Source organism: Brevundimonas sp. UBA7664 (assembly GCF_002483305.1).
GTDB lineage: Bacteria > Pseudomonadota > Alphaproteobacteria > Caulobacterales > Caulobacteraceae > Brevundimonas.
This window is the reverse complement of the sequence record NZ_DLHQ01000026.1, coordinates 109,190-199,929: the sequence shown is the minus strand read 5'-3', so window position 1 is coordinate 199,929 and position 90,740 is coordinate 109,190. Positions and strand designations below refer to the sequence as shown.

Annotated in this window: 101 protein-coding genes, 3 tRNA genes and 1 other RNA gene (1 of these 105 cut by a window edge); 48 read left to right on the top strand and 57 right to left on the bottom strand. The window is 69.1% G+C overall.

Going from position 1 to position 90,740, the window contains the following annotated elements; all coding sequences use genetic code 11:
* Positions 1–1,465: sodium/proton-translocating pyrophosphatase (locus B2742_RS07030; RefSeq protein WP_292064434.1), on the top strand; the 1,465-nt coding region annotated here is incomplete at its 5' end.
* Between the two features lie 111 nt (positions 1,466–1,576).
* Here B2742_RS07030 and B2742_RS07025 read toward each other — a convergent pair.
* On the bottom strand, positions 1,577–2,053 hold the full coding sequence (locus B2742_RS07025; RefSeq protein ID WP_292064433.1) for an outer membrane protein assembly factor BamE: 477 nt from the start codon (positions 2,051–2,053) through the stop codon (positions 1,577–1,579).
* A gap of 83 nt (positions 2,054–2,136) precedes the next feature.
* On the opposite strand from B2742_RS07025, the gene B2742_RS07020 reads away from it, so the two are divergent.
* From B2742_RS07020 to B2742_RS06990, 7 genes are all read left to right on the top strand, one after another.
* On the top strand, positions 2,137–2,670 hold the full coding sequence (locus B2742_RS07020) for a ubiquinol-cytochrome C chaperone family protein (RefSeq protein WP_292064431.1): 534 nt from the start codon (positions 2,137–2,139) through the stop codon (positions 2,668–2,670).
* Positions 2,667–3,179, top strand: coding sequence for a YceD family protein (locus B2742_RS07015; protein ID WP_292064429.1), 513 nt, complete (start codon positions 2,667–2,669; stop codon positions 3,177–3,179). The genes B2742_RS07020 and B2742_RS07015 overlap by 4 nt, the downstream gene beginning before the upstream one ends.
* Positions 3,180–3,272: 93 nt before the next feature.
* The gene (gene plsX, locus B2742_RS07010; RefSeq protein WP_292064427.1) at positions 3,273–4,358 is read left to right on the top strand and encodes a phosphate acyltransferase PlsX; all 1,086 of its coding nucleotides are present in this window, start codon (positions 3,273–3,275) and stop codon (positions 4,356–4,358) included.
* Positions 4,355–5,332 carry a beta-ketoacyl-ACP synthase III gene (locus B2742_RS07005; RefSeq protein WP_292064426.1) on the top strand — a complete coding sequence of 326 codons (978 nt, stop codon included), beginning with the start codon at positions 4,355–4,357 and terminating at the stop codon, positions 5,330–5,332. Before plsX ends, B2742_RS07005 begins: the two co-directional genes overlap by 4 nt.
* Positions 5,333–5,408: 76 nt before the next feature.
* Complete coding sequence (locus B2742_RS07000; RefSeq protein ID WP_292064424.1) at positions 5,409–5,717, top strand: integration host factor subunit alpha; 309 nt, start codon at positions 5,409–5,411, stop codon at positions 5,715–5,717.
* A 5-nt stretch (positions 5,718–5,722) separates the two neighbouring features.
* Positions 5,723–6,148, top strand: coding sequence for a MerR family transcriptional regulator (locus tag B2742_RS06995; RefSeq protein WP_292064422.1), 426 nt, complete (start codon positions 5,723–5,725; stop codon positions 6,146–6,148).
* 54 nt (positions 6,149–6,202) lie between these two features.
* Positions 6,203–6,279, top strand: a tRNA-Pro gene (locus B2742_RS06990).
* Positions 6,280–6,342: 63 nt separating this feature from the next.
* Here B2742_RS06990 and B2742_RS06985 read toward each other — a convergent pair.
* Together B2742_RS06985 and B2742_RS06980 are read right to left on the bottom strand one after the other, a co-directional pair.
* Positions 6,343–6,543 (bottom strand): DUF2842 domain-containing protein, encoded by a 201-nt coding sequence (locus tag B2742_RS06985; protein WP_292064421.1) that lies wholly within the window; start codon positions 6,541–6,543, stop codon positions 6,343–6,345.
* 1 nt (position 6,544) lies between these two features.
* Positions 6,545–6,796: a transglycosylase gene (locus B2742_RS06980; protein ID WP_292064420.1), complete on the bottom strand. Its 252-nt coding sequence runs from the start codon at positions 6,794–6,796 to the stop codon at positions 6,545–6,547.
* Positions 6,797–6,930: 134 nt separating this feature from the next.
* On the opposite strand from B2742_RS06980, the gene B2742_RS06975 reads away from it, so the two are divergent.
* A complete protein-coding gene (locus B2742_RS06975) occupies positions 6,931–7,998 on the top strand; it encodes a COX15/CtaA family protein (protein WP_292064418.1) in 1,068 nt (355 codons plus the stop codon).
* Here B2742_RS06975 and B2742_RS06970 read toward each other — a convergent pair.
* Together B2742_RS06970 and B2742_RS06965 are read right to left on the bottom strand one after the other, a co-directional pair.
* Positions 7,967–9,379: an alkaline phosphatase PhoX gene (locus B2742_RS06970; protein ID WP_292064416.1), complete on the bottom strand. Its 1,413-nt coding sequence runs from the start codon at positions 9,377–9,379 to the stop codon at positions 7,967–7,969. The genes B2742_RS06975 and B2742_RS06970 overlap by 32 nt on opposite strands.
* A gap of 353 nt (positions 9,380–9,732) precedes the next feature.
* Entirely contained in the window at positions 9,733–10,977 is a 1,245-nt protein-coding gene (locus B2742_RS06965) for a DNA polymerase IV (protein ID WP_292064415.1), read from the bottom strand.
* Positions 10,978–11,352: 375 nt separating this feature from the next.
* On the opposite strand from B2742_RS06965, the gene B2742_RS06960 reads away from it, so the two are divergent.
* The gene (locus B2742_RS06960; RefSeq protein ID WP_292064413.1) at positions 11,353–11,718 is read left to right on the top strand and encodes a response regulator; all 366 of its coding nucleotides are present in this window, start codon (positions 11,353–11,355) and stop codon (positions 11,716–11,718) included.
* Between the two features lie 6 nt (positions 11,719–11,724).
* Entirely contained in the window at positions 11,725–13,089 is a 1,365-nt protein-coding gene (locus B2742_RS06955) for a PleD family two-component system response regulator (protein ID WP_292064411.1), read from the top strand.
* A gap of 6 nt (positions 13,090–13,095) precedes the next feature.
* On the opposite strand, the gene B2742_RS06950 is transcribed toward B2742_RS06955, so the two are convergent.
* The 4 genes from B2742_RS06950 to B2742_RS06935 all read right to left on the bottom strand — a co-directional run bounded on the left by B2742_RS06950 (position 13,096) and on the right by B2742_RS06935 (position 14,604).
* Entirely contained in the window at positions 13,096–13,275 is a 180-nt protein-coding gene (locus B2742_RS06950; RefSeq protein ID WP_292064409.1) for a hypothetical protein, read from the bottom strand.
* Between the two features lie 81 nt (positions 13,276–13,356).
* Positions 13,357–13,524 (bottom strand): 50S ribosomal protein L33, encoded by a 168-nt coding sequence (gene rpmG, locus B2742_RS06945; RefSeq protein ID WP_055830646.1) that lies wholly within the window; start codon positions 13,522–13,524, stop codon positions 13,357–13,359.
* 81 nt (positions 13,525–13,605) lie between these two features.
* A complete protein-coding gene (locus B2742_RS06940; protein WP_292064406.1) occupies positions 13,606–14,004 on the bottom strand; it encodes a DUF5990 family protein in 399 nt (132 codons plus the stop codon).
* A gap of 39 nt (positions 14,005–14,043) precedes the next feature.
* Positions 14,044–14,604 carry a superoxide dismutase family protein gene (locus tag B2742_RS06935; RefSeq protein ID WP_414633052.1) on the bottom strand — a complete coding sequence of 187 codons (561 nt, stop codon included), beginning with the start codon at positions 14,602–14,604 and terminating at the stop codon, positions 14,044–14,046.
* Positions 14,605–14,770: 166 nt separating this feature from the next.
* Between B2742_RS06935 and gyrA the strand changes: the two genes are divergently transcribed.
* Genes gyrA through B2742_RS06910 form a run of 5 tightly spaced genes read left to right on the top strand, consistent with a single transcriptional unit; the run spans position 14,771 to position 20,667 of the window.
* A complete protein-coding gene (gene gyrA, locus B2742_RS06930) occupies positions 14,771–17,548 on the top strand; it encodes a DNA gyrase subunit A (protein ID WP_292064400.1) in 2,778 nt (925 codons plus the stop codon).
* Positions 17,549–17,551: 3 nt separating this feature from the next.
* On the top strand, positions 17,552–18,355 hold the full coding sequence (locus B2742_RS06925) for an aminotransferase class IV (protein WP_292064398.1): 804 nt from the start codon (positions 17,552–17,554) through the stop codon (positions 18,353–18,355).
* A 50-nt stretch (positions 18,356–18,405) separates the two neighbouring features.
* Complete coding sequence (gene coaD, locus B2742_RS06920; RefSeq protein ID WP_292064396.1) at positions 18,406–18,888, top strand: pantetheine-phosphate adenylyltransferase; 483 nt, start codon at positions 18,406–18,408, stop codon at positions 18,886–18,888.
* A 1-nt stretch (position 18,889) separates the two neighbouring features.
* Positions 18,890–19,750 carry a peptidylprolyl isomerase gene (locus B2742_RS06915; RefSeq protein ID WP_292064395.1) on the top strand — a complete coding sequence of 287 codons (861 nt, stop codon included), beginning with the start codon at positions 18,890–18,892 and terminating at the stop codon, positions 19,748–19,750.
* A 20-nt stretch (positions 19,751–19,770) separates the two neighbouring features.
* Positions 19,771–20,667, top strand: a complete 897-nt coding sequence (locus B2742_RS06910; protein ID WP_292064393.1) for a peptidylprolyl isomerase — start codon at positions 19,771–19,773, stop codon at positions 20,665–20,667.
* Positions 20,668–21,021: 354 nt separating this feature from the next.
* On the opposite strand, the gene B2742_RS06905 is transcribed toward B2742_RS06910, so the two are convergent.
* Positions 21,022–22,125 carry a Ppx/GppA phosphatase family protein gene (locus tag B2742_RS06905; RefSeq protein WP_292064718.1) on the bottom strand — a complete coding sequence of 368 codons (1,104 nt, stop codon included), beginning with the start codon at positions 22,123–22,125 and terminating at the stop codon, positions 21,022–21,024.
* A gap of 147 nt (positions 22,126–22,272) precedes the next feature.
* On the opposite strand from B2742_RS06905, the gene hspQ reads away from it, so the two are divergent.
* Complete coding sequence (gene hspQ / locus B2742_RS06900) at positions 22,273–22,587, top strand: heat shock protein HspQ (protein WP_292064391.1); 315 nt, start codon at positions 22,273–22,275, stop codon at positions 22,585–22,587.
* A gap of 82 nt (positions 22,588–22,669) precedes the next feature.
* Positions 22,670–23,545, top strand: a complete 876-nt coding sequence (gene phhA / locus B2742_RS06895) for a phenylalanine 4-monooxygenase (RefSeq protein WP_292064389.1) — start codon at positions 22,670–22,672, stop codon at positions 23,543–23,545.
* Here the strand turns inward: phhA and B2742_RS06890 are convergent.
* Entirely contained in the window at positions 23,542–24,831 is a 1,290-nt protein-coding gene (locus tag B2742_RS06890; protein ID WP_292064717.1) for an MFS transporter, read from the bottom strand. The genes phhA and B2742_RS06890 overlap by 4 nt on opposite strands.
* Before the next feature lie 50 nt (positions 24,832–24,881).
* Here B2742_RS06890 and B2742_RS06885 point away from each other — a divergent pair, with 50 nt between their 5' ends.
* Together B2742_RS06885 and B2742_RS06880 are read left to right on the top strand one after the other, a co-directional pair.
* Positions 24,882–25,766, top strand: coding sequence for an AraC family transcriptional regulator (locus B2742_RS06885; protein WP_292064715.1), 885 nt, complete (start codon positions 24,882–24,884; stop codon positions 25,764–25,766).
* Between the two features lie 22 nt (positions 25,767–25,788).
* Complete coding sequence (locus B2742_RS06880; RefSeq protein ID WP_292064388.1) at positions 25,789–26,670, top strand: CPBP family intramembrane glutamic endopeptidase; 882 nt, start codon at positions 25,789–25,791, stop codon at positions 26,668–26,670.
* A 67-nt stretch (positions 26,671–26,737) separates the two neighbouring features.
* Here B2742_RS06880 and B2742_RS06875 read toward each other — a convergent pair whose 3' ends face one another.
* The 6 genes from B2742_RS06875 to B2742_RS06850 are packed head-to-tail and all read right to left on the bottom strand — an operon-like array spanning position 26,738 to position 32,725.
* Positions 26,738–27,286: a GNAT family N-acetyltransferase gene (locus tag B2742_RS06875; protein WP_292064386.1), complete on the bottom strand. Its 549-nt coding sequence runs from the start codon at positions 27,284–27,286 to the stop codon at positions 26,738–26,740.
* Complete coding sequence (locus tag B2742_RS06870; protein WP_292064384.1) at positions 27,274–27,696, bottom strand: hypothetical protein; 423 nt, start codon at positions 27,694–27,696, stop codon at positions 27,274–27,276. The genes B2742_RS06875 and B2742_RS06870 overlap by 13 nt, the downstream gene beginning before the upstream one ends.
* 2 nt (positions 27,697–27,698) lie before the next feature.
* Positions 27,699–29,039, bottom strand: a complete 1,341-nt coding sequence (gene astB, locus B2742_RS06865; protein WP_292064382.1) for an N-succinylarginine dihydrolase — start codon at positions 29,037–29,039, stop codon at positions 27,699–27,701.
* Positions 29,036–30,454, bottom strand: coding sequence for a succinylglutamate-semialdehyde dehydrogenase (gene astD, locus B2742_RS06860; protein ID WP_292064378.1), 1,419 nt, complete (start codon positions 30,452–30,454; stop codon positions 29,036–29,038). Before astD ends, astB begins: the two co-directional genes overlap by 4 nt.
* Before the next feature lie 8 nt (positions 30,455–30,462).
* A complete protein-coding gene (locus B2742_RS06855; RefSeq protein ID WP_292064376.1) occupies positions 30,463–31,470 on the bottom strand; it encodes an arginine N-succinyltransferase in 1,008 nt (335 codons plus the stop codon).
* Between the two features lie 4 nt (positions 31,471–31,474).
* Entirely contained in the window at positions 31,475–32,725 is a 1,251-nt protein-coding gene (locus B2742_RS06850; protein ID WP_292064373.1) for a hydrolase, read from the bottom strand.
* A gap of 103 nt (positions 32,726–32,828) precedes the next feature.
* On the opposite strand from B2742_RS06850, the gene B2742_RS06845 reads away from it, so the two are divergent.
* Positions 32,829–33,341, top strand: a complete 513-nt coding sequence (locus B2742_RS06845; RefSeq protein ID WP_292064372.1) for a hypothetical protein — start codon at positions 32,829–32,831, stop codon at positions 33,339–33,341.
* A gap of 3 nt (positions 33,342–33,344) precedes the next feature.
* Here the strand turns inward: B2742_RS06845 and B2742_RS06840 are convergent, their stop codons facing one another.
* The 3 genes from B2742_RS06840 to B2742_RS06830 all read right to left on the bottom strand — a co-directional run bounded on the left by B2742_RS06840 (position 33,345) and on the right by B2742_RS06830 (position 39,688).
* On the bottom strand, positions 33,345–37,568 hold the full coding sequence (locus B2742_RS06840) for a translocation/assembly module TamB domain-containing protein (protein ID WP_292064370.1): 4,224 nt from the start codon (positions 37,566–37,568) through the stop codon (positions 33,345–33,347).
* Complete coding sequence (locus B2742_RS06835; RefSeq protein ID WP_292064368.1) at positions 37,565–39,355, bottom strand: autotransporter assembly complex protein TamA; 1,791 nt, start codon at positions 39,353–39,355, stop codon at positions 37,565–37,567. Before B2742_RS06835 ends, B2742_RS06840 begins: the two co-directional genes overlap by 4 nt.
* A gap of 75 nt (positions 39,356–39,430) precedes the next feature.
* Positions 39,431–39,688: a hypothetical protein gene (locus B2742_RS06830; RefSeq protein WP_292064365.1), complete on the bottom strand. Its 258-nt coding sequence runs from the start codon at positions 39,686–39,688 to the stop codon at positions 39,431–39,433.
* Between the two features lie 140 nt (positions 39,689–39,828).
* Here B2742_RS06830 and B2742_RS06825 point away from each other — a divergent pair, with 140 nt between their 5' ends.
* Positions 39,829–41,541, top strand: coding sequence for an ATP-binding protein (locus B2742_RS06825; RefSeq protein WP_292064363.1), 1,713 nt, complete (start codon positions 39,829–39,831; stop codon positions 41,539–41,541).
* 3 nt (positions 41,542–41,544) lie between these two features.
* Here the strand turns inward: B2742_RS06825 and B2742_RS06820 are convergent, their stop codons facing one another.
* Positions 41,545–42,633 carry a CaiB/BaiF CoA transferase family protein gene (locus B2742_RS06820; protein WP_414633049.1) on the bottom strand — a complete coding sequence of 363 codons (1,089 nt, stop codon included), beginning with the start codon at positions 42,631–42,633 and terminating at the stop codon, positions 41,545–41,547.
* A 103-nt stretch (positions 42,634–42,736) separates the two neighbouring features.
* On the opposite strand from B2742_RS06820, the gene B2742_RS06815 reads away from it, so the two are divergent.
* Together B2742_RS06815 and B2742_RS06810 are read left to right on the top strand one after the other, a co-directional pair.
* Positions 42,737–42,813 (top strand) — tRNA-Lys (locus B2742_RS06815).
* A gap of 283 nt (positions 42,814–43,096) precedes the next feature.
* Positions 43,097–43,645, top strand: coding sequence for a hypothetical protein (locus B2742_RS06810; RefSeq protein WP_292064362.1), 549 nt, complete (start codon positions 43,097–43,099; stop codon positions 43,643–43,645).
* Here the strand turns inward: B2742_RS06810 and tgt are convergent.
* From tgt to queA, 3 genes are read right to left on the bottom strand one after another with little or no spacing between them, the layout of a single operon-like run.
* Positions 43,642–44,766 (bottom strand): tRNA guanosine(34) transglycosylase Tgt, encoded by a 1,125-nt coding sequence (gene tgt / locus B2742_RS06805; RefSeq protein ID WP_292064711.1) that lies wholly within the window; start codon positions 44,764–44,766, stop codon positions 43,642–43,644. The two genes, B2742_RS06810 and tgt, sit on opposite strands and share 4 nt — an antisense overlap.
* Positions 44,763–45,233 (bottom strand): hypothetical protein, encoded by a 471-nt coding sequence (locus B2742_RS06800; RefSeq protein ID WP_292064360.1) that lies wholly within the window; start codon positions 45,231–45,233, stop codon positions 44,763–44,765. The genes tgt and B2742_RS06800 overlap by 4 nt, the downstream gene beginning before the upstream one ends.
* Positions 45,230–46,321 carry a tRNA preQ1(34) S-adenosylmethionine ribosyltransferase-isomerase QueA gene (gene queA / locus B2742_RS06795; protein WP_292064356.1) on the bottom strand — a complete coding sequence of 364 codons (1,092 nt, stop codon included), beginning with the start codon at positions 46,319–46,321 and terminating at the stop codon, positions 45,230–45,232. Before queA ends, B2742_RS06800 begins: the two co-directional genes overlap by 4 nt.
* 153 nt (positions 46,322–46,474) lie before the next feature.
* Between queA and B2742_RS06790 the strand changes: the two genes are divergently transcribed.
* The 3 genes from B2742_RS06790 (at position 46,475) to B2742_RS06780 (ending at position 50,259) form a co-directional block, all read left to right on the top strand.
* Complete coding sequence (locus B2742_RS06790) at positions 46,475–47,863, top strand: response regulator (protein WP_292064353.1); 1,389 nt, start codon at positions 46,475–46,477, stop codon at positions 47,861–47,863.
* A gap of 31 nt (positions 47,864–47,894) precedes the next feature.
* On the top strand, positions 47,895–49,562 hold the full coding sequence (locus tag B2742_RS06785) for a lysine--tRNA ligase (protein WP_292064352.1): 1,668 nt from the start codon (positions 47,895–47,897) through the stop codon (positions 49,560–49,562).
* Between the two features lie 220 nt (positions 49,563–49,782).
* The gene (locus tag B2742_RS06780; protein ID WP_292064350.1) at positions 49,783–50,259 is read left to right on the top strand and encodes an SH3 domain-containing protein; all 477 of its coding nucleotides are present in this window, start codon (positions 49,783–49,785) and stop codon (positions 50,257–50,259) included.
* Positions 50,260–50,367: 108 nt separating this feature from the next.
* Here the strand turns inward: B2742_RS06780 and B2742_RS06775 are convergent, their stop codons facing one another.
* The 8 genes from B2742_RS06775 to B2742_RS06740 form a co-directional block, all read right to left on the bottom strand.
* Positions 50,368–51,003: a S24 family peptidase gene (locus B2742_RS06775; protein ID WP_292064348.1), complete on the bottom strand. Its 636-nt coding sequence runs from the start codon at positions 51,001–51,003 to the stop codon at positions 50,368–50,370.
* An 83-nt stretch (positions 51,004–51,086) separates the two neighbouring features.
* A complete protein-coding gene (locus B2742_RS06770; protein WP_292064346.1) occupies positions 51,087–51,515 on the bottom strand; it encodes a hypothetical protein in 429 nt (142 codons plus the stop codon).
* 42 nt (positions 51,516–51,557) lie between these two features.
* Positions 51,558–51,986, bottom strand: a complete 429-nt coding sequence (locus B2742_RS06765; protein WP_292064344.1) for a hypothetical protein — start codon at positions 51,984–51,986, stop codon at positions 51,558–51,560.
* Between the two features lie 88 nt (positions 51,987–52,074).
* Positions 52,075–52,407, bottom strand: a complete 333-nt coding sequence (locus tag B2742_RS06760; RefSeq protein WP_292064342.1) for a hypothetical protein — start codon at positions 52,405–52,407, stop codon at positions 52,075–52,077.
* 34 nt (positions 52,408–52,441) lie between these two features.
* Positions 52,442–52,831: a hypothetical protein gene (locus B2742_RS06755; protein WP_292064339.1), complete on the bottom strand. Its 390-nt coding sequence runs from the start codon at positions 52,829–52,831 to the stop codon at positions 52,442–52,444.
* A gap of 64 nt (positions 52,832–52,895) precedes the next feature.
* Positions 52,896–53,294, bottom strand: a complete 399-nt coding sequence (locus tag B2742_RS06750; protein WP_292064336.1) for a PaaI family thioesterase — start codon at positions 53,292–53,294, stop codon at positions 52,896–52,898.
* On the bottom strand, positions 53,291–53,764 hold the full coding sequence (locus tag B2742_RS06745) for a PaaI family thioesterase (protein ID WP_292064334.1): 474 nt from the start codon (positions 53,762–53,764) through the stop codon (positions 53,291–53,293). The genes B2742_RS06750 and B2742_RS06745 overlap by 4 nt, the downstream gene beginning before the upstream one ends.
* A 70-nt stretch (positions 53,765–53,834) precedes the next feature.
* Complete coding sequence (locus B2742_RS06740; RefSeq protein WP_292064332.1) at positions 53,835–55,472, bottom strand: response regulator; 1,638 nt, start codon at positions 55,470–55,472, stop codon at positions 53,835–53,837.
* A gap of 208 nt (positions 55,473–55,680) precedes the next feature.
* Between B2742_RS06740 and queC the strand changes: the two genes are divergently transcribed.
* Genes queC through B2742_RS06720 form a run of 4 tightly spaced genes read left to right on the top strand, consistent with a single transcriptional unit; the run spans position 55,681 to position 57,849 of the window.
* Positions 55,681–56,382 (top strand): 7-cyano-7-deazaguanine synthase QueC, encoded by a 702-nt coding sequence (queC, locus tag B2742_RS06735; protein WP_292064330.1) that lies wholly within the window; start codon positions 55,681–55,683, stop codon positions 56,380–56,382.
* A complete protein-coding gene (gene queE, locus B2742_RS06730; protein ID WP_292064328.1) occupies positions 56,379–57,014 on the top strand; it encodes a 7-carboxy-7-deazaguanine synthase in 636 nt (211 codons plus the stop codon). Before queC ends, queE begins: the two co-directional genes overlap by 4 nt.
* Positions 57,011–57,379, top strand: a complete 369-nt coding sequence (locus tag B2742_RS06725; protein WP_292064326.1) for a 6-pyruvoyl trahydropterin synthase family protein — start codon at positions 57,011–57,013, stop codon at positions 57,377–57,379. Before queE ends, B2742_RS06725 begins: the two co-directional genes overlap by 4 nt.
* Positions 57,361–57,849, top strand: a complete 489-nt coding sequence (locus tag B2742_RS06720; protein ID WP_292064322.1) for a GNAT family N-acetyltransferase — start codon at positions 57,361–57,363, stop codon at positions 57,847–57,849. The genes B2742_RS06725 and B2742_RS06720 overlap by 19 nt, the downstream gene beginning before the upstream one ends.
* On the opposite strand, the gene B2742_RS06715 is transcribed toward B2742_RS06720, so the two are convergent.
* The 3 genes from B2742_RS06715 to B2742_RS06705 form a co-directional block, all read right to left on the bottom strand.
* Positions 57,846–58,118, bottom strand: a complete 273-nt coding sequence (locus B2742_RS06715; protein WP_292064320.1) for a hypothetical protein — start codon at positions 58,116–58,118, stop codon at positions 57,846–57,848. The two genes, B2742_RS06720 and B2742_RS06715, sit on opposite strands and share 4 nt — an antisense overlap.
* Before the next feature lie 88 nt (positions 58,119–58,206).
* Positions 58,207–58,283, bottom strand: a tRNA-Val gene (locus tag B2742_RS06710).
* An 18-nt stretch (positions 58,284–58,301) separates the two neighbouring features.
* On the bottom strand, positions 58,302–61,571 hold the full coding sequence (locus B2742_RS06705) for an autotransporter outer membrane beta-barrel domain-containing protein (RefSeq protein WP_292064318.1): 3,270 nt from the start codon (positions 61,569–61,571) through the stop codon (positions 58,302–58,304).
* 242 nt (positions 61,572–61,813) lie between these two features.
* On the opposite strand from B2742_RS06705, the gene B2742_RS06700 reads away from it, so the two are divergent.
* From B2742_RS06700 to B2742_RS06685, 4 genes are all read left to right on the top strand, one after another.
* Complete coding sequence (locus tag B2742_RS06700; protein WP_292064316.1) at positions 61,814–62,704, top strand: SPFH domain-containing protein; 891 nt, start codon at positions 61,814–61,816, stop codon at positions 62,702–62,704.
* 1 nt (position 62,705) lies between these two features.
* A complete protein-coding gene (locus tag B2742_RS06695) occupies positions 62,706–62,888 on the top strand; it encodes a hypothetical protein (RefSeq protein WP_292064314.1) in 183 nt (60 codons plus the stop codon).
* A gap of 133 nt (positions 62,889–63,021) precedes the next feature.
* Positions 63,022–64,269: a glycosyltransferase gene (locus B2742_RS06690; protein WP_292064709.1), complete on the top strand. Its 1,248-nt coding sequence runs from the start codon at positions 63,022–63,024 to the stop codon at positions 64,267–64,269.
* 56 nt (positions 64,270–64,325) lie between these two features.
* On the top strand, positions 64,326–64,844 hold the full coding sequence (locus B2742_RS06685) for a SixA phosphatase family protein (protein ID WP_292064312.1): 519 nt from the start codon (positions 64,326–64,328) through the stop codon (positions 64,842–64,844).
* Between the two features lies 1 nt (position 64,845).
* Here the strand turns inward: B2742_RS06685 and parE are convergent, their stop codons facing one another.
* Together parE and B2742_RS06675 are read right to left on the bottom strand one after the other, a co-directional pair.
* Positions 64,846–66,948 (bottom strand): DNA topoisomerase IV subunit B, encoded by a 2,103-nt coding sequence (parE, locus tag B2742_RS06680; RefSeq protein ID WP_292064311.1) that lies wholly within the window; start codon positions 66,946–66,948, stop codon positions 64,846–64,848.
* Positions 66,914–68,266, bottom strand: coding sequence for an O-antigen ligase family protein (locus tag B2742_RS06675; RefSeq protein WP_292064308.1), 1,353 nt, complete (start codon positions 68,264–68,266; stop codon positions 66,914–66,916). The genes parE and B2742_RS06675 overlap by 35 nt, the downstream gene beginning before the upstream one ends.
* A gap of 178 nt (positions 68,267–68,444) precedes the next feature.
* Here B2742_RS06675 and B2742_RS06670 point away from each other — a divergent pair, with 178 nt between their 5' ends.
* Complete coding sequence (locus tag B2742_RS06670) at positions 68,445–68,969, top strand: DUF2059 domain-containing protein (protein ID WP_292064305.1); 525 nt, start codon at positions 68,445–68,447, stop codon at positions 68,967–68,969.
* Here B2742_RS06670 and B2742_RS06665 read toward each other — a convergent pair.
* Positions 68,966–71,302, bottom strand: a complete 2,337-nt coding sequence (locus B2742_RS06665) for an ATP-dependent helicase (protein ID WP_292064304.1) — start codon at positions 71,300–71,302, stop codon at positions 68,966–68,968. The genes B2742_RS06670 and B2742_RS06665 overlap by 4 nt on opposite strands.
* Positions 71,303–71,421: 119 nt before the next feature.
* Between B2742_RS06665 and B2742_RS06660 the strand changes: the two genes are divergently transcribed.
* Together B2742_RS06660 and B2742_RS06655 are read left to right on the top strand one after the other, a co-directional pair.
* A complete protein-coding gene (locus B2742_RS06660) occupies positions 71,422–71,625 on the top strand; it encodes a hypothetical protein (protein ID WP_292064303.1) in 204 nt (67 codons plus the stop codon).
* A 3-nt stretch (positions 71,626–71,628) separates the two neighbouring features.
* Complete coding sequence (locus B2742_RS06655) at positions 71,629–71,958, top strand: hypothetical protein (protein WP_292064301.1); 330 nt, start codon at positions 71,629–71,631, stop codon at positions 71,956–71,958.
* A gap of 15 nt (positions 71,959–71,973) precedes the next feature.
* Here the strand turns inward: B2742_RS06655 and B2742_RS06650 are convergent, their stop codons facing one another.
* The 4 genes from B2742_RS06650 to B2742_RS06635 are packed head-to-tail and all read right to left on the bottom strand — an operon-like array spanning position 71,974 to position 74,539.
* Positions 71,974–72,696: an SIMPL domain-containing protein gene (locus B2742_RS06650; RefSeq protein ID WP_292064298.1), complete on the bottom strand. Its 723-nt coding sequence runs from the start codon at positions 72,694–72,696 to the stop codon at positions 71,974–71,976.
* A 48-nt stretch (positions 72,697–72,744) separates the two neighbouring features.
* Positions 72,745–72,981, bottom strand: a complete 237-nt coding sequence (locus B2742_RS06645) for a ribbon-helix-helix domain-containing protein (RefSeq protein WP_292064295.1) — start codon at positions 72,979–72,981, stop codon at positions 72,745–72,747.
* Positions 72,975–73,472 carry an isoprenylcysteine carboxyl methyltransferase family protein gene (locus B2742_RS06640; RefSeq protein WP_292064293.1) on the bottom strand — a complete coding sequence of 166 codons (498 nt, stop codon included), beginning with the start codon at positions 73,470–73,472 and terminating at the stop codon, positions 72,975–72,977. The genes B2742_RS06645 and B2742_RS06640 overlap by 7 nt, the downstream gene beginning before the upstream one ends.
* A complete protein-coding gene (locus B2742_RS06635; RefSeq protein WP_292064291.1) occupies positions 73,472–74,539 on the bottom strand; it encodes a type III polyketide synthase in 1,068 nt (355 codons plus the stop codon). The genes B2742_RS06640 and B2742_RS06635 overlap by 1 nt, the downstream gene beginning before the upstream one ends.
* Positions 74,540–74,647: 108 nt before the next feature.
* Between B2742_RS06635 and B2742_RS06630 the strand changes: the two genes are divergently transcribed.
* Both B2742_RS06630 and B2742_RS06625 read left to right on the top strand, forming a co-directional pair.
* Positions 74,648–75,406 (top strand): Coq4 family protein, encoded by a 759-nt coding sequence (locus tag B2742_RS06630; RefSeq protein WP_292064289.1) that lies wholly within the window; start codon positions 74,648–74,650, stop codon positions 75,404–75,406.
* Positions 75,407–75,496: 90 nt separating this feature from the next.
* Positions 75,497–76,438 carry a DMT family transporter gene (locus B2742_RS06625; protein ID WP_292064288.1) on the top strand — a complete coding sequence of 314 codons (942 nt, stop codon included), beginning with the start codon at positions 75,497–75,499 and terminating at the stop codon, positions 76,436–76,438.
* Here B2742_RS06625 and B2742_RS06620 read toward each other — a convergent pair.
* Positions 76,435–76,599, bottom strand: a complete 165-nt coding sequence (locus B2742_RS06620) for a hypothetical protein (protein WP_292064285.1) — start codon at positions 76,597–76,599, stop codon at positions 76,435–76,437. The two genes, B2742_RS06625 and B2742_RS06620, sit on opposite strands and share 4 nt — an antisense overlap.
* Positions 76,600–76,602: 3 nt before the next feature.
* A complete protein-coding gene (locus tag B2742_RS06615) occupies positions 76,603–76,779 on the bottom strand; it encodes a DUF4169 family protein (RefSeq protein ID WP_292064283.1) in 177 nt (58 codons plus the stop codon).
* 75 nt (positions 76,780–76,854) lie between these two features.
* Between B2742_RS06615 and B2742_RS06610 the strand changes: the two genes are divergently transcribed.
* Positions 76,855–77,091 carry a DUF2171 domain-containing protein gene (locus B2742_RS06610; RefSeq protein ID WP_292064281.1) on the top strand — a complete coding sequence of 79 codons (237 nt, stop codon included), beginning with the start codon at positions 76,855–76,857 and terminating at the stop codon, positions 77,089–77,091.
* A 105-nt stretch (positions 77,092–77,196) separates the two neighbouring features.
* Complete coding sequence (locus B2742_RS06605; RefSeq protein ID WP_292064279.1) at positions 77,197–77,595, top strand: YccF domain-containing protein; 399 nt, start codon at positions 77,197–77,199, stop codon at positions 77,593–77,595.
* Here B2742_RS06605 and B2742_RS06600 read toward each other — a convergent pair whose 3' ends face one another.
* Both B2742_RS06600 and fumC read right to left on the bottom strand, forming a co-directional pair.
* Positions 77,596–78,279 (bottom strand): phytanoyl-CoA dioxygenase family protein, encoded by a 684-nt coding sequence (locus tag B2742_RS06600; protein ID WP_349681115.1) that lies wholly within the window; start codon positions 78,277–78,279, stop codon positions 77,596–77,598. It lies immediately after the preceding gene.
* Positions 78,279–79,667: a class II fumarate hydratase gene (gene fumC / locus B2742_RS06595; RefSeq protein ID WP_292064276.1), complete on the bottom strand. Its 1,389-nt coding sequence runs from the start codon at positions 79,665–79,667 to the stop codon at positions 78,279–78,281. The genes B2742_RS06600 and fumC overlap by 1 nt, the downstream gene beginning before the upstream one ends.
* Positions 79,668–79,751: 84 nt before the next feature.
* On the opposite strand from fumC, the gene B2742_RS06590 reads away from it, so the two are divergent.
* Positions 79,752–80,372, top strand: coding sequence for a peptidylprolyl isomerase (locus tag B2742_RS06590; RefSeq protein ID WP_292064273.1), 621 nt, complete (start codon positions 79,752–79,754; stop codon positions 80,370–80,372).
* Positions 80,369–80,722: a RusA family crossover junction endodeoxyribonuclease gene (locus B2742_RS06585; RefSeq protein WP_292064706.1), complete on the top strand. Its 354-nt coding sequence runs from the start codon at positions 80,369–80,371 to the stop codon at positions 80,720–80,722. Before B2742_RS06590 ends, B2742_RS06585 begins: the two co-directional genes overlap by 4 nt.
* On the opposite strand, the gene B2742_RS06580 is transcribed toward B2742_RS06585, so the two are convergent.
* From B2742_RS06580 to ssrA, 4 genes are all read right to left on the bottom strand, one after another.
* Positions 80,723–81,151, bottom strand: coding sequence for a GFA family protein (locus B2742_RS06580; protein WP_292064271.1), 429 nt, complete (start codon positions 81,149–81,151; stop codon positions 80,723–80,725).
* A complete protein-coding gene (locus B2742_RS06575) occupies positions 81,148–81,906 on the bottom strand; it encodes a C13 family peptidase (protein WP_292064269.1) in 759 nt (252 codons plus the stop codon). The genes B2742_RS06580 and B2742_RS06575 overlap by 4 nt, the downstream gene beginning before the upstream one ends.
* A gap of 61 nt (positions 81,907–81,967) precedes the next feature.
* Positions 81,968–82,459: an SspB family protein gene (locus B2742_RS06570; RefSeq protein WP_292064268.1), complete on the bottom strand. Its 492-nt coding sequence runs from the start codon at positions 82,457–82,459 to the stop codon at positions 81,968–81,970.
* 70 nt (positions 82,460–82,529) lie between these two features.
* Positions 82,530–82,897, bottom strand: a transfer-messenger RNA (tmRNA) gene (gene ssrA, locus B2742_RS06565).
* Between the two features lie 106 nt (positions 82,898–83,003).
* On the opposite strand from ssrA, the gene B2742_RS06560 reads away from it, so the two are divergent.
* Positions 83,004–83,438 (top strand): COG3650 family protein, encoded by a 435-nt coding sequence (locus tag B2742_RS06560; RefSeq protein WP_292064266.1) that lies wholly within the window; start codon positions 83,004–83,006, stop codon positions 83,436–83,438.
* 15 nt (positions 83,439–83,453) lie between these two features.
* On the opposite strand, the gene miaA is transcribed toward B2742_RS06560, so the two are convergent.
* Positions 83,454–84,323: a tRNA (adenosine(37)-N6)-dimethylallyltransferase MiaA gene (gene miaA / locus B2742_RS06555; RefSeq protein ID WP_292064263.1), complete on the bottom strand. Its 870-nt coding sequence runs from the start codon at positions 84,321–84,323 to the stop codon at positions 83,454–83,456.
* A gap of 75 nt (positions 84,324–84,398) precedes the next feature.
* Between miaA and B2742_RS06550 the strand changes: the two genes are divergently transcribed.
* Positions 84,399–85,469: an Mrp/NBP35 family ATP-binding protein gene (locus tag B2742_RS06550; protein WP_292064260.1), complete on the top strand. Its 1,071-nt coding sequence runs from the start codon at positions 84,399–84,401 to the stop codon at positions 85,467–85,469.
* Between the two features lie 59 nt (positions 85,470–85,528).
* Positions 85,529–86,626 carry an NADH:flavin oxidoreductase gene (locus tag B2742_RS06545; RefSeq protein WP_292064258.1) on the top strand — a complete coding sequence of 366 codons (1,098 nt, stop codon included), beginning with the start codon at positions 85,529–85,531 and terminating at the stop codon, positions 86,624–86,626.
* Positions 86,627–86,698: 72 nt separating this feature from the next.
* Here B2742_RS06545 and B2742_RS06540 read toward each other — a convergent pair whose 3' ends face one another.
* The 6 genes from B2742_RS06540 to B2742_RS06515 form a co-directional block, all read right to left on the bottom strand.
* Positions 86,699–87,019, bottom strand: a complete 321-nt coding sequence (locus B2742_RS06540) for a YbjQ family protein (protein ID WP_292064256.1) — start codon at positions 87,017–87,019, stop codon at positions 86,699–86,701.
* Positions 87,020–87,021: 2 nt separating this feature from the next.
* A complete protein-coding gene (locus B2742_RS06535; protein ID WP_292064254.1) occupies positions 87,022–87,537 on the bottom strand; it encodes a dihydrofolate reductase in 516 nt (171 codons plus the stop codon).
* A gap of 56 nt (positions 87,538–87,593) precedes the next feature.
* Positions 87,594–88,265, bottom strand: a complete 672-nt coding sequence (locus B2742_RS06530; protein WP_292064253.1) for an aquaporin — start codon at positions 88,263–88,265, stop codon at positions 87,594–87,596.
* Between the two features lie 73 nt (positions 88,266–88,338).
* On the bottom strand, positions 88,339–88,659 hold the full coding sequence (locus B2742_RS06525; protein ID WP_292064250.1) for a phosphoribosyl-ATP pyrophosphohydrolase: 321 nt from the start codon (positions 88,657–88,659) through the stop codon (positions 88,339–88,341).
* Positions 88,659–89,516, bottom strand: coding sequence for a thymidylate synthase (locus B2742_RS06520; protein ID WP_292064248.1), 858 nt, complete (start codon positions 89,514–89,516; stop codon positions 88,659–88,661). Before B2742_RS06520 ends, B2742_RS06525 begins: the two co-directional genes overlap by 1 nt.
* Before the next feature lie 256 nt (positions 89,517–89,772).
* On the bottom strand, positions 89,773–90,324 hold the full coding sequence (locus B2742_RS06515) for a DUF924 family protein (RefSeq protein WP_292064247.1): 552 nt from the start codon (positions 90,322–90,324) through the stop codon (positions 89,773–89,775).
* Here B2742_RS06515 and ilvC point away from each other — a divergent pair.
* Positions 90,323–90,740 carry the beginning of a ketol-acid reductoisomerase gene (gene ilvC, locus B2742_RS06510; RefSeq protein ID WP_292064245.1) on the top strand. It continues 599 nt past the right edge of the window, so 418 of the gene's 1,017 nt are visible here — the first part of the coding sequence; it begins with the start codon at positions 90,323–90,325; the stop codon falls past the right edge of the window. The two genes, B2742_RS06515 and ilvC, sit on opposite strands and share 2 nt — an antisense overlap.

The window sequence follows — 90,740 nt, the reverse complement described above, 5'->3', positions numbered from 1 at the left end:
GGCCGCCGACCTGTTCGAGACCTATGCGGTGACCACGGTCGCCACCATGGTGCTGGCGGCGATCTTCTTCCGCGACCAGCCCTACGTCGACACCATGATGCTGCTGCCGCTGGCCATCTGCGGCATCTGCGTCGTCACCTCGATCATCGGCTCGTTCTTCGTGCGTCTGGGCAAGAGCCAGAACATTATGGGCGCCCTGTATCAGGGCCTGATCGTCACCGGCGTGCTGTCGGCCATCGCCGTCTATTTCGTCATCGACGGCCTGGTCGCCGGCCCGATCGTCACCAACACCGGTCTGACCATCGAACCGATGAGCCTGTTCTGGTCCGGCATGGTCGGCCTTCTGGTCACCGCGGCCATCGTGGTCATCACGGAATACTACACGGGCTCGAACTTCCGCCCGGTGCGCTCGGTCGCCAACGCCTCGGTTTCGGGCCACGGCACCAACGTGATCCAGGGGCTGGCCGTCTCGCTCGAGTCGACCGCCCTGCCGGCGCTGACCATCATCGTCGGCATCGTCGCCTCGTATCAGCTGGCCGGCCTGTTCGGCATCGCCATCGCCACCACGACCATGCTGGGCGTGGCGGGCATGATCGTCGCGCTCGACGCCTTCGGTCCGGTCACCGACAACGCCGGCGGCATCGCCGAAATGGCGGGTCTTCCCTCGGAAGTCCGTCACTCGACCGACGCCCTCGACGCGGTCGGCAACACCACCAAGGCCGTCACCAAGGGCTACGCCATCGGTTCGGCCGGTCTCGGCGCCCTGGTGCTGTTCGCGGCCTATACGTCCGACCTGGACTATTTCGCCGCCAATCCGGAGCTCTATCCCTTCTTCGCCGGCATGGCCGAGATCGATTTCGGCCTGACCAACCCCTATGTCGTCGTCGGCCTGCTGTTCGGGGGGCTGCTGCCCTTCCTGTTCGGCGGCATGTCGATGATGGCGGTCGGTCGCGCGGCCGAGTCGGTCGTGGCCGAGGTGCGTCGCCAGTTCCGCGAGAACCCGGGCATCATGACCTATGAGGTCAAGCCCGAGTACGGCCGGGCCGTCGACATCCTGACCAAGGCGGCGATCAAGGAGATGATCGTGCCGTCGCTGCTGCCGGTGCTGTCGCCGATCGTCCTGTTCGTCGCCGTGCTGTCGATCTCGGACAAGGCCACGGCCTTCGCCGCCCTGGGCGCCATGCTGATGGGCGTCATCGTCACCGGTCTGTTCGTCGCCATCTCGATGACCTCGGGCGGCGGCGCGTGGGACAACGCCAAGAAGGTGATCGAAGAGGGCTTCACCGACAAGAACGGCGTCGTCCACGGCAAGGGGTCGGAGGCTCACAAGGCCGCCGTCACCGGCGACACGGTCGGCGATCCCTACAAGGACACCTCCGGTCCGGCGGTGAACCCGATGATCAAGATCACCAACATCGTGGCCCTGCTGCTGCTGGCGGTTCTGGCCAGCGGCAAGGTGTTCTGATCCGCCAACACTAGCCGCCGCGTCCCCCTCGGGGGCGCGGCGGTCGCCCATCAAAGAGGCCCCGGAGAGCGATCTCCGGGGCCTTCTTCGTGATGGCGGTGAAGCGGTAGACTATTCCCGGCGCTGCTGGCCCGGCTCGTCCTCGTCGGTGCGGGGCAGCTGGCCGCGCCCGATGTTGCCGAGCAACTGCTCGAGGATGGTCAACTGACGCCCGCGGGTCGGGGTTTCGCGGTCGTTCATGGCCACACGTTCGCCGTCGTCGAGCCCGAGGGTGCGGACCTCGGCGACCTGGCCGGCGTCATCGAAGGTGATCTCGGTCACGGTCCGCTGGGTCACCTGGGGCCGGTTGTAGGTGTATTTCTCGGTCACCTGGCTGATGTAGTACCAGACATTGTCGCGCTCGAAGGTCGAGGTCGTCGACGGCGAGCCCAGACGGGCCAGCACGGTCTGTTTGGTGTCCGTGCCGGCGACGATGTCGGCCGGCCGGGCGTCGATGGCCTGAAAGCCGTTCTGACCCACGGTGGGGGCGCAGGCCGAGGTCAGGGCCGCGGCCGAAAGAGCGGCGATCAGGAGGTTCGTACGAAGCATTTGCGGCGCCTGCGACTTCAACAAGGTCTTTGACCTAACCGGACCCGAGCCTTAGTTCAACGGCGCGGCGGAAAAGGGGCCGTATGATCATGCTTCAGAACCTGTTTCGAACCCGTCCCCGCGAGCGTCTGGGCCAGACGCTGTATGAGGCTGCCGTGCGTCAGGCGCGCGAGCCGGCCTTCTATACCCGGCTGGGCGTGGCCGACCGTATCGACGCGCGGTTCGAGATCTATACCCTGCATGTCCTGCTTCTGGTCATGCGGCTGCGCGACGAGGGCGAGCGCGGCGCCGAGGCCGGGCAGGATCTGTTCAACATCTATGTCTCGGCCCTGGACCATGCCCTGCGCGAACTGGGCGTGGGCGACGTTTCGGTCGGCAAGAAGATGCGCAAGCTGGGCGAGGCCCTCTACGGCCGGATGACCGCCTATGAGCCGCGCCTGCGGGACGGCGACGCCAGCGGACTGGCGGCCGGACTGGCCCGCAATGTGTACGAGAGCGAAGACGCCGGGGCGGGCGAGGCCCTCGCGGCCTATGCCCTCGCCAGCCGCGCCCGGCTGGCCGCGCAGTCGTTCGACGCCGTGGCCGACGCCCCGGCCTGGGCCGAGGTGAGCGAATGACCCTTCCTGACCTTCCTTACAGCGAGCCGGTTCGGCTGCATCAGGTGGCCGGGGGCGCAAAGCGGACGCTCGAACCCGACGCGGCGGCCCGGGCCCGGATCGTCAAGGCGCTGGACCTCGCGTCGCTGGACGCGTTCACCGCCGAGATGGATCTGAAGCCGACGGACGCCGGCTGGCGGCTGTCGGGCCGGGTTCGGGCCAGTCTGGCCCAGACCTGCGGCATCACCCTTGAGCCGCTGCCGCTCGAGATCGACGCACCCTTCGTTCTCAACCTCGCCGAGGCTGTGGACGAGGAGTCCGACGAGATCGTCATCACCATGGACGACGAATCGCCCGACCTGATCGAGAACGGCCAGATCGACCTCGGTCAGTATGCCGTCGAACAACTGGCCCTGCGGCTGGATCCGTTCCCGCGCAAGCCCGGCGCCGAATTCGTCCAGCCGCCGGAACCCGAGGAAATCTCGCCCTTCGCCGTGCTGAAGCAGCTTCGGCCGTCCGACGACAGTTGACGCAGGGGCGGCGTGGTTGCATCCCCCCGGTGCGGCGCTATCGTCGTCAAACTGACAAGCGCCGGACTGCCGGCGCGACGGAGTCGAAACGGCTTGTCATCCCCGATCCTGATTTCGCTCGACGCCATGGGCGGAGACCACGGTCCGCCCGTCGTGGTGGCCGGCGTGAGCGACTACCGCAAACGCCATGGCGGCGAGGGCGTGCGCTTCATGCTGCATGGCGACGAGACCGCGATCCGGGCCGAGATGACCCGGCACAGTCTGAGCGACGATCTCTGCGTCGTGCGCCATACCGACAAGGTCGTGGCCATGGACGAGAAGCCCGCCCAGGCCATGCGCCGCGGCAAGGGCTCCAGCCTGTGGAATGCGATCGAGGCGGTGAAGTCCGGTGAGGCCGGCGCCGTCGTCTCCGCCGGCAACACCGGCGCCCTGATGGCGATCTCCAAACTGCTGCTGCGGATGTCGGCGCACGGGCTGGAGCGGCCGGCGATCGTCGCCAGCTGGCCGACCCACCGCGGCATCACCGCCGTCCTCGACGTCGGCGCCAATATCGAGAGCGACGCGGAACAGCTGATCGAATTCGCCATCATGGGCGAGGCCTTCCACGCGGCGGTGCACGGCGGCGTCAAGCCGACCATCGGCATCCTCAACGTCGGCTCCGAGGAGATGAAGGGCCATGAGGAGGTCCGCGAGGCGAACCGTATCCTGCGCGAAGGCGGCGCCGGGCTGAACCTCGACTACCGGGGCTTCGTCGAGGGCACCGACATCGCCAAGGGCACGGTCGATGTCGTGGTCACCGACGGCTTCACCGGCAATATCGCGCTGAAGACCGCCGAAGGCGTGGCGCGCTACATTTCGGAACTGATGAAGGCGGCGCTGACGTCGAGCCCGATGGCCAAGGCCGGGGCCCTGCTGGCCTTGCCGGCCCTGAAGCGGATGCGCCAGAAGATCGACCCCAGCGCGATCAACGGCGGACCCCTGCTGGGTCTGAACGGGATTGTGGTGAAGAGTCACGGCGGCGCCGACGCCAAGGGATTCGGCAACGCCATCCGCGTCGCGGTCGAGCTGGGCCGCAGCGACTATCTGATCAAGGTCAGCGAGAGTTTCAGCCGCCTGACCGCCGTGCTCGAACAGCCGGCCGCCGTCACGGTGGAACCGGCCATGGAGACTCCCCAGTGAGCGTTATCCGCAGCGCCGTGACCGGCGTCGGCTCCTTCCTGCCGGAACAGGTCGTCACCAACGCCGACCTGGCGAAGATCGTCGACACCTCGGACGAGTGGATCCAGGAGCGCACGGGCATCAAACAGCGCCACCGCGCCCGCGATGACCAGCCGACCAGCGATCTGGCCGTGGAAGCCGCGAAACGGGCCCTGGCCGACGCCGGCCGGACCGCCGCCGAGGTCGATCTGATCATCGTCGCCACGACCACGCCCGACATGACCTTCCCGTCCGTCGCCTCGATCGTCCAGCGCAAGATCGGCGCCCCGACCTGCATCGCCTTTGACGTCCAGGCCGTTTGTTCGGGCTTCGTCTATGCGCTCAGCATCGCGGATGGCTTTGTCGCCCGCGGCATGGCGAAATGCGCCCTGATCATCGGCGCCGAGGAAATGACCCGGCTGATGGACTGGACCGACCGGTCGACCTGCGTGCTGTTCGGCGACGGGGCCGGCTGCGTCGTGGTCGAGCCGCGCGAGGGGCAGGGGACCAAGGAAGATCAAGGGCTGCTGGGATTCGCCCTGCGCTGCGACGGGACCAAGACCGACCTGCTGTATGTCGACGGAGGACCCGCGACCACGGGCACGGTCGGCCATCTGCGCATGGCCGGGAACCAGGTCTTCCGCCACGCCGTGGTCAATATCGCCGAGGCCATCACCGCCGCCTGCGCCGCCTCCGGGATCGAGGTGGCCGACGTCGACTGGTTCGTGCCCCACCAGGCCAACCAGCGCATCATCAAGGGCGTCGGCGACCGGCTGGGGCTGGATGAGAACAAGGTGATCTCGACGGTGGCCATCCACGCCAACACCTCGGCGGCCTCCATCCCCCTGGCGCTGGACGCCGCGATTCAGGACGGCCGCATCAAGCGCGGCGATCTGGTTCTGCTGGAAGCCATGGGCGGCGGTCTGACCTGGGGCGCTTGCGCGTTTCGTCTGTAGGGCGATTTCCAGCTTTCCATTTGACGACGCTTGGCCTTTTATGTCCGCCGACCGACCTTTGGAGGGGAGCGGACCTTTGGCTGAACATCAGACCCTGACGCGTGCGGACCTGTGCGAGGCGGTGCACGAAGAAGTGGGGCTGTCGCGACAGGAGTGCTCGGCCCTGGTCGAGCGCACGCTCGAGCTGATCATCGAATCGCTGGAACGCGGCGAGACCGTGAAACTGTCCGGCTTCGGCGTCTTCCAGGTCCGCGAGAAGCGCGCCCGGATGGGCCGCAATCCCAAGACCGGCCAACCGGCGGCGATCCACCCGCGCCGGGTCATCAGCTTCCGCGCCTCGCAGATCATGAAGGGCCGGGTTCACGACGCCGTCGTGAGCGCCTGACGCCCGTGGCCAAGAGCCCGAACGCCTTCAGAACCATCTCCGAAGCGGCGGCCGAGGTCGGCGCCCCCCAGCATGTGCTTCGCTTCTGGGAGACGAAGTTTGCGTTTCTGACCCCGCTCAAACGGGCCGGTGGCCGGCGCTTCTACCGGCCGCAGGATGTGGTCCTGCTGAAGTCGGTCAAGCGCCTGCTGCATGAGGAAGGCCTGACCATCAAGGGCGTCCAGCGGCTGCACAAGGAACAGGGGCTGAAGCGTCTGGCCCACTATGGCGACCCCGAGGGGGCGGTGACGTTCGAGCCCGACGGGGCCGCGCCGGCGACGGTCCCGGCGGCCGGGGGCGGCGGTCCGTCGTCGATCCGGCTGCGTCAGGTGCTGGCCGAACTGGAGGGCGCGCGGGCCCGACTGGAAGTGGTGCTGACCAGAAGCGCCTGACGGCGGCTTTTTCGGTTTGCGCCGCCGCGAACCCCGTCTATAGGGAGCGCCTCTCGGAGCGTGGCGCAGCCTGGTAGCGCACTTGACTGGGGGTCAAGGGGTCGCAGGTTCGAATCCTGTCGCTCCGACCATCTTCCGCAATGAAGACGGTTGGTTGAAGGGGTCGCTTTCGGGCGGCCCCTTTCCAATTGCGGTCAGGACTTGCCGCCTTCGGCCCATTTGAACAGCGGATAGAGGGGCACGCCCCAGCCGACGCCGGCGACGGCGTAGACCAGCAGGTCGATCAACTGGCCCGGCGGCAGCAGGCCGCGGAGTGCGATCGCGCCCCAGATCCATGCCGCGACGAAGACCAGCACGGCGATCATGGCGACGAAGCGACGGGTCCTCGGGCCCATGTCAGCGCTTGCTCCGGAACAGGAAGAAGCCGCCCAGGGCGAGGGCCGAGGCGGCCAGCGACCAGAGCACCCAGGTCCAGCCGTCCATGGTCCCGACGGCGAAGACGCGGACGGCCAGGAACCAGCCGCAGACGGCGGCGACGGCCGAAACCAGCGAGGTGGCGAACAGGCCGCGGCGGCCGGTGACCAGATCGGCCAGCCAGGCGAGGGCGAAGGCGCCGAGGACGGCGATGGCGATGTCGAGGTATTGCAACCGGCCTCTCCAGACTTGCGGCGATGCGACGCCGAAAAGCGACTCGATCTCGCCGCACAGCGGGGGCATACCGCTGGGGCCGGCGCGATCCAAGGACGCGCGGGCACTGTAACGGTCGGGACGGCAGGCGTCGAATGAAGCGTTTCATCGGTGGCGATCAGAACCGCGCGGTCGCCATCTGGCTGTTCGCCTGCGCCGCCCTGGTGTTCGCCATGGTCGTGGTCGGGGGAGTCACCCGCCTGACCGGATCGGGCCTGTCGATCACGGAATGGAAGCCGATCATGGGCGCCCTGCCGCCGATGAACGCGGCCGACTGGAACGAGGCGTTCGAAAAATACCGCGCCATTCCGCAATACCAGCAGGTCAACGCCGGCATGAGCATGGCCGAGTTCCAGGGCATCTTCTGGTGGGAGTGGGCGCATCGGCTGCTGGGGCGGCTGATCGGCGCGGCCTTCGCCCTGCCGTTCGCGGTCTTCCTGATCCTGCGCCAGATGCCGCGGCGGCTGATCGTGCGCTGCGCGGTTCTGCTCGTCCTCGGCGGACTACAGGGGCTGATCGGCTGGTGGATGGTGTCGAGCGGTCTGTCGGAGCGGGTCGATGTCGCGCCCGAGCGGCTGACGGTGCACCTGGGCCTGGCGCTGCTGATCTTCATGGGGCTGGTCTGGACCGGGCTGGAGGCCTGGAACGGCGAGCCGCACAGTCGCCCGCCGGTGGTCTGGAGCCGGGGCGCGGCCATCCTGCTCGGCGCGGTCTTCGTCCAGTGCCTGCTGGGCGGGCTGGTGGCGGGGGCCAAGGCGGGCTTCGTCTATACCGACTGGCCGCTGATGAACGGGGCGTTCCTCGCGCCAGTGGCGTGGGGCAATGGAGCGCTGGCCTTCCTGCATGACCAGGCGCTGGTGCAGTTCAATCACCGGATCTGGGCCTATGGGCTGCTGATCGGCGGGACGGTCTATGCGGTGCAGGCGTGGCGGTGGCGGCTGGCCGAGGGGCTGGGCGCGGCGGCGTTCGCGGTCGCGGCGGCGCTGTGGCTGCAGGCCCTGCTGGGCATCGCCACCCTGATGAACGCCACGCCGCTCTGGCTCGGCGCCCTGCACCAGGCCGGCGCGGCGCTGGTGCTGGCGGCGGCGACCGTCAACCTGTGGCTGGTGCGGCGCTCGCAGGCGCGGCTGTTTACGTCCGGACCGAGGTCCAGGGGCCTCTGATCGCGAAGGTGATCCCCGGGTACATGATGTTGACGAACATCACCGATCCGTCGGGCGAGAAACAGGCCCCCGCGAACTCGGCGTTGCCGGTGAAGACGTTGCGGCCGATCGTATAGACCTTGCCGTCGGGGGTGACGCCCTTGAGGTGGTTGCGCAGGTCGCTGGAGTAGTTGTCCTCGCACAGGATCAGGTGACCCCAGGGCGCGACGATGAGGTTGTCGGCCATGTTGGCGACCCGGATGTCGGCGCTCTCGAGGAACAGCTGCATCCGGCCCGGCATGAGGCTCTCGCCACGCCGGCCTTCGATCCGCGAGGGGACATAGCGCAGGATCTGACCGCGCTTCAGCGGGCCGCCGGAGGTGGCGGTCATGTAGAGCTCGCCGTCGCCCCAGAAAACGCCCTCGCCGCGCGCCACCAGGGCGGCGCCGGCGGCGTGACCGCGCTGGCGCAGGTCGCCGTTGGGCGACTCGACGTCGTCCATGTCGATCCAGACGACCTCGCGCCAGTCGTTGACGGCCCATTCGCGGGCGTCATGGTTGGTCGTGTTCGCGCCGGGCTTGCCCTTGAACGCCATGGCCTGGAGCCGGCCGCCCTCGGCCAGCTTGCCGGGCGTGGTCGGGATGAAGCGGTAGAACAGGCCGTCGGTCTTGTCCTCGGTGAGGTAGACGATGCCGGTACGCGGATCGACGCAGACCGCCTCATGCTCGAACCGCCCCATGGCCTTCAACGGGACGGGGACGACCAGGCCGGTGGCGTCGGCGGGCACCTCGAAGACATAGCCGTGGTCTTTGGTCACGTCCGCAGCGGCGGGCGTCTGCTCGGTTTCCTCGCAGGTCAGCCAGCTGCCCCAGGGGGTGTGGCCGCCGGCGCAGTTGGTGCTGGTGCCGGCCAGCGAGAGGAACTGGCGCACGGTGCGGCGGGTCTCGAGATCGTAGATCAGCGTCGTCGTGCCGCCCGGCAGCACCCGCCCGTCCTTGTAGGTGTCATAGGCGCGGGCCGGATCCAGAAGGCCGATCCGCTCCTGATGGAAGCCGCCTGGGCCGAGGTTCCGGTGCAGGGCGCTGGAGCCCTTCAGTTCGTGGTTGCGCACCAGGGCGACGCGCGGGCCGTCGAGGGCGAAACAGCCCATGCCGTCGGGCTGGCCCGGGACGAACAGGCCGTCATCCATGGTGTCGCCGCTCTGGGAGATGACCTGGTAGGAAAAGCCCTCGGGCAGGTCGAGCAGGCGGTTGGGATCGCTCACCAGCGGACCATAGCCGTGGACCTGATTGACGTAGGTCTCTTCGGTCGCCGCGGTCTGGGCCGCCACGCTGCGGGCGAGGCCGGCGAAGGCGAAGGCGGCGGCCGAGCCGGCGATGAGGTCACGACGATGGGGGCGCATGGGGACTCCGGACGGGGCTGCCCTGCTTATGACGGCGGCGGGCGATCGGGTCATCATGGTTCCGTGACAGGCGTGAGTCCGCGCCGTCCGCGTGCACGGTCGGTCGCTGCATATTTGGGAAGACGTGCGGAGTCAGGGGGTTCGCGGCGCGGGATATGCTGGCAATCGGCGGATTGGCAGCGCTTAGTTTCCTTCTCCCATTGGGAGAAGGTGGGCGGCGAAGCCGCTCGGATGTGGGTCGGCTGGTTGAGGCGGCGAAGCCGCCCCCCGGCGGGCGACCCACACCCTTTCGCGCAAGAACGACGGCTCCGCCGCCGTGCGCTCAAGCCCTCTCCCAATGGGAGAGGGGCGTCTCAATCCTTCAACGCGCGCCCGGCGACCACCGCCTTCGCCCCGAATTTCGCTCGCAGCCGGTCGATGGCGGTCTCGGTCCTGAGCGTCCGCGCCTCGGTGGTCTCGAACAGGGCCGGGGCGTCCACGGCGTCGACGACCTCGGCCATGCCGATGCCGATCAGGCGGTAGGGGCGGCCGAGTTCGGGGGCCATGAGCTCGCGTCCGGCGGCGAACAGGGCGCGGGCGGTCTGGACCGGTTCGGGCAGGCTGACCCGCCGGGTGACGATCTTGAAGTCGGTGCGCCGCAGCTTGAGTACCAGCACCCGGCTGGCGACGCCGTCGCGCCGCGCTTTTGAGGCCAGTTTTTCGCACAGGGGCCAGAGCTCGGCCTCGAGGTCTTCGACCGAGGTCAGGTCCGCGTTGAAGGTGGTCTCGGCGCTCATCCCCTTGCGGTCGTGCTCGGGATTGACCCGTCGGGCGTCGCGGCCGTGGGCGAGATCGTGCAGGCGCAGGCCGGTCTCGCCATAGCGTTTGACCAGATCGCGGACATCGGCGGCGGCGAGATCGCCGACCGTGGCGTAGCCGTCGCTCTGCAGCGTCTTGCGGAAAACCGGACCGACGCCGGGCAGGATGCCGACCGGGCGGGGCGCGAGCACGGCGGAGGCCTCAGACCCGAGGACGGAGAAGCCGCGCGGCTTGTCCAGTTCGGACGCCACCTTGGCGAGGAAGCGGTTGGTCGCGAGGCCGATGGAGACGGTCAGGCCGGTGTCGGTCTCGATCTGTTGCTGCAGGCGGATCAGCTGAAAGGCCGGCGGGCCGCCGTTCAGCCGCTCGGTGCCGGCGAGGTCGATCCAGGCCTCGTCCAGCGACAGGGTCTGGACCAGGGGCGTCAGCTTGCCGACGGCGCCGAAGATGGCCTCGCTGGCGGCGACGTATTTGCGGAAGTCGGGCTTGATGACCACGGCCTCGGGACAGGCCTTCAACGCCTTGAACATCGGCATGGCCGAGTGAACGCCGTACTGGCGGGCGACGTAGCAACAGGTGGAGACCACGCCGCGCTTGCCGCCGCCGACGATGACGGGCCGGTCGCGCAGTTCGGGGCGGTCGCGCTTCTCCACCGAGGCGTAGAAGGCGTCGCAGTCGAGGTGGGCGATGGTCAGGCGGTCGAGCTCGTCGTGGCCGACCATCCGGCGCGAATCGCAGGCCGGGCAGCGGTCGACCTTGTGGTCGCCGGTGTGGAGGCAGTCGCGGCAGATGGATTTCATGCGGAGGAGATTGTGCCCGAGGCGATCGCGGCCCGCCATCGCCATCCCTGGGCGCGATGGGTGAGACCCGAGGTTCATCACAAAGGACACGAAGGAAGAAGCCACGAAGGTCACGAAGGGACCGGCGTTTCATGGCCGCGCGCAGCGCCTTGGCCCCGCGAAAGTTGGAATGCCTGCGGCGCCTCAAGCTCGATCTCTTCGTGTTCTTTGTGGGTTCTTCGTGTCCTTCGTGACGAACCAGCCGTTCCGTCCAAACCGGATCCGGCGCCCGCGCGGGCGCTTCACGCCAACTTAAGACCCCTCGGGTCACAGTCCACGAAGAAGGCGAAAAGCCTCCGTGCAGCCGCACTCCATGAGGCGACAGGCCAGGTGATGATGTCCAAGAAAGTCCTCATCGTCGAGGATAACGAGCTGAACATGAAGCTGTTTCATGATCTGCTCGATTCCCAGGGCTACGAGACCCTGCAAACCCGCGAGGGCCTGCAGGCGCTGGCGCTGGCGCGGCTGCACAAGCCCGACCTGATCCTGATGGACATCCAGCTGCCGGAAATCAGCGGACTGGAAGTGACCAAATGGCTGAAGGACGACGAGGAACTCAGCCACATCCCCGTCGTCGCCGTCACCGCCTTCGCCATGAAGGGCGACGAGGAGCGCATCCGCAACGGAGGATGCGAGGCCTATATCTCCAAGCCCATCTCGGTGATGCATTTCCTCGACGTGGTTCGGAAACATCTGGGGTAGCGAGCGATGACGGCGCGTATTCTTGTCGTTGACGACGTCGAGCCGAATGTTCGCCTGCTCGAGGCCAAGCTGACGCTCGAATATTATGAGGTGCTGACCGCGGGCGACGGCCTGACGGCGTTGCAGATCGCCTCCGATGAGCGGCCCGACATCATCCTGCTGGACGTGATGATGCCCGGCATGGACGGGTTCGAGACCTGCCGGCGGCTGAAGGCCGATCCGGTGACGCGACACATCCCCGTGGTGCTGGTGACCGCGCTGGACGGGCGCGAGGACAAGCTCAAGGGGCTGGACGCCGGGGCCGACGACTTCGTCACCAAGCCGATCGACGACGTCATCCTGTTCGCCCGCGTTCGCTCCCTGCTGCGGCTCAAGTCCGTGATGGACGAACTGCGCGAGCGCGAGGAGAGCGGCCGCCGGCTGGGGGTCGACACCGACGGCGCCGGACGGCTGCGCGGCTCGGGCGGGCGGGTGCTGATCGTCGACGACAATGCGCGTCAGGCCCAGAAGATGGTCGAGCATCTGGCCGGCGAACACCGCCCGACGGTCGAGAGCGACCCGGCCGCGGCCCTGATCGCGGCGCGCGGTCCGGTCGACCTGATGATCGTCAATGTCTCCAGCGCCGAGTTCGATGGCCTGCGCTTCGTCGCCCAGGTGCGGTCGACCGAGGCGTCGCGGCGCATGCCGATCCTGGCGGTGGTTGATCCGGCCGACCGGCCGCGCCTGCTGAAGGCGCTGGAGCTGGGGGTCAATGACATCCTGCCGCGCCCGGTCGATCCGGAGGAGCTGGAGGCGCGGGCCCGCACCCAGATCAAGCGCAAACGCTATGCCGACTTCCTCAAGCAGAAGCTGGACTACAGCCTCGAGATGGCGGTCACCGACGCCCTGACCGGGCTGCACAACCGCCGCTACATGGCCGGACAGCTGCAGGCGCTGATGAGCCGGGCGGGGCAGGGGGGCGATGGCGTGGCCGTGCTGGTCATGGACATCGACCATTTCAAACTGGTCAATGACGGCTTCGGCCACGACGCCGGCGACGAGGTGCTGCGCGAGTTCGCGGTGCGGCTGGCCACCAATGTCCGCGCCATCGACCTGCCGTGTCGTCTGGGCGGCGAGGAGTTCGTGGTGGTCATGCCGGGCGCCAGCCTGGAGGACGCGACCCATGTCGCCGACCGCATTCGCCGCGACGTCGGCGGCCAGCCATTCCCAATCATGGGCGGGGCCGAGGGGCTGACCATCACCGTCTCGGTCGGAGTCGCGGCCAGCACCGGGCTCGACGATACGCCGGAGGCCCTGCTCAAGCGGGCTGACGAAGGGGTCTATGAGGCCAAGTCGCGCGGTCGCAACCAGGTGATCGCAAGGGCGGCGTAGCGGCCGCTACCGGCTCATCCACGGCTTGGACTTGCCGGTCGCTATGCTGGCCGCCTGTTCGCGCTGGAAGCGGCCGCCGCGGGGCGGTTTGGGCCGCGCGTCGATGATCGCCTGCTTGAGGCGGAGGGCGCGTTGGATGGAGGTCTCCGGAGGCGTTTCCGGCTGGTCTTCGTCGGGGTCGGTCATCCCGGCAGTCTAGCACGCGGACAAAGAAAAACGCCCGGCCATCACGGACCGGGCGTTCGAAAATCCAGCAGGGCGCGAGCCTTACTTGATCTTGCCTTCCTTGAACTCGACGTGCTTGCGCACGACGGGGTCGTATTTCTTCACGACCATCTTCTCGGTCATGGTGCGGGCGTTCTTCTTGGTCACGTAGAAGAAGCCGGTGTCGGCGGACGAGTTCAGGCGGATCTTGATTGAAGCCGGCTTGGCCATCGGAATTACCTTTGCGACGGCGAAAGCCGCTGAAATGAGAGGCGCGGAACATACTCAGGCGCGCTCCAAAGTCAACGCCGCTCAGACAGGCCGCCACGCGGTGACGGGTCGCACGGTGGCGCAGGCCGGGGAACCGTCCTTGCCGCGGCCCGGCAGATGCACCTCCAGCCGCGCGCCGGGGAGGCGCAGGGCGTGCGGGATGTCGTGGATGTCGATCTTGGCCCGTCGGCTCCAGGCGGCGGCGTGATCGCCGGCCGAGGTACCGATGCGGATGTAGACGAAACGGCGCTCCGCTCCTTCCCGGCGCACGAAGGGGCCGGTCAGGCGGCCGTCCGGGTGCACGGTGACCGGAAGCTCGAACGCGAGCGGGCCCTCGCCGGCCGTGCGCGGCTCGAACGGCAGGTCGTCCTTCTGCAGGCTGTAGCGCACGCCGGGTACCGGGTCGTCGATGATGAGGCGCAGCGTCATGACGTCGGGCATGGGCCCAGACTAGGCCGGTGCGCCCGACGCCGGAAGACCTCAGCCCGAGGTGATGATCCCGCAGGCCACACGGTCGCCCGAACCGCCGATCGGCTGGGCGGTGTGGTCGTCGGGCCCGGCGTGGATCAGGATGGCGGCGCCGTCGGCGTCCAGCAGGTTCGGACCGCCCGCGCCCTCGACCAGGGCGGCGTCGGCGGTGAACACCTCGGCGAACCCGCGGCCGTCGGCGCCGGCGTACAGGTTCGGCAGGTCGCCCGATTCGGGGCCGTCGGCGTTCAGCAGGCCATGCATGGCGGTCGAATCGCCATGCTTCACATGCGAGCCGGCGCTGGTGAATTTCGGCCCCTCGCACTGGCCGACGCCGTGCAGGTGCAGGCCGTGCCAGCCGGGGGTCAGGCCGGTGGCTTCGACCCGGATCAGAACGCCCGTCGGGCCCTGGCGGAAGGTGACCCGGCCGGCGCTCTCGCCGGTCCCGTTGACCAGGCTGGCGCGGGCCGTGGCTCCGACCGGAGCTCGTCCGGCGGGCGCGTGCGGGGCCGGGGCCTCGGCGGCCGTGTCCGGCGTCGCGGTCTCCGGCGCGGGGGCAGGATTGCAGGCCATCAGCGGCAGGGTCAGCAGTCCGGCGGCGATGAGAGGAAGGCGCATGGCGTGTGTCCTTTCGAGGATCGGCTTTTCGACCGTGATTCTTTGCCTCGGCGAGGCCTGAATGCTAGAAAACCTGTTCGCGGATCACGTTCCGATTCCGGCCATTTAAAGCCTGATTTCCTTGACTGACGACAGCTACGATAACGCCCTTCCTCCGACGTCGGGGGCCGGCGGCGGCGACATTTCCACCATCACGATCGAGGACGAGCTGAGGCGCTCGTATCTCGACTACGCCATGAGCGTGATCGTGTCCCGCGCCCTGCCGGACGCGCGCGACGGGCTGAAGCCCGTGCACCGCCGCATCCTGTACTCGATGTACGAAGCCAAGATGACGCCGGACCGCAGCTATTCGAAATGCGCGCGGGTGGTCGGCGACGTGCTGGGCCGGTTCCACCCGCACGGGGACTTGTCCGTCTATCACGCGCTGGTGCGGATGGCGCAGCCGTTCTCGATGGGGCTGATGCTGGTCGACGGCCAGGGCAATTTCGGCTCGGTCGACGGCGATACCCCGGCCTCGATGCGTTACACCGAGTGCCGCATGGCCCCGGCGGCGGCGGCCTTGCTGACCGACATCGACAAGGACACGGTCGATTTTCAGCCGAACTACGACGAGAAGGAGATGGAGCCCGTCGTCCTGCCGGCGCGGATTCCGAACCTGCTGGTCAATGGCGCGGGCGGCATCGCCGTCGGCATGGCGACCAACATCCCGCCGCATAACCTCGGCGAGATCGTCGACGCCTGTGTGGCGCTGCTGGACGATCCGGAGATCACCGACGACGCCCTGCTGGATATCGTGCCCGGCCCCGACTTCCCGACCGGCGGCGAGATCCTCGGCCGCACGGCGCCGCGCAACGCCCTGCGCGACGGGCGGGGCTCGGTCATCGTGCGCGGCGTCGCCACGATCGAGACGATCCGCAAGGACCGCGAGGCCATCGTGGTCACCCAGCTGCCGTTCCAGGTCAACAAACAGACCCTGATCGAGCGCATCGTCGAAATGGTCCGCGAGAAGCGGATCGAGGGCATCTCCGACGTCCGCGACGAATCCGACCGCGACGGCATGCGGATGGTGATCGAGCTGAAGCGCGACGCGTCCGGCGACGTGGTGCTGAACCAGCTGTGGCGCTTCACGGCGATGCAGAGCTCGTTCGGCGTCAACATGCTGGCGCTGAACCACGGCCGCCCGATCCAGATGGGCCTGCGCCAGCTGCTGGAGGCCTTCCTCGAGTTCCGCGAGGAAGTGGTCGTCCGTCGCATCAAGTTCGAACTGGCCAAGGCCCGCGACCGCGGACACGTGCTGGTCGGTCTGGCCGTGGCCGTGGCCAATATCGACGAGGTCATCCACATCATCCGCAGCTCGGCCGATCCGGCCGAGGCGCGCGAGCGGCTGCAGGCCAAGAGCTGGCCGGTCGGCGACATGATCGCCCTGATCGAGCTGATCGCCGACCCGCGCTCCATGCTGGTCGAGGGCGACAAGCTGAACCTGACCGACGAACAGGCGCGCGCCATCCTGGGCCTGACGCTCAGCCGCCTGACCGGCCTCGGCCGGGACGACATCTTCGGCGAGGCGCGCGGTCTGGCCGACACCATCCAGGGCCACCTGACCCTGTTGAGCGACCGCGCCAATATCCTGGGCGTGATCCGCGCGGACCTGCTGGAAGTGCGCGAGGAGTTCGCGGTGCCGCGCCGGACGATCATCGGCGAAGGCGACTATGAGCTGGAAGACGAGGACCTGATCCCGCGCGAGGACATGGTCGTCACCGTCACCCACGGCGGCTACGTGAAGCGCGTGGCGCTGAACGCCTATCGGACCCAGCATCGCGGCGGCAAGGGCCGCAGCGGCGTGGCGATGAAGGAGGATGACGCCGTCGTCGGCGTGTTCTCGGCCTCGACCCACACGCCGGTGCTGTTCTTCGCCACCAACGGCAAGGCCTACAAGCTGAAGACCTGGCGTCTGCCGCTGGGCAATCCGCAGTCGCGCGGCAAGGCGTTCGTCAACCTGCTGCCGATCGAGCCGGGCGATTCGATCATGAACGTCCTGCCCCTGCCCGAGGACGAGGCGGAGTGGGGCAACCTGGACATCATGTTCGCGACCCGGTCGGGCGACGTGCGCCGCAACAAGCTGAGCGACTTCGCCACCGTCAACCGCGCCGGCAAGATCGCCATGAAGCTGGAGGACGGCGACCACATGGTCGGCGTCGCCCTGTGCACCGCCGAGGACGACGTCATGCTGACGACCGCCCTGGGCCGCGCCATCCGCTTCAAGGCCGATGATGTACGCGTCTTCAAGGGCCGCGATTCGACCGGTGTGCGTGGCGTGCGGCTGCAGAAGGACGACGCCGTCATCTCCATGGCCGTGCTGGGCCGGGTCGATGCGACGCCGGACGAGCGCTCCGCCTATGTCAAACACGCCACCGCCATGCGCCGGGCGACCGGTGAGGCGGACGAGGAGACCACCGTGGTCGAGGCCGATGACGAGGCGACCGGCGACGCTGTGCTCAGCGTCGAGCGTATCGCCGAGCTGGGCGCGGCCGAGCAGTATATTCTGACGGTCACCGAGACCGGCTTCGGCAAGCGCTCCTCGGCCTATGAATACCGGCGGACGGGCCGGGGTGGGCAGGGGCTGACGGCCCATGGGCTGGGCGGTCGCGCGGGCACGCGCCTGGCAGCCTCCTTCCCGGTCGAGGACGGCGACGAACTGTTGCTGGTCACGTCGGGCGGGCAGATGATCCGCACGCCGGTCGATCAGGTCCGCATCGTCGGCCGGTCGAGCCAGGGCGTGACCATCTTCCGGACCGCGGAGGGCGAGAAGGTCGTCTCGGTCGAACGTCTGCCGGACAGCGGCGGCGGCGAGGCTGACGCGGTCGAGGGCGAGGCGGCGGACGGCGACGGCGAAGCCTGATCCATGGCCGTCGCCCACGACCTTCGCGTCGACGGCGAACCGGCGAGATTCGCTGACCTGACCCATCAGGCCCTGTTCAACTACGGGGCCTACACCTCGTTTCGAGTGGAGGCGGGCGGGGTCCGGGGGCTTGACTTGCATCTGGCCCGGCTCGACGCGTCCGCCGTGGACCTGTTCGGCGAGCCGGTGGGCGAGGCGCGAATGCGGGCCCTGATGCGTGACGCCATCAGCGCGCGGCAACAGTGCTGGCTGAGGGTCAGCCTGTTCGCACCCGAGCTCTCGATGCGCGAGCCGGGCTGGCGCGGGCGTCCGAAGGTGATGATCGGCGCGTTTGATCCGCCCCTGCCGCTGGCCGACGGCGCCCGCCTCCAGCTCCAGACCTATGCGCGGGAGGTGGCGCATCTGAAACACGCGGCCACCTTCGGCCTGATGCGGGCCCGACGGAGTGCGCGCGAAGCCGGCTTCGACGACGCCCTGTTCGCGGATGAGCAGGGCCGGGTGTCGGAAGGCAGTCTGTGGAATATCGGATTCACGGTCGGCGACGAGGTGGTCTGGCCCCTGGCTCCCATGCTGGCCGGCGTGGCGCAGGCGCTTCTTCAGCGGGGTATGGAGGGTGTCGGGCTGAGCCAAAGGGACGAGCCCGTCCACGTCAGCGATCTGGCGAAATTCGACGGGGCGTTCCTGTGCAACAGCGCCACGCCCGCCTGCGCCGTGGCGGCCATCGGCGAGCGCGCCTTCGCCACGTCGCCGGTCCTGATCGACCGCCTCCGCGCCGCGTGGGCGTCCAATCCGGTCCAACCGATCTAGGCCGGTCGGACCTCACCTGCTAAACCGCTGGAAAGGCGGGGAGGATCGTGATGCGCATCGGCCTGTATCCGGGCACATTCGACCCCGTCACCAACGGGCATATGGACATCATCGGGCGCGCCGTGAAGCTGGTCGACCGGCTGGTCATCGGCGTGGCGCGCAATGACGACAAGGGGCCGCTGTTCACCACCGACCAGCGCGTCGAGATGGTGCGCGCCGAGGTGGCCCATCTGGGCGACCGGGTCGAGGTCCGGTCGTTCTCCAGCCTGCTGATGCATTTCGCCGAGGAACTGGAGGCCGGAATCATCGTGCGCGGCCTGCGCGCCGTGGCCGACTTCGAATACGAGTTCCAGATGACGGCGATGAACCAGCGCCTCAATGCCGACATCGAGACCGTCTTCCTGATGGCCGATCCGCGGCACCAGGCCATCGCCTCACGCCTGGTCAAGGAGATCGCCCGACTGGACGGCGCGATCGACAGTTTCGTCAGCCCCGCCGTCGCCGAAATGGTGCGGGCCAAGGTCAAGGGATAGAATGAGCTTCAAGATCACCACCGCCGGCGCGTTTTCGATCGCGCTTCTCGCGGCGTCCGTCCCGGCCGCGGCCCAGACGGCCGCGCCGGCGTCCGACTGGCGCACCGTTGCGCCCGAGAACCTGCTGGTCATCGACACCGCCAAGGGCCGGGTCCTGGTCGAGATGGATCCGCGCATCGCCCCCCAGTCGGTGGAACGCGTGCGGACCCTGGCCGACGGCGGATTCTACGACGGGCTGAAATTCCACCGCGTGATTGAAGGCTTCATGGCCCAGACCGGCGATCCGCTCGGCACCGGCATGGGCGGCAGCGACCTGCCCGACGTGCCGGGCGAGTTCATGTTCCGGAGAGGGCGCGACTTCGGGTTCGTCAATCTGATGACGGATGCGACCGGCCAGCTCGGGATCGCCGGGTCCATGCCGATTCTGACCCAGCCTGACGCCCAGATGATGGTCACGGCGGACTTCAAGGCGGCGGGCCAGGCCCTGTTCTGTCCCGGCGTTGCGGGCATGGCGCGCAGTTCGGGTCCGGACACCGCCAACAGCCAGTTCTTCCTGATGACCGGCGCCAACGCCGGTCTGAACAGCCTCTACACGCCGTTCGGCCGGGTCGTGGACGGCATGGAAGCGGTCGTGGCGCTGAAGACAGGGTCGCGGGGGGCGGACGGCAGGGTCGATGATCCGGACCTGATGACCCGCGCCCGCACCGCCGCCGCCATGCCGGAAGCCGAGCGGCCCGTGGTCCGGGTGATGACGCCCGCCAGCCCCGCCTTCGCCGCCCTGGTCGAGCAGGTCCGGGCCGAGCGGGGCACGGCTTTCACCATCTGTGACGTCCAGCCGCCCGTCCAGGTGACGGGGGGATGATCCACCCTGGGGAGGATATGATGAAGACCATCACCGGCCTTGCGGCCCTGCTTGCCTTGATCCCGGCGTCGGCCCTGGCCCAGGACGTCGGCGGACCCCCGCCGCCGCCCGCCCCCGCCGCCGCCCCCGCCGCCGCGGCGATGGCGGCATCGGAGTGGCGCGCGGTCCCGGCCGAGAATCTGCTGGTCATCGACACCACGCGCGGCCGCATCCTGGTGGAACTGACGCCGGAGGTGGCGCCGTTGCACGTCGAGCGGATCAAGCTGCTGGCGCGGCGGGGCTTCTACGACAACACGCCGTGGCACCGGGTGATCGACTGGTTCATGGCCCAGACCGGCGACCCGCTGGGCAATGGCGAGGGCCAGAGCCCGTATCCGGACCTGAAGGCCGAATTCACCTTCCGCCGCGACCCGACCATGCCCTTCGCGTCGGCCGCGGAGCCGACCGGCGCCCGGGTCGGCTTCTTCCATTCCCTGCCGGTCCAGACCCAGCCCGATTCGGCCTTCGCCCTGACCGGAGACGGCAAGGTGCACGGCTGGGGCCTGTACTGCCCGGGCGTGGCCGGCATGGCCCGCGACGAGGGCAATGACACCGCCAACAGCCAGTTCTTCCTGATGCGCCAGGCCTATCCGGCCCTCGACAAGCGCTACACGGTCTGGGGCATGACGGTGTCAGGGCTGGACGTCGTGCGCACGCTGAGGGTCGGCGACGGCGACAACGGCATGGTCACGGCCGATCCCGACCGGATGACCCGCGTCCGCGTCGCCGCCGACATCCCCGAGGTCGAGCGGCCGGGCGTGCAGGTTCTGGCGACCGATTCGCCGCGATTCCGAACGCTGGTGGACGAGACGCGCGCGGCGCGCGGGGCCGATTTCTCGGTCTGCGACGTGACCCTGCCGGTTCAGGTCGTCAACTAGGACCTCTGTCCGCCGAGTTGAATCTGGCTTGCGGTATCCCGTCCGGGCGGGGTGCGGCGATCGGGAGGTTCATCACAAGGGACACAAAGGGAATCACATGGGACACGACGGGACCGGGGATGCGTCCCGGTCAGGCGCCTTGCCTCACTGACCCGTATCGCGGCTTCGCCGCCTTCATCCGGGTAATGCCGGCGACGGTCCAAGGGCTTTCCCGAAGCTTTGATGGCGGATTCGGCTCTGTCATCCGCTCAGAACCCGTTGTGTCCTTCGTGATTTCCTTCGTGCCCTTTGCGATGAACCAGCGACCGCAGGCGCAGGGGAACGGAAGTCGCGTCAGCCCAGGCGACGATTGGTCTAGGACCGGCCGCGGCGGCGGCGGGCGGGTTTGCGGTCCTCGCGCATCTGCTGCAGCAGAAGGCCCTCGCGCAGACCGCGGTCGGCGACCCTTACCCGCTCCGAGGGCCAGGCGCGCTGCACCGCCTCCATGATGGCGGCGCCGGCCAGCACCAGGTCGGCGCGGTCGGGGCCGATACAGGGCTCGGCGGCGCGTCCCTCCGCGCCCAGGCGTCTCAACGTCATGGCGGCGGCTTCGCAATCGCCCCGGGTCATCCACAGCCCGTCGACCAGATTGCGCTGATAGCGCCGCAGACCGAGATGGATGCCGGCCAGACTGGTGATCGCGCCGGAGGTGCCGACCATATGGGCCCGGCCGCTGACGAACAGCTCACGCAACGAGGGATCGACCGGCGCCTCGGCGATGGCGGCGCCCATGTCGGCCACCATGGCCTCGTACCAGCCGTCCAGACCCGCGGTGGGTTCGGGATGCCGTTCGGCGAGGGTGACGACCCCGACGGGGGCCGACATCCAGCCCTCCAGAACGAAGGCGTCGCCGCGTTTCGACAGCCAGCTCAGCTCCGTCGACCCGCCGCCGACGTCGACCACCAGCACCGCCTCGACCGACGGATCGAACAGGTTCAGGCAGCCGCGGACCGCCAGTCGGGCCTCTTCGATCGGGTCGATGATGCGCAGCTTCAGCCCGGTGCCCCGGCGGACCCGATCGATGAAATCCGCCCCGTTGTCGGCCTGGCGGCAGGCCTGGGTGGCCACAGCCATCAGGCGCGAGGAATCGACGCCCTTCCGCGCCACCCGCTCGCTACACAGCGCCAGGGCGTCATAGGCCCGGTCCATGGCGGCGTCATCGAGCCGGCCCGTGCGGGACAGGCCCTCGCCCAGGCGCACGATGCGGCTGAAGGAGTCAACGACCCGAAAGCCGTCGCGCGCCGGCCGGGCGATCAGCAGCCGGCAATTGTTGGTCCCCAGGTCGAGCGCGCCATAGAGCGTCGCCTCGCGACCTGACGCCCCTGGTCCGCCGGCGGCGCCGTCGCGGGCGCGCGTTCCGTTGGAGCCCGGGGGCTGGGACCGGTCGCCGCGCGGGGGCGCGTCGTCGGTCTCCGGCATGGGCCGAACTTTCAAGGTGGGCGGTCCGAAACGGCGCCCGTCCCGGACACTCTAGAGCGGTGCAAAGCTCCGCGCCAAGCGTGTCTGTCGCGAAAATGAACGGCGTGACGCGGATAAGGCTCAGGTCGGGTCAGGCAGTCTGTGATCATGACCCAGTCAACTGTCGCAAAATTCGGCCTCGGACAGATCGTCCGTCACCGCGACGCCGCCTTTCGCGGCGTGGTGATCGACATCGACCCGGCCTATGCCGGCCTGCCCGGCGAGACGGGCGAGGTCCGGCCGGACCAGCCCTTCTATCAGGTGCTGGCCATCGGCCCGGACGGCGGCTTCATCGCCTATGCCGCCGAGACCGCGCTGGAGCAAGATCCGGAGCTGTCGGCCCTGACGCGCGAGGCGGAAAGCCGCTGGTTCACGGTCGATTCCCATGGCCGTCATGCGCCCCGGGCCCACGCCATTCACTAGGCGGGCGCTGGCGTGTGCGGCGCGACGGGCCTAGATTGTCGCCAAGGGTCCTTCAGAGCCCGCAGGTTGCAGGAGCAGGTCCATGTCCGACTTCGAACACGTGTTCGATGCGCCGCCGGAAGGCGCCGCCGCCGACTGGACCATCCCGCAGGACTGGGCCGCCTATACCGAGGTCGAGCACCGGACCTGGGACACGCTGTACGCGCGGCAGATGAAGATCCTGCCGGGCCGGGCCGCCGACGTCTTCCTCAAGGGGCTGACGGCGCTGGACCTGAACACGGGCGGCATCCCGGATTTCGCGGTGATGAACCCCAAGCTCCAGGCCCTGACCGGCTGGACGGTCGTCTGCGTGCCCGGCCTGGTGCCTGATGAGGTGTTCTTCGACCATCTGGCCAACCGCCGCTTCCCGTCGGGCCAGTTCATCCGCAAGCCGGACCAGCTGGACTATCTGCAGGAGCCGGACATCTTCCACGACGTCTTCGGCCATGTGCCGATGCTCAGCGACCCGGACTTCGCCGCCTATATGGAGGCCTATGGCAAGGGCGGGCAGCGCGCCGCCTCGCTGGGCGTGTTGCAGAACCTGGCCCGGCTGTACTGGTACACGGTCGAGTTCGGGCTGATGCAGGATGCGGGCGGCCTGCGCATCTACGGCGCCGGCATCGTCTCGTCGGCGACCGAGAGCGTGTTTTCGGTGGAGGATGCCTCGCCCAACCGGCTCGGCTTCGACCTCGAGCGGGTGATGCGGACCCTCTACCGGATCGACGACTTCCAGCAGGTCTATTTCGTCATCGATTCCATCGAACAGCTGAAGCGCGAGACGCTGCAGGACTTCGGACCGATCTATGGACGCCTGAAGGGCGCGTCGGATATCGCCATCGACGCCATCCTGCCGACCGATCAGGTCTTCACGCGCGGCACCCAGGCCTATGCGTCGCGGGGGGGGCGGTTTGCGGCCTAGTCGTGCGTGATCAGGCTGTTGCGGCCCGTATCGCGCATGCGGATGTAGGTCAGTAGCGACACGCCGATCAGGGCGGTGACGTACCAGAAGAAGGCGCTCTCCATGCCTTCGGCCTTGAACCACAGGGCGACATACTCCGCCGTGCCGCCGAACAGGGCGTTGGCGATGGCGTAGGGCAGGGCGACGCCCAGGGCCCGGATATGGGCCGGGAACAGTTCGGCCTTCACCACGGCGTTGATCGCGGTGTAGCCGCTGACGATGATCAGGGCCGTCATGGCCAGCAGGAAAGCCGTGAACGGGCTCTCGACGCCGGACAGCGCCGTCATGATGGGCACGGTGAACAGCACGCCCGCCACCCCGAAGGCGATCATCACCGGCCGTCGTCCGACCCGATCCGACAGCGCCCCCACGGCGGGCTGCAGCAGCATGAAGACGAACAGGGCCGCGGCGCTGACCTCGGTCGCGGTTGTCTTGGAGAAGCCGGTCGTGTTGACGAGGAATTTCTGCAGATAGGTCGTGTAAGTATAGAAGGCGACGGTCCCGCCGGCGGTCAGGCCGAGGACCATCAGCGCCTCCTTGGGATGTTTGAGGATCAGCAGCAGGGCGCTGGATTTCGGCGCTTCGCTCGCATCGCTGGCGATGAAGGCCGCGGTCTCGTCCAGCCGGCGGCGCAACCAGAACACCACCACCGCCAGGGCCGCCCCGACGAAGAAGGGGATGCGCCAGCCCCAGGCCGCCAGATCGGCCTCGGCCATGGTCCTCTGCAGCACGATCAGCAGCAGCAGGGCCAGCAACTGGCCCGAGATCAGGGTGACGTACTGGAAGCTGGACCAGAAGCCGCGGTGTTTCGCCGTGGCCATCTCCGACAGATAGGTGGCGGATGAGCCGTATTCGCCGCCGACGCTGAGCCCCTGCAACATGCGGGCGAACAGCAGCAGGGCCGGGGCGGCCAGGCCGATGCTCGCATGGCCGGGCGTGCAGGCGATGATCAGGCTGCCGGTGCACATCAGGGTCACGGACAGGGTCAGGCCAGCCTTGCGGCCTTTGCGGTCCGAATAGACCCCCATGACCCAGGCCCCGACCGGCCGCATCAGGAAGCCGACGGCGAAGACGGCCGCCGCGCTCAGCAACTGGGCGGTGCTGTCGCCCTCGGGGAAGAAGATCGGCGCGAAATAGACGGTGAAGGCGGCATAGGCGAACCAGTCGAACCATTCGACCAGATTGCCGGCCGAGCCGCCGATGATGTTGCGCAGTCGGCGGGCGGGGGTCATGGCGGTCGAGGTCATGGAACGCAAATACGCGTCCTTCTGCGCGGGCGAAAGGTGACGGCGTGTTCATGCTGCCTTTCCCGCCGATTGTGATTTTATCGGCCGCCATAAGGTCTGAAGGGAAATCGACCCTGATCCACACTTCAAAAAACTGGCTGTTCAAGGCGCCCGGTGATATCGACCGGATCGAAGCCTGTTTCACTGGCGTGGCCTACGGGCCGCATCGCCACGACACCTATGCCGTCGGGGTGACCCTCGGGGGAATTCAGACCTTCGACTATCGTGGCGCAGCGCGTCATTCACTGCCGGGGCAGATCGTCGTGATGCACCCCGATGAACTCCACGACGGCAGGTCAGGCGACGGAGAGGCCTTCCGGTATCGCGCCGCCTATATCCGGCCGACTGACCTGCAGGACGTCCTGGGTGGGCGGACCCTACCGTTCATCGACGGGGGTGTTTCCGGTGATCCAAGGCTCGCAGCGGCAATCGACGCGCTCCTGTCCGATCTGGATCGGCCTCTGTCCCTGCTGGAGTCTCAGGACGCGCTGGTAGGGGTCGCGGGTGCGCTTGAAGCTGCGTCAGGCGGTGTTCGGGTGATCCGCCGCGCGAGCTGGGAAGCGGCGCGGATGGCTCGTGACTATATTGACGACTGCCTCGACACGACCTTCTCGTTGACCGAACTGGAGCAGGTCACTGGTCACGATCGCTGGCAGCTTTCGAGAGATTTCCGGGCGTTGTTCGGCTCCAGTCCCTACCGCTACCTGATCCTGCGCCGGCTGGAGAGAGCCAGGGCCTTGCTGGCCGAAGGTCTGGCCGGCGCGGAGGTCGCCGCGGCCTGCGGATTCGCCGACCAGAGCCATTTCGGCCGTCAGTTCCGGAAGACCTACGGCCTTGCGCCGATGGCCTGGTTGAACGCCATCACGCCCGCGCACGATCGTTCTATTCGCGTCTGACGCGGTCGGCCTACTCAGGCTCATGACCTCAAGAACGATCTTCTCAACCGAACCCCACAAAGGCTGGCTTCCCTGGGGAATTCTCGCACCCCTTCTGTTCATCGCCTTTGTCATCGCCTCCGTTCTGATACCCTCGCCCGGGCTGAGAAGCCTCGGGCTGGAAGATGCCGAGGGCGGTCCGATCGGCCTCAACGGCATGTACGCCTTCCTCGTTGTCGCGTTCGGCCTCAATGGCCTGATGGTTCTCGCCTGGATCTGGCTGGTCGAGCGGCGTCCGCTGTCGACCGTCGGCCTGACCGGTCCGGCGCCCCTGACGACCCTGTTTCGGGGTCTGTTGATCGGATGCGTGACCATCTCTGCGGTCGTCGCCTCCATCGGGTTCGCCGGCGGTTATCAGGTGGGCGAATTCGGGCCGGCTTTATCCTCGCCCACAGCGCTCGGCAGCATGGCCCTTCTGCTGGTCTGCTTTGCGATCCAGGCCGGAGTCGAGGAATTCATATTCCGCGGTTGGCTGTTGTCGGTTGTGACCCGAAAATGGGGCCAGCTGGCAGCCGTGGTAGTCACGACCCTGGTCTTCACCTTCCTGCATTGGTCCCCGGGACAGGCCTGGCCGGACATGTTGAGCTCGGTCCTGTTCTCGGTTTTCGCCTGCCTATGGGCGATCCGGGCGGGAAACATCTGGGGGGTGATGGGCTGGCACATCGGCTGGAACTGGCTGCTGTCCATCGGGTTCGAACTGCCGGTCACCGGTTTTGTGATTGATCTACCTGCCCTGATTGTCCGGTTGATTCCGCAGGGCCCGGACCGGCTGACGGGCGGCGATGTGGGGCCTGAGGGCAGTTGGATCTGCAGCGTCCTCTTCCTGATCGGGATCGCGTTCCTTCTACGGCCGCGCAAGGCCTGACCGGGCGCCGGCGAGCGAACCGGACGGGATCGGCTTTCCCGACGGCCGGCCCGGGGACCTGGTCGGGCTAGCGGGAAGGGCCAGTCGTCAGCCGCTTGCCCATCCGGACCAGCGGGACGGGCGCGCCGCCGCGGTCGTCCTCGAACCGCTCGATCTCGGCATAGCCGGCGGCCCGGTACAGCGGCTCGCCGCCCATGGTGGCGACCAGCTCGGCGCGGTCGTAGCCGGCGGCGCGGGCGGCGGCTTCGCACAGGCCGAGGATCAACCGGCCGACGCCCCGGCGCACGAACTCGGGCGCCGTGTACATGGCGCGGATGCGGGCGGCGTCGACGCCGGGCGTCAGGGGCGCGGGCTCGCGGCCGGGGGTGTGGTCGCCGCCGTATTCGGTGATCCGCCCGCTCCAGCCGCCGCAGCCGGCAAGGACGCCGTCCGCCTCGACGATGACATAGGTGCGGTCGGCGATGATCTGGCTGTCGATGCCCATCAGTTTGCGGCTGGCGGCGATCTGGTCGGGCGTCAGGAAGGCGGCGAGGGGGCCGGCGATCGAGCGATCCATCAGGGCGACCAGGGCCGGGATGTCGGCCTCGGTCGCGATGCGGTGGGTCAGCTGCGCCATAGCGGCAGGGTCCCCATGACATGGACGATGGCGAAGAGAAGGACGATCGCCGAACTGACCCAGGCGAAGGTCCCGACCGGCGCTCCGGCGGCCATCAGGGCCGGGATGTAGCCGAAGGCTCGCAGGACATAGACGGCCGTGATGGCGGTCAGAGCCAGTCTGAGCAGAGGCAGGCGCGGGATCAGCCCGGCGCCGGAAAAGGCGTAGGCCGCCCAGATGGCGAGCACGGCGGCGATGCCGAGGGTGATGGCGGTCGCGACCGGAGAACCCTGCTCGGCCAGCCGAACCATCCGACGGCCGGCGCCGAAGGCGTCGTACCAGCGTGGGCCGCCGACGATCACCGCCAGATGGGCGATGGACGCCGCCCCGCTGAGGACGCCGCCCGCCATGAGCCAGGCGTTGGCGGGCATGCTCAGGCTCGCTGGAAGGGATAGAAGCCGCCGCCGAGGCCGAGCAGGCCGGTCAGTTCGTCCAGCGCGACGCGGCTCTCGTCCAGCAGGGCCGGATCGGCGAGGTCGGCGGGGGTCAGGCGGTCGCGGTAGTGGGCGGCCCCCCAGGCTGAGAGCCGGGCGTGCAGATCGTCGGTCAATCGCATGGCCGGGTTGGTCGCCGCCTGTTCGGCCTCGGTCAGCACCACGCGCAGGCGCAGGCAGGCGGGGCCGCCGCCGTTGCGCATCGACTGGCGCACATCGACGTATTCGACCCGGCCGATCGGGCCGTTGGAGCCGGCCAGCCGCTCGGCGACGGCGTGGCTGCGGGCGTTGTCCCGGGTCTCGGTCGGGCAGATCAGGGTCAGGCGGTCCTCGCCGGGGATCTGCACCAGCATGGAGTTGAACAGATAGGAGGAGATAGCGTCGGCCAGGGGCAGGTCGGCGGAGGAAACTTCGACGAAGACCGGTTCGAACCGGTCGCCGGCGGCGGCGCGGATGGCGGCCTTGGTCCCTGCCGTGTCTTCGAAAGCCAGGTCGTGGAAGAACAGGGTCTCCAGCGCCCCGACACAGACGACATCGTTGTGGAAGGTGCCGCCGGCGATGGCCGCCCGCGACTGGCGCGCCAGCACGACGCCCGAGGCGGCGTGGCGGCGGGCGACGGCGTCGGAGGCCTCGCGCGTCTGGCGGGCGGGGAAGGCGTCGGCCCAGGGCTCGAAGGCCTCGCGGCCCCAGACCAGCAGATTGACGCCGGGCGCGCCGTGGTCGGCGCACAGGCGGACGTGGTTGGCCGCGCCCTCGTCGGCGAGGTGGGCGACGGAGGGCAGGGCGTCGTGGACAGCGAACCGGTCGGGGTCGGGGAAGAGGGCGTCCAGCGCCCGCTTCGTCTGCTGATGCTCGAGCGAGCGGTGGAGGTTGGTGACCAGATTGGCGGGGGTGAAATGCACCCGGCCGTCGGCGGCGTCGGCGCTGGGCGTCACGGTCGCGGCGTTGGCGGCCCACATCGGCGAGGCCGAACAGGCGGCGGCGGCGAAGGACGGCGCCGCCTTCCAGGCCTGTTCCAGCACGCGCGCGTCGGTCCCGGTGAAGCCGAGGCTGCGCAGGAAGGGGATGTTCGGCCGCTCGTGCGGCGGCAGGACGTATTGGGGCAGGCCGAGGTCGGCCAGGGTCTTCATCTTGTCGAGACCCTGGAGGACCGCGGCGCGGGGGTTGGACGCCTCGCCCTTGTTGAGGCTGGAGGCGAGGTTGCCCGGCGACAGGCCCGCATAGGAGTGGGTCGGGCCGATCAGGCCGTCGGCGTTGGCTTCGACAGCGAGCGAGCTCACGACCTCAACCCCTTGATCTCACTCTCGATGTTCTTCACCGCCCCGGCTTCGAAACTCGCCACCGGATAGGCGCAGTAGTCGGCGGCGTAGTAGGCGCTGGGGCGATGGTTTCCGCTGGCCCCCAGACCGCCGAAGGGCATGTCGCCGGCGGCGCCGGTGGTCGGGCGGTTGAAGTTGACCACGCCGGCGCGGATACGACGGATGAAGCGGTCCCAGGTCTTCGGGTCGTCGCTGACGAGGCCGGCGGACAGGCCGTAGCGGGTGGCGTTGGCCTCGGCGATGGCGGCGTCGAAGCTGGCCACGCGGGTCACCGACAGGAAGGGGGCGAACATCTCCTCGTCGGGGACGTCGACGCCGGTGACGTCGATGATGGCGGGTTTGACGAAGGCGGCGGGCAGGTTGCCGACCGGGCCGGAGGCGCGGATCACCTTGGCGCCCATGGCGATCCGGTCCTGCAGCGCCTGCAGCGCGGCTTCGGCGGCCTTTTGCGAGATCAGCGGCCCGGCGTAGGGCTCGGGCGTCGAGTTCCACGGCGCGAGGATCAGCCGGTCGACCATGGCGTCGACGGCCGCGACGATGGCGTCGCCCTGCGGGCCTTCGGGCACGATCAGCCGCCGGGCGCAGGAGCAGCGCTGGCCGGTGGTGACGAAGGCCGACTGGACCACGATCCCGGCCACGGCTTCGGCGTCGGCGGCGTCCCAGACGACCAGCGGATTGTTGCCGCCCAGCTCCAGCGCCAGGATCACATGCGGATCGTCGGCGAATTTGCGCCGGAAATGGGCGCCCGCCGCGCCCGAGCCGGTGAACATCAGGGCGTCGATGCCGCTGTCCAGCAGGGCCGCGCCGGTGTCGCGCCCGCCCTGGACGACATTGACCACGCCGTCGGGCAGATCGGCCTCGGCGAAGGCCTCGGCCATCAGCTGGCCGATCAGGGGCGTCTCTTCCGAGGGTTTGAACACCACCGTGTCGCCGGCCAGCAGGGCGGGGACGATATGGCCGTTGGGCAGGTGGCCGGGGAAGTTGAACGGCCCGAGCACCGCTGCGACGCCATGCGGGCGGTGGCGCAGGGTCGCGTGGCCGAAGCCGGTCTCGGCCGTCCGCTCGCCGGTGCGCTCGTCATAGGCGCGGATCGAGATGTCGACCTTGCCGGCCATGGCGCCGAGTTCGGCGGTGGTTTCCCACAGGGCCTTGCCGGTCTCGCGGCTGATCGCCTCGGCCATCGCCGGGGCGCGGGCCTTGAGCACGGCCTGATAGCGTTTGACCGCGTCGATCCGCTCCTGACGCGACCGGTCGGCCCAGTCGGGGAAGGCGGCGCGGGCGCGGTCGGCGGCGGCCTGGACCTCGGCGGGTGAGGCGGCGGCGCCTTCCCAGACGGTTTCGCCGGTGGCGGGGTCGATGGATTTGAACTGGGTCATGCTGTCGCTCACGTCTTTACACGCACGGTGTCACCGGCCCGCACCCGCAGCGTATCGGCCGTCTCGGCGGTGAGGGTGACGACATCGCCGTCGACCGCCGCGCGTTGTCGCACCGAGCGGAAACCGGCGGCGCTGTCGGTCGAGATCAGGGCAGGCAATTCGGCCTCGACCTCCGCGGCCACGGCCACGGTCAACCGCCGTGCGTCGCGCACCGTGCGGATGTTGTCGCGGTCGCAGGTGACGGTCGGTCCGGCGTCGAAGATGTCGACCAGGCCGTTGGGGCGGAAGCCCTCGCTCTCCAGCAGGGCCATGGCCGGCACGCCCTGGGGATGCACCTTGCCGATCACCGCCCGCGCCGGCTCGGGCAGCAGGTCGATGTAGATCGGATGCCGGGGGGCCAGGTCGAGGATGAACTGCTTGTCGGTCGACCCGGTCATCCGGTCGGCCTCGTCGAAGTCCATGGGGAAGAATTTGTGCGCCACATGGTCCCAGAAGGGGCAGCCGCCGTCGGGGGTGAAGACCCCGCGCAACTCGGCCAGGACGGTGTCGGCGAACAGGTCCGGCTCGGCCCCGATCAGCATGTAGCGCGACTGGCTGAGCAGGCGTCCGGCGCCGCCCTTGCGCCGGTCGGCCTTGAGGAACAGCGAGCCGACCTCGGTCCAGCCGGTGCATTCATTGACCAGCACCAGGGTCTTCTGTTCCAGCTTGATGCCCAGCGAGGGCGACGACTGGGTGTTGGTCACGACCCGGAACGAGAAGAAGGGCCGGTTCAGGCCGACCGCGGCCTTGACCGAGCCGATGCCGTCGACATCGCCGGTCTCGGTCTCTTCCAGCATCAAGGTGTACCAGCGCTGCTGCGGCTCCAGCTTGCCGGCGAAGCTGTCGCGGCTGAGGTCGAGACGCTCGGCCAGCTGGTCCGGGTCCTCGGGCAGGCTGGTGAAGCCGGGGCCGGACAGGATGGCCAGCTCCAGCAGGAAGTCGAGATCGGCGGGGCCGGCGGGTCGGACGACGAGCATGGGGTTAGATCGTCTCCAGACGCAGGGCTTTGAGTTTCAGCGCATCGATCTCGCCCGAGGCGATCTTGCACAGGATCAGGGCGCTGAGCTGGGCGCGTTCGACGAAGCTGGCGGGCCAGGCGAACTCCTGGTCCGAATGGATGTCGCCGCCCAGCACCCCGAGCGTGTCGATATTGGGCAGGCCGGCGGCGTGCAGATTGTTGCCCTCGCAGACCCCGCCCGACGGCTTCCAGGCGAGGGTCTGGCCCAGCAGGGCGCCGGTCTGGCGCACGGCCTCGAACAGGGCGGTCTGGCTGGCGTCCATCGGCTTGGGCGCGCGGGTCATGCCGCCGTGCAGGTCCAGCGTCAGGCCGGGGAAGGGGGGCTCGGCGGCGATGCCGCGCACCGTCTCGGCGATCCAGGCGGAGGCCTGGGCGTCGGGGACGCGGACGTTGAAGCGGACCACGGCGTTGTCGGCGACGACGTTCAGCGCCCCGCCGCCCGAGATCTTCGCCACATTGACCGTCACGCCCTCGCGCTGGCCGTTCAGGGCGTGCAGGCGGGCGGCGATGATGGCGGCGCCGGCGACGGCGTTGGCGCCTTCGTGGAAGGCGCGACCGGCGTGGGCGGCCTTGCCGGTGATGATCAGATGGTAGTTGCCGCTGCCCTTGCGCGCCCCGGCCAGGGTCCCGTCGGCCAGGGCCGGCTCATAGGTCAGGCCGATGTGGCCGCGGGCGCCGAGCTCGGCCAGCAGGGGCGCCGAGGCGGGCGAGCCGATCTCCTCGTCGGGCGACAACAGGACGGTCCAGCCGACGCGCTCGCGGTCGGGATGGGTTTCGAACGCCTCGAGCGCCGCGAGCAGGACGGAGATGCCGCCCTTCATGTCGGCGATGCCGGGGCCGTTCAGGGCGCCGTCGGGGCGGGTCGTCACGGTCTGGAACCCGCTCTCCGTGGGAAAGACGGTGTCGTAGTGGCCGGTCAGCACGACCTGGACCGGGGCGTCGGGGCGGGCGGTGATCTTCAGGGCGTCGGCGTGGGCCTCGGTCCGGACGGCGCCGTCGTCGCCCACCGTGGTCGAGCCTTGCGTCGGGATGCGAACCACCTCGGCCGGCAGGCGCCGGGCCTCAGCCTCAAGCAGGGCGAGAACCTGCGCCAGCCCCTCGCCGTTGCGGCTGCCCGAATTGACGTTCGCCCATGTGATCGCCCGCCCCACGATGGCGGTCTCGCGCGCCGCGACATGGTCGAGCACGAACTGGTCGGGGGGCAGAATCCGCATGCGGGCGGACCCTAGCGGCCCGGGCCGCAAAGGTGAAGCCAGGTAGCTTCCGCCCCGGGCGCGAGCGGTCTAGGCTCGGCCATCTTCAGGGAGGGACTACTCAATGACTGACTGGATCAAGGCGTCGAATCCGACGGCCAACCTTGCAACCGAGCAGGCAGCGCTCGATGCGGCACGCGTCAGCGCCGTCGGCATGGTGATCGGCGCGATCAATCAGGTCGTCGCCGGCTGGTATGCGTCTACCGAGGAGGGGATCGCTGCGGCCAGCGGCATGGTGGAACAGATGCTGGGCCAGGCGCCTTCGGCGGAACAGATGGCGAGCCAGGCCCAGACGGGCATGGTCGTGACTGGCGTTCTCGTTGTCCTCCAGCTGGGACTGGCGGCGGTCCAGTGGCGCAAGCCGAACGGGGTCTTGCCGATCATCTTCCTGATTCTGGTGATCTGGGGCTTTGGAACCGCCTGCCTGGCCTTCTTCATGCCGGCGATAGCCTCGGCCCAGCCGATGTGGCTGACGGTAATGACGATCGTCCTGATGGTGGTCGCCGCAATCACCCACATCGCCTCGATCCGGGGCAACGGTGCGCTCAACCGGATCCGGATGGCCGCCGCCCAGTAGAGATCAGCGGTTCGGGCGTCGGTCCTCGCGACCGGCGCCCGGCTCCCGGGACTGACGGCGCCAGCGGATCGACAGGCTGGCCTCGCCCTGGCCGCCGAATTTCGAACTGACCGTCAGATTGCGGCGCACCTGCCATTCGACATTGACCGCCGCGCCGTTCTCGCCGCCGCCGATGACCTCGAGATAGACGTCATCGGTGATGTAGCGCCCGCCCGCTACCGTCAGGCTCGAGGCCTCGCCGCCGAACGACAACCGGTCGAGGCCCGCCAGTTCTCTCAAATTTCCGATCACGTCGAAGCCGCCGCCGCCGGCCAGCGCCGCCACGCCGGCGGCCAGCTGGGCCGCCTCGAAGGCGGACAGCTGCGACGCCGACCGCCCGAACAGCACCTGGGACAGGATTTCGTCCTGTGGCAGGTCCGGGGTCGAGCTCAGCACGATCTCGGGCCGCGCCGCCGTGCCGGTGACGCGGATGGTGGCCGTCAGGGCCGGGTCCTCGCGCGTGGCGGTGAGGTTGAGCCGGATCTGCTCGGGATTGGTCGACAGGCTGACCGTGCCCCGCTCGTCAAACACGAACCGCTTGCCGGCGAAATCATAGTCGCCCCGCACCACCCGCGCCGTTCCGCCCAGCACCGGGCGGGCGATGGTGCCGGTGACCCGGGCATCGACGTTCATCTCGACATTCAGCCCCCGCCCGATCACCCGCACGTCGCCGCCGGGGGAACGCAGGGCGATGTTGAGGCCGAACTGCAGGCCGCGCTGGCGGTTCTGCTCTTCTTCGGGAATGTCGCCGCCGGGTTTGTTGATCTCGATGACGTCCATCCGGACGATTCCGGTCGAGCCGGGCGGATTGGCCTCGATGCGCGCCTCGTCGATATCCATTTCGCCGTTCAGCGTGATGTTGCCGTCCACGCCGCGGGTCACGGTCAGGGGCCCGGAGGCCTTGGCCTCGGCGATGTCGTTGTCGATGATGCGGAAGCGGTTAAACAGCAGCTGGAAGCTGGAGCCGGAGCCCTGTTTCAGGCCGATCCGCCCGTTGCCGCTGACCGAGCCGCCCGCGCCGTCGTTGGCGCTGAAGGTCTCCACCAGACCGGTCGTGTCGTCGAAGCGGCTGGCGAGGGTGACGTTCTCGAGGCGGACGCCGGTGGCGCTGTCGCGGAATGTGCCCTCCCGCAGATTCAGGCGTCCGTTGATGCGCGGGTCGGCGAGGGACCCCGCCAGGGTGGCGGTGGCGTCGATCTGGCCCGCCAGCGAGCGCTCGCCGCCGGCCAGCAGGTCCCAGATCGGCTGGATCTGGCCCTGGATCGAGATTTCGCCGGACAAGTCGCGGGTCCGGACGATGGCCAGGCGCAGGGGCGCGGCGGAGGCCTCGACCGGCAGGGTGATATCGGCGACGGCGCGGACTGCGTCGCCATCGGCGGCATTGGCCTGGATGCGCAGGGTGTTGTTGAGCAGCAGGGCGTTCAGCGTGCCGTCGACCGCGATGCCGCGCGGCGCGTCGATGCTGCGGATGTCGTCCAGGGTGATGTTGGCCGAGCCGGACAGGTCGTCGCCGGCGCCGCGCAGCGACAGCCGGCCCGTCAGCCGCCCGCGCATGTCCTGGATCAGCGAGCCCAGGTCGACGCTGGTCAGATTGGCCTCGATGATGGCCGCGCGCGAATCCTGGCGCAGTTCCCCCAGCAGCACCCCGCCGCCGATGCCCAGATCGACGCGCGCCACCCGGCCGTCGCCGGACAGGGCAATCACCGCCGGATTGCGGGTGGCGAAGGCGATCTCGCGCACCCGGCCGGCGCCCTCCAGCACGATCGACTGGGCGGGGCCGTCGCGGGAATAGACGCCGGTTCCGTCGAACGACACCGGCGTGGCCCCGCCGACGTCGGCGTTCAGGGTGAACGGCAGGCGCTCCAGCGTGCCGCGGCCGTTCAGGTTCAGGGTGCGGATGATCCAGGTCGATCCCGCCAGCCGCACATTGCGGCCGGTGACGTCGAGGATCGCCGTCTCGGCCCCCGCGCCCTCGGTCAGGCGGATCCGGCCGTCGGCGGTTCCCGAGGCCAGGAAGGCGCCCGGCCGGGCGGTGAAGGTCAGGTCGGCGCTGGACGGGACATTGTTCGACAGGGCGATCGCCCCCTGGGCCGTCACCCCGCCGGCGTTCAGGTCCACGTCGGTCAGCCGGATGCGGTCGCCGCCGAGGAAGAAGTTTCCGCTGGCCCGGGCCGGGCCGTAGTTCGATCCCGCCGTCACCGCGATCCGACCGTCCGAGGCGTCGGCGCCGCGGCGGAAGCTCAGCACCATCTCGGCGTCGGTCAGGGTCAGGGCGCCGGCGCTGACCTGGCCGAAGGCAGCGGTCAGATCGGCGCGCGGCTGGGCCAGGGTGCCGGTCAGGGCGCCCTCGCCGGTCATGGCCCCGTCGATCGCCACGGGGCCGACGCCGAAGGGCCCGCGCGCGTCCCAATTCAGGGCCAGACGCAGCCGCCCGTCGCCCTCGATCAGCCCGCGCGCGGCGGCGGAGCCGTGGGCGCCCGTCAGTTGCGCCCGCTCGACGGCGATACGGCCGCCGTCGAGCGCCCCGGTGAGCTGTAGCCGGGGCGTCGCGCCGAGCAGCCGGTCCAGTTCCTCCATGCCGACCGCCAGCCCGCGGCCACGCCCGTCGAAGGTCAGCCGCCACGGGGCGCCGGTCCGGGCCATCGAGGCCGTGATCGGACCGCCGAACGCCCCCTTCGCGCCCTTGCGCAGGCGGGAGACGTCGGTGATCTCGGCCCGGCCCCGGAAGCCGAGGGCGCCGAGCAGGTTGCGTCCGCCCGAACCGGTCACGGTCAGGGCCTCGCCGGTCAGGTCGATGCGCTCCAGCAGAAGGGCGCCGTCCGCCTGGCGCGCCGCCTCGAAGGACACGCGCGGGGCGCCGCCCAGCAGGCCGCCGACAATGCCGGCGCTGGACCCGCCCGCGGCGCGGATGTCCCCGTCGATGTCCATCCGGCCCAGCCGGACCTGGATGTTCAGCGGCCCGCGGATGCGCTGCGCCCGGTAGCTCGACACGTCCGCGCCGATCAGGTCGACCGAGCCGTCCAGCCGCCAGGCCGCCGCATCGCCGCGGAACACCCCCTTGTAGGCCGCCGGCCCCGCCGCGCTCTGGCCGACCAGCCGCGTCAGCGACCGGGTCGAGACGTCGAGTTTGATCCCCTCCGGACTGCTCCGGTCCGAGAGCCGGATCTCGCCGCTGGCGCTGGAGTCCAGGTTCTCGGCCATGAGCCGCCAGCCGACGCCGATGTGGCCGTCGTCATCGCTGTCGGTCGAGGTCGCGAAGCCGAACCGGGCGGTGCGTCCGATCCGCTCGGCGAACGGCGCCAGCAGGTCCGATCCGGAAAAGTCCGCGAAGCCGGAAATCCGCGTCCGGGTCTCGCCGTAGCGGCCCTTGATCACCAGGGGCACGAAGTCCCCGGTGCGCACGACCGCGTCGATGACTTCGCCATTGACGATCGCCGTGGCGAAGAAGGGTCGGTCCGGGGAATAGCCCAGGGCCCCGGCCAGCGGCCCGCCACGGGCCTCGTTGGCTCTCAGGTTCAGCCGCAGATCGCCGATGCTGTCCCCGACGGTCGCATTGATGCGCAGATAGTCGCCCGGCCGGCTGTTGCTGGCGGCGTTGAGGATGGCCTTCTTGGGCCCCTTGCGCGGGACGTCGGCCTCGCCCGACAGCCTCCAGCGGCCGTACTCCTGGCTGAAGCCTTCCAGAAGCTCCACATCGGCGGCGAACCGGTCGATGTCGATCGACAGTGGTTGCGGCCCGGGGGGCTCCGTCGTCGGCTCGACCTCGGGACGACGGATCAGGCGGATGACCTCGGCCTCGACATCGGTGGCGTGGAAGCGGCGCGCGACCAGTTGCCACCAGTCCCAGTCGACGCGGACCTTGCGCGCCTCCAGCCAAACGCCGCTGGCGTCGGTGACGGTGACGCGGTCGATGGTGAAATCGTCGAACAGGTCGCCGCGCACGCCCTCGACATTGATCCGGCCATAGCGGCCGATCTTCTTGCCGGCGACGAAACTGGTCACCAGCCCCCGGCCCGAGTCGGACAGCAGATACATCCGTCCGCCGACCGCGCTGACGATCAGCAGCGCCGCGAGAACGGCAGCGGCCATGCCGCCGAAGAAGGCGAGGGCCTGGAGCCGCGTGCGCTTCTTCTTCGCCGTCTCTGCGGGCGTGTCGGGCGCGTCGTCGGTGGGCGGGACCTCGGTCAAAACGCCTGTCCGATACTGACGTAGATTTGGAAGTCAGCGTCGCCGTCGCGGCGGTCCAGCGGGACGGCGATGTCGGCGCGGATCGGGCCGAACGGGAGTTTGTAGCGCACGCCGACCCCGGCGCCGTAGCGCAGATTGTTGAAGTTCGGCGTCTCCTGGAAGCCGATGGCGCCCGCGTCGACGAAGGCCACGGCCTGGAAATTGCGCCAGACGTCGCGGCGGATCTCGATCGAGGTCTCGAACAGGCTCAGCCCGCCGCGTGGCGTGTTGTCGGGCAGGCGAGGGCCCACCCCCTGGTATTCGAAGCCGCGCACCGAGCCGCCGCCGCCCGAATAGAACAGACGGTCCGCGGGCACGGTCAGTTCCGCGCCGCCGATGATCGACCCGATCCTGACCCGCCCGGCCAGCACGGTCTTCGCTCCGGCCTGAAGCGGCAGATAGGCGGTGGCCTGGCCCTCGGTGCGCAGGAACAGCACCGTGTCCTCGCCGGCCACGGCGGTGGGCTGGGCCGAGAGGGTCAGACGCCAGCCGGTGGTCGGATCGAGCGGATCGTTCGACCGGTCCAGATAGGCGCTCGCCCGGCCGGTCAGGATCACCAGGTCGCGGTCGAACGCGACCGGCAACTGGGTGAAGGGATCGAAACGGCTCTCGTGATACTGGCCGGCATCCAGGCCGACGCCGTAGCTGAGATAAGACGTCTTGCCGATCCGCTGTTGCAGGTCGGCGGCGAGGGCGATGGCGGTGCGGCGGTAGGCCTCGGTGTCCTCGTTCAGCAGGGCGGTCGACAGCCTGAGCGTCTCTCCGGGGCGGCGCCAGTGCGGCAGGCTGAGGGACACGCCCAGCCGGCTGTCCACATCGGCGGCGCGGGCCTGCCAGACCAGGGTGTCGGCCCGCCCGAACCGGTTGTGCCAGGTCCAGATCAGGTCCACGCCCGACCCCTCGGCGGTCGAGAAGGTCGCTCCGGCCTCGAGGATGCGGCGCGGACGGTCGGTCAGGGTGACGATGATCGGCCGGTGGCCATCGGCATTGGTCTGGTCGGTCGGCGCCAGGGCCACGCCGACGCCGTCATAGACGCCGGTTTCCAGAAGCCGCCGTTCCAGTTCGGCGACATCCTCGGGATCATAGACCTCGCCCTCGCGCCATGGGGCCAGACCCGCGACCCAGTCGGGATTGGTCGGGCCCCGCGTCTCCAGCCGCACCCCGTCGAGCCGCACGAGCGGCCCCGAGGCGATGCTGTAGTTGGGCTGGACCGTGAACGCCGCGTGATCGACCACGACGCGGCGCGGTCGCGCCTCCGCGTCGGCATAGCCGCGTCGGGTCAGGCCGGCGACAATCCGTCCCTCGCCGGAAATGACATCAGCCGCGCGGCCGGGTTGACCGGGAACAAGCCCGATCTCGCCGCGAACAGCAGTCTCGGTCTCGGCATCGGGCGCGGGGGCGGCCCAGAGCACCTGGACCTCGGCCAGTTCGAAACGGCGTCCCGGGGTGACATTGACGATCGCGACCGGCGTCTCCTCGCCCTCGACGACGTCCTCAAGCACCGGCTGGTAGTAGCCCTCGGAGCGCAGCAAGGCCTCGGCCGCCTCAAGGGCGCCGCGTGCGCGGCGTCGGGCTTCGAAGCGATTGGAAGGGGGGTCATCGACCTCGCCGACGGCGCGAACCAGCTGGGCGCGCAGTTCGTCGTCCATTTCGCCCCGAATCTGGGCGCGCGGGTCGGCGGCTGCGGCGGAGGCCAGAAGCAGGAAGCCCGCCGTGCCGACGAAAAACAGGGCGGGCCTTGGCGTCAAGCTGGAACCTTCGTCAGGGCGCGGAGGTCGACGCCGTCGCATCCGTCTGTGGCGCCGATGGGGCGGCGGCCGGGATCAATAGAAGAGGGTTTCGCTTTCCGGTTTCACGGATTCCTCGGACGAGCGCTTCTCGGACGGCAGGGTGGTCGAGTCGAGCGGCGGCGTATCGACGGCGCTGGGCGCTGCGGCCGGCGCGCCGACGTCCTCTGCGGCGGGGGCCATCGGGACCTCCATCGGCGCTTCGCCGTACTCGGGCTCGTTGGACGCAGGATCTTCGCACGCGGCCAGGCCGAGGGCGGTGGTCAGGGTCAAAAAGGCAATCAGGCGCTTCATCGGCATCATCTCCCCCGGGATCGGCCTTGCAACGCGCGGCCGGTTCGCCTGTTCCATAGCGGCGAACGCGCGTCTGGTCACCACGCACGGCAACCAATCCTTTCAGAATTCGGCGTAGTCCAGACTCTGGAGGGGCGAGAATGACGACCACGGCCTATGCCATGGTGTCGCAAGTGCGATACCGGGAGCTCAAGACGCGGATCGCGCTGGCGGCCTTCATCGGCTGCACGGCCTGGTTCGTGGCGCCCTCGATCTGGCCGCCCGTCTGGTTCGCGGCGGTGCTGGTCACCCAGGCCCTGGACTGGGCCGTCTTCAGCCGCTTCCGGCGGCGCCCGGAATGGCGGCCGGACCGCGTCTGGCTCGGGCTGAGCTGCGCCACCACGGTGCTCAGCGTGGCGGTCTATGCCGCTATGAGCGCCTATATGTGGTTCCGGGGCGGCGACGTGGGCCAGGTGTTCGCCATGGTCCAGTGCGCCGGCGGCCTGCTGCACGTCAGCCTGCACATGCATCATGCCCGGCCGATCCTGATCTCGGCGGTCATCCCCCACGCACTCTATTTCTTCGGCCTGCCGGTCTACAGCGCCCTCTCCAGCCAGAACTGGCACGAGCTGCTGATCGCCATCGGCTGCGTCCTGTATATGAGCCACCTCGTGGTGGCGGTCCGGCAGAGCAGTTCGACCACCAGCGCGCTCCTGGCCGCGCGCCGCAAGGCCGAGGTGGCCAGCGCCGCCAAGTCGGACTTCCTCGCCGTGGTCAGCCACGAGATCCGCACGCCGATGAATGCCGTGATCTCGGCCGCCAACCTGTTGCGCCGCACCCGTCTGGACGGGCAGCAGCGGGAGCATGTGTCGATGCTGATCGACGCGGGCGACGTTCTGATGGGCCTGCTCAACGACGTGCTCGACTTCTCCAAGATCGAGGCGGGCAAGATGGAGCTGGACAGCGCCGACATGAGCGTGCGCGACCGGCTGTCGACCCTCGTTCGCCTGTGGGAGCCGCGCGCCCTGGCCAACGGCGTCCGGCTGAAGGTGCGCGTCGCCTCTGATGTGCCCGCCGCCGTGCGGACCGATCCCCTGCGGGTCCAGCAAATCCTCTTCAACCTGTTGTCCAATGCGGTGAAATTCACCCACGACGGCGAGATCGTCATCGCGGTCGGCTGGGACGGCGAGCGGCTGAACGTGGCCGTGACAGACACCGGGTGCGGCATCCCGGCGGATCGACTGGGCCAGATCTTCAACAGTTTCGAACAGGCGGACGTGGGCACCACGCGCCGCTATGGCGGCACGGGGTTGGGCCTGTCGATCAGCCGCAAGCTCGCGGAGCTGATGGGCGGATCGTTGGCCGCCGAGAGCGTGGACGGCCAGGGCTCGACCTTCACCCTCAGCCTGCCGATGCAGGCGGTCGAGGGCGAGGCCGCCCAACCGGTGCGCCCGCTGGAGACGACCGGATCGCTCATGGGGCGCTCGATTCTCGCCGCCGATGATCACGAGGTGAACCGCCGCATTCTGCAGCTGTTGCTGGAGCCGCACGGCTGCCGCCTGACGCTGGTCGAGAACGGGGCGGAGGCGCTGGAGGCGGCGTCCGGACAGAGGTTTGACGCCATCCTGATGGACATGCAGATGCCGGTGATGGACGGGCTCGAGGCTACGCGCCGGATTCGCGCCGGCGCCATGAACGGGGCCACGCCGGTCGTCGCCCTGACCGCCAATGCCCTGGACGTGCACCGCGCCGCCTGGGACGCGGCGGGGGTCCACGCCTTCCTGACCAAGCCGATCGACCCCGTCCTGCTGGCTTCGACCCTGGCCCAGGCCTGCGCCGGCGAACGGACACCGGCTGAGGTCGCGGCCGCCTGACGGTCAGCGCCAGCGGGCCGCGGCCTCGTTCAGCGACATCGCCGGCGGCTCGGCCACGGGTTCGGCGGGCAGTCCGTCGAACCGGGGCGCGGGGGCGGCCTGGACGACGCCCGAATCGACAAAGGTTCCGCGCGCGAGGTTGTGGGGATGCCGCGCCGCCTCGGCCGTGGTCAGCACCGGGGTGACGCAGGCGTCCGTGCCCTCGAAATGGGCCGCCCAGTCGTCGCGTTCGCGAGTCTCGAAGACCGCCTCGAGACGCGCGTGCAGCATAGGCCAGCCGGCCAGATCGAACTGCGGCGCCGTCTCCGGCTCAATCCCCAGTCCGGCGATCAGGGCGGCGTAGAACTGCGGCTCCAGCGCGCCCACGGCGACGAACCGCCCGTCCTTGCAGGCGTAGCAGCGATAGAAGGGCGCGCCGCCGTCCAGCAGATTGGCCCCGCGCGCCTCACTCCACAGACCGCGCGCGCCCAGGGCCTGGAACAGGCTCATCAGCAGGGCCGAACCATCGGTCATGGCGGCGTCCACCACCCGGCCCTTGCCCGTGGTCTTCGCCTCGAGCAGGGCGGCGAGCACGCCGGTCACCAGCATCATCGCCCCGCCGGCGTAGTCGCCGATCAGGTTCAGGGGCGGCCGCGGCGGGCGGTCGGGCTCGCCCATGGCGTGGAGCGCGCCGCTGAGGGCGATGTAGTTGATGTCGTGGCCGACCTGCCGCGCCATCGGGCCGGTCTGGCCCCAGCCGGTGATCCGGCCATAGACCAGCCGTGGATTTCGCGCCGCGCAGACGTCGGGGCCCAGCCCCAGCCGCTCCATCACATCCGGTCGGAAGCCCTCGATCAGGGCGTCGGCTGATTCGACGAGGTTCAGGACGGCCCCGAGGTCGCCGACGTCTTTCAGATTAACGCCGACCGCGGCGCGACCGCGGTGCAGCACCGCGCCGCCGACCTCGCTGAACGCCGCCGCGCCGGCCGCGGCGCTGCGGCTCAGGCGCAGGACATCGGCCCCGAGGTCGGCCAGCATCATGCCCGCGAACGTCACCGGCCCCAGACCGTCGAACTCGAGGATGCGCAGGCCGGACAGCGGTTTCATGGTCACTGCCTAGCCTCCGCTCCCTCGCGCGTCGAGCCAGCCCTTGACCCCGACGACGGTTTGCAACAGAAGGCGCGTCGCTGGTTCGCGAACGCGACCGGCGTGGTATGCGCCCTTAGCTCAGTTGGTTAGAGCATCTGACTTTTAATCAGAGGGTCCTCGGTTCGAGCCCGAGAGGGCGTACCAACCCTTCCCGCACCCAAGTTGGAACGGGCGCTTCGCCCGGCGAGCCTCATTTCGGCTTCGGTTTCCGCTTGCGACAGTGCTTGCACACCAGCGTCCCCGGCTTGCTGCGGCTGTAGCGGTAGTGGTGGCTGCATCGCAGTTGCGCGATAAAAGTCCTGACCAGCTGAATCATGGCTATGGACCCTACTCACATTTGCGTATGCGCCAACTGAAATATGGTGAAGCTTGCTCCGCCGACCGCGTGGGCGCTTTCAGGGAAGCGCCGGGCGTGGTTGAAGGGCGGATGCGCCCGATCGTCCTCTCCGCTCTGGCGGCCTTCGCCCTGCTGCTACCGGCGTGTTCGGCCGTGGACGGCGTGCGACAGTTCGGGGGCGGGGTTGGCGCGGCGGCGACGGCCCCGCTGGACGATCTCAACCTGCGTCGTGAGCACATTCCAACCGTGCTGCTGCAGGCCGAGGCCAATCCCTATGACCTGCGCAATCTGAACCAGTGCGCCACCATCGGGGCCGAGATCGCGCGGCTGAACGAGGCCCTGGGTCCCGACACGGACGAACCCCCCGCCCAGGACGGCTCGACGCTCGGCGAGCAGGCGGCCGATGCGGCCTCGGCGGCGGCGCTGGCCGCGATTCGCGACGCTGCTACCGACTTCATCCCCGGCCGCAGCTGGATCCGTCAGCTGTCGGGCGCCGAGCAGCACAGCCGCCATGTCCAGTCCGCCATCCAGGCCGGCCGGATGCGCCGGGCCTTCCTGAAGGGCGTGGGGATGCAGCGCAATTGCGCCCCGCCCGCCGCGCCCGGCTGGTTCCGGCCGCGCGGCCGCAGCCAGCGCTAGGTCTGGTTGTTGGAGGTGTGCCGGGCGTGAAAATCGCGCCGGAAGGCCTCGAACCGGCCGTGGGCGATGGCTTCGCGCATCGCCGCCGTCAGGGCCTGGAAGAAGGCGATGTTGTGCCAGCTGAGCAGCACCTTGCCGAGGATTTCGTCGGCCCGCACGAGGTGGTGCAGATAGGCCTTTGAATAGTCCTGCGAGGCCGGGCAGGGGACCGAGGGCTCCAGCGGGTCCTGATCCTCGGCGAAACGGGCGTTCTTCAGATTGATCGGCCCCGCCCAGGTCCAGGCCTGGCCGTGACGGCCGGCGCGGGTGGGCAGGACGCAGTCGAACATGTCGACGCCGCGCCACACCGCCTCGACCAGATCGACCGGCTTGCCGACCCCCATCAGATAGCGCGGGCGGTCGGCCGGCAGCATGTCGGGGGCGTAGTCCAGCACCTCGCACATGGCCTGATGCCCCTCGCCGACAGCCAGGCCGCCGATGGCATAGCCGTCGAAGCCGGTCTCGATCAGCCGGTCGGAGGACTCGCGGCGCAGGTTCTCGAAGGTCGAGCCCTGCTGGATGCCGAACAGGGCTTGGGTCTCTCGCGTCCCGAAAGCGGCCTTCGACCGTGCGCCCCAGCGGGCCGAGAGCTCCATGGCGGCGCGGGCGGCGGGCTCCTCGGCGGGCCAGGAGACGCACTGGTCCAGTTGCATGGAGATGTCGGCGCCGATGCGGTCGGCCTGGATGTCGATCGAGCGTTCGGGCGTCAGGACGTGTTTCGAGCCGTCGATATGGCTGGAGAAGGTCACGGCCTCCTCCTTCACCTTCGAGATGCCGGCGAGGGACATGACCTGGAAGCCGCCGCTGTCGGTCAGGATGGGTTTGGTCCAGCCCATGAATTTGTGCAGCCCGCCCAGCCGCTCCATCCGCTCAGGGCCGGGGCGCAGCATCAGGTGATAGGTGTTGCCCAGCAGGATGTCCGCGCCGGTCTGGGCGACCTGATCGACCGTCATGGCCTTGACCGTGGCGGCGGTGCCGACGGGCATGAAGGCGGGCGTGCGGATATCGCCGCGCGGGGTCTTCAGCACCCCGGTGCGGGCGCGGCCTTCGGTGGCGGTGATGTCGAACGGGAAGGGCATCAGCGGATCAGGGCCTCAAGGCGCATGGCCCGCTCCAGGTCCTTGGGGCGGCCGAACAGGCGGCAGATGGCGATCTGTTCCGCCACGGTGGGGACAAAGACGACGGCTCCGCCGATATCAATCGGCATCCGGCTGTGGAAGGCGACCGGCGTCCAGTCGCCGCCGGCGCGCACATCCATCTTGGCCATCACGTCCAGAGGCACAGGCGTGGTCAGGATCTGGCCGAACACCTCGGACCGGAACAGGCCCTCGCCAGGGTCCTGCACGACCCGGCCGTGCAGGACGTCGATCAGGGCGCGGGCGTCACGTGGACTGGCCATGATGTCGACGTCGGGCACGTGCGACTCATCCAGCCCCGCCAGCGCCATCGCCGCGCCGCCGAAGATCCACCACGGGTCCCGCAGGCCGGTCGCAGCCGAGGCGAGGATATCGAGAGTCGCGATCAGGTCGTCGGTCAGGGCGCCGGTCATGCTTCGCGCCTGAACAGCAGGCTGCCGTCGCCGTAGGAATAGAAGCGATAGCCGTCCTTCACCGCATGGGCATAGGCCGACTGCATCGTCTCTAGCCCGGCGAAGGCCGAGACGAGCATGAACAGGGTCGATTTCGGCAAGTGGAAATTGGTGATCAGTACGTCGGCGGCGCGAAAAGCGTAGCCGGGCGTGATGAAGATGGCCGTGTCGCCGTGAAAGGCCCGGACCTCGCCCTCGGGCGTCGTGGCGCTCTCCAGCAGGCGCAGGCTGGTGGTGCCGACGCAGACGATGCGGCCCCCGGCGGCCCGTACGGCGTTAAGGGCGGCGGCGGTTTCCGTGGACACCTCGCCCCATTCGCTGTGCATCCTGTGGTCGGCCGTGTCGTCGGCCTTGACCGGCAGGAAGGTGCCGGCCCCGACGTGCAGGGTCACCGCGTGGGTCGAGACGCCCCGGGCCTCGATCGCGGCCATCAGGTCCGGGGTGAAATGCAGGCCGGCCGTCGGCGCGGCGACCGAGCCGTCCCATCTGGCGAACAGGGTCTGGTAGTCCGAGCGGTCGCGGTCGTCCTCGGCCCGTTTGGCGGCGATATAGGGGGGCAGGGGCATGACCCCCACGTCGCGGATGGCCTCGTCCAGCGCGGGGCCGGCGAGGTCGAAACGCAGGGTGACGAGCCCGTCCTCGCCCTTGTCGACGACGGTGGCGTCGAGGCGGCCGAGCAAACAGGCGCCGTCCGCCCCGGCGCCGAAGCGGATGCGATCCCCCGCCTTGATCCGCTTGCCGGGCTTCATGAAGGCGGACCAGACGTCAGGCGCGTCGCGGTGATGCAGGGTGGCCTCGACGGCGACGGTCAGGGTCTCGCCCTCGGGGCCGACCCGCTCGCGGACGCCGGACAGCCGGGCCGGGATCACCCGCGTGTCGTTGAACACCAGGGCGTCGCCGGGCCTCAGGAAGTCCGGCAGGTCGCGGATGATCCGGTCTTCGAGATCGCCGCCGCGCACCACCAGCAGGCGGGCGGCATCACGCGGCTCGGCGGGGCGGAGCGCGATCCGGTCGTCCGGCAGGTCGAAGTCGAAATCGGCGGTCTTCATCAGGCGGCGCAAAGGCCATGGGGGCGTGGCGCGGTCAAGGCGGTTAAATGTTGCTTCAGCAGCGCCGGCTACCATTGAAGGATGAGCGCTGACGTCCGTCCCGACATGTCATCTGTGGTGCGGGGCTGGGATCGGCTCCGCCGGCCCGTCTGGATGTTTGATCCGGCCAGTTCGCGCGGCGTCTACGCCAATGCCGCGGCCTTGACCCTCTGGGGCGCGGAAACCCTCGACGAACTGCTGGCGCGGGACTTCTCCAACCTGTCGCCGGCGGTCAAGGCCCGCACCAATCGCCTCCGGGACGCCACCGCGGGCGGTGAGGAGGTCCAGGAGCGCTGGACCTTCTATCCCAACGGTCGGCCAGTCACCGTTCAGGCGACGATCTCGACGTTCCGCATGGACGACGGACACGGGGTCCTGCTGTTCGAGGCCGCGCCGCTGGACGTCGGAGCCGAGGAACGCCGGGCCGTCGAGGCGCTGCGCCACACCTCGACGCTGATCACTCTGCTGGACGAGGCGGGCGCGATCCTGTTCTCCAATCCGGCGGCCTATGCCGCCTATGGGCCCGGCGAGGCCACGCTCGGCGCGCGCTTCGTCGATCGCGACCGCGGAGCCTGGTTTCTGGCGCAGGTCCGGGGCGGGCAGGCCGTCAGCCGGCTCTGCGAGGTCGAGACCGCGGCGGGGCGTCGGTGGCACGATATCGATGCGCGGCCGGTCACCGATCCGGTCACGGGCGCCTCGGGCACCCTGCTCAACGAACAGGATGTCACGGCGCGGGTCGAGGCCGAGGTCGCGCAGGCCACCGCCGAACAGAAGGCGGCAATGGCCGAGGCGCGGCAGAAATTCCTGACCGACATGTCGCACGAACTGCGGACGCCGCTGAACGCGGTGATCGGCTTCTCCGGGCTGCTGGCCGGCGCGGGCCTGCCCCCGGCGCAGGGCGAGCAGGTGCAGACGATCCATGAGGCCGGTCAGAGACTGCTGACGGTCGTCAACCAGATGATCGATCTTTCGGAACAGGGCGACGGTCCGGCAGCCGCGCCGACGGCCTCGCCCGAGGCCGGCGTGGCGGCGATCCCGACGCCTGACCCCGCTGATGAGGCAGGGGGCCGGGGACCGCTGCGGGTGCTTTGCGTCGATGACAATCAGACCAACCGGATGTTGATGACCGCCATGCTGGCCGCGCAGGGCGTGGTTTGCGAGACGGCGGACGATGGCGCCCTTGGACTGGCGGCGGCGGCGGCCGGCGACTGGGACGTCGTGCTGATGGACATCCAGATGCCGGTGATGGACGGGGTGGAGTCGGCCCGTGGCATCCGCGCCCTGGGCGGCGAGGTCGGAGCCGTGCCGATCATCGCCGTGACCGCCAACACCCTGGCCGATCAGGTCCAATCCTATCTCGAGGCCGGCATGGACGATCTCGTCGCCAAGCCGGTGAACATGGCGGAACTGCTGGGCAAGGTCGCCTATTGGGGCGGCTGCGGCTGGCGTGAAGCGGCGTCCGGCGGGTTGTCGGACGCGGACCGGTCCCACGCCGGCGGTTGACGGTCGAGGGCGGACGCTCCAAACCGCCGCCATGCTGCAGAACCTCGAAACCCTCGCGCGCGACGCCCGATCCTGGCCGTTCGAACAGGCCCGCAATCTTCTCGCCCATGTGCTGAAGAAGCGGCTCAGCGACAGCGAGCGCAATGCGGCGAAACTGCTGATCGACGCCGGCAAGGCGGACGAGGCGCTGGCGACGTTCGAGGCCCTGCGGAAGCCGGTGATCTTCGAGACCGGCTATGGCCCGTCCGGCCTGCCGCACATGGGCACTTTCGGCGAGGTGGCGCGCACGACCATGGTGCGCAACGCCTTCCGCGCCCTGACCGGCGACCACTGGCCGACGCGGCTGATCGCCTTCAGCGACGACATGGACGGCCTGCGCAAGGTCCCGGAGGGCGTGCCCCATCCGGAGATGCTGACCGAAGACCTGCACAAGCCCCTGACCGTGGTGCGCGACCCATTCGGGACGCACGACAGCTTCGGCGCCCACAACAACGCCCGCCTGCGCGCCTTCCTCGACGGCTTCGGCTTCGACTACGAATTCCTGTCCTCGACCGAGCAGTACCGGTCCGGCCGGTTCGATCAGACCCTGCTGACCCTGCTGGAGCGGTTCGACGCCGTGCAGGCGATCATGCTGCCGACGCTCGGCGAGGAACGGCGCGCGACCTATTCGCCCTTCCTGCCGGTCAGCCCGGTGAGCGGCCATGTGCTGCAGGTGCCGACGCTGGAGCGGAACGTCGCCAAGGGGACCATCGTGTTCGACGACCCCGCCGGCGGCCGCACCGAAGTCCCCGTCACCGGCGGCCATGTGAAACTGCAGTGGAAGCCCGACTGGGCCATGCGCTGGACCGCGCTGGACGTGGACTATGAGATGTCGGGCAAGGACCTGATCGAGAGCGTGCGCGAGAGCTCCAAGGTCTGCCGCGCCTTGGGGGGCACGCCGCCCGAGGGGTTCAACTACGAGCTCTTCCTCGACGTCGAGGGCAAGAAGATCTCCAAGTCCAAGGGCAACGGCCTGACCATGGACGAATGGCTGCGCTACGGCACGCCGGAGAGCCTGAGCTGGTATATGTTCCAGTCGCCGAAATCGGCCAAGAGCCTGCATTTCAACGTCATTCCGCGCGCGATCGACGACTATCTGGCCTTCATCGAGGCCTACAAGGCCCAGGAGCCGGCCAAGCAGATCGACAACGCCGTCTGGTCGATCCACGCCGGATCGCCGCCGGCGCATACCTCGCCGGTGTCGTTCGCCCTGCTGCTCAATCTGGTCAGCGTGGCCAACGCCTCCGACAAGGCTCAGCTGTGGGCCTATATGGCCAAATACCTGCCGGAGGCGACGCCGGACAGCGAGCCCCTGCTGGACCGGCTGATGGGCCATGCGCTGAACTACTACGAGGACTTCGTGAAGCCCGCGAAGGCCTATCGCGCGCCCGACGACAAGGAGAAGGCGGCGCTGCTGGACCTCGCGGCCCGGCTGACGGCCCTGCCGGCGGACGCCGACGGCGAGGCGATCCAGACCGAGGTCTATGCGGTCGGCAAGGCGCACGCCTTCGAGCCGCTCCGCGCGTGGTTCGGCGCGCTGTATGAGGTGCTGCTGGGCGCTTCCCAGGGCCCGCGCTTCGGCTCGTTCGCCGCGATCTACGGCCTGCCGCAGACGGTCGCCCTGATCGAGGCGGGGGCGAACGGCAAGCTCGCAGCCTAGTGGGCCGCGGTCAGAAGGTTTCGCCTTCTCGACCCGACGCGGCCTGGCGCTTCGCGCGGGTTCCGCGCTCAAGCAGCGAGCCGCCGCGCGGGGAGCATTAGCGCGCAGCCATGCGCGCTAACGTAGATGAACCGAACATAACGGCGCGACTCCGGGAGCCTTCATCCGGCGTCGCGCATTCTTCACGTCATCGACCAACCTCGATGAATTGGAGAGAGCCATGTCGAAGATCATGAACACCACCCTGGCCACCGCCGCCGCCCTGGCCGCGCTTGCCATGGCGGTCCCGACCGCCTCGATGGCCCAGCAGGCCAACGGCATCACCAACTGCGACGCCCCCGGCGGCCGCCAGCGCACCGGCGCCGTGATCGGCGGCGTGCTCGGCGCCCTCGCCGGCAGCCAGGTGTCGGACAATGAACGCACCCTCGGCGCTGTCGTCGGCGCGGGCGCCGGCGCCGCCGCCGGCTCCTACATCGGCTGCAACCAGCAGCGCGCCCGCCAGGCCAATGAGCAGGCCCAGGGCGGCGCCTATCGCGCCACCTCCAACCTGCGCATCCGTTCGGGTCCCGGCACCAACTACCGTCAGGCCGGCAGCCTGCGCGCCGGACAGTCGTTCAGCGCCATCGGCTCGCAGGGCGAATGGGTCCAGATCGCCGGCGGCGGCTGGGTCAACGCCCGCTATGTGACCAGCAACTAGAACCGGCCCGACGCCGACTGACGAAGAGGCCGCTCCTGAAAGGGGGCGGCCTTTTCCTTGAGTGCTGACGCTCGCGACGCGGTCGCGCGTTGCTTGGGCGCGCCCACATCATTGGCTGACCCAGAGGATCCGCCCCATCCAGACGATGTCGCGGCGGGCCACGATGCGCGGCGGATAGGCCGGATTGACCGAGGCGAGGGTCACGGCCCGCGCGGTCAGCGCCGCCGCCTCCTTGGCCAGGGTCTCGCCGCCCGTGGTCCGCACCACCACCCGGTCGCCCTTGCGCACGTCCGCGGCCTCCCGGTCGACGATGACGCGGTCGCCCTCGCGGTACAGGGGGGCCATGGAATCGCCGGCGATGCGCAGGCTCAGCAGGCTGTCGCGCGCCCGCGGCAGCTCGGTCTGCTCCCAGCCTTCGCCGACGGGCAGGCCCGCGTCGTCGAAAAAGCCGTCCTGTCCAGCCTGCGCCATGCCCAGCATGGGCACCGTCGAGGGCCGTTCGGTCCCGTCCCGGGCCAGGGCCGCGAACTCGCCCAGCGACAGGCCGGTCGCGGTCAGGATCCGTGTCAGGCTTTCCGTCGACGGCCAGCGCGGCCGTGGCGGCTCGCCCGGTCCGAACCGTTTCGATGGATTGAAGGCGGTCGCATCCAGCCCGGACCGCTTCGCCAGGGCCGAGACGCTGATGCCCTCGCGCCGGGCCAGGCCGTCGATCGCCTTCCAGAGCTGGGCGTGGGACAGGGGCATGGGCGTCCGTCGCGGCCCGATCGGCCGATTCGGCGACAGATTAGGGGATCAGGGCAGGAATAAAAACCTAGTCGCGCGCCGCGCTATTCGACCCCGGCGGCGCGGCGGTCGCGCCAGGCCAGCCAGGCGCCGAGGGCGAGGGTCACAAGGATGCCGTAGCTGGCCAGGTTGACCACGACATAGAAGGCCATGAGGGGCGGGCGGGCGTCGATGAAGGTCAGGAGGTGACTCATGACGACCAGCGACTGCAGACCTGACGCCCAGGCCGGCCAGGCCCGCCGCGACTTCCACGCGAGGCCCGAGAAGACGCCGAGCAGGATGAGATCAACGGCCGCCAAACCCCAGGATACGCCGCCTCCGACGCCGTCCCCCTGGATCAGCAGGCTGGCGAACCAGGCCAGCCCATAGGCGACGCTGCCGGTGCGCTCCGGCTCATCGCCCTTCAGCAGGGCGAAGGCGATGACGGCGACGGAGAGGGCGGCGCCGATCTGGGCCTGCGGGGTGTCGAACAAGCGCCTTGCGTCTCCTGAAGGCTTCCGATCAGGCGGGACGATCTACTTCAGTCCGGCGGCCCTGCGTTCCTGCCACGCCCAGAAGGTGCCGACGGCGAGTGCGATCAACAGGCCGTAGTTGGACAGGTTGTTGACGGCGGCGAAGGCGTTCCCGGGCGGCCGGATGTCGGCGAGGATAAGGATGTGGCTGGTGACGATCAGGCTCTGGAAGGCGGAGGCCCAGATCAGCCAGGCGCGCCGGCTGTGCCAGGCGAGGCCGCAAAGAACAGCCAGCATGACGATGTCGAGGCTCATCAAGCCCCAGCGAATGCCGTCGCCGCCACTGCTGATCGGCGCTGCCAATCCGACCAGAATGACGAGGGCGAAGGCCGCGCTGGCGATGCGTTCCGGCTCATCGCCTTTCAGGAAGCCGAAGAGCACGACGAGGATCGCGATCCCTGCGCCGATTTGAGAGTAGATGGTGTCAAGCACAGAATCGCCCCCACGCCAGACAGCGTGGGGGCGACATTGCCTGAAGTCAGCTGCCGGGGAAATGACCGGTCGCCGACATTACCTCGAATTAAACAGCGCGGAGGCGATGCTCGCCCGTGGTCTTTTCCGGGTACTTGTCCTGGAACGGTCCGGCGAAGGCGCCGAAGCCCAGACGGCGGTGATCCTTGGCCAGATGCTCGTGGCAGGCGACCATGGCCTGACGGGCGACGCCGAGGCTGGCGATGGCCTCGAGAGCCTTGGTCTGCGCATCAGCGCCGGCGCATGCCGAGATGTTCAGGGCGGCGCGCGAGCTGATCATCGACTGCACCAGGGTGGTGGCATGTGCGATGGCGGCGTCGAGCGCTTGCTCGGACGCGTACAACTCGTCAGCGACGCTGGCGATGATTTCAACCTTGTTCATTACAGACCTCCCACTGGAACTGGTGAACCATTCGTTAACACGGGTTCGGAGTTCCCGGTAGGGTTTTGTTGACCATATCCGGCGTGATCCCGGGGCCGTCGCCACCGCCGCCGCCGATCGGCCTGTCGTCTCCGGGCTTGTCCAGCGGGCCCCCGGCCAGGGTTTCCAGTCCCAGCCTGCGGGCCACCGCGCCCAGGGTGTTGTGGGTCTGGACGATATGCGCCCGGGCCTGGGCCAGGGCGGTGATGGCGGCGGCGGTCCCGTCGAAAGCGCGCTGGCCGGTCACGGCGGACAGCCAGGCGTCGGTGCGCGCCGCGGGCAGGGCCGCCGCGAGCGTCGCGGTTTCGATCAGGGCCCGATCGATGGACGATTCCGCGGCGAACAGGCGGGTGGCGAGGGCTTCGCCGACTGACAGTCTGGACATGATGGATCCTCCCCGTGACCAAGCGTCACGACAGGACGTTATCCAGAGTTGTAATTAATTGCAACTAAAGGTCGTCTTCCGCCATCAGGAAATGGGCCGTCAGGGCGGCGATGGGCTGGCTTTCGTCCTCCTGCCAGGCCTCGGCCAGGACATGGGCCACGCGCCGTCCGGCCTTGCTGATCCGGGCGCGGGCGTGGACGTCGACCGGACGGCCCGAGCGCAGATAGGCCACGGTGACATTGATCGGCCGGGGCAGGCGCAGCCGCGGGTAAAGCGCCGCGACCTGCGCGACGGCGGTCAGCTCCAGCAGGGCGGCGGTCGAACCGCCGTGCAGGGCCGGCAGGACCGGATTGCCGATCAGCTTCTGCGCGAATGGCATGGTGACCGTCAGCGTCTGTCCCTCGCTCGCCGTCGTCAGGCCCAGAAACCGGGCGTAGGGCAGGCGGTCCAGCAGGTCGCTCATCGCGCGACCGCCGGGCCGGATTTCAGGTTGGCGCCGAGCCCCCTGTCGCCGCTGGAACTGAGCATATAGGCGCTCTGGGCCGCGGCGACCGGATCATCCGGGCTGTCCTCGAACGCCCAGGCGCGAACGAAGGCGACCGAACGGGTGAGGTGATAGCAGCGCGCCTCCGCGATCAGATCGCGCCGCGATTCGGCGGCCCGCATGTAATCGACGCGCAGATCCAGGGTCGCGATCGATTCGAACCGGCCCAGGGCGATCCACACCGCCAGCCCGCCGACATGGTCCAGCAGGGTGGTGACCAGCCCCCCGGACAGGACGCCGGTGTCCGGATCGCCGACCAGATCCTCACGCCATGGCGCACGGATGCGGACCCGGTCGCCGTCGAGGCTGTCGTAGACGAAGCCCAGCGCATGGGTATGGGCGGCGCCGGCGGCCAGCTGGGGCAGGATGTCGAGGATCGGAGAACTCATCCCCCGCTTCTCGGTCGGTCGGGAAATGAGCGCAAGGGGCGCGTGGACCGGCGCGTTGCGGCTGAACGGCTCAGGCCGCCGAGCGGGTCTTCCGGGCGCGGTCCGGGACCGCCGCTTCAGCGGCCTCCGCCGCCTGTTCGAGCGCGAGGTTCATGGCCATGCGCAGACGTTCCGGCTTGATCGGCTTCTCGACCACCGCCGCCATGCCGATGGCGACGTATTTCTTCGCGTCGTCCGGATCGGCGTTGGCGGTCAGGGCGACGATGGGGATGTCGCGGGCCGGCCCGGTCAGGGCCCGGATCGCCTCGGTGGCCTGGACCCCGTCCATGCGCGGCATCTTGATGTCCATCAGGATCAGGTCGAAGCGGCGCTCCTGAACCGCCTCCAGCGCCTCGACGCCGTCTGCGGCGGTCTCGGAGGTGCAGCCGAACATCTCGCACAGGGCCTGGGCCACCACGCGGTTGGTCGCATTGTCGTCGACGATCAGGATGTGCGGATGACTGTCCACATCGCCGTCGCCGCCGAGGCTCTCGATGTTCGAGGTCGTCGCGGCCTCGACCTGGGTCCGCTCGACGTCGAGGTCGAAGGCGAAGGTCGCCCCGCGGCCCGGATTGTTCTCGGCCCAGATACGACCGCCCATGCGCTCGACGATCTGGCGGCAGATGGCCAGGCCCAGACCTGCGCCGTCCTGGCCGGAGCCATGCACGAAGGGTTCGAAGATCGCATCGACCCGGTCGGCGTCTATGCCCGTTCCGTCGTCCCGCACGCGGGCTTCCAGCCGGATGCGATCGCCGGCGGCGACCGCCTTCAGCCCGGCTTCGACCACGCCGTTGCGCGCGAAACTCAGGGCGTTGCCGATCAGGTTGTTGAACAGCTGGGCGACCCGGGCGCCGTCCACGACGGCGGCCAGTTCGGTGTCGCCCTCATAGCTGACCATCAGGGTCACATTGTCCTGCGAGGCCCGCGGCGCCCAGGCGGCCTGGATATCGTCCATCAGGGCGCGGAGGGGGGTAGCGGCGGGATGAAGCTCGAGTTCGCCGGCCTCGCCGCGCGACAGGTCCAGCGCGTCCTGCAGGATGCGGAGCAGGGTTTCGGAGGATTCCACGATCGTGGTGATGTGAGCGTGCGCCTGGGCGTTCAGCGGCTGGCGACGCAGCAACTCCGCCACAGCCAGCACCCCGTTCATCGGCGTCCGCAGTTCGTGGCTCATGATGGTCAGGAACCGGCTCTTGTCGCGCGCCGAAGCGAGGGCCTGGGTCCGGGTGTCGGTCAGGACGCGGGCCTGTTCCGCCAGCTCGATGTTCTGCTGGCGCTGGAGATCGTTGACCGCCTGCAGCAGCGACACCGCCGTGCCCACGCCGTGATAGCGGCCCTCGCGGGTGACGATGAAGCCGCGCATCAGGGCCGCCGGACCGCCTTTCAGCAGGACGTCGCAGAAGGCGTCGATGCTGACGCCGGCCTCGACCACCGCGGGCTCGGGATCCATGAGGTGCAGGATGGGCCGGTTGGCGTACAGGGCATGTCCGAAGGCGCCGGCGATCTTCAGCAGGAAGACATTGCGTTCGACCAGGCCGACGGGACGATCGTCCTCGACCACGGCGATCACCAGGGTGTCGGGTTCCCGTTCGAAACGCGCGAAGACCTCGCTTCCCGGCGTGTCTGGCGACACCGCCTCGGCGCGCTCGGTCAGTACTTCGATGGTCGGCATTTCGGCCGGTACTCCACTGGGACGGGTCCACAATGGGACAGAACCGTTTGCGGAATGGTTAAGGTGACAACGGCCATTTTTGAGCCGCTTTTGCTCTGCCCGCGGGGCTGGTGTAGAAGGCCGGCCCGCCACGTGAGCGGCCCATCCCTTTGTCCATGCGCGCGGCCGACCGGCCGACCGCAGGTTTGTCATGAGCGATTCCCCGCCAATGCCTCCGAAATCGGCTCTCGTCCTGTTCTCGGGCGGACAGGACAGCGCGACCTGCCTGGCCTGGGCGCTGGAGCGGTATGAGCGCGTCGAGACGGTCGGTTTCGACTATGGCCAGCGCCACGCCGTCGAGATGCAGGCCCGTCTCGCCGTCCGCGCCGGCATGGCGTCGGTGCTGCCGCAGTGGGCCGACCGGCTGGGGCCTGACCATATCGTCGATCTGACCGGCTACGGCGCCATCGCCGACAGCGCCCTGACGGCCGACCGGGCCATCGAGATGGACGCGCGCGGCCTGCCCACGACCTTCGTGCCCGGCCGCAACCTGGTCTTTCTGACCGTCGCCGCCGCCCTGGCCGACCGTCGAGGCCTAGACACCCTGGTCGGCGGCATGTGCGAGACCGACTATTCCGGCTATCCCGACTGCCGCCGCGACACGATCGACGCCATGGCCACGGCGCTCAGTCTCGGGCTGGACAAGCCGGTGGTCATCGAAACGCCGCTGATGGCCCTGACCAAGGCGCAGACCTGGGCCCTGGCCGAACGCCTCGGCGGCCAGGCCCTGATCGACCTGATCGTCGAGGACAGCCACACCTGCTATCGCGGCGACCGGACCCTCCGGTTCGGCTGGGGCTATGGCTGCGGCGACTGCCCGGCCTGCGAACTGCGCGCCGTCGGCTATGACCAATGGGTGGCGCGGCCGTGACCTATTCCGCCAAGGAGATATTCCTGACGGTCCAGGGTGAGGGCGGGCAGGCGGGGCGTCCGGCCGTCTTCCTGCGCTTCGCCGGCTGCAATCTGTGGAACGGGCTGGAGCGCGACCGCGCGACCGCCGTCTGCGATTTCTGTGACACTGACTTCGTCGGCACCGACGGCGACGGCGGCGGCAAGTTCGCGACCGCCGACGCCCTCGCCGACCATGTCGCCGCGATGTGGCGGGGCCGGGCAGGGGACCCGAAGCTGGTGGTCTGCACCGGCGGCGAGCCCCTGCTGCAGCTCGACGCGACGCTGATCGCGGCCCTGAAGGCGCGCGGCTTTGAAATCGCCGTCGAATCCAATGGCACCCTGGCGGTGCCGGACGGGATCGACTGGGTCTGCGTCAGCCCCAAGGCGCGGGCGCCCGTGGTCCAGACCTCCGGCCAGGAGCTCAAACTGGTCTTCCCCCAGGCCGCGGCCATGCCCGACCGGTTCGAGCATCTGGCCTTCGAGCGTTTCTGGCTCCAGCCCATGGACGGCCCCGACCGCGAGGCCAATACGGCGGCGGCCATCGACTATTGCCTGACCCACCCGAAATGGCGGCTCAGCGTCCAGACCCACAAATACATCGGCGTAAGATGAGCGTTTTCGAGATCACCAAGGCCGCCACCTTCGACGCGGCCCACCATTTCCCCAGCGAGCCGGAGGGCAGCCCCTACCGGCGCATCCACGGGCATTCGTTCCAGGTCGAGGCCACGGTGCGCGGCGAGACCTTGGACGCCGCCCATGGCTGGGTCGCCGATCTGGGCGCGCTCGACCGGGCCCTCAAGGCGGCGGCCGAGGCGCTGGACCACGGCATGCTCAATGAACACGAGGGTCTTGAACTGCCATCGCTGGAGAACCTCTGCCTGTGGTTCGCCAACCGGCTCCAGCCGGATTGGCCCGGCCTCAGCCGCATCACCGTGTCCCGCCCGACCATCCACGAACGTTGCGTGCTGACCCTGTGACGGGCGATCTGTCGATCCGGCCGTATCAGCGCCCGGATGCGGCGGTCCTGTCTGCGCTCTACGAAAGCGCGGTTCGCCAGCTCGGCGCGCGCGACTATTCCGGGGCCCAGATCGAGGCCTGGACGTCGCTTGCCCCGTCGCCGGACGATCTTGACGGCCGGATGAGCGACGGGCGCCTCCGGCTTGTCGCGGTCGCGGACGACATCGCCGGTTTCATGGACCTGGAGCCGGATGGGCACATTGACCTGCTCTATGTGGCGCCCGCGGCGGCCGGTTCCGGCGTTGCACGAACCCTGCTGGAGACGGCCGAGGCGCTCGCGCGCCTGTCGGGCGCGGTCCGACTGTACGCCGAAGCCAGCGAGACGGCCCGTCCGGTGTTTGAACGACTGGGCTATTCGGTCGTCGGTCGCCGCGACTTCGAGGTCGCCGGGGTGGCGATCCACAATTGGGCGGTCGAGAAACTGCTCTAGCAGGTCCGGCCCTGGCGCTGCCGCTGTTCGCAACGGCGCTGCTCGCGCTCGTAGTTGCGCTGCTCGCGCTCGCGCCGGGCCCGGGTCTCCTCGTCCGAGGTGGTGACCGCATCGACGCCGGCGCCGACCACGGAGCCCGTCACCTTGGCCGCGCCGCCCACCACCGCGCCGGCCGTGCCGACGGCGGCTCCCACGAGGCAGCCCTGCAGCAGCAGGCTCGCGGTCACGACAGCGAGCAGGGCGCCGCCGGTTCGGATGGTTCTGATCATGTCGCCGTCTCCCGTTGCGGCAGGGTTAACCGGCAATGGTGAACGCACTCTGACCGGAGGTTCAGGCCGGATCGGGGCTGCGGATCGCTGGTGGGCGGCGAGGGGTTCGAACCCCCGACCCCCTCGGTGTAAACGAGGTGCTCTGACCAGCTGAGCTAGCCGCCCGATCCTTTCGCGTCCGGCCTAGAACCGGAAGCTGGCCCGCAGGAACAGCATGTAGCGGACGTAGTCCTCGATCATCTCGGCGTCGGCGTTGATGGACAGCATGCCCAGCTCGTTGCCGATGTTGATGCGCAGGCCGACGATCGGTCCGCCGCCTTCGATCGAGCCGCCGGCCAGGGTGAAGTCCGGCCCTCCCGAGCGGAAGCGGGCGATGGTTTCGCCCGGATCGACCGAGATGTTCTGACGCCAGCCGACGCGCAGTTCCGGGCGCAGCCAGTTGTTCTCGCCCATCTTCATGCCGATGTTGAGCGCCGCCGTGGCCGAGAACAGATGGCCCTCGCGGTCGTCGATCTCCAGATCGAAGCCGTCGCCGCCGCCGTCTTCAACGTGGGCGTCCTCACTGAGCGAGAAATATTCCGCATAGACCTCGGGGCGGAGGCTGAAGCGGCCGAAGTCGCGCTCGTAGGAGGCTCCGGCGGCCGCGGCCAGCGAGAAGCCGCTCCAGTCCGATTCATTGGCGAGGTTGAGCCCGGCGCCGACGAATTTGCGCTGGGACTCGAACATCGCATAGCCCGCCGCGGCTCGCGCCCAGGTCGTCCAGTACTGACCCTGGGCGCGCCAGTAGAGTCCCATTTCCAGCAGGCTGGCCGACAGCACTTCCTCGGCCTCTGATTCGGGGTCTTCGAGATCGGACGAGGTGAAGGCCACCGACAGGCCGACCGCGCCGAGGCCGGTGCCCCGCTCGATGCCGCCGGCGACGCCGAAGCCCTCCGAACGGAAGCCGTAGGTGTCGGTCTTGTCCTTGTCGGAATAGAAATTGATCTCCTGCACCCAGGCGCTGGTTTCGCCCGGAGCGGCCGAGGCGTTGCGGCCGGTCAGCGCCCGCGTGACGGCGTCAACGCCGGCCGACAGCGAAAGCAGGGGGCCGCCCGAGTGCTCGGGAAGCAGCTGCTCGTACAGGTTGATGAACTCGTCGCGTCCGGTCTGCGCCAGGAAGGCGTTGCGGATGTCGGCGGCGTCGGTCCCGCCCAGGGCCGCGTAGAAGGAATCGTACATCGCGGCCTCGGACGCGATCAGCCCGGCTTCGTCGGCGGTCCGGCGCCTCACATCGATGAAGACCTCTCCGGCCGGAATGTCCGCGCCGACTTCGGCGACATAGAGGAAGGGCGAATTTTCCTGGACCGAGTCGGTGTCGATATCGCCGTAGTTCAGCGTACCGGCGTCGATCAGGGTGAAACGGTCCGGCGCCACGAGCAGGGAGGTGAAGCGGACGCCGAGGCCGGCGCCGTCGGCGAGCGTCGCCGTGCCGGAAACATTGAAGCCACCGGAGGTGCCATTGGTCGGATCGACCGTGATGATCAGATCGCCGTTGGCGCCGACGTCGAGATTGCTGATCTCCGCCGGCCCGACCTGACGTCCCTCCAGGGTGCCGTTGGTCACATCGATGTCCAGCGCGCCGTCCGAGTCGGAAATGACGCCGCGGACGGTGGCACCCCCGGTGATCGACAAGGTGTCGGCGCCGTCGCCGAACGATATATTGCTGACGACCGCGCCGTTGCGGATGTCCACGACGTCGTCGCCGCCGCCCAGAAGGATGGCGCCGATCATGTTCGGCTCCGACGCGTCCGGCACGCCGTCGCCGTCGGTGTCCGGATTGGTCGCCGAGACGCCGCCGACGGTTCCGTTCTGCACGATGGTGACGCCGGTCATGTTGGCGCTGACGTCGATCGCCGTGCCGGTGCCCGTGACCGGATCATTGTCGACGTTTGGACTGATCGGGCCCTGGATCACGCCGGTGTTGGTGATCGAGACCAGACTGCCGCTCAGGTCGCGAATGGCGAAGGTGTCGGCCACGCCGCCGACGGCCGACGCGAGAATGGTTCCGCTGTTGATCAGGGTGTTGACGGTGGCCCCGGCGTCGATCTGGACGGCGGTGACGACCGTGTTCGCGTCATCGCTGTTGGCGCCGGCCGTGATCCGGCCGGAGTTGAACAAGGTCGGCGCGGTGACGCCGTCGCCGATATGAAGCGCGGTGGCGTTGGCGTTGAGCGAGGTGGCCAGAATACTGCTTTCGAGCCGCAACCCGCCCGCGATGTCGACCGTCTGACCGGCGCTGCCGCCCAGAACCAGGCCCTGGGCCTCGAAGCCGTCATAGAGGCCCTGGGCGGTGATCGCTCCGCGGCTGATGAAGCCGTAGGCGTTGTCGCCGACGCCGACCGCGCCGAGCGTGATCGACTGGGTCGCCGATCCGATTTCGAGCGCCGGCGCCGACCCGAAGCTGGTGATCGCGGCGGTGCCCTCGCTGGCGTCGGGGATGCCGTCGCCGTCGCGGTCGGTATCCTCGCGGTTTTTCTTGCCGTCGCCGTCGTCGTCCTCGTCGCCGTTCTTGATGCCGTCATTGTCGGCGTCGCCGTCGATGCCCCCGCTGTAGGTCGGGCCGAGGGCCAGGATGACGCCGCCGGCGACATTGCCCTGGATGCTCAGGGCCGCGCCGCCCTGCAACAGGTCGTCCGCGTCGAGTTCGTCGAGCAGCAGGATGTTCTCGTCGTCCGCGGGCGGTTCGACGTAGCCCTCGGGCCGGGTCTCCGGGGGATCGCCGTACCGGTAGCCGGTCGACGAAATCTTCGAGTGCAGGACGAGGGCTCCTGCGATGTCGCCCTCGAGCGATACGCCGACCGTGTTCTCGCCCCGGACGCCGACCGTGCCCGCCAGCACGACATCGCCGCTGACGTCGCCCTGGACGCGAATGCCGTAGCCGTCATTCCCGGTCAGTTCGACGGCGCCGAGCATCTGGAAATCGCCCGTCAGGGGCGCCTCCAGCGAAATGCCGTAGGAATTGTTGCCGTCGACGCCGATTTTCCCGGTGGACTCGACGAGGATGTTGCCGACCAGCGGCGCGGCGCCGGTCAGGCGGACCCCGTACCGATCGGTGCCGTTGGCGAAGTCGCCGTCGTCGTCACCGTCGTTGTCCGTGTCGCGGTCGGTGGTCGAGGTGATGTCGTCGGTGATCCCGATGGCGCCGCCGATGGTGATGTCGGCGGTATTGCCACCGTTGATCAGCACGCCGGTCGCCCCGTTCGCGGCATTGACCATCCCGATCGAACTGCCCGAATCCATGTCGAAGTCGTGGCTCGAGTTCACCGTCACGGCGACGCCGCTGGTGAGGTTGATGGCGCCCGCGGACGCAAGGCGGATGTTGTCCGGCCCCGACCCGGTCGCATTCGCCGTGGTGATCGGCGTGGTCCGCGCGGTCGAGATCACGACCTCGGCCATCGCGCCGGACGCTGCCATCAGGGGAGCAATCGCAACCGCGGTCGCGAGTAGAATACGCATTCGATGGAAACCCCTGTGGACGGTACGCGCAGAGACGCCGGCGATCCTCTAACAGGGACCGTGCCAGCCTGCCTCAAGTTTCTCGAATTTGAGGCGAATGCAAGGCCGAACGCGTGAGCGGGGGACAGTTCCCAAGCGCGGCTATTGCCAAAAGCGCAATCGAAGTGATATCACTTTCATATCGACATTGGGAGGGAATGATGACCAACGAGCACTCCAGATCCACCGAACGCCCCGCCAGCACCGCCAATGGCATACTGATGCTGCTGGTCGGTTTGCTGCTGCTCATCGCCGGGCCCGCCCTCGTGGTGCAGGACCCCGAGTCGACCGTCCGCGTCATCGCCGGCATCGCCGCCGCCGTTGTCGGACTGTTGCTGATCTGCGGCCTCTATTCGCTCCAGCCGAACGAGGGCATGGCGATCATGCTGTTCGGCGCCTACCGTGGCACTGACCGCAAGACCGGACTGCGCTGGGTCCTGCCCTGGTACAGCCGCAAGAAAATCTCGCTGCGGGTCCGCAACCTGACCAGCGACAAGCTGAAGGTGAACGATCGGCGGGGCAGCCCGATCGAGATCGCGGCCAACGTCGTCTGGCGGGTGCAGGATTCGGCCCAGGCCCTGTTCGACGTCGACGACTATCAGGCTTTCGTGAACATCCAGGTCGACACGGCCCTGCGGGATATCGCCTCGCACTACGCCTATGACCATGGCGACGAGACCGACGTGCCCGAAATGACCCTGCGCGCCGACGCCGAGGACGTCGCAGGGCGTCTGCGGGACGAACTGGTCGGCCGGGTCGCGGCGGCCGGCGTGGCCGTCGACGAGGCCCGGCTGGCCCACCTCGCCTATGCGCCGGAGATCGCCGGGGCCATGCTCAAGCGCCAACAGGCCGAGGCCGTGCTTTCGGCCCGCCGCCTGATCGTCAAGGGCGCCGTCGGCATGGTCGAGAGCGCGCTGGCCGACCTGAACGAGCGCGGCGTCGTCGATCTGGACGAGGACCGCAAGGCGGCCATGGTGTCCAACCTGCTGGTGGTGCTGTGCGCCGACCGCGAGGCCCAGCCCGTGGTCAATACAGGCACCCTGTACGGCTGATATGGCCCGAGCCCGAAAGCCCTTCCTGATGCGGGCCTCCTCGGGGGTGATGGCGGCGGTCGAGCGATTGGCCGCCGCCGAACTGCGCTCGGTCAACGCCCAGCTCGAATGTCTGCTGCGCGAAGCCCTCGCGCGCCGCGGGATTTCACCCTCGGAAGACGTTCCGCCGACGGACAGCGCTTGAGCTTCGCCGTCGTCGGCGTTACGGGCCGCGCATGGTGAAGTCGCACATGTCCAAGGTCCGCAAGGCCCGCCGTATCCAGCGGCGGGTCCGCCGCGGCGGCGCGTCCCGTATCAGCGCGGCCGAGCGCGAGCTGATGACCCTCGCCGGACTCGAGGTCCAGGAAGGCGAGCTGCGGCTCTTCCCCGGCTGGGACGAGGAAGTCTCCGAGACCCTGGCCGCGACCAAGGCCGCCGGCGAGGACGGCCGGCCGCGCCTGGTCGACACCACCATGCTGTATGCGCCGCGCTCGGGCGGGGTGAAGCGCTACCTGCTGTCCAAGAAGGCCTGGCTGGAGGCCGAGCGTCCCGAGGTCGCCCATTCGCTGGTCGTGCCGGGGGCCCACCACAAGGCCGGAGACGACGGCATCGTCCAGCTTCACGCGACCAAGCTGCCGTTCGGCGACGGTTACCGCTGGCCCACATCGGTCAGCCGTTGGGCGGCCTGGGTCGCGTCGCTCAATCCGGCGATCATCGAGGCCGGCGATCCCTATACGCCGGGGCAGGGGGCCCTGGAGGCCGGCCAGCGCGCCGGTTGCCCGGTCGTGGGCTTCTGCCACTCCGACCCCGCCGGCCTCGCCGCCCTGCATTTCGGCGAATGGGCCAAGAAGCCGGTCGAGAAGCGCTGGGCCCGGCTGTTCGGCCAGTTCGACCGCGTCGTCTCGCCCAGCCGCTACATCGCCCGCCGTCTGGAAGAGGCCGGGGTCGGGAACATCGTCATCCGCCCGCTGGGCGTCGAGATCGACACCTTCCGCCCCGACCGCGGCGACCGCGACTGGCTGCTCAAGAAGCTGAACCTGCCGGCCTCGGCGCGGCTGCTGTGCTTCGCCGGGCGTCCGGCGCGGGAAAAGAACATCGACGTCCTGATCCAGGCCGTCCAGGCCCTCGGCGCTCCGTACCACCTGATCCTGGTCGGCGCCGGCGCCGGCATGCCGGCCGAGGAGCGGGTCATCTCCCTGCCGTACGAGGCCAACCCCAAGGCGGTGGCGAAGATCATCGCCAGCTGCGACGCCTTCGTGCACGCCAATGACAAGGAGCCGTTCGGCCTGATCGTGCTGGAGGCCATGGCCTGCGGCCGCCCTGTCGTCGGCGTCAACGCCGGGGGGGTCAAGGAGACGGTCGACGACACGGTCGGCCAGCTGGCCAAGAGCGCCGATCCGCGCCACTACGCCGCCGCGATCGAGGCCCTGTTCGCCCGTGACATCGAGGCGCTTGGGGCCGCCGCCCGCATCCGCACCGTCGAACGCTTCGCCTGGGACCGCGTGTTCGAGGACCTGAGTTCCGTCTATGCCGAGGTCAGCGGCGAGGCGGCCTTCGCCCGGCCGCGCGCGCCCGACGCGACCTGAGCGCTCGACAGCCGTCGCGCCGCTCGGCAGTCTGACGCCGAAACGGGGACTTCGAGATGATGAAACGCCTTCTGCTTGCGGCCGCCGTGTCGCTCCTGACCGCCGGCTCGGCGATGGCCCAGACCGTGATCCTGGTCCGCCACGCCGAAAAGGTCGACAACAGCGAGGATCCGGTGCTGTCCGCCGGGGGCGAGGCCCGCGCCAACGCCCTCGCCGTCGCGCTGAGCGCCTCGGACCTGACCCACATCTTCGTGACGCCGCTGCAGCGCACCCGGATGACGGCCGATCTGACGGCCCGGGCGCAGGCGATCACGCCTGAGGTGGTTTCGCTGGACGGCGGGACGGACGCCCATGTCCGCCGGATCGATCAACGCATCCGCGCCCTCCCGACCGACGCCATCGTGCTGGTGGTCGGGCACAGCAACACCATCCCGCTGATCGCCGACGCCCTCGGTGAAATCGGCCCGGCGGCGATGGCGGACTGCGAATACGACCGCATGACCGTGATCTCGGTCCGGAACAGCATCGATTCGCCGGCCATCATCGCGCGCTATGGAGCGCCGTCGGCCTGCTGATCTAGACGTCCAGATCGGCCACCGCGAACTGGGCGTTGTCCTGGATGAACTGGAACCGGGCCTCGGCCTTCTTGCCCATCAGCCGCTCGACCAGGTCCTCGATCTCGTCTTCCGAGGCGGGCACCGTGACCCGCGCGAGGGTGCGCTTCTTCGGGTCCATGGTGGTCTCTTTCAGCTGGGAGGCCATCATCTCGCCCAGGCCCTTGAACCGGCCGATCTCGACCTTCTTGCCCTTGAACACCGTGGCCAGAAGTTCATCGCGGTGGGCGTCGTCACGGGCGTATTCGGACAGGGGGCCGGCGCTGATCCGGTAGAGCGGGGGCAGGGCCATGAACAGCCGGCCCTGACGGATCGTCTCGGGCATCGACCGGTAGAAGAAGGTGATCAGCAGGGCCGCGATATGGGCCCCGTCCACGTCGGCGTCGGTCATGATGACGATCCGCTCATACCGCAGGTCGTCGATGTTGAACCGGCTGCCCGGCTGGACGCCGAGCGCCAGGGCCAGGTCGGACAGTTCGATATTGGCGCGCAGCTTGTCGGCCGTGGCCGAGGCGACGTTCAGGATCTTGCCGCGCAGGGGCAGGATGGCCTGGGTGGTGCGGTCACGCGCTTGTTTGGCCGAGCCGCCGGCCGAGTCGCCCTCGACGATGAACAGTTCGGTGCCGTTGGCCGACTGGCGCGAACAGTCCGACAGCTTGCCGGGCAGGCGCAGCTTGCGCGTCGCCTGGGCCCGCTGGACCTCCTTGTCCTTGCGCCGCTTCAGCCGGTCCTCGGCCCGTTCGATAACAAAGCCCAGTAACGTATTGGCTTGCTTGGGGCTTTCCGTCAGCCAGTGATCCAGCGGATCACGCATCAGCTGTTCCACCAGGCGCTGGGCGTCGGGCGAGGACAGACGGTCCTTGGTCTGGCCCTGGAACTCCGGATTGCGCACGAAGACGGAAATCAGGGCCCCGGCGTTGGCGATCACGTCCTCGGCGGTGATCAGGCCGGCGCGCTTCTCGTTGGTCAGTTCGCCATAGGCCTTGAGGCCCTTGACCAGGGCCGCGCGGAAGCCGGCCTCGTGGGTGCCGCCGTCGGGGGTGGACACGGTGTTGCAATAGGAGCTGACGAAGCCGTCCGCCTCGCCGAAGCCGATCGGGCTCCAGGTCACGGCCCATTCGACGGCCCCGGCCTCGCCCTTGCGTTCGACCCGGCCGGCGAAGGCGGGCGTCACGGTCTCGAGCTCGCCGATCCGCTCGGACAGGGCGTCGGCGAGGCCGTTGGGGAAGTGGAACACCGCTTCGGTCGGAGTCTGGTCAGTGATCCGCTCGGCGGCGCAGGTCCAGCGGATTTCGACGCCGCGGAACAGATAGGCCTTGGACCGGGCCATGCGGAACAGGCGAGCGGGCTTGAAGGCCGCGCCGACGCCGAAGATTTCCTCGTCCGGCTTGAACCGGATCAGGGTGCCCTTCTTCTTCGACGGCTGGACCTGGGCGATCGGGCCCAGCGGCAGGCCGCGGCTGAAGGACTGTTTCCACTCGAAGCCGTCGCGCCAGACGGTGACGTCAAGCCGCTCGCTCAGGGCGTTGACGACCGAGACGCCAACGCCGTGCAAACCGCCCGAAGTTTCATAGGCTTTGCCGGAAAACTTGCCGCCCGAGTGGAGGACGGTCATGACCACCTCCAGCGCCGACTTGCCCGGATGCTTCGGGTGCGGGTCGACGGGAATGCCGCGGCCGTCGTCCTTGACCGACAGCCAGCCCTCGGCGTCCAGGTCGACGGTGATCAGCTTCGCATGGCGGGCCACGGCCTCGTCCATGGCGTTGTCCAACACCTCGGCGAACAGGTGGTGCAGGGCTCGTTCGTCGGTGCCGCCGATATACATGCCCGGCCGTTTGCGGACGGGCTCCAGCCCCTCCAGCACCTCGATCGACGAGGCCGAATAGTTGCCGGCGACCGGCGGCGCGGTCGGGACGGGGGCAGGGCGCGCGGGTTCAGGGTCCGGCCTGGGCGCCGCGGCCTGCGGGGTCAGCGCGGGATCCGGCGTGGGCGCGGCAGGCGTCGGCGCCGGGCCTTCCGGCTCGGGCAGGTCATCGAACAGGGAAGGCGCGGCGTTGGGACCCATGCGGATACTGTGAAACGATTCGGGGAGCGGTCTGGTAGGCCCGGCGGCGCTTCTCCACAAGCGGCGCCGGCGCGGGCGCGGGCGACGGCAGGACCGCCCGGGTCAGGGCGGCGAGGAACAGCACCCACGGCAGGCCCTGGTGCGCCATCAGTATGCTCTCGGACAGGCTCAGCACGAAGAAGGCGGCCAGGAAGCCCAGCGCCCACCAGCCCTCCTGAGCGCCGGAGCCCGCCGCGCGCAGGATTGCGATCAGGGCCGTCACGGCCATCAGCCCGCCCACCAGAATCGCCCCGGGCCAGCCCAGCTGGACCAGCAGGTCGATCCAGCCGTTGTGCGCCGACGGCACCAGCCAGCCGGTCTCCTTGCGCACCCAGTCGGCCGGCACGGACTCGCCGATCCGGCCCCAGAAGGCGCCGTAGCCGTATCCGGTCCACGGCCGGTCCGCGACCTTGCGCATCAGGGCGTCCCAGATGTCGGTGCGGCCGGTCAGCGACGGGTCCTTGCCCAGCGCCTCGAGCAGTTCGACCGAATGGGTGTCCCACAGCCAGATTCCGGCCCCCGCCAGGACGACGGCGCTCCAGATCGCGATGACCGAGACCACGGGTCCGCCGCGCCGCATGGCCCAGAAGCCGCCGATCAGACCCAGGCCGACCAGCAGACAGAGGAGGGAGGTCTTGGACTGGGTTGCGAGCACCAGACCGCTGGACAGCGCCAGACTGATCGCGGGCAGCAGCCGGCGCGGATCGGGCGAGGCCAGACAGGCGGCGGCCGCCGTGGCGCCGATGACCATCACCGCGCCCATCTGGTTCTTCTCGTACCAGAGCCCGCGCCACAGGCCGGCGTTCTCGAACTGATGCACGCCGATGGCCGGGAAGGCGAACACCATCACCAGACTGCCGACCGCCATCACCAGCGATGTGTGCATCAGGAGCCGCGGCAGATGCGGTCCCCGGAACACCGCGCCGAGATAGAGGGCGAAGCCGCAGCTGATGGCCAGGGCGATGACCCGGCGCATGGTGGTGACGAAGTCGATCGACCAGTAGCGCGAGGCGAAGGCCAGGCCGACGAGGGCGGCGATGGCGATCATCGCCGGCCACGCCCGCCACAGCCGGTCGATCCGGAACAGCAGCAGGGCCGCGACGGCCGCATAGGCCGGCAGCCAGACCAGCCGCAGCACCGGCGTCTCTTCCTGCAGGGGCGCGAACACCGGCCCGATCAGGGCGCCCGTCAGCATGGCGATGATGACGCCGCAGATCACCTGCTCCCACAGACTGGGGGCCGGCTCGGTCAGGACGTCGTCTGGACGGGATTCGCGCACGGTCGCAGGGTCGGCGAACGGGCTTAACGAAGGGTTGGAGTCGGATGTGTGCGACGGCGGTGCTGTTCGGGCGGCGGTGAGGAAACGGTGGCGAGACGCGGAACCCGATTTCAACCCCTATACTGGTGTGAACGTTCTGGTTGCGGCACAGTGGCGACCGCACAGGGGGGGTACAGTGGTGTCGAAATTTCTGCCGGGCTTTGCCGTGGTTCTGGCGTTGACGTTCGGCCAGGCCTTGCCGGCCGTGGCGCAGACCAACGCGCCGACCGCCCAGTCAGCCGAGGTCGATGCCAAGGCCGCGCTGGTCCGGCGGTACTTTGCCGCCATCCAGTTCGACAAGCTGATGAACGGCATGATCGAAAGCATGCTTCAGAACATTCTCGCTGATCCCCGCATTCCAGCCGAAAAGCGCGAGGTGATCGAGGACGTCGCGCTCGAATCTTTTGCCGCCGTCATGCCGGGCTACATGGATCGCGTCGTGGCCGTATATGCGGAAGAATTCACCCATGAAGAACTCGTTGGCGTTGTGGAGTTCTACGAAAGTCCGATTGGGCGCTCACTGACGGCGAGGTCGGTCATTCTCACTCGGAGAACGGGCGAACTGATGGACTATTTCCAGCCTGCGTTTGAGGCGGACATGCAGCGACGTCTGTGCGACCGGGTGGGTTGCGAACCGGGCGCCGTCCCGACCTCCAAGCGTTAGGCCTTCTCCACAAACGTATCGATCACCTTCTTCTCGCCCGCCTTCTCGAAGTCGATCAGCAGTTTGTTGCCCTCGATCGCCTTGACCGCGCCGTAGCCGAACTTCTGGTGGAACACCCGCTGGCCCTTCGACCAGTCGCCGCCCGCCTTCGGATCCGCCGTCGCGACCAGCCGGCCGTCGCCCTCGATCAGCGTATGCCGCGCCGGCTTCCCCGCCGGCGCCCGTCCGGCCGTGAACGACTGCGCCCGCTTCCAGCCCGGCGAGGCGTAGCCGGCGCCGAAGGTCGGCATCTCGTCCCAGCGGCTCTTGGCCTCCTTCATACCGGGGGTGACGCCGTAGTAGCCGGTGTCGCTCTCGGCCTCGACGTGGTCGATCGGCAGTTCGTCGACGAACCGGCTGGGCAGTTGCGAGGTCCAGCGGCCGTACACCAGCCGGTTGGCGGCGAAGCTGATCCGCGCATCCGACTTGGCCCGGGTGACGCCGACATAGGCGAGGCGGCGTTCCTCCTCGAGGCCCTTTTCGCCCTTCTCGTCGATGCTGCGCTGGCTGGGGAAGACGCCTTCCTCCCAGCCCGGCAGGAAGACCAGCGGGAACTCCAGACCCTTGGCCCCGTGCAGGGTCATGATCTGCACCGCGTCGTCCGACCCGCCGCGGTCCAGGTCCATGACCAGCGAGACGTGCTCCAGATAGGCGGGCAGGGTCTCGAACTGCTGCATGGATTGCGTCAGCTCCTTGAGGTTATCCAGCCGCGTCTGACCGGTCGCCCGGTCGGCCTTCTGCATGTCGGTGTAGCCGCTTTCTTCGAGTACGGTTTCGGTCAGCTCCCAGTGGGTGGACGTCTGGGCAAAGGTCCGCCAGCGATCGATGTCGCGCACGAAATTGGACAGGGCCGTCCGCGTCCGCGCCTGCAGTTCTTCCGAGACGATCAGGTCGCGCACCGCGCTCATCGCCGAAACGCCGGAAAGCCGCGCGATCTGCAGCACCTTCTGCACCGAGGTGTCGCCGAGGCCGCGCTTGGGGACGTTGACGATCCGCTCGAAGGCCAGGTCGTCGTCTTCCGACAGGATCAGCCGCAGATAGGCGTGGGCGTCGCGGATCTCGGCGCGTTCGAAGAAGCGCGGCCCGCCGATGACCACATAGGGCACGGCCAGCAGGACGAACCGCTCCTCGAAGGCCCGCATCTGGAACGAGGCGCGCACCAGCACCGCCATGTCCTTGTAGGGCGTGCCCGCCCGCCGCGCCGTCTCGATCTCGTCGGCGACCAGCCGCGCCTCGGCCTCGCCGTCCCAGACGCCGCGCACCCGCACCTTGTCGCCGCTCGAATCCTCGGTCCACAGGGTCTTGCCCAGCCGGTCGCGGTTGGCCGCGATCAGGCCGGAGGCAGCGCCCAGAATATGCTGCGTTGACCGATAGTTGCGCTCCAGTCTTACGACCTTGCCGCCGGGAAAGTCGCGCTCGAACCGCAGGATGTTGTCGACCTCGGCGCCGCGCCAGCCATAGATCGACTGGTCGTCGTCGCCGACGCAGCAGACATTGCCGGTCGAGGACGTCAGCAGCCGCAGCCACAGGTACTGGGCGACGTTCGTATCCTGATACTCGTCGACCAGGATGTAGCGGAACCGCCGTCGGTATTCCTCTGCGATATCCGCATGTTTCGACAGGATGGTCAGGTTGTGAAGCAACAGATCGCCGAAATCGCAGGCGTTCAGGCTGACCAGCCGCGCCTGGTAGGCGGCGTAGAGCTCATGCCCCTTGCCGTTGGCGAAATCCTCGGACGGCGGCAGCTTCTCCGGCGTCCAGCCGCGGTTCTTCCAGTGGTCGATCAGGCCGTTCAGCGACTTGGGCGTCCAACGCTTGGTGTCGAGATTGGCGGCCTCCAGCACCTGTTTGCAGACCCGCTCCTGATCGTCCGTGTCGAGAATGGTGAAGCTCGATTTCAGCCCGACCAGCTCCGCGTGCCGCCGCAGGATCTGCGCCGCCACCGAGTGGAAGGTGCCCAGCCAGCGCAGCCCCTCGGCGGACGGACCGATCAGGTGGGTGATGCGCTCGCGCATCTCGCGTGCGGCCTTGTTGGTGAAGGTGACGACCAGCAGCTCCCACGGTCGCGCCCGGCCGGTGGCCAGGATGTGCGCCAGTCGCGTGGTCAGCACCCGCGTCTTGCCCGTGCCGGCCCCGGCCAGGACCAGCACCGGCCCGTCGACGGTCTCGACCGCCTCGCGCTGTTCGGGGTTCAACCCGGCCAGATAGTCGGCGGCGGGCGCGGCGACGCCGCCGGGGCCTCGCGAACGGGCCAGGTCGGAGATGCGGGGGGCGGGGGCGTCAGGCAGACTCATCGGCGGAACATAAGGGGCACGGACCCGGATGTCAGCGGCCGCGTGCGTCCGACCCTACGGAACCGGCAAGCGTCGCCGTCGTTCCGGCAGCATCGACAGCCTGGGGAAGGGACTATTCCATGACCGACAACAATACGAACAACACCGGCAACGGCGGCGGCAACGCCGGCCTGGCCTTCATCGTCGGCGGCATCGTCGTCGTCCTCGCCATCGTGGCGTATTTCGTCTTCGCCCGCGGCGGCATGGCCCCTGAGAGCAAGGATATCGACGTCGACATCAATGTTCCGGAAGTCTCGGCCCCGGCCGTACCCGGCGGCAACTGACCCATGACCGATCCGAACCTCCCCCCGCCCGAGCGGCCGGAAGTGGTCCATCACACCACCATCAACAATCCGCCCCCGAGCAAGGGCGGCGGCAGCTGGATCGCCCTGCTGCTGGGCGGGCTGGTCGTGGTGGTCATCATCATCGCCGTGGTCGTCTTCTCGAACGGCGGCGGCATCGAGGCGCCGGACGGCACGGATGTGTCGGTCGATATCGATCTGCCGCGCCCCGAACTGCCCGACGCGCCGCGCGTGCCGGAGGTGCCGGACCTGCCGGACGTGCCGTCGGTCGAACCGCCTATCGTGCCGCAGTCCGGTCCTGCGCCCACGAACTGAGGCGGGCGGGGCGGCTCAGCGCAGCTGGTAGCTGACCGTCGCGACGACGCGCACCCGCTTGTCCAGCGAGGTCGATTCGCTGTCGATGTCCTCGCGGGCCAAGATCTCGAACGACCCCTGGGTCGCCTGGCGGATCGGCCCGAGCGGCGCGCCGGAGTCCTTGGCGAACTGCTCGGCGCCGGACCGGGCCGAGGCGGTGGCCTCGGCGATCATCGCCGGCCGCACCTCGTTCAGCTTGGTGAAGACATAGGTCGGCGCCGCGAAGTCCAGCTGGACGCCTTCGCGCACCAGGTCGTTCAGCGCCCGCTCCGTCTGGGCCACGCGCTGCACGTCCGTGGTCCGCACGGTGACGCTCTGGGACAGGATGTAGCGCACCACATTGTCGGTCGAGCCGTACTCCCGCGCCCGGGTGTCGGTGACCTGCAGCCGGCCGATCGTGACCGCCTCGGCCGGATAGCCCTGCCGCGTCAGGAAGGCCCGCACCAGCGCCAGATCATTGTCGATCTTGGCCTGGGCCGTGGGCAGGTCGTCGTTGGCCGCCTTGAAGCTGAGGTTCAGGACCGCCAGGTCGGCGACCACATTGCGCTCGGCCAGACCGCGCACCGTGACCTGTCGGTTGCCGACCTGGGCATTGACCACGCCGGAGCCGATGAAGGCCCCCGCGCCGATCAGTCCGATGGCGATCAGCCCTCCGAACAGGGCGGCGGGCAGCAGGGTCTTGTCGATCTTGTCGAGCACGGCGGTTTTCCTTCTTGAGAGCCGACCATGCGCCAACCTTGGCGGGTGTCAATCAGTCGAATCCTGTTCGATGAAGGATCGGTCGCCGCCCGCCCATGACAGGGCCAGAAGCCGGCAGGCCGAAGCCAGCGGCGTGCGCCCCCTACGCTGGTCGATCCGCTTCATCAGCCCGGCCTGCGACAGGCCGCCGGCCGCCGCGACGGCGTCCAGCACGGCCCAGAATTCGGCCTCCAGCGCCACCGAGGTGGCGTGGCCGGACAGGGACACCGACCGCTTCTTCAGCATGCTCTCCGTCCGTCCAGCGCCCGATCCTCGACCCGGATCCGCCAGCCGACCAGTAGCGCATTGGCCAGACTCCAGACCAGAGCGATCCAGACCTGTCCGAAGGCCAGCGGCAGGACGGCGATCTCCAGCGACGCCACCACATAGTTCGGATGGCGCACGAACCGGTACGGGCCGCGCCGGACCAGGGGTGCGGCGGGCAGGGTGATGATGCGCGTGGTCCAGAACCGACCGAGCGTGGCGATGACCCACAGCCGCCCGAACTGAAGCAGGCCGTACAGGGCCAGCCACCAGAGGTTGGGCGCCATGGTCCACGGCGTGATGATGGCGATGGCCGCCAGCCAGCTGGCGTGCAGCAGGACGAACAGCGGATAGTGGGCCGCCCCGACCTCGACGCCGCCTTCGGCCAGCAACCTCCTCGTATTGCGGTCGGCCAGCCATAGTTCCCACAGCCGCTGGGCCGCCACGGCGACCAGAACGACCCACAGCCACATCACGCATGCACCAGCATCAGCGCCGCCGTGAAGCCGGGGCCGAGCGTCGTCAGCAACAGCGGCCCCTTGCCTCCGTCGTCCAGCACGGCCTTGAGCACGAACAGGACCGTCGCTGCGCTCATATTGCCGTGGTCGCGCAGCACCGCGCGGGTGTGGGTGAGGGCCCCGTCATCCAGTCCGAAACAGGACTCCAGCGCGTCGATCACCTTGGCCCCGCCGGGATGGCAGACGAAGCCGCCCACACCCGCCGCCGTTATGGCGTTGTCGGCGAGGAACCGCGTCGCCACGGGTTTGAAATCGTCGCGGACAAGAGTCGGGATGTCGCGGCTGAACACCACCTTCAGCCCGTCGTCGGCCACGTCCCAGCCCATGACGTCGAGGCTGTCGGGCCAGGTGTGCTCGCGGCTGGCCCCCAGCGCGGGACCGGTCGCATCGTCGCGGCACGAAATCACCGCCGCCGCCGCGCCGTCGCCGAACAGGGCGGTGGCGACCAGATTGCTCTTGGACCGGTCCTGGGCCCGGAAGGTGAGGGCGCACAGCTCGACGACCAGCAACAGCACCCGCTCGTCCGGATGGGCCCTCGCCATGTCGGCGGCGCGCGCCAGTCCCACCACCCCGCCGGCGCAGCCCAGGCCGAAGATCGGGGCCCGTCGGACATCCGGCCGGAACGGCATGACCTGCATCAGCCGCGCATCCAGCGCCGGGGTGGCGATGCCGGTCGTGCAGACCACGACGATGGCGTCGATGTCTTCCGCAGCCAGACCGGCCTGATCCAGCGCCTTGCCGGCCGCCTCGGCCAGCAGGGGCACGGCGTTGTCGAGGAACAGGTCGTTACGCTCGGAGAAGCTGTGCGGCTTCAGGTACCACTCGATCGGCACGCACGAATGCCGCGTCTCGATCAGGGCGTTGCGATAGATCGGCGCCAGCCGCTCAAAGCCGCCGTGGGTGGTGGCGAACATCTCCGCGCCATTGGCCGCGACATCCTCCTGGCGCAACACATGCGACGGCCAGGCCAGGGCGAGCGACTGCAGCCGCGGGACCGGCGCCGGGGAAACTACGGAGAGCATCAGGGCGCGGCTTTCAATGGAATATTATCGCTGTTAACCCAAGCTGGGCGCGGCCGTTCCCGACGGACGGATCATTCGCTACACTGCGCCATCCTCCCGGACGCCGCCATGACCCTGATTTCCGCCGACATCGATGACTTCCGCAAGATCCGCTCCGAGCGCCTGCGCCCGCTGACGGCGCTGAAGGCCTTCCGTCGCCTGATCCACGACAAGGAGGACACCGTCCAGGTGTTCCGCATCATGCAGGCGCTCAGCGGCCGCTCGGTCTCGCGCGGCTATCAGCGGATGCTGTCGACCATGGAGGGCGGGCGCCAGGCCTTCCTGCGCGAGGAGCTCGCCCACAAGCTGGACGACCCGGTCTGGCTGGCCCGGTTCCAGCCCGGAACGGTCGGCGCGACCTACCGGGCTTTCCGCGAGGCGCGGGGCTTCACCGCCGACGGACTGGCCGAGGTCGAGCGCGAGGTCGTGCCCTTCATCGACGCGCCGCACCCGGTCGTCTGGTATTCGCGCCGTCTGCGCGACATCCACGACATCTGGCACGTCCTGACCGGCTACGGCACTGATGCCCTGGGCGAGGCCTGCGTCGTCTCCTTCTCCTACGGCCAGACCCGCAATCTCGGCTTCGCCTTTATCGGCTGGGGCGCCGCCCGCGAGATCCAGCGCGAGGTCCGCTCGATCCCCGCCCGTCGCGCCGTCTGGCAGGCGTACCGCAACGGCCGGGCCGCCCGCTGGCTGCCCGGTCTCGACTACGAGGCCCTGTTCGAACAGCCGCTGGAGACGGTCCGCGCGCGCCTCAACATCCGCCCGGCGACCGTCTATCAGGCCGTGCCCCTCGAGGTCCGGTCCGGGCTCAAACTGCGCGGCTGACCGCGGCTTCCGGACGCCATAAGTCCGCCTTGTGACAACCGGCGCATAACTCGCCTTGCCCCCGTCGCCGGCATCCGCCACTTGGCGTCTGTGACCTCCCCCGATGAAACCCTCCCCGTCGTCCGTCCGCCCCTGTCGCGGACCACCCTGCTGGGCATCGGCGGGGTGATCATCTGCGCCACGATCTGGGGCACGACCTGGTACGCCATCACCCTGCAGCTCGGGACCGTGGCGACGATCGCGTCGATCGTCTGGCGGTTCGGCCTGGCGGCGGCGATCCTGTTCCTCGGCTGCCTGATCTTCCGCCAGAACCTGCGCCTGACCCGCGCCCAGCATCTGGCGGCGCTGGGGCAGGGGGCCTTCGCCTTTTCGATCAGCTACAGCTTCACCTACGCCTCGGAAGGCCTTGTCGCCTCGGCCATCGTCGCGGTCACCTTCGCCTCCCTGACCTTCATCAACCTGGTGATGTTCCGCGTCATCGTGGGTCAGAAGGCGGCCGCCGCCTCCTGGGGCGGGGCCATTCTCGGCCTGGTGGGCGTGGCCGTGCTCTCGGGCGGAGAGGTGCTCAAGGCCGGCTTCGACGGCCGCGCGGCCCTCGGCGTCGGGCTCGCCCTGATCGCCACCACCGCCTCGGCCTTCGGCAATTTCTTCGCCTGGAAGGGCCAGAACCACGGCTCGGCGGCCATTCCGTCGACCGCCTGGGCCATGGCCTATGGCACCGGCCTGCTCGTCCTATACGGCCTGGCGACGGGCGTGGAGTTCCGCATCGATCCGACCTTCACCTATGTGGGCTCGCTGCTCTATCTCTCGGTGTTCGGGTCGGTGATCGCCTTCGGGCTGTATTTCACCATCGCCCGCACCATCGGCTACGCCATGGCCAGCTACATCTCGGCCCTGACGCCTCCCATCGCCATGCTGGTCTCGGTGCTCTTCGAGGACGCCCGCTTCGGCTGGACCGCCCTGGCCGGCCTGGTGCTGGTCCTGTCGGGTCAGGCCCTGCTGATCCGGGCGCCGAAGGCCGCCAAGGCCTAGCCGAACCAGCCCCGCTTCTTCTTCGGCTTCTTCGCGGGCTCGGTCCCGGCCTTCTTCGCCGCCTCTTCCTCACGGCGCTTGCGCTCGGCCGTGACCCGCATGGCGACGAGCACGGGGATGAGACCGTGTCTGATCCGCGGGTCCTGACGGGGGTCGGCCATGGCTCAGTCCTCCAGCTTCGATCCATCCAGAAGCCGGGCGGCCCGCGCGCGTTCCGCCTCGACGCGGTCGCGCTCGGCCTTTGACCGTCCGTGCGCCGCCCGGTTGGCCGAGGCCGTCGCCCGGGCCTCGGTCTTCGCCCGATCCTTGCGCACCCGGTTCAGGTTGACGATCTCGCCCATTCCGACCTCCGCCGTATGCAACCTGACGCAGCGCCAGGCGGTTTCCCCGTCCGTCCCCCACCGACAGGAGCCCCCATGGTAGACCCGAGTCAAATCCGCGAACACCTCGAAGTCGTCGGCTCGGACGGCGAGCATGTCGGCCGCGTCGACCATGTGATCGGCGACCAGATCGAACTGGCCAAACTCGACCTCGCCGCCGGCTTCAAACACCATATGATCCCGATCAGCTGGGTCGATCACGTCGACGAGCACGTCCACCTCAATGTCACGAAGGACGACGCCCGGGCGCGCTGGACCGAAAAGCCGCAATAGGCCCGGTCCGGCTTACCGCGAATTCACGAAGGCCCCGCTGATATCGGCGGGGTCTTCGCCTATCTAAGGGGCGTCGTCCGCCTGGGACGCGTGGAGACGACCGCCTTGATCCGCCTGATCCTGAACATCGTGTGGTTCATCTTCGGAGGCTGGCTGTCCGGCCTGCTCTGGCTGTTCGGCGGCGCGGTCCTCGCCCTGACCATCGTCGGCCTGCCGTGGACGTTCGCCGCCTGGCGGATCGCCAGCTACTCCTTCTGGCCGTTCGGGCGCGAGGTGGTCTGGCGCGATGAACTGGGCGCGCACGACATAGGCACAGGGCCGCTGGGCGCGGTGCTGAACATCATCTGGTTCCTCTTCGCCGGCTGGTACATCGCCCTGTCGCATCTGCTGATCGCCGTGGCGGAGTTCATCTCCATCATCGGCATCCCGTTCGCGCTGAAGGATCTGGAGCTGGCCAAACTGGCGCTGGCGCCGATCGGCCGGACGATCCGCGACAAGCCCTGATCAGTCGTCGGCGAGCAGGCCCTTCCAGGTCAGACCGCCGGGAAGATCAAAGTCGGCATAGTCCACCTGAAGGACGCGTCGGCGACTGGCCCGTCGCGTGCGGTCCGACGCATGCAGGATCGGCGTGCGGCAGGCCCAGATGTCTCCTGCGTCTGCGAGGCAGACTGTTTGAGAGGCGGCCGAAGCCACCGCTTCCGCGTCAGCCGCCGGCACCCGGCCTCGCACATGCGTTCCGAGGGCGATCCTGAGAGGGGCGTTCAGCTCGTCAACGCGATCCAGATGCACGCGAACGGTGATCATTCGGGCCAGCACGTCGAACGGCGGCGCGACGTGCAGGATGCCGTCCTTATCCGACCAAGGGCCGAACCCGTCGACTTCGGCTCGCTCACGTACCGCGATCGTCCGGTCCTGATGCCAGGCGACGACCCAGTTGGCCTCCGGCGTCTTGTCGAACATCACAGCTCGCACCGGTCGGGTCGCCGGTGATGTCAGGCTGGCCGCTATGGCGCCGACAGTCCCGTCCGGAGCGAGCAGAACGGTCAATCGCGGCTCGTCCGCCAGTCGCACGCCGGGACGCGACCCGATGCGGGCGTCGGCCAGCGCCCGGAGCGCCTCGATGTCTGCCACGCTCAGCTGCCGCTTGAATCGCAGCGCCCCGTCCCGCTCGAAGGCAGCCTGATCCATCACCCCGGCGAGATCATCTTCTCGGGTCGCACCGCCTCGTCGAACTCGGCGTCGGTCAGATAGCCGCCGCCGACGGCTTCCTCGCGCAGGGTGGTGCCGTTTTTATGCGCGGTCTTGGCGATCTTGGCGCAGGCGTCATAGCCCAGCTTGCCGTTCAGCGCCGTCACCAGCATCAGCGAGTTGTCGAGGCCGCGCTTGATGTTGTCCTCGCGCGGCTCGATCCCGACCACGCAGTTGTCGGTGAACGACACGGCCGCATCGGCCATCAGCCGCACCGACTGCAGGAAGTTGTAGGCCATCACCGGGTTGAAGACGTTCAGCTCGAAATGCCCCTGCGAGCCGGCGAAGGTCACTGCCGCGTGGTTGCCGAACACCTGCACGCACACCTGCGTCAGCGCCTCCGACTGCGTCGGATTGACCTTGCCCGGCATGATCGAGCTGCCCGGCTCATTCTCCGGCAGTGCCAGCTCGCCCAGACCCGAGCGCGGGCCCGAACCGAGGAAGCGAATGTCGTTGGCGATCTTGAACAGGCTGGCGGCGACGGTGTTGATGGCCCCGTGGCTGAAGACCATGGCGTCATGCGCCGCCAGGGCCTCGAACTTGTTCGGCGCCGTGGTGAAGGGCAGGCCGGTGATCGCCGCGATCCGCTCGGCCACCTGTTCGGCGAACCCGACCGGGGCGTTCAGCCCGGTGCCGACGGCGGTGCCGCCCTGGGCCAGTTCCATCAGCTTCGGCAGGGTCAGCTCGATCCGCTCGATGCCGTTGGCGACCTGTTGCGCATAGCCGCCGAACTCCTGGCCCAGCGTCAGCGGCGTGGCGTCCTGCGTATGGGTCCTGCCGATCTTGATGATGTGGTCCCAGGCCTTCGCCTTGGCGGCCAGCGCCGCGTGCAGATGCTTCAGCGCCGGGATCAGGTCGTTGACCACCTGTTCGGCGCAGGCGACGTGCATGGCCGTGGGGAAGGTGTCGTTCGACGACTGGCTCATATTGACGTGGTCGTTGGGGTGGACCGGCTTCTTGGAGCCCATCTCGCCGCCCAGCATCTCGATCGCCCGGTTCGAGATCACCTCATTGGCGTTCATGTTCGACTGGGTGCCCGAGCCGGTCTGCCAGACCACCAGCGGGAAATGGTCGTTGAGCTTGCCGTCGATGACCTCATTGGCCGCCGCGACGATGGTCTCGCCCAGTTTCGGGTCCAGCTTGCCCAGCGCCATGTTCGTCTCGGCCGCCGCGCGCTTGACGATGCCCAGGGCCCGGACGATCGGCAGGGGCTGTTTCTCCCAGCCGATCCTGAAATTGCCCAACGACCGCTGCGCCTGCGCCCCCCAGTACCGGTCCGAGGCGACCTCGATGGGGCCGAAGGTGTCGGTTTCGGTGCGGTTCGTCATGGCGGGCGCGGCTCTTCAGGCGTGGCGGGAGGATGCGCGGCGGTGTAGCACGGGCAGGCGAGGGGACAAGCGGAGGAGGCTGCGATGCGGACGATGGTGATGGCGGCGGTCTCGGCCGCGCTTCTGGCGCTGCCGGCCTGTGCGACCACGGCGAGCGGCGCCGACAAGCCGCGCGTGGTGCTGGAAACCGGCGGCGGCCGCATGGTCGTCGAACTGGAGCTCGAGCGCGCGCCGCTCAGCGTCTGCAACTTCCTCGCCTATGTCACCGACGGCGACTACGCGGGGGGCTCCTTCTTCCGCACCGTGGTCAGCGCGACCAACGACAACCCCAATCCCATCGACGTCATCCAGGCGGCGACGCCGCGCGGATCCGACGACGACTCGCGCCCGTCAATTTCGCTGGAGCGCACCCGCGACACGGGCCTGAGCCACACGGCCGGCGTCATCTCCATGGCCCGCGACGGCCCCGACACCGCCACCTCCAGCTTCTTCATCGTCACGCAGGACACGCCCAGCCTCGACTTCGGCGGCGGCCGCAATCCCGACGGCCAGGGCTTCGCGGCCTTCGGCCGTCTGGTCGAGGGGCTCGACGTCGCCCGCCGCATCCAGATGTCGCCCGCCGACGCCGGCGAGCAGCTGACCCCGCCGGTCGCCATCCGTTCCGCGAGCCTGATCGGCGAGGTCCCGCCCGCGTGCCGCCCTTGACGGCCGGCTGGATCGGAACCGGCAAGGTCCGGGCGCGCGAGACCGGCGACGCGGTCGAGATCACCATCGACGGCCTGACCACCCAGGCCAAATACTACAAGCCGCTAGTCTATGAGTTCATGCGCAAGGAGTGGAGCTCGCGCCCGTCATGGGGCGACTACACGGTCGAGATCCTCATGGAGCACGTCGGCGATCCGCCGTGGATGGACCTCGACAACCTGGCTAAGGCCCTGCTCGACGCCATCAAGGGCTATCTGTTCCACGACGACGCCCAGGTCGCCCGGCTGCTGGTCGAACGGCGCGCCGGCGAGCGCGAACGGATCACCCTGCGGGTGTTCCCGCGCGCCTGACTATCTCAGCCGCCCGTACCGCAACACGCCGACCACACCGCCGCCCCCGTCGCTCGGATGGTTGACGCCGTCGTTGACCAGAACCTCGGCGAAGTCGAACGGGCTGACCCCTTCCAGACACGCCGCATTGACCCCGTACTCGTTCGGGTTCGAGCGCCGCTGGTGGTGGGTGTAGACGCCGCAGTTCGAGCAGAAGAAATGCCGCGCCACGCCGGTGTTGAACCGGTACTCCGCCAGGGCCTGCGCGCCCTCCAGCACCTCGACCCCGGCCAGCCCCGCCGTCACGGCCACCGCGCCGCGCATGCGACAGAGGGAGCAATCACAGCGCCGGGCGCTGGCGAGCCCGTCGCTCAGCCGCACCCGCAAGCGCACGGCCCCGCAATGACAGGCCGCCGGCGACCAGCCGTTGTCGTCCACGGTCAGGGTCATGTCGGCGGTCGGCTGAACCGCAGCGTCGGCAGCCTCAGCTGCATATCCGCGCCGACGAACAGCTGCGGCTCCGACGGCAGCGGCACGCCGTGTTCCGCCTCCTTGCGCGCCACACAGGCCCGCGCCCCGGCCGCCAGGGCCAGGAAGTCGGTCGCGGCGGGCAGGGCCTCGAGGACGCAGCCGTCGAACCACGGATAGGTCTCGTCCGCGCTGCAGCCGAACGAGACGCGCTCGCGGCTCGCGGCGGTCAGCACCATCCGGTTCGGCGCGGTGAGCGCATTGACGAAAATTCCCGAATAACAGGCCGAGACGATCACCACCGTGGGCCGCGCGCCGCACGCCGCCCGCACGGTATTGGCCATCATGTCGGGCGTCATCTGCGCCGTCGGGCCGAAGACCATGGCGGTCGGCGCGCCGTGCGAGGTGAAATACAGCAGGCACCCGGCCGTGCCGCGCGTCGCCGCGGCGTTCAGCTCCGCCAGGGCCTCGGTGGCCGTGGTCGGCCGGGGCGCGTCGGGCCTCAAACTGAAGTCGACCATGGTCTCGCGCGGAAAGCCCGCGGCGAGGAAGCCGGTCACCAGATCGCGTCGCGCATTGTCAAAGGCCTGGATCGGCCGTTGGGCCCCGTCGCGCCAGTCCGCCGCCACGATCGCCGTGGTCCAGTTCGCGAACCGGCTGGCCGGCGCGGCCGTCTGGGCGCGGGCCGGGCCGGCAAGGCCCAGCAGCATCAGAACAATGATCAGCCCTCGGCCCATTCACGCCCCCGGAAGTCCAGCCGGGGGCGAGACTATCGAATGGCGCGCCGAGGGAAAGGGGCTACTTCTTCCGGAACTGGTCCAGCGACACGACCTTGGGGCCGTCGTCGCCGTCCTCGGGCGTCGGGCCGCGGGCCGGCTCGGCGGCGGCGACCTCGGCGGCGATGTCCTCGACCGTGGCGGGGGCCTCGAACTGCAGCAGGAACTGCACCGACGGATCGTAGAACCGGGTCACGGCCGTATAGGGCATGGCCAGCACCTTGGGCATGCCGCCGAACTTCAGCATGACCGAGAATTTCGTCGGCTCGACCTTCAGGTCCCAGTACTGATGCTGGAGCACGACCGTCATCTCGTCCGGATATTTGGCCATGATGTCGGGCGGCACGCTGACGCCGGGCGCCCGGGTCTTGAACGTGACATAGAAATGGTGCGCCCCGGGAATGCCCTCGGGCAGGGCGGCCCGTTCCAGCGCCGAACGGATGACGCCGCGCAGGGCGTCCTGCGCCAGCTGCTCGTAGTGCATCTCGTCGACGGGGGGCGTCTCTTCGGCCATGGGTCGCCTCGGCTGTTCGCGCGACTGATAGCGGCGCGCGGGCGCGGGCGGAAGATGCGAAGATGGTGAAAGTGCCAGGGGTTCTGTTGGCAGGCCCCCTGGCGGCCCCGCCCCAGGAACTGATCCCTGAGGACTTAAGTGTTCGAAATCACCCGAACCGCTTATGCGGCGAGAGCGACTTCTCCAGCGAAGTTATCGTTCGCAGTTAGAAAATGGCCCGATACGGTGGGCCAGGACGGGCGAAAGCAGTCTTCTTTACACGTCCGTCGATGCTAGTCGGCCCCATGCTCGCTCCGCCGATAACGCGGGGAAGAAATGGTGGAGCCGCCGGGAATCGCACCCGGGTCCGGTCCGCTTATTACAAGCGCGTTTATCGCCATAGTCCGGGCGAACCCGGACAGGACCAATATAGGCGCTTTGCCCCGACGTTCCAAGGGCTTCGCCGGGAGGGCTCGAACGGGCCCGCACTCGCGTGCCAGGGGCAGCGCCCTTGACCCGGGCTCCGGGAACGGTGTTCTGTGATCGGCTGTTGGGGAGAATTCCGATGCGTCCTGTGACCTTCGCCGCCATGGCCGCCGCGCCGCTGCTGCTGCTCGCGGCCTGCGACCAGCTCACGCCGGCTCCGGCGCCCGCGCCAGATCCCGCGCCGCCGCCGACCGCGACAAGCACGGTCTTCGGCGGTCTCGACCTCAGCCAGCCCTTCACCGTGCGCGGCAACGAGCCCTTCTGGGCCATCGCCGTCACCTCGGCCACGCTCGACTATTCCGGCGTCGATCGGCCACAGGAGACCGCCGCCAACCCCGGTCCCCAGGTCACGTCCGCGGTGGCGACCTATACGGTGACGACCAGCCTGAACAATCCGCTCGTCGTGGTCCTGACGCCCGGCCCGTGTTCGGACGGCATGAGCGAGACGGTCTATCCGCTGAACGCGACCGTCATCCGCCCCGGCGAAACCCTGACTGGCTGCGCCGGCGCCTGACTCCGGCTGGCGCGGTCAGACCCGCGCCCAGCCCGGGGTCTGGTTCCTGAACCAGGTCAGTTGCCGCTTGGCATAGTTCCGCGTCGCCTGGCGCGTCGCCTCGACGGCGGCGGCCAGCGTGGTCTCGCCCGCAAGATGGGCGGCGAACTCACGAACGCCGACCGCCTTCATGGCGGGCAGGGCGGGGTCCAGACTGCGTTCGGCCAGCGCCCGAACCTCGTCCAGCGCCCCGGCCTCGACCATCTGCGCCACCCGAAGGTCGCAGTTCCCGTAAAGGGCCTCGCGCTCCGGCTCGATCACCATCCCCGTCCACGATCCCGGCGACAGGAGGGGCATGGTGTCCGCCGTCCAGTCGCTGAGCGCCCGGCCGGTGTGCCGCGCCACCGCCCAGGCCCGGGTCAGCCGCTGTCGGTCGCCCGCCTCGATCCGCGTCGCGGCCGCCGGGTCGACCTCGGCCAGCCGACGCCGGAACACGGCCTCGCCCTCGGCATCGAAGGCCGCGCCGGCCGCGTCACGAGCCTCGACCGGCACATCCGGAATATCCGCCAGCCCCTTGGTCAGGGCCGTGAAATACAGACCGGTTCCGCCCACCAGCAAGGTCCGACGACCCGCGGCGCCCATCTCCGCCAGAATCGGCGTCACGGTCCGGCTCCAGCGTCCGACCGACCACGCCTCCGCCGCGTCGGCCACGCCATAAAGCCGGTGCTCCGCCGCCGCCTCGTCCGCCGCCGACGGCCGGGCGCTGAGCACCCGCAGATCGGCATACAGCTGCTGGCTGTCGGCGTTGACGATCACGGCCCCCGTCCGCCCGGCCATCTCCAGCGCCAGCCGTGACTTGCCCGAGGCGGTCGGGCCGGCCAGCAGGGTGATCAGGGGCTGGGACAAATTCGGCGCTCGCGGGGCAGGGGTGTTCGGCGATAGAACGCAGACCCCGCAGCCGCAACCCGCAGGACCTTCGCCTTGCCCGACAGAGCCGCCGTTCTCGCCGTCCTCGACGCCATCCGCGATCCGAAGAGCGGCCAGGGGCTGGCCGCCGCCGGCCTGGTCCAGGGCCTGACCGTCACGGACGACCGCGCCGGCTTCGTCATGGAGGTCGCCGCCGGCGACACCGCCCTCTACGCCCCGGTGCGCGACGCCGCCGAGGCCGCCCTCAAGGCGATGCCCGGCATGGACCGCGTCTCGGTCGTCCTCACCGCCGAGACGGCGCCGGCGAAGAAGCCGGCCCGCACCGCCTCGCTCTCGCCCCAGGCCGTTGACCAGACCCGGCCGAAGGCCCCGGTCCCGACCGATCGCCCCGCCCATGTCCGCCGCGTCCTCGCCATTGCCAGCGGCAAGGGCGGGGTCGGCAAGTCCACCGTCGCCGTCAACCTCGCCGCCGCCCTGGCCGCGCGGGGCCTCTCGATCGGGATTCTCGACGCCGACGTCTACGGCCCCTCGCTGCCGACCATGCTGGGCCTGTCGGGCAAGCCGGACTATCGCGACGGCATGATCGAGCCGCACCTCGCCCACGGCCTCAAGGCCATGTCGGTCGGCCTGCTGACCAAGGCCGACGACGCCATGATCTGGCGCGGCCCCATGGCCTCGCAGGCCCTGACCCAGATGCTGACCCAGACCCGCTGGGGCACGGCGGAGGCGCCGCTCGACATCCTCGTCGTCGACCTGCCGCCCGGCACCGGCGACGTCCAGCTGACCCTGATCCAGAAGACGCCGCTGGACGGCGCCGTCATCGTCACGACCCCGCAGGAAGTGGCCCTGGCCGACGCCCGCCGCGCCCACAAACTGTTCGAAAAGGTCGGCGTCGCGACCCTCGGCCTGATCGAGAACATGAGCGGCGAGGTCTTCGGCCATGGCGGCGGTGAGGCCGAGGCCGGCCGCCTGTCCATTCCCTACCTCGGCGACCTGCCGCTGGACGCCGCCTTGCGCCGGGGCGCTGACGCCGGCGTCCCTGTCGGGGTCAGCGCTCCCGGGGGCGACATCGCCGGCCGGTTCGCAGGCTTTGCGGAAACGCTGGCGAAAAAACTGGGCCTGTAGGGTTTTCAATCGCAACCCTAATCGCCACCTTGTCGGTTCCAGTCACCTGAGAGCCGCCCATGTCCGTCGACGCCCTGTTCCGCCCCTTCCAGGTCAAGTCCCTGAAGATGCCCAACCGCATCGTCATGGCGCCGATGACGCGGTCCTTCTCGCCGGGCGGCATCCCGACCAGCGACGTGGCCGGCTACTACCGCCGCCGGGCCGAGGGCCAGGTGGGGCTGATCATCACCGAGGGCACGGTCGTCGAACGCCCCGCTGCGCGCAATGACGCCGCCGTGCCTGTCTTCCACGGCGAGGCCCTGCCGGAATGGAAGAGGGTGGTCGAGGAAGTCCACGCCGCCGGCGGCCTGATCGCGCCCCAGCTCTGGCACGTCGGCTCGGCCCGCGGCCGCGGCGAGGACTGGTCCCCGCTCGGCAAGGTCGACAGCCCCTCGGGCATGACCACTCCCGGCAAGCGCGGCCTGGAGCCGATGACCGACGAGGACATCGCCGACACCATCGCCGCCTTCGGCCGCTCGGCCCGCGCGACGCGTGAACTCGGCTTCGACGCCGTCGAGATCCATGGCGCCCACGGCTATCTGATCGACCAGTTCTTCTGGTCCGGCCTCAACGACCGCGCCGACAAATGGGGCGGCGGGACCATCGCCGACCGCGCCCGCTTCGGGGCCGAGGTGGTCAAGGCCGTGCGCGAGGGCGTCGGCCCGGACATGGCCCTGATCCTGCGTCTGTCGCAGTGGAAGCTGCAGGACTACGCCGTCAAGAACGCCCTGACGCCCGACGAACTCAGCGAATGGCTCGCCCCGCTGGCCGAGGCCGGCGTAGACGTCTTCCACTGCTCGCAACGCCGTTTCTGGGAGCCGGAGTTCGAGGGCTCGGACCTCAATTTCGCCGGCTGGACGAAGAAGCTCACCGGCCTGCCGACCATCACCGTCGGCTCCGTCGGCCTCGACGGCGAGTTCATCGCAGCCTTCGGCGGCGCGGGCTCGAAGCCGGCTTCGCTGGATGGTCTGGTCAAGCGGCTGGAGGCTGGCGAGTTCGACCTCGTCGCCGTCGGCCGCGCCCTTCTGGCCGACCCGCACTGGGTCGAGAAGGTCCGGGACGGGCGGCTGGACGAGCTGAAGGATTTCGAGCGGTCGGCGATGATGACGCTCAGCTGAGGGTCGAGGGTCGAGGGTCGAGAGACGAGGGGAGGACAGGCGTTTTCGCCCCTCGCCCCTCGGCCCTACTCCCTACGCTTCCTCCACCACCACCGCCGTCCCATAGGCCAGCACCTCGGTGACGCCTTCCATGATTTCATTGGCCTCATAGCGCATGGCGATCACGGCGTTGGCGCCCATGGCCTGCGCATGGTCGACCATCTCCTGCAGGGCCTCGGCCCGCGAGGTCTCGGCCAGTTTGACATAGGTCCCGACCCGGCCGCCCAGCATCGACTGCAGCCCGCCGACCATGTCGCTGATGGCGTTGCGCGAGCGGACGGTGATTCCCCGCACCAGCCCCAGGGTCTTCACCACCCGGTAGCCGGGCGCGTCATTGGTGGTCACGATCAGCATGGTCATTTCCTTTCGAGAACGCGGAAGACGAAGGGATGGTCGTCCTTCTCTCCGGCGGGATGCGCGTCGGAGGATATCTCGGTCCAGGCCGCTTCGTCGAACGCGGGGAACAGCACGTCGCCCTCGGGCTCGGCCTCGACCTCGGTCAGATAGAGGCGCTTCGCCCGCGGCAGCGCCTTTTCGAACAGGGCCACGCCGCCGATGACGCAGATCTCCCCGACCCCGTCCTCTTCGGCCGTCTCGCGCGCGATCTCGACCGCCTCGTCCAGCGTCGTGCAGACCACGGCCCCGCGCGCCGCGAACGATTCATCGCGCGACAGGATCAGGTTCAGCCGGCCCGGCAGGGGCTTGAGCGGCAGGCTTTCCCACGTCCGCCGGCCCATGATGCAGGGTTTGCCGACGGTGATCGCCTTGAACCGCTGCAGGTCGCTGCGCAGCCGCCACGGCAGGTCGCCGTCCCGTCCGATCACGCCATTGCGGGCGCGGGCGACGACGAGCACGAGTTGGGGCAGGGCCAAGCGGACCTCGAAAAAACAGGCGACGGCCCGATCGGCCGCCGCCCGTTCTTACAGCCTCAGGCGTCGGGTTCCAGCACCTTGAACCGGAACAACAGCGCCCCCAGCACGGCGCCCGCGGCGGGCGCCGCGAAGAACAGCCAGACCTGGCCCAGCGCCTCGCCGCCCTGCAACACGGCCGGGCCGAAGCTGCGGGCCGGATTGACAGACACCCCGGTCACCTGGATGCCGACGATATGGATCACGGCCAGGGTCAGGCCGATGGCCAGACCCGCAAACGCGCCCTGACCCTTGGGTCCGGTCACGCCGAGGATGACGACGACGAAGATCGCCGTGGCCACGACCTCGAAGATCAGGGCCGCGTGCATGCCGTATCCGCCCGGCGATCCGGCGTCGAAGCCGTTGGCTCCCAGGTTCGTGAAGCCGGTCTGGGCGATCTGGCCGAGGATGGCCGCCCCCGCGACGGCGCCGAGAATCTGCGCCACCCAGTACAGACCCATGTCCTTCAGGGACATCCGTCCGGCGACAAAGGCCGCCAGACTGACCGCCGGATTGACGTGGCACCCCGAGACCGGCCCGATGCCATAGGCCATGGCCACGATGGCGAAACCGAACGCCAGGGCGATGCCCAGCTGGCCGACGTGGTCGAACCCGCCCAGCACCGCCGCCCCGCACCCGAACAGAACCAGCACCAGCGTGCCGACGAACTCGGCCGAAAACTTCTTCACCATGGCAACCTCCCCGTTGCGACGGCCCCGCCTTGCGCGGGGTCGAGGGGAGGGTGGAGCGAGTCTTATGGTGAAGCTAGACTGGCGGAACGTCGGTTTTCGGAGCCAGCCAGTGCAGCCATTTGCGCTGCATCGCCGCCTCGATATCGATCTCCGCCCGGTCGCAATAGATCAGCAGCATCCCCAGCACATCCGCCGCCTCGTCGCCCAGCTTGCCGGCGTCGGCCGTGCCCCGCGCCCGCCCGCTCATGCGCAGGTGCTCGGCCGTCAGCTCCCCCAGCTCCTCCTGGACCTTGAGCAGGGCCCAGTCGCCGGAGCGTTCGATGCCGTGCTCTGCGGCGTAGAGGTCGGAGATGCGCAGGACGTCGGCCTGCAGCGCCTTGAGGTCGAGGGTCATCAGACCGCGACCGGTGCCTTGATATGCGGCCACGGCTCATAGCCCTCGAGCACGAAGTCCTCGAGCGTATAGGCGAACAGGTCGTCGCGCGGCGTGATGGTCATGGACGGGGCGGGCAGGGGGGCGCGGGCCAGCTGGGTCTCGGCCTGTTCGATGTGGTTCAGATACAGGTGGGCGTCGCCGAAGGTGTGGACGAACTCGCCCGGCTTCAGCCCGCAGACCTGGGCCACCATCATGGTCAGCAGCGCATAGGATGCGATGTTGAACGGCACGCCGAGGAAGACGTCGGCCGATCGCTGGTACAGCTGGCAGCTCAGCTTGCCGTCCGCGACGAAGAACTGGAACAGGCAGTGGCACGGCGGCAGGGCCATGTCGTCGACGTCGGCCGGGTTCCACGCCGAGACGATGTGCCGGCGGCTGTTCGGATTGGTCTTCAGCCCCTCGACCAGTTTGGTGATCTGGTCGATCATCCGGCCGTCCGGCGCCGCCCACGACCGCCACTGTTTGCCATAGACCGGCCCCAGCTCGCCCTCGGCGTCGGCCCATTCGTTCCAGATCGAAACGCCGTTGTCCTTCAGCCAGCCGATATTGGTCTCGCCGCGCAGGAACCACAGCAGTTCGACGATGATCGAGCGCAGGTGCAGCTTCTTGGTGGTCAGGACCGGAAAGCCCTTGGCCAGGTCGAACCGCATCTGCCGCCCGAACACGCCGAGCGTCCCGGTGCCGGTCCGGTCATCGCGCCGGCTGCCGTTGTCGAGGATGTCGCGCAGCAGGTTGAGGTACTGCCACTCCGGATGGTCGGCATCGACCGCGCCGGTGCGAGCGTGGAGATCGGACAGGGCGGCGACGGCGTTCATGGCGATGACTGTGCCGATGATTCGGCGCTGTTGGCAGGCCGCTGATTCGGTTGCTCACAGAAACTTGGCCCGGCTGCCGTCTCCTCCCCATCTCCGATGGGGAGGGGGACCACGCGAAGCGTGGTGGAGGGGCGCCGCGCCGCGATCGTTGCTCACCACCCCTCCGTCACGGCGCAAGATGCGCCGCGCCTGAGGACGGCTCGTATACGAGCCGCCGCAGCCCCATCGCTTCGCGACAGGGAGGAGACCGGAGGCCTCAGCCCTTGAACCCGTCCTCATCCAGAAACGCCTGCTCCTCCGGCGTCGTCTCCCGCCCCAGCGCCCGGTTCCGGTGCGGGAAGCGGCCAAAGCGGACGATCACGTCGTGGTGGTGCTCGGCCCAGCGGTCGTCCGGCTTGCGGTCCATCCGGGTCTGGAACAGTTCACGCTGGCGGTCCTGATCGGCCCGATCCTCCGAATGCTGGAAGGGCAGGTAGAAGAACCGGCGGATGTCCCCCTCGATCTGCAGGTCGTGACCGGCCGCCAGCGCGCGGCTGGCGAAATGCCGCGCCAGGGGATCGGTGGCGAAGGCGTGGCCGGTGCCCCGGAACACATTGCGCGGAAACTGGTCCAGCAGGATCAGCAGGGCCAGCGAGCCCTCCGGCGTCTCCGCCCAGGGATCCAGCTCGCGCCGCGCGGCGGCGAGATGGGCGGCCTCGAACCGCTCCCGGAACCGGGCGTCAAAGGCGTCGTCCTTCTTGAACCACATCGAGGGCCCCGCCTCTTTCCAGAAGGCGACGACGGCGGAAGGCGTTATGTCTGTGCGCATGACCGATAACCTAGGCGCCCCGCTCCCCGTCTTCCATGACCGCGACTGCGATCTTTCCATCATCCGCGGCAAGCGGGTCGCCGTCATCGGCTACGGCAGCCAGGGCCGCACCCATGCGCTGAACCTGCGCGACTCCGGCGTCGCCGACATCGTCGTCGGCCTGAAGGCCGGGTCGGCCACCCGCGCGAAGGCGACCGCCGACGGCTTCCCGGTCCTGACCGCCGGCGAGGCCGCCGCCTCGGCCGATGTCGTCGCCGTCATGGTCTCGGACGAGGCCCACCGCGACCTGTGGCGCGACGAACTGGCCCCGGCGATGAAGCCCGGCGCCGCCCTGGTCTTCGCCCACGGCCTGTCGGTCCGCTTCGGCCTCGTGGAGCCGCGCCCCGACCTCGACGTCATCCTCGCCTCGCCCAAGG

Excerpts from the sequence above, each read along its gene's own strand:
- B2742_RS07025 (WP_292064433.1), bottom strand. The coding sequence starts at position 2,053 with ATGCTTCGTACGAACCTCCTGATCGCCGCTCTTTCGGCCGCGGCCCTG.
- B2742_RS07020 (WP_292064431.1), top strand. The coding sequence starts at position 2,137 with ATGATCATGCTTCAGAACCTGTTTCGAACCCGTCCCCGCGAGCGTCTG.
- B2742_RS07015 (WP_292064429.1), top strand. The coding sequence starts at position 2,667 with ATGACCCTTCCTGACCTTCCTTACAGCGAGCCGGTTCGGCTGCATCAG.
- B2742_RS06985 (WP_292064421.1), bottom strand. The coding sequence starts at position 6,543 with ATGGGCCCGAGGACCCGTCGCTTCGTCGCCATGATCGCCGTGCTGGTC.
- B2742_RS06975 (WP_292064418.1), top strand. The coding sequence starts at position 6,931 with ATGAAGCGTTTCATCGGTGGCGATCAGAACCGCGCGGTCGCCATCTGG.
- B2742_RS06970 (WP_292064416.1), bottom strand. The coding sequence starts at position 9,379 with ATGCGCCCCCATCGTCGTGACCTCATCGCCGGCTCGGCCGCCGCCTTC.
- B2742_RS06965 (WP_292064415.1), bottom strand. The coding sequence starts at position 10,977 with ATGAAATCCATCTGCCGCGACTGCCTCCACACCGGCGACCACAAGGTC.
- B2742_RS06960 (WP_292064413.1), top strand. The coding sequence starts at position 11,353 with ATGTCCAAGAAAGTCCTCATCGTCGAGGATAACGAGCTGAACATGAAG.
- B2742_RS06955 (WP_292064411.1), top strand. The coding sequence starts at position 11,725 with ATGACGGCGCGTATTCTTGTCGTTGACGACGTCGAGCCGAATGTTCGC.
- B2742_RS06950 (WP_292064409.1), bottom strand. The coding sequence starts at position 13,275 with ATGACCGACCCCGACGAAGACCAGCCGGAAACGCCTCCGGAGACCTCC.
- rpmG (WP_055830646.1), bottom strand. The coding sequence starts at position 13,524 with ATGGCCAAGCCGGCTTCAATCAAGATCCGCCTGAACTCGTCCGCCGAC.
- B2742_RS06940 (WP_292064406.1), bottom strand. The coding sequence starts at position 14,004 with ATGCCCGACGTCATGACGCTGCGCCTCATCATCGACGACCCGGTACCC.
- B2742_RS06935 (WP_414633052.1), bottom strand. The coding sequence starts at position 14,604 with ATGGCCTGCAATCCTGCCCCCGCGCCGGAGACCGCGACGCCGGACACG.
- B2742_RS06925 (WP_292064398.1), top strand. The coding sequence starts at position 17,552 with ATGGCCGTCGCCCACGACCTTCGCGTCGACGGCGAACCGGCGAGATTC.
- coaD (WP_292064396.1), top strand. The coding sequence starts at position 18,406 with ATGCGCATCGGCCTGTATCCGGGCACATTCGACCCCGTCACCAACGGG.
- B2742_RS06915 (WP_292064395.1), top strand. The coding sequence starts at position 18,890 with ATGAGCTTCAAGATCACCACCGCCGGCGCGTTTTCGATCGCGCTTCTC.
- B2742_RS06910 (WP_292064393.1), top strand. The coding sequence starts at position 19,771 with ATGAAGACCATCACCGGCCTTGCGGCCCTGCTTGCCTTGATCCCGGCG.
- B2742_RS06905 (WP_292064718.1), bottom strand. The coding sequence starts at position 22,125 with ATGCCGGAGACCGACGACGCGCCCCCGCGCGGCGACCGGTCCCAGCCC.
- hspQ (WP_292064391.1), top strand. The coding sequence starts at position 22,273 with ATGACCCAGTCAACTGTCGCAAAATTCGGCCTCGGACAGATCGTCCGT.
- phhA (WP_292064389.1), top strand. The coding sequence starts at position 22,670 with ATGTCCGACTTCGAACACGTGTTCGATGCGCCGCCGGAAGGCGCCGCC.
- B2742_RS06890 (WP_292064717.1), bottom strand. The coding sequence starts at position 24,831 with ATGACCTCGACCGCCATGACCCCCGCCCGCCGACTGCGCAACATCATC.
- B2742_RS06885 (WP_292064715.1), top strand. The coding sequence starts at position 24,882 with ATGCTGCCTTTCCCGCCGATTGTGATTTTATCGGCCGCCATAAGGTCT.
- B2742_RS06880 (WP_292064388.1), top strand. The coding sequence starts at position 25,789 with ATGACCTCAAGAACGATCTTCTCAACCGAACCCCACAAAGGCTGGCTT.
- B2742_RS06875 (WP_292064386.1), bottom strand. The coding sequence starts at position 27,286 with ATGGCGCAGCTGACCCACCGCATCGCGACCGAGGCCGACATCCCGGCC.
- B2742_RS06870 (WP_292064384.1), bottom strand. The coding sequence starts at position 27,696 with ATGCCCGCCAACGCCTGGCTCATGGCGGGCGGCGTCCTCAGCGGGGCG.
- astD (WP_292064378.1), bottom strand. The coding sequence starts at position 30,454 with ATGACCCAGTTCAAATCCATCGACCCCGCCACCGGCGAAACCGTCTGG.
- B2742_RS06855 (WP_292064376.1), bottom strand. The coding sequence starts at position 31,470 with ATGCTCGTCGTCCGACCCGCCGGCCCCGCCGATCTCGACTTCCTGCTG.
- B2742_RS06850 (WP_292064373.1), bottom strand. The coding sequence starts at position 32,725 with ATGCGGATTCTGCCCCCCGACCAGTTCGTGCTCGACCATGTCGCGGCG.
- B2742_RS06845 (WP_292064372.1), top strand. The coding sequence starts at position 32,829 with ATGACTGACTGGATCAAGGCGTCGAATCCGACGGCCAACCTTGCAACC.
- B2742_RS06830 (WP_292064365.1), bottom strand. The coding sequence starts at position 39,688 with ATGAAGCGCCTGATTGCCTTTTTGACCCTGACCACCGCCCTCGGCCTG.
- B2742_RS06825 (WP_292064363.1), top strand. The coding sequence starts at position 39,829 with ATGACGACCACGGCCTATGCCATGGTGTCGCAAGTGCGATACCGGGAG.
- B2742_RS06810 (WP_292064362.1), top strand. The coding sequence starts at position 43,097 with ATGCGCCCGATCGTCCTCTCCGCTCTGGCGGCCTTCGCCCTGCTGCTA.
- B2742_RS06800 (WP_292064360.1), bottom strand. The coding sequence starts at position 45,233 with ATGACCGGCGCCCTGACCGACGACCTGATCGCGACTCTCGATATCCTC.
- queA (WP_292064356.1), bottom strand. The coding sequence starts at position 46,321 with ATGAAGACCGCCGATTTCGACTTCGACCTGCCGGACGACCGGATCGCG.
- B2742_RS06790 (WP_292064353.1), top strand. The coding sequence starts at position 46,475 with ATGTTTGATCCGGCCAGTTCGCGCGGCGTCTACGCCAATGCCGCGGCC.
- B2742_RS06785 (WP_292064352.1), top strand. The coding sequence starts at position 47,895 with ATGCTGCAGAACCTCGAAACCCTCGCGCGCGACGCCCGATCCTGGCCG.
- B2742_RS06780 (WP_292064350.1), top strand. The coding sequence starts at position 49,783 with ATGTCGAAGATCATGAACACCACCCTGGCCACCGCCGCCGCCCTGGCC.
- B2742_RS06775 (WP_292064348.1), bottom strand. The coding sequence starts at position 51,003 with ATGCCCCTGTCCCACGCCCAGCTCTGGAAGGCGATCGACGGCCTGGCC.
- B2742_RS06760 (WP_292064342.1), bottom strand. The coding sequence starts at position 52,407 with ATGAACAAGGTTGAAATCATCGCCAGCGTCGCTGACGAGTTGTACGCG.
- B2742_RS06755 (WP_292064339.1), bottom strand. The coding sequence starts at position 52,831 with ATGTCCAGACTGTCAGTCGGCGAAGCCCTCGCCACCCGCCTGTTCGCC.
- B2742_RS06750 (WP_292064336.1), bottom strand. The coding sequence starts at position 53,294 with ATGAGCGACCTGCTGGACCGCCTGCCCTACGCCCGGTTTCTGGGCCTG.
- B2742_RS06745 (WP_292064334.1), bottom strand. The coding sequence starts at position 53,764 with ATGAGTTCTCCGATCCTCGACATCCTGCCCCAGCTGGCCGCCGGCGCC.
- B2742_RS06740 (WP_292064332.1), bottom strand. The coding sequence starts at position 55,472 with ATGCCGACCATCGAAGTACTGACCGAGCGCGCCGAGGCGGTGTCGCCA.
- queC (WP_292064330.1), top strand. The coding sequence starts at position 55,681 with ATGCCTCCGAAATCGGCTCTCGTCCTGTTCTCGGGCGGACAGGACAGC.
- B2742_RS06725 (WP_292064326.1), top strand. The coding sequence starts at position 57,011 with ATGAGCGTTTTCGAGATCACCAAGGCCGCCACCTTCGACGCGGCCCAC.
- B2742_RS06715 (WP_292064320.1), bottom strand. The coding sequence starts at position 58,118 with ATGATCAGAACCATCCGAACCGGCGGCGCCCTGCTCGCTGTCGTGACC.
- B2742_RS06705 (WP_292064318.1), bottom strand. The coding sequence starts at position 61,571 with ATGGCAGCGTCCGGCGCGATGGCCGAGGTCGTGATCTCGACCGCGCGG.
- B2742_RS06700 (WP_292064316.1), top strand. The coding sequence starts at position 61,814 with ATGACCAACGAGCACTCCAGATCCACCGAACGCCCCGCCAGCACCGCC.
- B2742_RS06695 (WP_292064314.1), top strand. The coding sequence starts at position 62,706 with ATGGCCCGAGCCCGAAAGCCCTTCCTGATGCGGGCCTCCTCGGGGGTG.
- B2742_RS06690 (WP_292064709.1), top strand. The coding sequence starts at position 63,022 with ATGACCCTCGCCGGACTCGAGGTCCAGGAAGGCGAGCTGCGGCTCTTC.
- B2742_RS06685 (WP_292064312.1), top strand. The coding sequence starts at position 64,326 with ATGATGAAACGCCTTCTGCTTGCGGCCGCCGTGTCGCTCCTGACCGCC.
- parE (WP_292064311.1), bottom strand. The coding sequence starts at position 66,948 with ATGGGTCCCAACGCCGCGCCTTCCCTGTTCGATGACCTGCCCGAGCCG.
- B2742_RS06665 (WP_292064304.1), bottom strand. The coding sequence starts at position 71,302 with ATGAGTCTGCCTGACGCCCCCGCCCCCCGCATCTCCGACCTGGCCCGT.
- B2742_RS06660 (WP_292064303.1), top strand. The coding sequence starts at position 71,422 with ATGACCGACAACAATACGAACAACACCGGCAACGGCGGCGGCAACGCC.
- B2742_RS06655 (WP_292064301.1), top strand. The coding sequence starts at position 71,629 with ATGACCGATCCGAACCTCCCCCCGCCCGAGCGGCCGGAAGTGGTCCAT.
- B2742_RS06645 (WP_292064295.1), bottom strand. The coding sequence starts at position 72,981 with ATGCTGAAGAAGCGGTCGGTGTCCCTGTCCGGCCACGCCACCTCGGTG.
- B2742_RS06640 (WP_292064293.1), bottom strand. The coding sequence starts at position 73,472 with ATGTGGCTGTGGGTCGTTCTGGTCGCCGTGGCGGCCCAGCGGCTGTGG.
- B2742_RS06635 (WP_292064291.1), bottom strand. The coding sequence starts at position 74,539 with ATGCTCTCCGTAGTTTCCCCGGCGCCGGTCCCGCGGCTGCAGTCGCTC.
- B2742_RS06630 (WP_292064289.1), top strand. The coding sequence starts at position 74,648 with ATGACCCTGATTTCCGCCGACATCGATGACTTCCGCAAGATCCGCTCC.
- B2742_RS06620 (WP_292064285.1), bottom strand. The coding sequence starts at position 76,599 with ATGGCCGACCCCCGTCAGGACCCGCGGATCAGACACGGTCTCATCCCC.
- B2742_RS06615 (WP_292064283.1), bottom strand. The coding sequence starts at position 76,779 with ATGGGCGAGATCGTCAACCTGAACCGGGTGCGCAAGGATCGGGCGAAG.
- B2742_RS06610 (WP_292064281.1), top strand. The coding sequence starts at position 76,855 with ATGGTAGACCCGAGTCAAATCCGCGAACACCTCGAAGTCGTCGGCTCG.
- B2742_RS06600 (WP_349681115.1), bottom strand. The coding sequence starts at position 78,279 with ATGGATCAGGCTGCCTTCGAGCGGGACGGGGCGCTGCGATTCAAGCGG.
- fumC (WP_292064276.1), bottom strand. The coding sequence starts at position 79,667 with ATGACGAACCGCACCGAAACCGACACCTTCGGCCCCATCGAGGTCGCC.
- B2742_RS06590 (WP_292064273.1), top strand. The coding sequence starts at position 79,752 with ATGCGGACGATGGTGATGGCGGCGGTCTCGGCCGCGCTTCTGGCGCTG.
- B2742_RS06580 (WP_292064271.1), bottom strand. The coding sequence starts at position 81,151 with ATGACCCTGACCGTGGACGACAACGGCTGGTCGCCGGCGGCCTGTCAT.
- B2742_RS06575 (WP_292064269.1), bottom strand. The coding sequence starts at position 81,906 with ATGGGCCGAGGGCTGATCATTGTTCTGATGCTGCTGGGCCTTGCCGGC.
- B2742_RS06570 (WP_292064268.1), bottom strand. The coding sequence starts at position 82,459 with ATGGCCGAAGAGACGCCCCCCGTCGACGAGATGCACTACGAGCAGCTG.
- B2742_RS06560 (WP_292064266.1), top strand. The coding sequence starts at position 83,004 with ATGCGTCCTGTGACCTTCGCCGCCATGGCCGCCGCGCCGCTGCTGCTG.
- B2742_RS06545 (WP_292064258.1), top strand. The coding sequence starts at position 85,529 with ATGTCCGTCGACGCCCTGTTCCGCCCCTTCCAGGTCAAGTCCCTGAAG.
- B2742_RS06540 (WP_292064256.1), bottom strand. The coding sequence starts at position 87,019 with ATGCTGATCGTGACCACCAATGACGCGCCCGGCTACCGGGTGGTGAAG.
- B2742_RS06530 (WP_292064253.1), bottom strand. The coding sequence starts at position 88,265 with ATGGTGAAGAAGTTTTCGGCCGAGTTCGTCGGCACGCTGGTGCTGGTT.
- B2742_RS06525 (WP_292064250.1), bottom strand. The coding sequence starts at position 88,659 with ATGACCCTCGACCTCAAGGCGCTGCAGGCCGACGTCCTGCGCATCTCC.
- B2742_RS06520 (WP_292064248.1), bottom strand. The coding sequence starts at position 89,516 with ATGAACGCCGTCGCCGCCCTGTCCGATCTCCACGCTCGCACCGGCGCG.
- B2742_RS06515 (WP_292064247.1), bottom strand. The coding sequence starts at position 90,324 with ATGCGCACAGACATAACGCCTTCCGCCGTCGTCGCCTTCTGGAAAGAG.